Consider the following 108,235-nt stretch of genomic DNA (forward strand, 5'->3'; position numbering starts at 1 on the left):
TGTTCGCCGAGGCCGGCGCGAAGATCGTCGCGGTGCAGGACCACACCGGCACCATCGTCAACGCCAACGGGCTGGACCTGAAGGCCCTGGTGCCGCTGTCGCGCACCGAGGGCGTGGTGGGCTTCAAGGGCGGCGACGTGGTCGCCAACGAGTCCTTCTGGGACGTGGCCTGCGATATCCTGATCCCCGCGGCCCTCGAAGGGCAGCTGACCGCGGAGCGCGCGAAGAAGACCCAGGCAAGGCTCGTCCTCGAAGGCGCCAACGGCCCGACAGTGCCGGAGGCCGATGACATCCTGGCCGATCGCGGCATCCTCGTGGTGCCCGACGTGATCTGCAACGCCGGCGGCGTGACGGTCAGCTACTTCGAGTGGGTGCAGGATTTCTCGTCCTTCTTCTGGGACGAGGACGAGATCAACCAGCGGCTGGACCGCATCATGATGAACGCGCTGAACCAGATCTGGGATACGGCCGACCGCCATCGGATCACGCTGCGCACGGCGACCTTCGCGGTGGCCTGCGAGCGCATCCTGATGGCGCGGCAGGAGCGCGGGCTGTATCCATGAGTCCCCACGCCCGGCGCTGCGTGTCCTCGCTGCCCCCCGAGGGGGCTCAGGCCGGCTTTGGGTGGCCCGGCGCCGGCCTGTACCCGTGATCCCAGCGCACGACCTGAGCCACATCGAGGCCCTGCTGGCCGACGGACAGCGCAAGCTGCTCGGGTTGGTCGGCGCGCCGGGGGCGGGCAAGTCCACGCTCGCGCAGGCGCTCGTGCAGGCCCTGCCCGGGCGGGCGCAGGTCGTGCCGATGGACGGCTTCCACCTGGCCCAGGCCGAGTTGCAGCGCCTGGGCCGCGCCGAACGCAAGGGCGCGCCCGACACCTTCGACAGCGCGGGCTATGCCGCGCTCCTGCGACGCCTGCGTGAGCAGCGCGCGGGCGAGACCGTCTATGCACCCGAGTTTCGCCGCGAGATCGAGGAGCCCATCTCCGGCGCGATCGCCGTGCTGCCACAGACGCAGCTGGTGATCACCGAAGGCAACTACCTGCTGCTGGATGAAGGCCCCTGGGCCGAAGCCGCGCCGCTGCTGGACGAGGTCTGGTACGTGGAGGTCGACGACGCACTGCGCCTGGAGCGTCTGGTGCGCCGCCATCAGCAGTTCGGCCGCAGCCGAGAGCAGGCGCTGGCCTGGGTGGCGCAGACCGACGAGCCCAATGCCCGCCGCATCGTCGCCACGCGCGCGCGGGCGCACCGCGTGATCCGCATCGACACTTGAACGGTCGGGGAACAAGCAGGCCGCCGCAGCGTCGAATCGTGGCCCGCGAAGCGGCAGGCTGCCGCTAGCATTCCGCATCTCCCGATTCTTCCGTTGTCTCCATGCGTTCCTTTCTCCCGTACGCAGTCCCCGCGCTGCTGTTCACGCTCGCGCTGGCGGGCTGCGGCAGCCTGCCGTCCCCGCGCGCCTCCTACGAGCCCGAGGAATTCGATTCGACCACCACCCACACCCGCACCTTCGCCGCCAGCCAGGCCCAGACCTGCGAGGCTGCGCGCCGCGCCCTGCTGAGCCAGGGCTACCTGGTGACGGCGGCGAATGCCGACTTGGTGGCAGGTCGCAAGAGCTTCCAGCCGGCGCGCGAAGTGCACGTGGAGATGGAGTTGCGGGTGGTCTGTGCGCGAGAGGGCGGCGCTGGCAGCACGATCGCTTTCGCCAGCGCGCTGCAGGACCGCTACAGCCTGAAGAAGGTCAACAACTCCGCCAGCGTGGGCGTGGGCGCCATCGGCTCCGTGTCGCTGCCCTTTTCCTCCAGCGACGATGCGCTGGTCAAGGTGGCCAGCGAGACGCTGACCGACGAACGCTTCTACGACCGGCTCTTCGCCTTGGTCGAGCGCTTCCTGGTGGTGCCGGAGGCGGCGCAGAGCGAACCGGTCGCGCCGCCCTCGCCCGTGTCGCCGAGCACCGAGGCACCGCTGCGCCCGGTGCCCTTGTCTCCCACCCGGGGCTGAGTCAGATCGAAACCGAGCGGGCCTGGTAGGCCGGCAGCCCGGTCAGGCCGCACAGGCGCTGCATCACGCCGTAGCCCTGGGCCAGGGCGGCTGCGTAGGTGGCGAAAGGGCGCTCCGCACGGTGCAGCGGCTCGAAGTGGCCGTCGTGGTGTGCGTCCTCGTGGATCACCCAGTAGTAGGAACCGTCAAAGGGTTGTTCCACCAGCAGCCCGATCTTCCTCACGTCCATGTTTTTCGCTCCGTCGTAGTCAAAATGAGTACTTAAGAATGTAAAACCATGTGTCTAGTCCTCGGAGGAGAAAAATCACGCTTCTCCGCCTTTTGCGGCTTTCCGTGACGATGGACGTGGGCCGATTGACTTCGCGCCCGCGCTGTGCGACGTTGTACCGAGTGGTTCTCTTTTCAATCCCGTCTTCAAGGAGCAGGCCATGCTGGGCAACAAGGAAGCCGTCGCGAACCTCGCCGTCAAGGATCTCGAGCGGGCACGGCAGTTCTACGAAGAGATCCTCGGCCTGACGCCGGTCGAGGCCGAGGGCGACGACCTGATCGTCTTCCAGAGCGGCGTCTCGAGCCTCAACGTGTATCGCTCGCAATTCGCGGGCACGAACCAGGCGACGGCCGTCACCTGGGCAGTGGGCGACGAGATCGAGGCCCTGGTCAGCGCGCTGCGCGCCAAGGGCGTGCGCTTCGAGCACTACGAGATGCCCGACATGCGCCTGGAGGGCGATCTCCATGTCTCGGGCGACATGAAGGTCGCCTGGTTCAAGGACCCGGACGGCAACATCTTGAACCTCATCAATCGCTGACGGAAGCCGGCGGGTCAGCGCACCAGCGTGGACTTGCCGAACAGGCTCTCGATCAGCTCCACCGCCACTTCCGCCGTGCGGTTGCGCACGTCCAGCGCCGGGTTGAGCTCGACCACGTCGAGCGAGGCGAGCCGGCCGGTGTCGGCGATCATTTCCATGCACAGCTGCATCTCGCGCCAGGTCGGCCCGCCGCGCACGCCGGTGCCCACGCCGGGAGCGTAGTCCGGGTCCAGGCAGTCGAGGTCGAAGCTCACGTGCAGGTGGGTGTCCTCGTCGATGTCCTGCAGCGCCTCGGTCATGGTGGTGCGCATGCCGTGCTCGTCGATGTGGCGCATGTCGAACACGTTCAGGCCCAGGGCGCGGATGGCCGCCTTCTCCTCCGCGTCGACGCTGCGGATGCCGATGAAGCGGATCGCGTCGAGCCCCAGCGCCGCGGGCTCGCCGCTCCAGCCGGTCAGCGCCTGCGGCCCCTGCCCGAGCAGGCAGGCCACCGGCATGCCGTGGATGTTGCCGCTGGGGCTGGTGCGCTCGGTGTTCACGTCCGAGTGCGCGTCCAGCCACAGCACGCGGAGCTTGCGCCCGGCCTGGCGCGCATGCCGGGCGATGGCGCTGATCGAGCCGATCGCCAGGCAATGGTCGCCGCCCATCAGCAGTGGCAGGTGGCCGGCCGCCAGGGATTTCTCTACCGCCTCGTAGACCGAGCGGTTCCACTCCACCACCTCGGCCAGGTGGCGCAAGCCGTTGGCCGGCTCGGTCCAGGGCGTGGCGGGGCCGGCGAGGTTGCCGCGGTCGACGATCTCAAAGGCCAGGCGCGACAGCGTGCCGGCGATGTCCGCCACCCGCAGCGCGTCCGGCCCCATGCCGGCGCCGCGCACGCTGGCGCCGATGTCCGTGGGGGCGCCGATCAGCTCGACTGTCGTGGTGGTGGTCATCGGCGCAAGCCTCCGGAGGGTTCAGGCAAAAGCGGGCGCGAGGCCACGCCGAAGGCGCGCGCTCGCACTGTCGACCAGGAAGACCAGCAGGAACATGGCGCCGATCACGGTCGCCGACTGTGCCTGCTGGAACAGCGAAAGATGAAAGTACAGCATCTGACCCAGCCCGCCGGCGCCGACGAAGCCGAGCACGGCGGCCATGCGGATGTTCATTTCCCAACGGTACAACGCATAGGCCAGCCACTGGGGCCAGGCCAGCGGCAGGCTGCCGTAGGAGAAGGCCGCGACCGCGCCGCTGCCGGCCTCGCGCAAGGCGCGCTCCGGGCCTTCCGGCAGGTTCTCCAGCGTCTCGCCGAACAGCCGGCCGAACACGCCGCTGGTGTGCAGCGCCAGTGCCAGAACGCCAGCGAAGGGGCCGAGCCCGGCGGCCAGGACCATCAGCGCGGCCCACACCAGCTCGGGGACGCTGCGCAGCAGGTTGAGCAAAAAGCGCGCAGCCTGGCGCAGCGCCGGGCCGAAGCGGCCGGATGCGGGCAGCGCCAGGGCTGCTCCCCCCACCATCGCCAGCAGGGTGCCGAGCGCCGAGACGGCCAGCGTCTGCAGCGCGCCCCAGGCCGTCCTGGCGAGGAAGGCGCTCGACAGGTCCGGCGGGAAAAATTCGGTCACGAAGCGCGCCATCGAGGCCAGCGACTCGTGCGCCACGAGGGCCCGGAAGTCGATCCCGAGGTAGAGGAAGCTCGCGATCACCGCAGCCAGGATCGCGACGGTGGCGAGCACGCAGGCCACGCAAGGGCCCGCGGCGCGTGCTCGCTCGGAAGCCGTCGCGCGCGAGGCGGTCATGCGAGCCACTTCCGCAGGCCCGCGCTGAGGGCGTCCGCCAGGAAGACGAGCAGCAGGAACACGACCAGGATGCTGCAAGCCTCTCCGCCGTTCAGCATCTTCATCGACTGGTCCATGAGCTGTCCCAGCCCACCGGCGCCGACGAAGCCCATCACCACCGAGGCGCGCACCGCGCATTCCCAGCGGTAGACGGTGTAGGAGGCCAGTTCCTGCGCCGCGCCCGGCAGCAGCCCGTAGCCCAGGGCCGCGAGGCGTCCGCTGCCGGCCTCGAGCAGCGCGCGGGCGGGCCGCGTGTCGCCCGACTCGAGGATCTCCGCGTAGACCTTGCCGAGCATGCCGGCGTAGGTGATCGCCAGCGCCAGCACGCCGGCCGCCGGACCCAGGCCGAAGGCGCGCACCAGGACCAGCGCCCACACCAGCTCAGGGATGGCGCGCAGCATGGTGAGCACACCGCGGGCGGCAGTGCGCAGCAGTCCGCCGCGCCAGCGTCCGGGCCCTGGGCCGATGCGCGAGACCGACAGCGAGCGCGTCGACACGAAGGCCAGCGGCACGGCCAGTGCGAAGGCCAGCGTCACGCCCGCCGTCGCCATGGCCAGCGTCTCCAGCGTGGCGCGCGCCAGCAGGCCGAGAAACTCCGCCGACAGTGCCGGTGGCAGGAAGCCGGCCAGGAAGCCGCCCATCGCGCGCAGGCCGGCCGGCGCCAGGAGCGCCTGCGGCTTGAACTCGGCGATCACCAGCATCGGCCACAGCACCACCAGCGCCAGCAGCAGGGCGCTCAGGCGGCGGCGCGCGAGCGGGTCGCGCGGGTCTCGCCGCTGGGCGGGATGCGGCAGCGTGCTCATCGGCAGGCGGCCGCGGGCATGGGCATGCGCAGGCGGTCGAGCTCGAAGCCGGCGGCCTGGGTCGGCAGCAGGCTGCCTTCGGTCGCGTAGAGCTCCTGCAGCATCGCGCGGCTGACCTCGCCGGCCGGCGCATCGAAGGCCACGCTGCCGGCGCGCAGGCCGACGATGCGGTCGAACCACTTGAGCGCCAGGTCCACCGCGTGCAGCGAGGCCAGCAGCGTCGCGCCGGTGTCCCGGCTCTGGGCGACCAGTTCGCCCACCGCCAGGTCGGCCAGCGCCGGGTCGAGGGCCGAGACCGGCTCGTCGGCCAGGAGCAGCTCGGGCGCCTGGTAGAGCACCCGCGCCATGCCGACGCGCTGCAACTGGCCGCCGGAGAGCCGGTCGCAGCGGTCGAACAACCGGTCCGCCAGATCGAGCCGTGCCAGCGCGGCCTGCGCGCCGGCGATGTCGGAGGGCATGAGCAGCGAGGCCAATGCCCGCGCGGCCGACCAGCGGCCCAGCCGCCCGGCCAGCACCGCGGTGATGACGCGCAGGCGCGGCGGGATCGGCGGCGACTGGTGGATCAGTCCGATGCGCGCGCGCAGCTTGCGCAGCTCCGCCGCGCGCAGCTGCCAGGGATGCGCCCCCAGCAGCGCGACCCGGCCCTCGCTGACGCGCAGCCCCGCTCCGGCGATGCGCAGCAGGCTGGTCTTGCCCGCGCCCGAGGGGCCGATCACGGCCACGCGCGCGCCCGGCGCCAGGCGCAGCGTCACGCCCTGGAGCGCACGCTGGCCGTTCGCGTGGACCAGGCCGACGTCCTCCAGCGCCAGCGCGGCTTCGGCGGTCAAGAGGGCGGCCCGGCTATTTCAGGAGCCCGGCGGCGCGCGCGGCCGACTCGATGCTGTCGTAGTTCGAGGCCTTGGTGGGGATGAACTTCGAGGCCCGCTGCAGCGAGAGGATTTCCTGGTGCGCCGGCTCGGCTGCGTTGAGCTTGAGGAAAGCCTCGGTGATCTTCTTCTGCAGCGCGGCGTCCAGGCCCGGCCGCGCGGTCCAGTTGTAGTCGTAGTAGGGCGCGGTGGTGGCCAGTACGCGCACCTTGGCGGCGTTCGGGTTCTTCGCTTCGACCAGCTTGTCCAGGACCGAGGCGTTGAGCGCACCCGCCTCGGCCCGGCCGGCCGCCACGAAGGCGACGGTGGCGTCGTGCGCGCCAGAGAAGGCGACCGTCTTGAAGTCCTTGTCGGGGTCGAGGCCGGCCTGCATCAGAAAGTAGCGCGGCATCAGGTGGCCCGAGGTGGAGGAAGGCGAGCCGAAGGCGAAGGTGGAGCCCCGCAGGTCGGTCAGCGTCTTGGCCTTGCTGTCGGTGGGCACGATGAACTTGCTGGTGAAGACCTCGTCCTCCGCCCGCTGCACCAGCGGCACCGCGCCGCCCTGCGTGCGCAGCTTGGCCTGCACGAAGGTGAAGCCGCCGAGCCAGGCGAGGTCGATCTTGTTCGTGGCCAGGCCCTCGACCACGGCCGCGTAGTCCGTGACCGGTGTGAACTGCACGTCGGCGCCGGTCTCCTTCTTGAGGTACTCGCCCAGCGGCTTGAATTTGCGCTGCAGCTCGGTGGGGGCCTCGTCGGGGATGGCCGAGACGCGCAGGATGGTGGTCTGCGCCTGCAGCGGGAGGTGGGCGGCGAGGCCCAGCAGGCAGAGGAGTGCGGTCTGGAGTAGTTGGCGTTTCATGGTGTCGTGCCCCGTGGAGGAGAGGTCTGCCAGTTTACGGAGATGCGGCAGTCCGGAAGCCCGCGAAGACATCGGTGCGGCCGGGCTGGAAGAAGTTGCGGTAGCGCACGTCGTGCAGCCGCGCATGGGTGGCGAAGGCGCCGCCGCGCAGCTCGCGATGATCGCCGAACCAGGGCGCCGAATAGTCGCGGTAGGGGCCTGGCGCAAAACCCGGATAGGGCAAAAAGGTGTCGGCCGTCCATTCCCAGACGCTGCCGCCCCACGTGAAGCGCGCCTGCGTGGCAGCTGCGTGCTCCCATTCGGCGGCGCGCGGCAGGCGGCGGCCGGCCCACCGGGCATAGGCCTCGGCTTCCCAGGCGCTCACGTGGAGGACAGGCTGCGCCGGGTCCAGCGGCAACCAGCGATCGAACCACCGGTGCTCCCATTCCTGCGCGACGAGCCGCCATCTCGCGGGGTGGCCATGCGGGTGCGTCGCGCGCCAGCGGCCTGCCTCGCCGGGCCAGAAGGCCGGGTCGTCGTAGCCGCCCGCTTCCACGAAACGCAGGTAGTGGCCGGCGGTGACGGGCGTGGCGTCGACCTCGAAGGCGTCCAGCGCGACTTCATGCGCATCGCGCTCGTTGTCGAAGGCGAAGCCGGGGCGGGCTGCGGGCCAGCCGATCGTCGCCGTGGCCGCCGGCAGCGCGATCGCCGGCGCCTGTGCCAGGCGCGGCAAGTCCGCCATGCCGGCGGGCGCGGGATAGCCCAGCGTCGCGCGCGACCACGCGAAGGCCTCGTCGTGCATGTCCTCATGGAACAGCACCAGGCGGTGGAAATATTGCGCCTCGTCGTCGGCGGCGGCCCGGTCCAGCGCTTCGAGGCAGGCATCCAGCTGCGCATCGAGCCGCGCGCCCAGCGCGTCGCGCGTAGGGAGCGGCGCGGACCAGCGCGCCAGGTGGGCCAGCCGGGCCGAATCGAACAGTGCATCGGGGCCCGCGATACGCGCCGGTGCGCTGGCCTGCACCAGGCCGCGCGCGTCGACCGCGTGCGGTCCGCGCAGCACCCAGAACTCGCCGAACCAGGCCAGGTGCGCCAGTTCCCACGCCACCAGGTTCACGCCGGCCTGGCGCGGGACTTGCCATTGCGCATCGTCGAGGTCGAAGGTCCAGGCCCGCGTGCGCGCACGGGCTTCGCGCAGCGCCTCGGCGAGCGCTCTGCCGGCCAGCGTGCGGGCCTCAGCAGCCATCGCCGCCCGGGCCGTGGCAGCCTGCCAGAATGAAGCGATGCCCAAGCCCCGCGTCCTCATCGTCTCGCCGGCGCTGGCGGAGGCCAACAACGGCAACTGGCGGACCGCTTCGCGCTGGCAGCGATTCCTGTCCGCCCAGGCCGAGGTCGAGATCGCCCGCGGCTGGGACGGCGCGCCGCACGACGCGCTGATCGCCCTGCATGCGCGCCGGTCGGCCGAGGCGATCGCGCAGTGGCGGGCGGCGCGCCCGGCCGGTCCGCTCGCGCTGGTCCTGACGGGCACCGATGTCTACCGCGATATCGAGGAAAGCCGTGCAGCTCAACATTCGCTCCAGTGTGCCAGCGAGCTGGTGGTGCTGCAGCCCGATGCGCTCGAACGGCTCGGCCGGGCCGAGCGCGCGAAGGCCCGCGTCATCGTGCAATCGGCCAGCCGCGTGCGCGGACGGCCGTCGCAGCGCCATGTCGACCTGGTCGCGGTGGGTCACTTGCGCGACGAGAAAGACCCGCTCACCCTCATGGCCGCCGCGCGCCGGCTGCCCGCGGACACGCCGATCCGCATCGTGCACATCGGCGAGGCGCTGGCGCCCGAGCTCGGCGAGGCTGCGCGCCGCACCATGGCCGAATGCCCGCGCTACCGCTGGCTGGGCGGCCTGCCGCGAGAGGCCGCGAGGCGCTGGATCGCCCGTGCGCGCGCCCTGGTGCACATGAGCCGCATGGAAGGCGGCGCGCAGGTGGTCATCGAGGCGGTGCGCTCCGGCGTGCCGGTGCTGGCCAGCCGCATCGGCGGCAATCTGGGCCTGCTGGGCGAGGACTACGAAGGCTGCTTCCCGGTGGGCGACGACGCGGCGCTGGCCGCGCTGATGCAGCGTTTCGCGGCCGAGCAGGCCTTCGCGGCACGGCTGAGGGCGCAGTGCGCGCTGCGCGAGCCGGGGTTCAGCCCTGCGGCCGAGCGGAACAATGTGCGGCGCCTGCTGCACGATCTGCTGGCATCTCCATAATCGCCCTGTACTCCGGAAGCGCCCATGAACGACCGAACGCCCGCCTCCCTCTCTCCGGCCCTGCGCCTGACCAGCTTCTCCCACGGCGGCGGCTGCGGCTGCAAGATCGCGCCAGGGGTGTTGTCCGAAATCCTGAAGAAGAGCGGCAGCGGGCTGATCCCGCCCGAGCTGCTCGTCGGCATCGAGACGGCCGACGATGCCGCGGTCTACCAGCTCAACGACGAGCAGGCACTGATCGCGACCACCGATTTCTTCATGCCCATCGTCGACGATCCCTTCGACTTTGGCCGCATCGCCGCAACCAACGCGATCAGCGACGTGTATGCGATGGGCGGCACGCCGATCATGGCGCTGGCCCTGGTGGCGATGCCGGTCAACCAGTTGCCGCTGGAAGTCATCGGCGAAGTGGTGCGCGGCGGCCAGGCGGTGTGCCGCGAGGCCGGCATCCCGATCGCCGGCGGCCACACGATCGACTCGGTCGAGCCGATCTATGGCCTGGTCGTGATGGGGCTGGTGCATCCGAAGCGGCTCAAGCGCAACGCCGATGCGAAGGCGGGCGACCTGCTGGTGCTGGGCAAGCCCCTGGGCGTGGGCGTGCTGTCGGCCGCGCTGAAGAAGGAGAAGCTCGATGCAGAGGGTTATGCGCAGTTGATCGCGTCCACCACGCGGCTCAACAAGCCGGGCACGGCGCTGGCCGCGATCGAGGGCGTGCATGCACTGACCGACGTCACCGGCTTCGGCCTGGCCGGGCACACGCTGGAGATGGCGCGCGGCGCGGGCTTGCGCGCGGTGATCGACTGGGCCCAGGTGCCGCTGCTGCCGCGCGTCGAGGCGATGGCGGCCGAGGGCTTCGTCACCGGTGCATCGGGACGCAACTGGGCCGGCTACGGCGCCGAGGTCGAACTCGACCCGGCGCTGGCGCCCGTGGTGCGTGACCTGGTGTGCGATCCGCAGACCTCGGGCGGCTTGCTGGTGAGCTGCGCGCCTGGCGCCGTGCAGGAAGTGCTGGCGCTGTTCCAGGCGCAGGGCTTCGAGTCTGCGCGCGTGATCGGCCGCATGGAAACCGGCCCGGCCGGCCTGCGCGTCAGCGCGTAGCCGCGGCGGCCGGGCCGCGGGCCGGCGCCTTGCGTGCGGCAGGACGCTTGGCGGCCTTGGCGGGTGCCGCCTCGGGCGCAGCCGCCTTGCGCGGGGCGCGCGCTCGTGGCGGTGCTTTTGCTGCCGTGGGCTGTGGCGCGGCCTCGGGCGGCGCTTTCACTTCCTTCGCCGCCGCTGTTGCCGCAGGCGCATCGAGCGTCTTCACGCGTTCCTGGATCGCGCGGTGCTCATCGAGCAGGTAGTCCGCGATCACGTCCACGTCCGGCACCGCGCGGCGGCAGGCGATCAGGCCGAAGTCCAGGCTGCCGTTGTAGCTCTGCACCGTCATGTTGAGCGCCATGCCGTGGCTGGGGATCGACACCGGGTAGTAGGTCAGCAGCTTCGCCCCCGCGAAGTAGAGCGCGGCCTGGGCGCCCGGCACGTTGGAGATCACCACGTTCGCCACCGGCGGCAGCCGGTCCGCCAGCCGCGAACGGCCGTACATCGAGGCCAGGCCGGACATCAGCCAGGGCGCGCCGAAGGAGGGAAAGTCGGTCGGAATCGCAGCCTTGATGTTGCCGATCAGGTCCTTGGCCGCCGCCGAGGACTCGCGGATGCGCGCGATGCGCTCGACCGGGTCGGCCACGTCGGTCGCCAGCGTCATCACCGTCATCGACACCTGGTTGTCGGGCGAGGTGTCGCCCGGCGCGCGCAGCGTGACGGGGATGGCCGCGCTCATCGGCTTCTTGGGCAGCTTGCCGTGGTCCGCCAGGTAGCGCCGCAGCGCGCCGGCGCAGATGCCCATCACCACGTCGTTGAGGCTGGCGCCCAGCTTCTTGCCGGCCTGCTTGACCTCGGCCAGCGGGATCGAGCGGACGGCATAGGCCCGCTGGTTGGTGATGGCCACGTTCAATAGCGTGCGCGGCCCCAGCAGGTTGAGGTTCTTCGGCACCTGCCAGGGGCCCGCGCCCTCGCTGCGGGGCTGCGGCACGACCAGGCTCTGCACCGCGCGCGCCATGTCGGGAAAGGTCTTCACCAGCTTCACGTACTGCTGCAGCGTGTTGCTGATCGCGGCGCCCGCCAGCTCGGCCACGCCCAGCTGGTAGCGGTTGCTGCGGCGTGCCTTCTGGCGCGGCGGCTTGATCGGCTCGGGATGCGGCTCCAGCGTCATGATGGCCTGCGCGAAGGCGGCGCCGGCCTGGCCGTCGATGCCCGCATGGTGGACCTTCGTGTACATCGCGTGGCGACCACCCTGCAGGCCGTCGATCACGTAGAACTCCCACAGCGGGCGGCTGCGGTCCATCAGCGTGGAATGCAGGCGGCCCACGTACTGCTCGAGCTGGCGCAACGTGCCCGGGCGCGGCAGGGTGACGCGGCGCACGTGGTAGTCGAGGTCCACGTCCTCGTCCTCCACCCACACCGGGTTCGACAGCTCGAAGGGCATCAGCGCCAGCTTGCGCGTGAAGATCTCCGACAGGTGCAGGCGGTTCGCCACGTGGGCCTTCACGTCCTCGTAGAAGTCGCCCTTGTAGCCCGCAGGCAGCTCCAGCAGGTGCAGGCCGCCGACGTGCATCGGCGTCTCCGGCGTCTCGGTGTGCAGAAAGGTCGCGTCCAGGCCGCTCAGGTGTTGCATTCGGGTGTCTCCTCCGTGACGTGGTGTGGGCGCGGGACGCGCGGCGCGAAAGGAAAAATGATTCCGCAATGCATGCAGCCCCGGATAGCGGGTAAGCCCGAGGGCCCGCGCACGCCGGACGGCGGCCCGCCCGTCGTAGCATCGCCTGGGGAAATTGGGGCAGTTGGCCTAACTATCCGACGCTTCTAGTTTTTCAGCCCTAGGGCTTTGCGAAGAAGATGTGGCCATCGCGTCGGAAGTTCGGCGCGAGAGGATCGGGAGCCTTCCCATCCTCCTGTGTCCATCCACTTCGAGGAAATCATCATGTCCACGCAAACCATCTCTTCCGCCGCCATCCACGTCGTCGGCCAGTACAACGAAGCCGGCAAGACCCTGGTCGGCGCCTACCGCACCGGCGCCCGCCGCCTGCTCGACGGCGCCGCCTCGCGCACCAGCGAATTCCTGGGCGCCCGCCAGCTGCCGCTGGTGAGCGAACAGCTCAAGGCCCGCCTGATCGGCGCGCAGGAAAAGGTCAACGGCTTCCTGGCCAATCGCCTCGACATCGACACCGGCCGCGTGGTCGCCGTGATGGACCGCGTCGCCGGCACCACCACCAGCGGCATCGAATCGGTCGCCAACGTGGCCGCGCGCGTCGAGTCGCCCCTGGGCACCTCGGTGCTGCAGGCGCTGGGCACGCTGAACCAGCCCTTCGCGACCCTCTCGGTGCAGATCGCCGACCGCATCGCCGACGGTGCGAAGAAGATCGAAGGCCGCCTGGCCGGCAGCGCCGATGAAGCGCCGGTCCAGGTCGTGAAGGCCAAGGCCCGCACCACGGCCGCGCGCCGCCCGGTGCGCACGCGCAAGGCCTGAGAAACCGTGACTGTCGCGGCCGCAGGGCCGCCTTGTCTTCCCCAGGTTCCAGGAGCACTGAATGGCGACTCGCCGCGATGAAGATGAAACCCCCAAGGTGAAGAAGAAGGCAGCCGCGGCCGGCAGCAAGACGGCGACGGCCAAGAAAGCGGCGCCGCCGCGCAAGCGGGCGGCGCCCGCGAAGAAGACAGCCCCGGCCGGGAAGGCCGAGGAACTCACCGAACAGGCCGGCTCGCAGGGTTTGCTGCGCGCCGGCCTGAAGGCCTTGGGCCAGGTGCGCGACGACGTCGTCAAGCGCCAGACCAACGTGATCGAAAGCCTGCTCGGCATCGGCCAGCCCAAGGCCGATGCGCCGACGCGCGGCTTCGGGCTCGAGAGCTTCGGCATCCGCAAGTTCGAGGACGTGTTCGACCAGCGGGTAGCCACCGCGCTGCAGCGCCTGGGCATGCCGACCGCGCAGGAGATCCAGGAATTGCGCGAACAGATGCGCATCCTGCTCGAGCACCTGGAGCGCATCGAATCCGCCGGCCGCAAGCGCTGAACGTGGCGAGCCCCAATACCCGCGAACGCATCCTGCTGGCCAGCCTGGCGCTGTTCAACGCGCAGGGGCTGGCGGCCGTATCCACCCACCGCATCGCGGCCGAGCTGGGCATCAGCCCCGGCAACCTGCACTACCACTTCAAGGCCAAGCAGCTCATCGTCGAGCGGCTGTTCCGGCGCTTCGAGGAGCGGCTGGAACTGCTCAACGCCTCTTCCAGTTCGGTGCGCGCCATCGACGACCTGTGGCTCGCCCTGCACCTGCGCTTCGAGGCCATCGACGCCTACCGCTTCGTCTACCGCGACATGGCCTTCCTGGCGGGCGAGTACCCCGCGCTGGGCCAGCGCGCCCAGGCGCTCACGGCGCAGAACCTGCTGGCTGCGCAGGCCCTGTGCGAGGCGCTGGTGGCCGCGGGTGTCATCGAGGCGACAGCGGAGGACGCGCAGATGCTCGCCCTGCAGATGGTCTTCACCACCACCTGCTGGCTTTCCTTCGAGCGGCTGGTGCCGGGGCGCGACGCCCTGCAGCAGGCCGACCCCGGTCTTGCGGCCTTCTACACGCTGACACTGGTTTCCCCCTATGTTTCGCGCGAATCGCGGGCCTACCTTGACTATTTGCGAGGAAAGTACCTCGGATAGCCGATTGACCCGCAGCCAGCGGCCCTTACAGTCAATCACAAGCAAAGGAGATGTTCATGATGGCAGCCACCCACGACCGTGTTGCGCCGCCCTCGCGCCTGCTGCTGCTGGCCGAGGCGCGCGCCCTCTGGGAAGCCGGGGCGACCCTGGCCCTGTGGCCCCTGCTGCAGTTCGCGCCGCGCGGCGACGGCCATGCGGTGCTGGTCCTGCCCGGCCTGGTGGCCAGCGACATCTCGACCAAGCTGCTGCGGCGCTACCTGCAGGGCCGCGGCTACGACGCTCATGGCTGGGGCCTGGGCCGCAACCTCGGCCCGCGCGCCGGCATCGAGGACGGCATGGTCGCCAAGCTCGAGGCGCTGCACGACCAGAGCGGCGGCAAGGTCAGCGTGGTGGGCTGGAGCCTGGGCGGCGTCTACGCGCGCCTCCTGGCCGCGCGCCATCCGCAGTGGGTGCGCAGCGTCGTCACCCTGGGCAGCCCCTTCACCGGCAGCGCGCGCGCGACCAATGCCTGGCGCATCTACGAGGGCGTGAGCGGCCAGAGCTCGATCGATCCGCGGCGCATGCGGCACGTGCAACCCACGCCCCCGGTGCCCACCACCTCCATCTTCAGCCGCAGCGACGGCGTGGTCGCCTGGCAGTGCAGCATCGAGGCCGCGGGACCGCAGGCGGAGAACATCGAGGTCGTGGCCAGCCACCTGGGGCTGGGCGCGCACCCGGCCGTGCTCTATGCGCTGGCGGATCGGCTGGCGCAGCCGGAAGGGCAGTGGAAGCCCTTCGACCGAGGGATGTGGGGGCCGTTGATCTATCCGGATCCCGCGCGGCCGGAGTAGGCGTCGGCGCCATGACACGCAGACTCATCAGCTCCGGCTCCACCTTCGAGCAGGAGATCGGCTATTCGCGCGCGGTGGTCGACGGCGACTGGGTGTTCGTCTCCGGCACTACAGGCTTCGACTACGCGACCATGACCATTGCCGACGGCATCGTCGAACAGGCCGAGCAGTGCCTGCGCAACGTCGAAGCCGCGCTGGCCGAGGCCGGCGCTTCCTTCGCGGACGTGGTGCGCGTCCACTACATCCTGCCCAAGCCGGAAGACTTCCCGTCGTGCTGGCCGGCGCTGCGCAAGTGCTTCGGTGAATCGAGGCCCGCTGCAACGATGATCTCGGCCGGCCTCGCCGATCCGCGCATGCGGATCGAGATCGAGGTCACGGCGCGCAAGCGCAGCTGATCACTTCGTTGCCGATGGATAGAGCTGCTCGCACAGGGGCGGGATCAGGCCGGCGGGGCGTGCTGCTCCGTTCGTGTCCCCCGGCGGCCTGCGGGCCGCCTCCTCCTTTACTTCACTACGCAGCACGCCCCACCGCCCTCGGCCCGCCCCGAACGCCCATCTTCGCCCAGCCCCGAACGCTCATCCTAGGTCCGGCACACCCTTCAGCTCCCCGCCCACACGTCCAGCACATAGCGCTTGTCGGCGATCATCTTCTCCAGCCAGGCCTCGCCGTCCTGGCCGTGCTCGCGGGCGATGTCGGAGAGTGCGCGCCGCACGTCGGGCTCCATGCGCGAGCCGTCGCCGCAGACGTAGACGATGGCGCCCTGGTCCAGCAGGCGCCAGACGTCCTTGGCTTGCTCGCGGATGCGGTCCTGCACGTAGACCTTGCGCTCGCCGGCGCGCGAGAAGGCGGTGAAGAGCTTCGCCACGCCGCGCTCGGCCCACGCTTGGAGCTCGTCGGCGTAGATGAAGTCCTGCTCCGGATGCCGGCAGCCGAAGAACAGCAGGGCCTCGCCCGGTGCCGTCCCCTTGGCGAGCTGCGATTCCCTTTCCTGCAGGAAGCCTCGGAAGGGCGCCAGGCCGGTGCCCGGGCCGACCATGATCAGCGGACGCTGTGGGTCCTCGGGCAGGCGGAAGCCCTCGGCCGTGGTCTCGCGCACCACGCCGTGCACCAGTTCGCCGGCCTCGGCACGCGCGAGGTAGTTGGAGCACACGCCTTCGAACTGCCCGAGGCCGGAGCGCGCCGGCCCGCCCACCACGCCCACCGTGACGCTGCAGCGCCTGCCATCCACCACCGGCGAGGAGGAGATCGAGTAGTAGCGCAGTGACAGCGGTGACAGCATTTCCAGGAACACGGCAAAGGGAGGCTGGCACGCAGGGAATTCCTCCAGCAGGTCCAGCACCGACTTGCGTTTCTGCAGCACCTCGCCGCGGTAGAGCGCGGCCGAGGCCTCGTCGGCGCCCGACAGCGCTTCCAGCTTCGGGCGCGTGAACGGACATTGCGTGTGGGCCGCGAGCTGCGCGATCTGCTTGCGCGTGGCCACGTCCTGCAGCTCGACGTAGTCGCCCAGCAGGCGGTCGACCGCGATCACCTCGTCCACCGGCAGCGCGGCCTTGCGCCCCGGCATGGCCTGCAGCCGCACGTGCGTCTTGCGGTCGAAGCCGAAGCGCGCCATCGCACGCTCCACCTGTGCCGGGCCGTTGCGCGGCACCACGCTGAGGTGATCGCCGGCGCGGTAGCTCACGCCTTCGGGCAGTTGCAGTTCCACGTGGCGCGTGGAGCGGTCCTGCGCGGCATCTCCGCTTTGCTTCTGCAGCTCGCGGTTCGCGAGCACGCGCAGGCTCACCGCGCCCAGCGCGTCGACCAGCGCGTTCTTCTGCGGCGGCGGCATCTCCTCCACCGTGTAGAGCGGCTCGCTCTGCAGCGGCGCCGAGTCGGTCGCCTTCAGGTCGAAGGCCTTGGCGAGCCGCGGCCACAGGGCGTCGCTCCAGTCCTGGAAGGCGCCGTCCAGGTCCTCGCGCGCATCGCCCTCGCCGCGGTCGTGCACGCGGGTGGCGCCCAGCACGCCCAGGCGCTCGTCGATGCGCCGCGGCACCGCCTGGTAGGTGGAGGCCCAGTCGGTGTTGCCGCAGCCGAAGACGCTGAAGCGCACGCCCTTGAGCGAATCGTCGGCCTGGTCCAGCCAGCGGTGGAACTCGGCCGCGTTGTCAGGCGCCATGCCGTTGTAGGAGGCGCAGACGATGGCCACCGCGCCCTCGGCCGGCAGGCGCTCGGCGTAGTCGTCGAGCGAGGCGAGCTGGGTCGAGTAGCCGCGCATCTCGGCCGCCTCTGCCAGCTGGCGCGCCAGGTCCTCGGCCGTACCAAGGTTGGAGCCCTGCAGCACCAGCAGCGAGGTGCCGTGGCGCGCGGCCTGCGGTTGGGTCGCCGGCCGCTCGGCCGCGGCCGGCACCGGCTGCGCCACGAGGTGGTCGCCGCGCGCGCGGGTGGCGGGATCGCGCGGTAACGCGCGGATCCTGAAGTCCTCGGGCTTGATCGTGAGCGCCTCGCGGATCTTCAGCTTGTAGCCCGTGTGGTCCAGCAGGTCGAAGCGCTGCAGGATCATGCCCAGCGTGAGCACCGCCTCCTGCAGCGCGAACTGCCGCCCGATGCAGGCGCGCTGCCCGTTGCCGAAAGGCTTGAAGGCATTCACCGGCCGCTCGCGCTCGGCCTCGCGGCTGAAGTGGTCCGGGTTGAACTTGTCCGCGTCCTCGCCCCACACCGCCTTGTCCCGGTGCAGCGCCAGCGCGTGCAGGATCACCATGTTGCGCTTCTTGATGGTGAACTGGCCGCCGATCTTCGTGTCCTCTTTCGCGGCCATGGCAACGGCCGGTGCGGTCGGGAACATGCGCAGCGATTCCTTCAGCACCTGCAGCACGTAGGTGAGGCGGTTCACCTGCGCGTAGGTGGGCTTCACCGACAGGTCAGGCCCGAAGACGCTGTCGACCTCGGCCTGCGCCTTGGCCAGGACGTCGGGGTTGTTGAGCAGGAAGTAGATGGCGAAGGACAGCAGGCCGCTGGTCGTCTCGTGGCCCGCGATCAGGAACTCGATGCACTCGTCGCGGATCTGGCGATCGTCGAGCCGCTCGCCGGTCTTCTTGTCGACGCCGGCGATCATGTAGCTCAGCAGGTCCGGCTTGGTCGCGATGTCGGCCCCGCTCGCGCGCCGCTCCTGGATGATGTCCTCCACCATCTTGTGCATGTAGCGGATGTCCTTGCGCTGCTGGGCCAGCTGCTTCTTCAGCATCAGCTCCTCCAGCGGGATGCCGCGCCGGTTCTGCACCGTCTCCAGCGTGCGCACCATCGCGTCGACGAAAGGGTGGAAGCCCTCGCGGTAGAAGGAGTTGAAGCGGTAGCCGAAGCCGCACAGGCCGATGGTGTCGAGCGTGAGCGCAGTCATGTCGCGCACCACGTCGATCTCTTCGTCGAAGTTCAGCCGCTCCCACTTGGTCACCAGCTGCTCGGCGATGTCCAGCATCATCGGGTGGTAGGCCTGCATCGCCCGCTGGCTGAAGTTGGCCAGCAGGATGTTGTGCGGCTTGGACCAGGTCGACTCGTGCGTGTCGGAAGTGAACAGGCCGTGCGACAGCGCGCGCAGCCGTCGCAGCGTGCCCTTGGTGCTCTTGTCGAAGCGCTTCTCGTCGCACAGCTCGTCCACCAGCGCGGCCGAGGAGACCACGATCACGGGCATGCCTGGCATGTCGAGCCAGTAGATCTCGCCGAGCTCCTGCGCGATCTTCCACATGTCGAGCACCGGCGAGTCGGAGCCGATCGACAGGATGTTGCCGACGAAGGGTTTCCGTGCCGGGTGCGGGATGGGGTAGAGCGGGTTCTTGCCTGCCATGTTCTTGCCTTTTCCTGGGCGAGTTGGGAACAGCGATGCGCTGCGCACGCAGTATCTCGACCCCCTGGTGAGGTCGCAGGACGGGTTTCCCCTAGACAGGCTAACGAAGTCGCGCAGTAGTCGGTTTGCGACCCATCAGCGCGCAAACGCCTCGAGCTCCGCCACCCATCGGCTGAAATGCGGACACTCCTGGCGAATCCGCTCGATGCCGATCCTCTGCGCGGTGTTGGGCCCGTGGAGCCGCTTGCGATACGCCGGAAACAGCCCCTCTATCCGTTTGGATGGCGCAGTTTGCGGCGCCTCATTGATGTGTTCCGGGGTGTCGACGCCGGCGCGTATGGCCGCAAGCGCAGGTTCCAGATCCTTTGCCGCCATGACATCTGGCAGCACCCCAGTGTCGGCAAACAGCCAAGCCTCGAATTCGTGCAACGCGAGAAAGGTTCGAAGGTTGTCCGGATTGCCAAAATGCTGGTCGACGGCCATCTCGATATGCCGCACCCTGTCCCACGGCGAACCCGCCACAGGTCTTGTTGACATGCCGGGAAAGTCGGCCGGCAACCCATAGTAGTCCAGCATGGTCGTGACCAACGCGTCCGAATCTCGCAGCAGCCTGCGGAGATCGCTTTCGAACTTCGCAAAGTGGGTGACGCCTCCCTTGAAGTTCGGACCATCCTTGATTCGCTTGGTCACCAAGACGACGGGCGTGACAAAAAGCTCCGAAGGCTCGAAGAAGGGCGCGAGCACGTCCTTGACGAACCGTTCCTCGGTCTGGCCTTCGACCAGTATCAGCACGCGACGCATCAGGGACGGGCACCCAGCAGGTTCTTTTCCCAGAGCTCTCCGAGTGAATAGTCGTCAAGCCACTGCCCCATGTCCTCGTTGCTCAAGTGCCGGAAGATGGTGGCGTGATCCTGCCTATCCACCGCCCAGATGTCATCCGGGCCGAACTGATTGACCAACGTGACGGATTGGGTGGCAACGAGCACCTGTGATTCGGTCGATGACGAGGAAAGCAAGTCCGCGAGCAAGGAGACCGCTGCAGGGTGAAGACCCAACTCCGGTTCGTCGAGCAAGACCACCGCCGGCGGCTCGGGCTGAAGGAGCAGCGTGGCAAGACAGATGAATCGCAGCGTGCCGTCCGAGAGCGCATGCGCATTGAAATAGGCATCGCTGCCTTTCTCACGCCACTCGAGCCGGATACGGGATTCGTTCAGGCGTGACGGGGCGAGCCGGAAATCATCGAAGAAGGGTGCGATCTGCCGAACGGTATCCACGATCGTGCGGTAGTGGTCCGGCTTCTTTTCCTGCATCCAGTAGAGAAAGGCTGCGAGGTTCTCTGCCTGCGGCTGGAGAAAGCGGTTGTCGTCGATGGCGCCCGTCGCTTTCATCGGCGCTGAATCACTCGTGTCGTGGAAGTGATAGACGCGATAGCTTTCCAGTGCACTCAAGGCTTGTTGGGCACATTGGTGCGGATGCTCTCGAAGCCCCGATTCCCTGACGTTGGCTGCAACCGGAATGTCGAATGGCTTGTGCGGGGGCGGGTACCTCTTCTTGTCCTGGTACGTTGCCTGTTCGACCTGAATGAGGAACGAGTCGTCGTCGGTCGGCAGCAGCCAGAGGTTGTAGCCGTTCGCCTTGTCCCCTTCGGCAAACTCCAAAGAAAAGGACATCGACTTCGAAATCTTGCGGCCAAAATGCAAGAGGGTTTCTGCCCCGCCCTTGGTCGCCGTGTATCCAGCCAGATTCTGCGTGACGACCTCACGCAGAAATCGAAATACCGAGATGAGATTGGATTTGCCGACGCCGTTGCCGCCGATGAACACGTTCAACTGGCCGAGCTCAAGCGTCTGGTCTTGGATCGACTTGTAGTTTCGGATCGACAGTTTTTCCAGGCGGCGCATAGCCCGGGATATTGCCATGCCTTGGGCGGCAACAGGCATTCCGGTGCAACCGGACGCGCATGGCCGCGACGCAAGGTCATGGCGCCGGCCGCACCATCTTGCATTCCGTGCCCTGCGCCAGCTCGTTGCCGGTATAGACCGCATCGGTACGGAAGCCGTAGTTCGTGCCTTCCCAGCCGACCTTGACCGCCTTGCCGTCCACCGGCGCGATGGTGTTGACCACCTGCGGCAGCAGCAGCTGATGGTCTTCGGCGCGCATGCGCACCGGGCCGACCACCGAGTCGAAGCTCAGGTCTTCCAACGCCCGCGCGACCTTGGTCGAGTCGGTGCTGCCGGCCTTGTTGATGGCAGCGGCCAGCAGGCGCGGCGTCATCTCGATGCGCGGGGCCAGGAAATCCTTGCCGGTCTTGGCCTTGTAGGCCTTGGCCAGTGCATCGGCCTTCAGCGCCTCGGCCTGGCCCGGGTGCCATTCGGCGACCCAGGTCAGCTGGCCCAGCTTGGCCTGCGACACCGCCAGCACCGTGCCCGGCACCGAGCCGGCGCTGTGGTTGAAGTAGCGCAGGTTGTAGCCGGCATCGCCCGCGGCCTTGAGCAGCAGCGTCATGTCCTGGCCCCAGTTGCCGGTGATCACCGTGTCGGCGCCCGCCTGGCGCACGTTGGCGATGTAGGGCGCGAAGTCCTTCACCCGGCCAATCGGGTGCAGCGTCTCGCCGACGAACTGTACGTCGGGCCGCGCCAGGCCCACCAGCTGGCGGCCATAGCTGGCCCACTGCTTGCCGTGCGCATAGTCCTGGTTGAGCAGGAAGGCCTTCTTGATGTCGGGCGTCTTCTTGATGTAGTTGGCCAGGGCCTTCATCTTCATCGCCGTGTTGGCTTCGGTCTGGAAGTGCCAGAAGCTGCAGGCCTTGCCAGTGAGTTCGGGGTCGATGGAGGAGTGGTTGAGGACGATCAGCTCCTTGCCCGGGTTGCGCTGGTTCCAGCGGTTGACCGATTGCACCAGCGCCGCCACCACCGAGGAGCCCGAGCCGCCCGTCACGATGGCCTGCGCGCCCTGGTCGATCGCCGCCTGCAGCGCGCTCTGGCTTTCCTGCGCCGAGAGCTTGCTGTCGAACTGCAGCAGCTGCAGCTTCGTGCCACCCAGCACGCCGCCCTTGGCGTTGATGTCCTCGACCGCGTACTGCGTGTGCGTGAGCATCAGCTCGCCGACGTTCGCGAAGGGGCCCGAGAGCGGATCGATGTAGGCGATCTTGTAGGTCTGCTGGGCCGAGGCGGCGCCGGATGCGAGCAGGGCCGCGGCCGCGAGCGGCGCGAGGGCGCAGGGGAACTTCATGGCATGTCTCCGGGGGATGAGGAAGGAACGGGAAGGACGTGGGCGCGGCTCAGCCGCCGCGTTCGCGCAGGCCCAGCACGCGCCACGACAGCCGCGCGAGCTCGGCCACGACCTCGTCGGGCGAGAGGCGGCCGTCGGGCCGGTACCAGCTGTAGAGGAAGCCCGGCAGGCTGAGCGCGGCAAGCGCGGTGAGCTTGGTCTCGCGGAAGTCCAGGTCGCCGTCGCGCCGCGCCTCCTCGAGCAGTGGGCAGAGGCGGTCGTAGAAGTGATGCGCCAGCTTCCTCTGCGCCTCGAGGTACTCGGGCCGGTAGACCTGCGGCTCGCGGTAGGGGAAGAAGGCGCAGGGATGGTGCGCGACGGTGGCGCGGATCAGGCGCTCGATGCCGTCCTTCACCTTCTCCACCGCCGGACGCGGGTCGCCCTCGGCGAAATCCAGCGCGGTGAAGCAGTCGACCGCGGGGCGCCAGGACAGCGTCTCGAAGATCTCCTGCTTGTCGCGGAAGTAGTAGTAGACGAAGGGCTTGGTGACGTCGAGCGCGCGCACGATCTGCGCCATGGTCGTGTTGGCGTAGCCCTGCGCGGCGAAGAGCGTGGCGGCCGCCTGCAGGATGCGCTCGCGCTGCGCGTCGGTGCCGGCGGTGGCGACGCGCTGCCGCCCGGTGCCCTGCGGCAGGTCGGTGCGCGCAGAGGGTTTGTGCGGTGTCGCCGAAGTTATACCCATGGGTAGGATTGTTGGAGCACCATGCGGGACCCGGCCCTATCGATAACCCTGTGAGAGTGACGCCATGGAGACAATGACGCTTCCCGACCGCCCGCAGCAGCCCCTGCACGAATACCTGCGCACCCATGCGCGCGAGCGCGGCGCGCATGCGGCCTGCATCTGGTACGGGCGCACGATCACCTACGCCGAACTCGACGCCGCCAGCGATGCCTTTGCGGCGAGGCTGCAGGACCTCGGCGTGAAGAAGGGCGATCCGGTGGTGCTCTTCCTCAACAACTGCCCGCAGTATCTGGCCGCGCACTACGGCATCCAGAAGGTCGGCGCCATCGTCTGTCCCAGCGGGCCGCTCAACAAGGAGCACGAGCTGGCCTACCAGGTGGGCGACCTGAAGGCGCAGGTGATCGTCGCCGCATCCTCGCTGCTGCCGGTGGTGGAGAAGGTGCGCGAAGCCAGCACGCTCGCCCACGTGTTCGTGGTGCACTACGCCGACCTGCTGCCCGAGTCGCCCACGCTCGACCTGCCCGCCGACCTGATGGCGGCGCAGCGCGAGCCGCGCGCCGTGCCGCCGGGCTGCGAAGACTTCCTCGCCGTCACGCGAAGCGGGGCGCGCCCGGCGCCGGTATCGCTCTCGATGGACGACGTGGCGCTGATGACCTACACCTCCGGCACCACCGGCCTGCCCAAGGGCGCGATGCTGAGCTATGGCAACGCGCTCTTCAAGACGCGCGCCGCGGCCGACTGCAACGGCGTGGCGGCGAGCGACGTGCTGCTCTCCATCGCGCCCCTGTATCACATCGCGGGCATGCTGATGGGCGTCAACGTGCCGGTCCTCACCGGTGCCACCTCGGTGCTGCTGCACCGCTTCGAGCCGCGTGCGGTGCTGCAGGCGATCGAGCGCTACCGCGTGAGCTGGTGGTACAGCATCGCGCCGATGAACGTGGCCTGCATGCAGGTCGAAGGCGCGGCGGGCTTCGACCTGGCGAGCCTGCGCATGAATCCCGTCACCAGCTTCGGCATCGCCTTCACCGAGCCGCTGGCGGCGCAGTGGCGCGGCCTCGCGAAGAACTGCACCTCCTTCGAGGCCGCTTACGGCCTCTCGGAAACCCACACCTGCGACACCTACACGCCGCACCATGCGCCGCGCTGGGGCACGCAGGGCGTGGCGGTGCCGGGCGTAACGATCCGCATCATCGACCCCGACACGGGCGCGGACCGGCCGGTGGGCGAGATCGGCGAGATCGTGCTCACCAGCCCCGGCAGCTTCAAGGGCTACTGGAACAAGCCCGAGGCCACGGCCGCCACGCTGCAGGGCGGCTGGGTGCACACCGGCGACATGGGCAAGCTCGACGCGGACGGCTACCTGACTTTCATCGGCCGTTTCAAGGAAATGATCAAGGTCTCGGGCTACAGCGTGTTCCCGGAGGAGGTGGAAACCATCCTCATCAAGCACCCGGCGGTGGCGCAGGCCGCGGTGATCGGCGAGGTGGACGCGGAGAAGGGCGAGGTGGTCAAGGCCTTCATCGTGAAGAAGCCCGGCGCCGCGCTGGAGGCCGAGGCGCTGGTCGCGTGGGCGCGCGAGAACATGGCCAGCTACAAGGCGCCGCGCCACGTGCGCTTCATCGATGCGCTGCCGACCACCGGCGCCGGCAAGGTGCTGCGCCGGCTGTTGAAAGACGCAGGCTGAAGGCACCCATGTTCAAGAAGATCCTGATTGCCAACCGCGGCGAGATCGCGGTGCGCCTGGTGCGCGCGCTGCGCGACCTGGGCATCGGCAGCGTGGCCGTCCACGCGAAGGACGATGCGCAGGCGCTGCACGTGCGCATGGCCGACACCGCCGTGCCGCTGGCCGCGACCGGCCCCGCGGCCTACCTCGACGGCGATGCGTTGATCGCCGTGGCGCGCGCGCAGGGCTGCGACGCAGTGCATCCCGGCTATGGCTTCCTCAGCGAGCGGGCCGACTTCGCGCAGGCGTGCGCCGATGCGGGCCTGCGCTTCATCGGGCCCACGCCCGAGCAGCTCGCGCTGTTCGGCGACAAGGCGCGGGCGCGGGCGCTCGCGCAGCAATGCGACGTGCCGGTGATGCCGGGCAGCGAGGGCGCGGTCACGCTGGCGGAGGCGCAGGCCTTCTTCGCGGCGCAGCAAGCCGAGGACGGAGGCGGCGGCAAGAAGGACGCCGGACCCGGCGTCATGGTGAAGGCCATCGGCGGAGGCGGCGGCCGCGGCATGCGCGCGGTGCTGAAGGCCGAGGAGCTGCCCGAGGCGCATGCGCGCTGCATGTCCGAGGCGAAGGCCGCCTTCGGCGTGGAGGGCGTGTACGTCGAGCGCCTGATGCGCCGCGCGCGCCACGTCGAGATCCAGGTGCTCGGCGACGGCCGCGACGTCGCCAGCCTGGGCGAGCGCGAATGCACGCTGCAGCGGCGATTCCAGAAGCTGGTCGAGATCGCGCCCAGCCCCGCGCTGCCGGCGCCGCTGCGCGATCGCCTGACGCAGGCCGCGCTGCGCATGGCGAAGGCCGTGGGCTATCAGGGGCTGGGCACCTTCGAATTCCTGGTGGACGAGGCCTCCACCCGCCTGCCCTTCGTCTTCATCGAGGCCAACCCGCGGCTGCAGGTGGAGCACACGGTGACCGAGGCCGTCACGGGGCTGGACCTGGTGCAGCTGCAGATCGGCGTCGCGGCCGGGCAGGGCCTGGCCGAGCTGGGCATCGAGGCCGATCGCAGCGCGCCGCAGCGCGGCTTCGCGGTGCAATGGCGCATCAACGCCGAGACGCTGGATGCGCAGGGGCAGGCGCGCCCGGCCGGCGGTGCGTTGTCGCGCTTCGATCTGCCGGCCGGCCCCGGCGTGCGTGTCGACACCCAGGGTTACACCGGCCTCGCGCCGTCGCCGCACTACGACACGCTGCTGGCCAAGCTGATCGTGCATACCGCGTCGCCGCGTTTCGAGGACGTGCTGCGGCGCTCGCTGCGCGCGCTGGAGGAATGCCGCATCGAAGGCATCGCGACCAACCTCGGCCTGCTGCGCGCAATCGGTGAGCGGCCCGAGTTCGCGGCGCAGACGCTGCACACGCGCTTCGTCGAGGCGCATCTGTCCGATCTGCTCGCGGCGGCCTCGCGGATCGATGCCACGACGGCCCGCGCAGCGCATCCGCCCGCCGTCGAAGCGAAAGCGATGCCTGCGGAGCAGGACGACGGCGGCCTGGTGGTGCGGGCACCCATGCCCGCGCGCCTGGTGCAGTTCGAGGTCGAGGTGGGCGAGGTGCTGCCGGCCGGCGCGCAACTCGGCGTACTCGAGGCCATGAAGATGGAGCATCTGCTGCATGCGCCCGTGGCCGGCCGCGTGGTGGCGCTGCTGGCCGCGGCGGGCGACTACCTGGTCGAGGGCCAGTCGCTCCTGCGCCTCGAGCCGGTGGACGCGCAGGCCGTGCAGGCGGAGGCCCATGCCGAGCAGGACCTCGACGCCGTCCGCCCCGACCTGCAGAAGGTGATCGACCGCCATGCCTTCACGCTCGATGCGAACCGCGCCGCCGCGGTCGCGAAGCGCCAGGCGCAGGGCGGCCGCACGGCGCGTGCCAACATCGCCGACCTGTGCGACCTCGCCGCGGACCCCGGCAACTTCACCGAATACGGCGCGCTGGCGATCGCCGCGCAGACGCGCCGCCGCGCGCTGGAGGACCTGGTCGCCAATACGCCGGCCGACGGCATGGTGACCGGCATCGGCAGCGTCAACGCCGGGCAGTTCGGCCCGGAGAAGTCGCGCTGCGTGGTGATGGCCTACGACTACACCGTGCTGGCCGGCACGCAGGGGCTGCGCAACCATCAGAAGACCGACCGCATGCTGGGCATCGCGCACCGGCTCGGCCTGCCGGTGGTGCTGTTCGCCGAGGGCGGCGGTGGGCGGCCCGGCGACACCGACATGCCCATCGTGGCGGGCCTCAACAACCACACCTTCAGCCAGTTCGCCGCGCTCTCCGGCAAGGTGCCGGTGGTGGGTATCGTGCACGGCCGCTGCTTCGCGGGCAACGCGGCGCTGCTGGGCTGTGCCGACGTGATCATCGCCACCGAGGCCAGCAACATCGGCATGAGCGGGCCCGCGATGATCGAGGGCGGCGGGCTCGGCAGCTTCGCGCCGGAGCAGATCGGGCCCAGCAGCGTGCAGTCGCGCAACGGCGTGATCGACATCCTGGTCAAGGACGAGGCCGAGGCGGTGGCTGCGGCGAAGCAATACCTTTCCTACTTCCAGGGCGCGACGGGCGAATGGCAGTGCGCCGATCCGCGTGCGCTGCGCCACGCGGTGCCCGAGAACCGCCTGCGCGTCTATGACGTACGCGCCGCCATGCGCGGCGTGGCCGACACCGGTTCGCTGCTCGAGCTGCGCGCCGGCTTCGGCGCCGGCATCGTGACCGCGCTGGCGCGCATCGAGGGCCAACCCGTCGGCCTGCTGGCCAACAACCCACACCACCTCGGCGGTGCGATCGATGTCGAGGCGGCCGACAAGGCGGCGCGCTTCATGCAGCTGTGCAACGCGCACGGGCTGCCGCTGGTGGCCTTGTGCGACACGCCGGGCTTCATGGTCGGCCCCGAGATCGAGGCCCAGGCGCAGGTGCGCCACGTGTGCCGCATGTTCATGGTGGCCTCGCACCTGCGCGTGCCCTACTTCGCGGTGGTGCTGCGCAAGGGCTATGGCCTGGGCGCGCAGGCGATGACGGCGGGCGGCTTCGACGCGCCGGTCTTCACCGTCGCCTGGCCCACCGGCGAGTTCGGCGCGATGGGGCTGGAGGGCGCGGTGCGGCTGGGCTTTCGCAAGGAGCTTGAAGCGGTGCCCGAGGGTGCCGAACGCGATGCGCTGTTCCGCAAGCTGGTGGCGCAGCAGTACGCGAACGGCGAGGCGATCCACATGGCGCAGACGCTGGAGATCGACGCGGTGATCGATCCGGCCGACACGCGCGCCTGGCTGGTGCGCGGTCTGTCCTCGGCCGCGGCAGCCGCGTCGCGTGCGCCGCTGCCCTACGTGGACACCTGGTAGCGGCGCGCCCTCAGCTCAAGGCCAGAGCGCTGCTGCTTGTGGATGCCGGGATGCGAATGACGAACCAGGTTCCATCCTCCCGGGTGGATGAAACCTGGAGGGTCCCTCCGTGCGGGAACGTGGATGTCCTGCCGGATCGCTCTCGATGGATGCGCCGATGTCCGAGACCACGTCGCCGAGCGCCACCTCTATGTCGTCGATATCGCCGAAGGAAAGATCGAGCTTGCCGTCGATGCGTGCGCGGGTGAAATCCATGACGTCGCCGATCAGGTGTCCCATTCGACGGGTGGTCGATCGGATGAGCTGCGCCGTCTTGGCAAGATCGGGCTCCGACGTCCGCCTTGCCATCAGTTCGCCGATCAGGCTCAGCGTGGCCAGTGGGTTGCGAAGGTCGTGCCCCAGCACGGCGATGAACTGGTCCCGCAGCTCGATGGCCGCCTCGTGTCGAGCACCGCACATGCCGTCCAGCTGTCGTCGTCCACACGCGCCACGGCTGCAAAGCCCATGCCGGTGTTGTCGCAGATGACACGCGGCAATGCAGGCACTGCACTCATGCGCTGCACAGTCGCGACATCGCGCGCAACGGCTTCTGGCAGGGTCATGTTCTTCCAGGAATGGTGCTTTTCACTATAGCAGCCGCGATGTTGTCCGCCGCTGTCCAGCGACGCCGCGTGCGGCTTGCATACACTGGCCTGCTTTGCGCATGAACACAGTCTCACGACGACGCTTTGCCTTGGCCGGGCTCGCGCATGGCGCGGGCGTGTTGTCGCCGGCGCTGCTGCCGCCGACCGTCTTGGCGCAGACCAGGCCAACTGCCGAGCCGCGCTGGGCCGCGAGCTGGGCCGGGGCGCCGCTCGACTACATGCCCGCGCCCCTGTTTCCTGGCCTGCCCGCACTGCCGCGCGAGCCCCAGAGCTTCGACGGCCGCAGCCTGCGCCAGCGCATGGTGTCCACCCTGGGCGGCGAGCGCGTGCGGGTACGCTTTTCCAACTTGTTCGGGCGGCAGCCGCTGCATGTCGTGGAGGCCAGCGTGGCGCTGAGCACCAGCGCCGAGGCGGTCTCGCCGGCGAGCCTGCAGCGCCTGCGCTTCGGCGGCCGTGTCGGGCTGACCATCCCGCCGGGCCAGGAGGCCTGGAGCGACGCGGCGCCGCTGGCGGTCGAGCCCGGACAGACGGTGGCAGTGAGCTACCAGGTTCGGGCACACACGCCCTTTGCGACCCTGCACCTGATGGCCACCACGGCCATGGTGCCCGGCGCCGCTGTGATGCGCGCCAACTGGCCTGGTGCATTGCCCTCGCCGAACAACCACCTCGTGACCGGCCTGGACGTCGCTGCCCGCGCGACGCCACGCGTCATCGTGGCCTTCGGCGATTCGATCACCCAGGGCGCGGCCGACGTTTCGCAGGAGAGTTATCCGGACCGTCTGGCCGCGCGGCTGCGCAATCTGCGTGGCAGCAACGGCGGATTCGCGGTGATCAACGCCGGCATCGGCGGCAACCGGCTGCTGCTCGACGGCACCGGTCCGCGCGCCCTGGACCGCTTCCGGCGCGACGCGCTGGGGCAGAGCGGCGTCACGCACGTGCTGTTGCTGATCGGCATCAACGACATCGGCGTCAGCCTGCCGGCGCCGGTCCAGGCGCTGTCGCCGGCCTTCAGGCCGGCCAGCGCCGAGCAGCTCACGGCCGGCCTGCAGCAACTGGTCGACCAGGCGCGCCGGCAGGGCGTGAAGGTGCTGCTCGGCACCATCACGCCCTTCAAGGGTGCGGCCTACTGGAGCGAGGAGAAGGAACTGCGGCGGCAGGCGGTGAACCGATGGATCCGCGGCCTGCAGGGCGTGGACGGCATGGTCGACTTCGACCGCGCACTGCGCGATCCGGCCGATCCGGCCGCCATGAGCGCGGCCTACGACAGTGGCGACCACCTGCATCCCGGCCCAGCCGGTAACGCGGCGATGGCCGATGCGATCGACCTGCGCGAGCTGCAGGAATAGCGGCCTGGGGCTGCAACAAGAAGCGACAGAGCTTTACAAAACACTTCGGGCGAGGCTTACAAGGGCTTCACACAGGGCGGAGACGATGAAGGCTCCAACAACTCATGAGGACCTTCCCCATGAAAAAGCTTCTCGTCTCTTTTGCTGTAGGCGCTGCCTCCCTCCTCTCGGTCGGTGCGGCTGTCACTGTGCCCACCACCGCGCAGGCCCAGCCGGCCGTCATCATCCAGACGCCGCCGCCCCCGCCGCGTTCCGAGCGCATGCCCCCGCCGCGCCGCGGCTATGCGTGGGCACCGGGCCACTGGGAATGGCGTGGCGGCCGCCACGTCTGGGTGGCCGGCACCTGGGTTCGCGCCCGGCCGGGTTACGCCTACCGTGCGCCGGAGTGGCGCGAGCGCGACGGGCGTTGGGAATACAACCGCGGCCGTTGGGACCGTGACCGCGACGGTGTGCCGAACCGCATGGATCGGGACCGCGACAACGACGGCGTGCCGAACCGTTTCGACAACCGGCCCAACAATCCGAACCGCAGCTAAGCGCTGAAAAAACGCCCGCCTCCGCGGGCGTTTTCCCGTTCCTAGAACAGGCGGAACACGAGCGGCATCAGGAGCGCCGCCAGCACCACCTGCAGGCCCAGCGCCAGGCCCGCATAGGCACCGGCACCCTCGTCCACGTGCAGCGCGCGTGCCGCGCCGATGCCGTGGGCCGTGGTGCCCAGCGCAAAGCCGCGCGCGGCGAAGCCGGTCGCATCGGTGCCGATGCGCAGTGCATCGAACAAGTACTTGCCCGAGAGCGCGCCGATCATGCCGGTGAGCACGGCGAACACCGCCGACAGCGCCGGGATACCGCCGATCTTCTCGGAGATGCCCATCGCCACCGGCGCGGTGACCGACTTGGGCGCGAGCGAGAGCACCACCTCGTGCGGCAGGCCCACCGCCCATCCCAGCGCGACGGCAGAGGCGGCGGCGGCAATGCCGCCCAGCAGGGCCGCCAGCAACACCCGGCCGAGGCGCGCCTTCAGTTCCGCGCGCCGCTGCCACAGGGGCCAGGCCAATGCGACCACCGCCGGCCCCAGCAGGAAGTGGATGAACTGCGCGCCCGCGAAGTAGGTCGGGTAGTCGACCCCGGTGGCCAGCAGGCCGCCCGCCAGCACGATCACCGACCACAGCACTGGGTTGGCCCAGGGCGCGCTGCCCAGCCGCGTGTAGGCCGCATTGGCCAGCAGGTACACCACCAGCGTGGCCGTGAGGCCGAAGAGCGGCGTGGCCGAGAGATAGATCCAGAGCTCGACGAAGCGGGGCATGGCGTCAGTCCTGCGTCTTCCTGCCACGGTCGGGCCAGTAGAGCACCGTCGCCGTCACCGCCAGGCCGATCCAGGTCGACAGCACGATCACGAACAGCATGCGGCCGCCATACTGGGCCAGCAGTGCGAGGTGCGTCATCACGCCCACCCCGACCGGGATGAAGAGCAGCGACAGATGCGAGAGCAGGAAACCCGCGCATTCGGCCACCGGCTCCCGCACGATGGCGAAGTTGAGCGCACCCAGCAGCAGCACCAGGCCGAGCACGGGGCCCGGCAGCGGCAGCGACAGCCCGCGCGATAGCAACTCGCCGATCGACTGCAGCACCAGGAGCCAGGCGAGGCCGCGCAGACCCTGCATCTTCAGAAGCGCGGCAGCTCGGGGTGCGGCATCCGGCCCGCGCGGAACACCTGCTTGCCGTATTCCGCGCAACGCTGCAGCGTGGGAATGGTCTTGCCGGGGTTGAGCAGCCCAGCCGGGTCGAAGGCGCGCTTCACGCCGAACATCTGCTCGTTCTCCTCGGCGGTGAACTGCACGCACATGCTGTTGAGCTTCTCCACGCCCACGCCGTGCTCGCCCGAGACGGTGCCGCCCATGGCGACGCTGGTCTCCAGGATGTCGGCGCCGAACAGCTCGCAGCGGTGCAGCTCGTCGGGATCGTTGGCATCGAAGAGCACCAGCGGGTGCAGGTTGCCGTCGCCCGCGTGGAAGACGTTGCAGCAGCGCAGGCCGTACTTCCTTTCCATCTGCTGGATGGCGAGCAGGATGTCGGCCAGGCGCTTGCGCGGGATGGTCGAGTCCAGGCACATGTAGTCGGGGCTGATGCGGCCGGAGGCGGGGAAGGCGTTCTTGCGGCCGCTCCAGAAGCGCAGGCGCTCCACCTCGCTGGTGCTGACCGAGATCGCGGTGGCGCCGGCGCTGCGCAGCACGGCGCTCATGCGCTCGATCTCTTCTTCCACCTCTTCGGGCGTGCCGTCGGATTCGCACAGCAGGATGGCCGCGGCGTCGAGGTCGTAGCCCGCATGCACGAAGTCCTCGACCGCGGCGGTCATGGGCTTGTCCATCATCTCCAGCCCGGCCGGGATGATGCCGGCGGCGATCACCGCGGCCACCGCGTCGCCGGCCTTTCGCACGTCGTCGAAGCTGGCCATGATGCAGCGCGCCAGCTGCGGCCTGGGCACCAGCTTGACCGTGACCTCGGTGGTCACGGCCAGCATGCCCTCGCTGCCCACCACCAGGGCCAGCAGGTCCAGGCCCGCGCAGTCCAGGGCCTCGCTGCCGAACTCCACTGGCTCGCCCTCGGCGGTGAAGCCGCGCACGCGCAGCACGTTGTGCAGCGTCAGGCCGTACTTGAGGCAGTGAACGCCGCCGGAGTTCTCGGCCACGTTGCCGCCGATGGTGCAGGCGATCTGGCTGGACGGGTCGGGCGCGTAGTAGAGGTTGAAGGGCGCGGCCGCCTCGCTGATGGCGAGGTTGCGCACGCCGCATTGCACGATCGCCGTGCGGCTGATCGGGTCGATCCTGAGGATCTGGTTGAACTTGGCCAGCGACAGCGTCACGCCCTCGGCATGCGGCATGGCGCCGCCGGACAGCCCGGTGCCCGCGCCGCGCGCGACCACCGGCACGCCCATCGCGTGGCAGGTCTGCAGCACGGCCTGCACCTGCTCTTCCGTCTCGGGCAGTGCGACCGCGAGCGGCCGCTGTCGATAGGCGGTCAGGCCGTCGCACTCGTAGGGCGTGGTGTCCTCGGACTGCCAGATCAGCGCATGCGCGGGCAGGCGGGCCTGCAGCGCGCGGACCACCTGCAACTGGTGCTCCGCAGCCTGATGCCGCGCGTGCTGGATCGTGGTGTCTGGCGCGTTCATGGTCCGGACTTTACGGCGAGTGCCCGGCCCTACTTGAAGACCACCGTGCGATGGCCATTGAGCAGCACCCGGTGCTCGCTGTGCCATTTCACGGCGCGCGCCAGCACCTGGGTCTCGGTGTCGCGGCCGCGGGCGGTGAGGTCTTCCACCGTGTCGGTGTGGTCGGCGCGCTCCACGTCCTGCTCGATGATCGGGCCCTCGTCGAGGTCCGCCGTCACGTAGTGGGCGGTGGCGCCGATCAGCTTCACGCCGCGGTCGTGCGCCTGGTAGTAGGGCTTGGCGCCCTTGAAGCTGGGCAGGAAGGAGTGGTGGATGTTGATCGCGCGGCCCGCGAGCTGGGTGCACAGGTCGTTGCTGAGGATCTGCATGTAGCGCGCCAGCACCACCAGCTCGGCGCCCTCGGCCTCGATGATCTCCAGCTGCTTCGCCTCGGCCTGCGCCTTGGTGGCCGCCGTCACCGGGATGTGGTGGAAGGGCACGTTGTAGCTCGCGGCCAGCTGGTAGAAGTCGCGGTGGTTCGAGATGATGGCGCGCACGTCGATCGCGAGCAGGCCGCTCTTCCAGCGGAACAGCAGGTCGTTGAGGCAGTGGCCTTCCTTGCTGACCAGGAGCACGGTCTTCATCGGCTCGGCCGCCACGTGCAGCTTCCAGCGCATGCCGAAGCTCTGGGCCAGGTTGGCGATCTGCTCGCGCAGCGCCGTTTCGGCCTGGTCGCCGCAGGCGAAGCGCACGCGCATGAAGAACAGGCCGGTGCCGTGGTCGTTGTACTGGGCCGCTTCTTCGATGTTGCCGCCGCGCTCGAGCAGGAAGCCGGAGACGGCATGGACGATGCCGGTGCGGTCGGGGCAGGACAGGGTCAGGATGTAGGCGCAGCTCATAAGGGCCAGGATTGTCGCAGGCGCCTGCCGCGAAACCCGGCCGGTGACAAAATGGCCTTCCCCCCAGCGCCAACCGGCAGGAGCGAACAGCATGGCCTACAACGACTTCCGCATGGACAACCAGTGGCTGCCCTTCACCCCCAACCGGCACTTCCGCAAGGACCCGCGGGTCTTCGTGGCCGCCGACGGCATGGCGTTCACCACGCACGACGGACGCAAGGTGATCGACGGGATTTCCTCGCTGTGGTGCGTCGGCGCGGGGCACAACCGCAAGTCGATCAACGAGGCGATCAAGGCGCAGCTGGACACGCTGGACTACGCCACCGCCTTCCAGGTGAGCAACGACAAGGCCTTTCGCGCCGCGGAAATGATCGCCGCCATGGCGCCCGGCGACCTCAACAAGGTGCTGTTCTGCAACTCCGGCAGCGAGGCGGCCGACACCTCGCTGAAGGTGGCGCTGGCCTACCACCGGGCGCGCGGCGAGGGGCACCGCAACGTCTTCATCGGCCGCGAGAAGGGCTACCACGGCGTGGGCTTCGGCGGCATGTCGGTGGGCGGCATTCCGGGCAACCGCAAGGTCTTCGGCTCGGCCTTCCTGCCGCGCGTGGACCACATGCGCTTCATCCACGACCCGGCGAACCATGCCTACATCCACAACCAGGAGCCGGTGTGGGCCGAGGACCCGCTGGCCGACCTGGAGCAGCGCATCCTGCCGCTGCACGACCCGAGCAACGTGGCGGCGATCATCGTCGAGCCGATCGCCGGCTCGGCCGGCTGGTACGTGCCGCCCAAGGGCTACCTGCAGAAGCTGCGCGAGATCTGCGACAAGCACGGCATCCTGCTGATCTTCGACGAGGTGATCACCGGCTTCGGCCGCATGGGCACGAACTTCGCGGCCGACTTCTACGGCGTGGTGCCCGACATGCTGAACTTCGCCAAGTGCGTGACCAACGGCGTGATCCCGCTGGGCGGCGTGATCTGCCGCGACAAGCTCTACGACGCGATGATGAACACCAACGCGCCGGAGCACGTGGTGGAGTTCTTCCATGGCTACACCTACTCGGGCCATCCGGTGGCCTGCGCCGCGGCGATCGCGACGCTGGACCTGTTCGCGAAGGAAAAGCTGTTCGCGCGCGCCGGCGAGATGGGCAAGGTGCTGGGCGATGCCTTCCACGCCACCTTCAGGGGCCTGCCCAACGTGGTCAGTATCCGCAGCCTGGGGCTGGCCGCGGCGGTGGAGTTGGCGCCCATCGCGGGCGCGCCGGGCAAGCGGGCCTACGACATCTTCCTGGACTGCTTCCACAAGGGCGCGCTGGTGCGCCCGGCGGGTGACGTGATCGTCATTGCACCGCCCTTCGTGGTGGAGAAGTCGCACATCGAGACGCTGGTCAACACGCTGGCGGATTCGATCCGCAGGAACGCCTGACCCGGACGTCGCGGTTCTTCAGCGCTTCGGCTCGGCCTGTGCGCGTAGCGCCGCGCAGTAGTCCTTCTCGGGCAGCGCGGGCGTCCGCCACACGGCATCGAAGGCGCCCGGCTCGCGCTGCGCGCCTGGGGAGGCGCCGGCCTGCAGCTGCACCGTCTTCACCGCGAGGTCGCTGGGCAGGTGCTGCGGCACGCCAAGCCCCTTGGCGCTGTGGCCGGCACCGCTCAGCAGCAGCACCGTCTTGCCGGGCGTGCGCGCCTTGAGGATGGTCTGCGCCATCGCGCGGTCGCGTGCGATCTGGATGCGCGTCATGGGCCCGATCTGCGACTCGGGCAGCAGGTTGCAGTGGCCGCTGCGCACGGCCTCCTGCTGTGCCTTGTGGGCTTCGGTGCCGAGCTGCGCGTCGAGGGACACGTCGGTCATCGCATCCCGCATGCGTGCACGCGGCAGGTTGGCGCCCAACACCGGGACGCCGGCACGTACCGCGGCCATCACGGCCGGGCCGTAGGACGCCCAGGGCCAGGCCTTCTCGTTCCAGCCAAGGGCGGCCTGGACCTGTTCCTCGCTCGCGGCGGGGTCCATGAGGGTGGTGCTGTGGCCTTCCTCCGCCATCTCGATCGCCAGCGCCGCCAGGCGTCCGCGCGCGGCCAGCGCCTCGACCGTCTCGCGCTCGATGACCTGGTGCTCGGGGGCGTCGTGCTGCTCGCCCAGCAGCAATGCGTCGGCCGGCAGCAGGGAGAGGGCGCGTCGGGGGATCGGCGTGTCCGGCGCCGCGGGCGCAGAGCCTGCGCAGCCCGCGAGCAGGGCCATCGTCAACGAGAGGGACAGGCAGGCATGCAGCCGGGAAAGGCGTCGGGGCATCAGGCCATACTAAGCGACGGCAGCCGCGCCCGGCAGCCATCCATCGCCCCCTTCCGCCCGTCCGTGCTCCCGCCCCGATTGACGCTGCGCGTCCTCGCCACCCTGTTGCTTGCACTCCTGGCCGCGCTCGCCTGCCTGGCGATGCACGCGCCGCTGCCCTGGATGATCGGGCCGCTGCTGGCGGTCTCGCTGGCCTCCATCGCGGGGGCGCCGACCGCCAGCCACACCCCCTTGCGCAATGCCGGGCAATGGGCGATCGGGACGGCGCTGGGGCTGTATTTCACGCCGCAGATGGTGGGGCTGGTGGCCGGTCTCTGGTGGGCGATCGTGCTGGCGATCGTCTGGGCACTCGGGCTGGGCTGGCTGTTCGGGCACTGGCTGCACGGCTTGCACGCGCCACGGATGCCCCATGTGCCAACGCATTCCATGAGAGCCACGACTTACTTCTCTGGCGCAATCGGTGGTGCGTCGGAGAAGACGCTGCTGGCCGAGCGGGTGGGCGCGCGCACCGATCTGGTGGCCGCGGCGCACAGCGTGCGGCTGGTGGTGGTCACGGTGGCGATTCCCTTCGCCATGCAGTGGAGCGGCCTGCACGGTCTGGAGATCCATGCGGCGGGGCCGCGGGAAGTGCGCTGGGGCGGGTTGGCACTGCTGGTGCTGGCCACGGGTGTCGGCGGGCTGGCGATGCGGCTGGCCGGGCGCACCAACCCCTGGTTCATCGGGCCGCTGCTCGTGTCCATGGGCTTCACCGTGGCCGGGCACCCGCTGTCGGTGGTGCCGGCCTGGGTGTCGAACGCGGCCCAGCTGGTGATCGCGGTCAGCCTGGGCGTGCGCTTCAGCCGGGAGTTCCTGCACACGGCGCCGCGCTGGCTGGCGGCGGTGGCGGGGGGAACGGTGGGGATGATCGTGGTGTGCGCCGGGTTCGCCTGGCTATTGGCCTGGGCGACCGGGCTGCATCCCGCGACGCTGGTGCTCGGCACCTCGCCGGGCGGCATTGCCGAGATGGCGATCACCGCGAAGGTGCTTCAGCTGGGGGTGCCGGTGGTGACGGCCTTCCAGGTGTGCCGCCTGGTGGCGGTCCTGCTGATCGTGGGGCCGATGTACGGCTGGCTGTACGGCGGGAAGAAGTCCGGCTAGTGCACCAGGACGGGGGTGTGGGCGAGCTCGGCGTAGCCCTCAAGGGTGTCCTCGACCTCTTCCTGGGTCGGGGTGTTGAGTTGCCAGGCGGCGATCTGCTGCTGGAACAGCTCGGCCCAGGAACCGTCGAGGTAGACCTCCTTGCCGGAGCGCTTGTCCACGATCTCGAAGCCGTGGCGGGCGAGGACGGGCACGTTGGGCGCCAGCGGCTTGTCGTCCTCGGTCGGTTGCACGTGCACGACGACGAAGGAGTCGGAGTCGTAAAGCATTTGCATGGCGGGTCCAGTGCGGATGTCGATGGCCTTCATGATGGTTAGATAGCAATCAACGCGCCAGTTTCAAGAAGGGCTGTTGTTTTGTAGGTACAGGCCGTGATTTTTTGTGCACTCCTGGGCCTCAGGGCCGCGCGCCCTGCGCGTCGCGCAACTGGAAATCGGCGAAATCGCCATTGGACTGGGTCTGGCGGATACGCACCGGCAGGTATCCGAGCGCGGGGGCGATCCAGAGTTCCACCTTGTCGTCGAAGGGCTTGCGCGGATTGCGGGTGAGCTTGCGCGCTTCGAATTCGCCGGCCGGCAGGCTCAGGTGCTCGTCTTCCTCCACCTTGAAGATCCAGAGGTCGGCATCGCGTGGCCCCACGGTCTGGATGGCGAAGGCGGCGCCGGGCGGGTAGCGCGCCGGATCGCCTGCCAGCAGGGCGCCCAGCTGCATGATGACGCTGAGCCGGTCCTGCGCACCGGGCAGCAGCGGCACGCTCGGCGCGTTGTTGCTGAACACGATCTGGCCTTGGTCGCGCATGAAATGCGAGGCCACCTCGCCGCGGCGCTTGTCCGAGAAGCGGGCCGGCTCGATGCCGCCCGGCCCGATGACGCCGCTGCTGTGCTGGCTGCGGATGGTCTTGAAGAGGAAGCTGAGCGAGAGCTGGGCGTCGTACTGCTGGCCGTCCTGCTGCCAGACCAGCTTGCCGAATACGCCCTGCATCGGCGCCGCGCCCAACTGGCCGGTCACTGCGAAGGCGAGCTGCACCGGGCCCGACACCTGGATCGGGGCCGGCGCCTCGGTGGGGCCGGTGGCGGTCCCGCTGCCGGCAGCGCCGGCCGATCCCGAGGCCGCGCCTGCCGGATCGCCGGCGGCCGGGCCGGGCGCGGCTTCCGCGGTGGCGGGCTCCGCAGGTGCCTCGGCCTCGGCGGGGGCCGTCCGCTCGGGTGCCGGGCTGTGGGCCGCTGGCGGGCTGGGCTCGCGGGGCGCGGGCACTGCGTGCCGCGGCCGCACGGGCTTGGGCGCCGGCGGTTTGGCGGCGACCGGCGGTGGCGGTGCAGGCACCGGCTCGGGCGCCGGGGGCGTGACGACGATCGTGCGCGTGCTGAATCTGGCACCCAGCGGCGAAGGATGCGGCCCCGCCGCCATGGGCGCCAGGCCCAGCAGCGCCAGGTGCGCCAGCAGCACCGCGGCCGCCAGCAGCACCAGCGTGCGCCAGGGCACGCCGGGCAGGGCAGGGGCGGCAGGGGGAAGGAGGCGCATCGGGGAGTGGGATCGGAGGCTGCTGCCAAGGTTCAGCTCGGTACACTGCCGCCCGTCCAACCAGTTTAGGGCAGCGATGCGGGGGGCGCATCCGCGCCCGCTTCGTTCCTCTTTCGACCATGAAACTTGCCACTCTCCACGACGGCTCGCGCGACGGCCAACTGGTCGTCGTCTCGCGCGACCTTGCCAGCGCCCACTACGCCACCGGCATCGCCAACCGCCTGCAGCAGGCGCTCGACGACTGGGGCTTCATCAGTCCGCAGTTGCAGGACCTGTCGGACCAGCTCAACGCCGGCCGCGCGCGCCATGCCTTTCCCTTCGATCCCGCGCACTGCATGGCGCCGCTGCCTCGGGCTTACCAATGGGCCGACGGCTCGGCCTACCTCAACCACGTGGAGCTGGTGCGCAAGGCGCGCAACGCCGAGGTGCCCGAGAGCTTCTACACCGACCCGCTGATGTATCAGGGCGGCAGCGACGACTTCATCGGCCCCTGCGGCCGCATCGTCGTGCCCAGCGAGGCCTTCGGCATCGACTTCGAGGCCGAGATCGCCGTCGTCACCGGCGACGTGAAGATGGGCGCCACGCCCGAGCAGGCGCTCGACGGCATCCGCCTGCTGATGCTGGTCAACGACGTGAGCCTGCGCAACCTGATCCCGGCCGAGCTGGCCAAGGGCTTCGGCTTCTTCCAGAGCAAGCCGGCCACCGCCTTCAGCCCGGTGGCCGTCACCCCTGACGAACTGGGCGATGCGTGGCAGGGCGGTCGCGTGCACCTCACGCTGCAGAGCAGCTGGAACGGCCGCAAGGTCGGCATGTGCGATGCCGGCGAGGAGATGAGCTTCCACTTCGGCCAGCTCATTGCCCACATCGCCAAGACCCGCAACGTGCGCGCCGGCAGCATCGTGGGCAGCGGCACGGTCAGCAACAAGGGCGTCGAGAAGAACGGCCGCATGGAGTGGCCGAAGGGCTACAGCTGCATCGCCGAAAAGCGCTGCATCGAGACCATCCAGGATGGTCAGCCCAGCACCGAGTTCATGAAGTACGGCGACACCATCCGCATCGAGATGAAGGGCAAGGACGGGCAGTCGATCTTCGGGGCGATCGATCAGGAGGTGGTGGCGCCCGGGGCGGACTGACGTTGCGGGGAGCGTGCTCAGCCGCCCGCACCCCTGAGCAATTCCTTCAAGCTTCCGATCCCCAGCCGCCGGAACGCCCGGTACTGGTGGGTCCGCACCGTGGTGAGCTCCACGCCGATCTCCCGCGCCGCCTCCTTGGCCGTCTTGCCCGCCAGCAGATGCCCGATGACCTCGCGCTCCCGCAGGCTCAGCGCCAGCAGGCGCGCGCCCAGGCTGGGTTCGGCCGCCTCGCGCGCCGCCATCGCGCTGCGCCCGTGCGCCAGCGTGGCGTCCGCCAGCAGCGTGGCATGGGCCTCCAGCAGGGCGAAATCCAGCTCGCCGAACTCGGGCTGGGCCAGGCTGCGGTAGAAGCTCACCGCGGTGCGCTGGCCGGCCGGCGACAGCAGCAGGATCGAGGTGCGCTCGCGGATGCCGACGTCGCCGTAGCAGGCCGCGCGGTAATCGGGGTCCGCCACCTCGTCGGCGTGCTGGTGCCCCAGCCACAGCTGCGGACGCTGCGGCAGTTTTCGCCTGGCGAGCCAGACCATGTTCGGGTCCATCCGGTCGAAGCGCTGGGCGACGTAGCGCTCCGCCGTGCGTTCGGCGGTGCTGCCGTAGCTGCTGGCGGCCGAGACCGTCTCGATCCGGCCGCTGGCGCTCACGGCGAACACGGTGCAGAAGGTCACCGGCAGCACGTGGTGCATGGCGCCGAGGTAGCTGGCGGCCAGGTGCGGGGTGCCGATGCCGGCCAGCACGCCGCTCACCACTGGCGATGCCAGCGGGCGGTCGATCGGGCGCAGGGGCCAGCGTCTCATGGGAATCTCAGGGAAAACACGTCGTAAGAAGTTAGGACAACGGTGACGCGATGGCATCGGGACAATCCCGTTGCATGAACACCGCTGTTGTCCCGTCCGCGTCCGCCGCACCTGCCGCGCGCCCCGGCGACGCCGCCACCGGCGCATTGCCGCCCGAGGCAGTCGGCCTGCCGCCGCCGGTCGGCGCATTCCACTACACCCGCTTCGCGCCCCTGCTGCCGAAGCTCGCGAATGGCGTCGAGCCAGGTCGCCACCCGGTGGTGATCGCTGGCGGCGGCCCGGTCGGCATGGCGCTGGCGCTGGGCCTGGCCAACCATGGCGTGAGGAGCGTGATCCTGGAGGCGGACGACACCGTCTGCGTCGGCAGCCGCGCTGCCTGTGTCTCGCGGCGCAGCCTGGAGATCATCGAGCGCCTGGGCGCGCTGCCGGCCTTCCTGGCCAAGGGCCTGGCCTGGACCGGCGGGCGCAGCTTCTACAAGACGGAGGAAGTGTTCCGCTTCGAGATGCCGCACGACACGCTGCAGAAGCTGCCACCGATGATCAACCTCGAGCAGTACTACATCGAGCAGTACCTGCTGGACGAGATCACGCGGCGCAACACGGCCGAGCCGGGGCTGATCGACATCCGCTGGGGCACGGAACTCACCGGCTTCGAGCAGGACGGCGACGGCCTGACCCTGCAGGCGCGCAATGTGCTGGGCGCGTACACGCTCGCGGCCGCATGGCTGGTCGGCTGCGACGGCGGCCAGAGCTTCGTGCGCAAGTCGCTCGGGCTCAACCTGGAAGGCACGGCCTACGAGGGCCGCTACGTGATCATCGACATCGAGCTGCACAGCAGGCACCCGACCGAGCGCCGCGCGTGGTTCGATCCGCCGTGGAATCCGGGCTCCACCGTGCTGATGCACCGGCAGCCCGACGACATCTGGCGCATCGACTACCAGCTGCGCGCCGGGCAGAGCACCGAGGAGGCATTGAAGCCCGACGCGGTGGCCGACTTCGTGCAGCGCCATCTCGATGCCATCGGCGAGGGCCACCTGCCGTGGAAGACGGTCTGGACTTCGGTCTACCGCGCCGGCGCCATGACGCTGCCCGACTACAGCCACGGCCGCGTGCTGTTCGCGGGCAATGCGGCGCACGCGATGCCGATCTTCGGCGTGCGCGGCCTCAACTCGGGCTTCGACGACGCCGACAACCTGGCCTGGAAGCTGGCGCTGGTGACGCGCGGCCTGTCGGATGCCTCGCTGCTCGACAGCTATTCGCAGGAGCGCATCGCCGCCTTCCACATCAATGCGGAGAGCGCGATGCGCAGCACCGAGTTCATGTCGCCGCCCTCGCGCGGCTTCGACCTGCTGCGCGAGGCGGCGCTGTCGCTCTCGGGCGTGCACCGCGGCATCGCGAACCTGATCAACCCGCGGCAGACGCAGGCGGTGCGCTACGAGGATTCCGTGCTGTCCAGCGAGAGCGACCCGCTGCCGGCGGGGCCGCGGCCCGGCGAGACGGTGCCCGAGCATCCGCTGGCCGAAGCGCTGCACCTGACCGACTGGATCGGCCCGCGCTTCACGGTGCTGATGCTCAACATCGATCGGCCGGATGCGGCCTTCGAGGCCGAGCTGGCGGCCGCGCAGGCCGGCCCGCTGCAACCCGCGCTGCACCGCCTGCCGCCCGCCGCGCAACACGCCGCGGTGTTCGAGGCCCTGGGCGCGCAGGAAGGTGCGGTCTACCTGCTGCGCCCGGACGGCCACGTGGCGGCGCGCTGGCGCCGTCCGCGCCCGGGCGTACTGACGCAAGCGCTGGCGCGCGCATCGGCATCGGCCCTCAAGGAGCACGCATGAACATCCTCAGCCTCGAAGCACGCGACCGGCTCTATGCCGACTGCGCCCGCGCCATCAGCGAAGCCGGCGCCGAGCGAGAATCACTCTTCCTCGCGCGACTCGCCCTGCTGCTGTTCGAGCAGCTCGGCGACGAGGCGCGTTGCCGGGCCGCGCTGGCGGAAGCGCTGCGCGACCTGCCGATGCCCTCGCTCTCCGCAGCGGCGGCCGAGGCCGGCGCGGCCCGATCCTCTTGAACACTCACGCCAAGAAACCAGGAGACTTTTTCATGGACCGCAGAACCCTGCTCACCGCCCTGGCCGCCAGCGCGGCCGCCGGCGCCGCCCCGCTGGTGCGCGCGCAGAACTACCCCGACCAGCTCATCAAGTGGGTGGTGCCCTATCCGGCCGGCGGCGGCACCGACGTGATCGCGCGCACCCTGGCCGAGGCCATGCGCCAGACGCTGGGCCAGCAGATCGTGATCGACAACCGTCCGGGCGCCTCGACCAACATCGGGGCCGACCTGGTCGCCAAGTCCAAGCCCGACGGCTACACCATCATGTCGGCCGACAACGCGGTGCTGGCCTTCAACGAGTACCTGTTCAGCAAGCTGCCCTTCAACCCCGAGAAGGACTTCAGCTACATCGGCGCGATCGGCAAGTTCCCGATGGCGTTGGTGGTGCACCCGGACTTCCCGGCGAAGGACTTCAAGGCCTTCCTCGCCTACGTCAAGGCCAATCCCGGCAAAGTCAACTATGCCTCGCCCGGCAACGGCTCGCCGCACCACCTGGCGATGGAGATGTTCAAGAACCGTACCGGCACCTTCATCACCCACATCCCCTACCGCGGCGCGGCGCCGGCGATGGCGGACGTGATGGGCGGCCAGGTGCCGTGCATGTTCCTCGACCTCGCCTCCGGCCTGCCGATCATGCAAGGGCAGAAGGTGCGGGTGCTGGCGATCGGCTCAGGCGCGCGCTCGAAGCTGCTGCCGGACGTGCCCACGCTGGCGGAGGTGGGCGTGCCCAACACGGAGGTGTTCGCCTTCCAGGGCATCCTGGGCCCGGCCGGCCTGCCCGCGCCCGTCGTCAACAAGCTCAACGCGGAACTCAACAAGGCCTTCAGCGTGCCGGCGGTGCAGAAGCGCTTCAGCGACTTCGGCATGGAGGCGATGCCCGGTACGCCGCAACAGTTCGCGGCGCTGTCGCGTGCGGAGTCCCAACGTTGGGGGCCGATCATCAAGTCGGCGGGGATCAAGCTGGATTGAGTCTGCGCAGGGCCTACTTGGTGTAGGCTTTTCGCGAGCCGTCTTCGAACACCTCGTCGTCGCGCTCCAGCTTGCCCTCGGCATCCCAGCTGCGCTCGCGCGTCACGCGGCCCTTGTCGTCGTAGCTGGATTCGGCGCGCAGCTTGCCGCTGTCGCCGAAGCGCTGGTGCGTGCCGATCGGGGTCTGCCGAAAGCGGCTCACGACCAGGAAGCGGCCCAGCGCGGCGCGCTGGCCGTTGTCGTGGAACTCGGTGATCTCCACCGTGCGTGCCTCGTTGCCCTCGCCATACACCGCCTTGCTGCGCGGCTGGCCGTTGAGGTAGTAGCTCTCGTCCGACAGCGGCTCGCCGCCCGGGCCCCAGCGCTGGTCGCGCACCAGCGTGCCTTTCTCGGAAAACTCCTGCTCGCGCTGCTTCACCGAGCCGCGCTCGGTGACCAGATAGGCGACCTCGCGGCGCTTCACGCCCTCGGAGGACCAGCGCCGCTCGATGCGCTGGTTGCCGATGACCTCGTCCTGCGCCGAGGGCTTGCCGTTGTCGTAGAGCTCCTCGCTGCGCACCCGCTTGCCTGCCAGGTAGCTCAGGCGCGAGCGCAGGATGCCCTTGGCATCGAACAGCTGGACCTGCGAGGGACTCCCGCCGAAGCCGCACAGCTGCGCATCGTCGGCCGCGGGCGCGAGCAGCGGCTTGTCGCCGCAGCGCAGGGCCGACAGCTGGCCGCGCTCGGTGAACTCGGCATAGGCGCGCTCGCCCGGTTCGGCATAGAAGGTGATGCGGCGCAACTGGCCGTTGGGATGGAAGCTGCGCGAGAGGCCGGTCTCGTGCCCGTCCTCGTAGCGCGCCTCGCGCAGCACGCGGCCGGTGGCGGGCGCGAACTCGCGCGCCAGGCCCTCCATGTTGCCGCGCGCGTTCACGCTGTGCTCCTTCAGCAGCTTGCCCTTCTCGTAGTAGCGCACGATGCCCATGAAGACGCCGTTCTGGAGCTGCTGCTCACGCACGAGCTCGCCGCTGTCGCGGTCCTTGCAGCGCATCAGGCCGGTCTTGCCGGCGGTCGTGTTGCCGTTGGCCGGGTTCACGTGCTGGCCGCCCAGCTCGCAGTCCTGCACGGCCAGTGCGGCCAGGGGCAGGAAAGCGAGCAGCGCGATGGCCAGCGCGGCCGGGCGCAGGAGAGCAGGCATGGTGTCTTCAGGCGGTGGCGAAAGGCTCGCCGGCGTCGCGCATGGGGATGGCGAGGTGAAATATGCTGCGCATGCGAAGAGCATAGCGGCGCCGCCGCCGTCTCGAAACCCCTGGATACATTTGCGATGAACCCGTCCGGTCCCTCCGATCCGCCCGACCCGATCACCCGGCTGCTGCATGCCGACCGCCGATTCGGCGCCGAGCAGGGCGGGGTGCACATGGCGGTGAATCCCTCGGTGCAGTACGGCTACGAGCGCGTGGAAGACCTGATCGGCGTGTTCCAGGGCCGTCTGAAGAACCGCTTCAACTACGCCCGCCAGGGCACCCCGACCACCGCCGCGCTCGAGGCCAAGATCACGGCGCTGGAGGAGGGCACGGGCAGCGTCAGCTTCGCGACCGGGATGGCCGCCGTCTCGGCGGTGTTCCTGACGCTGCTGCGCGCGGGCGATCACCTGGTGGCCAGCCGCCACCTGTTCGGCAACACCCACAGCGTGCTGGGGACCCTCCAGGGGCTGGGCGTCGGCGTAAGCCTGGTCGATGCCGCCACGGCCAGCGCGGTGGCCGCGGCGCTGCAGCCGCAGACCCGCATGGTCTTCGTCGAGACCATTGCCAATCCCGGGACCCAGGTGCCGGACCTGCCCGGCATCGGGCAGCTGTGCGCCGAACGGGGCCTGCTCTACGTGGTGGACAACACCATCACCTCGCCGGCCCTGTTCCGGCCGAAGCGGGTGGGCGCCAGCCTGGTCGTCAACTCCCTGACCAAGACCATCGCCGGCCACGGCAACGCGCTGGGCGGCGCGGTCACCGACACCGGCCTGTTCGACTGGCAGCGCTACCCGAACCTCTTCGAGGGCTACCGCCAGGGCGACCCGGCAGCGTGGGGCCTCGCGCAGCTGCGCAAGAAGGGGCTGCGCGACCTGGGCGGCACGCTCAGCGCGGACCATGCACACCGCATCGCCGTCGGCGCGGAGACCCTGGCGCTGCGCGTGGCCCAGACCAGCGCGACCGCGCTGGCCCTGGCCCGCTTCCTGGAGGCGCATCCGGCCGTTGCCCGCGTGCATTACCCGGGGCTGGAATCGCATCCGCAGCACGCGATGGCACGCGCGCATTTCGAGGCCGGGGCCTGGCTGCTGTCCTTCGAGCTGCGAGATCCAGAGGACTGCATTCCCGTCATCAACCGGCTTCAGATCCCGGTCAAGGCCACCGGCATGGGCGACACCCGCACGCTGATCATCCCGGTCGCGCCCACCATCTTCTGGGAGGCGGGGCCGCAGAAGCGGGCCGAGATGGGCATCGCCGAGGGGCTGGTCCGCGTTTCGGTCGGACTGGAGCGCGAGAGCGAGCTGATCGCCGACTTCGCGGCGGCGCTGGACGCCCGGTGAGCTTCCCTCTACGGCCCTGGTCGCGGGCCCTGCGCGCCCTGGCGTTCGCCGTCCTGTGCGGCGGTGCCGGGCCGGTCCTGGCGGCCGGCGAGGCCAGCACCGCGCCCGCCTGCCCGCCACCCGCGCCCGCGCCGGACCTGTCGCCGGCCGCCGTGGCCGCGGCGGCCGACCACGGGCTGCTGTGGCGCATCGACAAGGACGGCCGCAGCTCCTGGCTCTACGGCACCATGCACCTGGGCAAGGCCGAATGGGTGCTGCCGGGCCCGCGGGTGCTGCGCGCACTGACACGCAGCGACACCCTGGCGCTGGAGCTCGACCTGCAGGATCCCGCCACCGTGGCCGTCTTCAGCGAGCCGTCCGACCCGGCCCTGCGCGAGCGCCTGCTCACGCCCGAGCGCCAGCGCCGGCTGGCCCGGCAGGCCGCGCAGGCCTGCCTGCCCGAGGGCGCGCTGGCCAGCCTGCGGCCGATCCTCCAGGCCACCACCCTGGCCATGCTCGCGGCGCGCGCCGAGGGGCTGTATGGCGACTACGGCAGCGAGGTCTTCCTCTCGGCCTTCGCCCGCGCGCGCGGCAAGCCGGTGGTCGCGCTCGAAAGCGCGGCGGCGCAGCTGAAGATGCTGGCCGGCGATTCCGAGGCGGAGGAGGGCGAGCAGGTCGACCAGGCCCTCGACGAGCTCGAGTCGGGCCGGGCCGCCGTGCTGGCCGGCGAGCTGGCCGACGCCTGGGCGCGCAGCGACTGGCCCCGGCTCGACGGCTACACCCGGTGGTGCGACTGCGTACGCACGCCGGCCGAGCGGCGTGCGCTGCGGCGCCTGCTGGACGAGCGCAACCCCGGCCTGGCCGACGGCATCGCGCGCCTGCACGCGTCGGGGCAGCGGGTGTTCGGCGCGGTCGGCGCGCTGCACATGGTCGGCCCGCAGGGGCTGCCGGCGCTGATGGCGGCGCGCGGCTTCCGCGTCACCGCCGTGGTCCCGGCCGCCACGCCGGACGGCGCGGCTCGCCGATAATCGCGGGTTCATGTCCTGCCTGCGTCACGCCCACCACCTCGGCCGCCTCGTGCTGCTGTGGTTCGTGCTGTCGCTGGGCGCGGCGATCGCCTCGCCGGTCGTCCATCCCCAGGCGCTGGAGCTGGTGTGTTCCAGCGCCGGCGCCATCAAGGTGGTGGTGCAGACCGACGATGGTGCCCAGGAAATGGGCGTCAGCCACTTGGACTGCCCGCTGTGCCTGCTGACCGGCGCGCCGCCGCCGGCCACGCTGCAGGCGCTGCCGCACCCGCTTCCGCTGGCCCATGCGGTCCAGCCCATCCCGGCCGCGCGCATCGCCGCGGCCACCGCCGCGCCGCTGCCGGCGCGCGGTCCACCCGCGCTCTGAGCCTGCCGTCGACTCCGTAACGCGAGGCGCCCCGGCACGGGTGCCCTGCGTTCGATTCCCTCGTCATGCACCGGCGCCACGCGGCGCCGAGGAGCGCCTTCCATGAACAAGAAAACCGTGCTGTCGCTCGCCCTGGGCGCAGCTTTCCCCTGGCTGGCCGTGCCCGCGGCCGCCCAGACCGCAGCCCCGCCCGCGGACACCGCGCCCGAGCGCGTCAAGTCGCTGGGCATCGTGACCGTCACCGGCGGCCAGCCGACCTCGCTGCCCACGCAGATTCCCACCACCATCGAAGGCGTGACGCGCGAGGAGATCGAGACCCGCATCAACGCCACCGACAGCGAGGACGCCCTCAAGTACCTGCCCAGCCTGCTGGTGCGCAAGCGCTACATCGGCGACTACAACCACGCCATCCTGTCCACGCGCGCCTCGGGCACCGGCAACAGCGCGCGCTCGGCGGTCTATGCCGACGGCATCCTGCTGTCCAACTACCTGGGCAACGGCATCGCCAACGGCACGAACTACGCCCCGCGCTGGGGCCTGGTCACGCCCGAGGAGATCGAGCGGGTGGACGTGATGTACGGTCCGTTTTCCGCCGCCTACCCCGGCAATTCGGCGGGCGCCGTGGTCGACTACGTGACGCGCATGCCGACCCAGTTGGAGGCCCACGTCAAGGCGGGCTACTTCTCGCAGCCCTTCGAGCTCTACAACACGCGCCAGACCTTCGACGGCTGGCAGACCAGCGCCTCGCTGGGCAGCAAGAGCGGCGAGTGGTCCTGGTGGATCGACGTGAACCGCACCGACAGCCGGGGCCAGCCCCTGACCTTCACCACGGCGACCGTGGCCTCGGGCACACCCGCAGCACCAGGGCGCGGCGGCACGCCGGTGGCCGGTTTCGTGCCGGGGCTCAACACCACCAACACCCCCTGGTACATCCTGGGCACCGGCACCGCCTATCACACGGTGCAGGACCATGCCAAGCTCAAGCTGGCCTACGACTTCTCGTCCACCGTGCGCGCGACCTACACGCTGGGCTGGTGGCAGAACGCGTCCGAAGGGCGGCCCGACAGCTACCTGCGCAACGCCGCCGGCCAGCCGGTCTTCAGCGGGCCCGTCAACATCGGTGGGCGCAGCTATACGGTCGCCCCCACCGCCTTTCCGCTGACGAACGACGTCCAGACGCACTACATGCATGGCCTCTCGGTCAAGAGCAACACCAAGGGCGAATTCGACTGGGAGCTGGCCGCGAGCCTCTACGACTACGCGAAGGACCGGCAGCGCGCGCCGACCGTCGCGCTGCCGCTGGCCGCCGTCGGCGGCGCCGGCACCCTGCAGGACCAGGACGGCACCGGCTGGAACACGCTGGCGGCCAGGGGCACCTGGCGGCCTCAGGGCGTGGGGGGCGCGCACATCGTGGACTTCGGCATCGGCCGCGATGCCTACAAGCTCGCCATCGCGAAGGACAACGTGCTGGGCAACTGGCTGGACGGGCCGGCGCTGCCGGGGTCGCCGGTCAGCGACGTGGGCGGCCGCACGCAGACGCTGAATGCCTGGGTGCAGGACAGCTGGGCCTTCGCGCCGCGCTGGAAGGCGGTGCTCGGCCTGCGCTACGAGGACTGGAAGGCCAGCGACGGCTTCACCGCCACCGCGAGCAGCCGCCAGGCCTACGCCTCGCGCAGCGAATCGCATCTCTCGCCCAAGGCGGCGTTGGCGTACCAGCTGGCGCAGGACACCGTGCTCAAGGCCTCGCTCGGCCGCGCGGTGCGCTTTCCCACCGTGGGCGAGCTGTATGGCGCGACCTCGGGCGGGGCGCTGTCCTTCATCAACGACCCGAACCTCAAGCCCGAGAAATCGTGGACCGGCGAGCTCTCGGCCGAGAAAGACCTGGGCCACGGGTTGGCGCGCGCCACGCTCTTCCACGAGACCACGCGCGACGCGCTCTACAACCAGCTGATCCCGAACTCGACCGTCTCGCGCGTGCAGAACGTCGACAAGGTGCGCACCACCGGCCTGGAACTGGCCTACACCGGACAGGACGTGTTCACCAAGGGCCTGGACCTCGGTGCCAGTCTGACCTACGCCGATTCGAAGATCATGGCCAACGCCGCCTTCCCTGCCAGCGTGGGCAAGTGGCAGCCCCGGGTGCCGCGCTGGCGCTCCACCGTCTACGCGAGCTACAAGCCCGATGCGCGCTGGGCCTTCACCGTGGCCGCGCGCTACAGCGGCCGCCAGTACTCGAACCTGGACAACAGCGACGTCAACGCCAACGCCTATTTCGGCGCCAGCCGCTACTTCACCGTAGACCTTCGCGTGCGCTACCAGATCGACAAGCGCTGGTCGGCCGCCTTCGGCATCGACAACGCGAACAACGACAAGTACTGGAACTTTCATCCTTATCCGCAGCGCACGTACAGCGCGGAGCTGCGCTTCGATCTTTGATCCACACTCTGACCCAAGGACCCCCGTCATGAACCTTCCTGTTCCCCGTCGCATCGTCATCTCCCTGTTGCTGGCCGTTGCCGGCAGCGCCCTGGCCCAAACGCCTGCGTCCGGCGCGGCCGCCGTCGAGGTCCGTGACGCCTGGGCCCGTGCCTCCGTGCCCGGCCAGAGCGGCACCGGCGCCTTCATGAAGCTCACCGCCCCTGCGGGCGCACGCCTGGTCGGTGCCTCCACGCCCGCGGCCGGCGTGGCCGAGGTCCACGAGATGAAGATGGAGGGCGACACCATGCGCATGCGTGCGCTGGACCGCGGCCTCGAGCTGCCGGCGCGCCAGACCGTCGAGCTCAAGCCCGGCGGCTACCACCTGATGCTGATGGACCTGAAGCAACCCCTGGCCAACGGGAGCAGCCTGCCGCTGACCTTGCAGTTCGAGGACGCGAAGGGCCAGAAAAGCACGCTGGACCTGAACCTGCCGGTGCGAACCGGTGCCGCGGCGCCGGGCGCGCACAAGCACTGAGCAGGTCTCAAATCTGCGCGCTTGGAGTAAGCTGGCCGCACAACAACTCTGTTCGAGGAGACCTCCCATGAGTGACGCCAAGCCCTTCGCCTTCAGCCAGTTCGTCCCGGGCTTCGATTTCCTGCAGAGCCTGGCGAGCGGGGCGGCGGGCGGCAGCGGCGCCGTGCCCGGCCTGCCCAGCCTGTCGAGCTGGGTCGCGCCGACGCTGAGCGTCGAGGAGGTCGACAAGCGCATCCAGGAGCTCAGGGCGGTCCAGTTCTGGCTGGAGCAGAACGGGCATGCGCTCAAGGCCACCATCCAGGCGCTCGAGGTGCAGAAGATGACGCTGTCGACCCTGCGTGGCATGAACCTGCGCATGGAGGACCTGGCGAACGCCTTCACCCGGCCGGCGGCGCCGGCACCTGCTCCCGCTGCGGCGGCACCCGCGCCCCGCGCTGCGGCGCCCGCCCCGGCGCCAGCGCCGGCACCGGAGCCCGAACCCGAGACAGCGGCCGAGCCGGAGGAGGCCGCCGAAGCGCCTGCCTCCAAGCGCGGCGCCAAGGCCAGGCCGGCGGCCGCCAATGGCCCGGCCGCGCCCGCGGCCGGCGGCGTGGTCGATCCGCTGCAATGGTGGGGTGCGCTCACCCAGCAGTTCCAGCAGATCGCCAGCTCGGCCCTTCAGGATGCGTCGCAGTTGAAGATGCCCGCCGTGGCCCAGCCGCTGGCGGATGCGGTGGGCCAGGCGATGGGTGCCGCCGCGGGTCAGCCGGCACGCAAGGCCGGTCCTGCCGCCAAGAAGGCGCCGGCCAAGCGTGCGGCGGCCAAGAAGACGGCGCCGCGCAAGCGAACGCGCTGAGTTCCTTCCAACCAACGCCGGGGAGCGAGTCCATGAAGCTGTTTCCGACGGGTCACGCCACCCACCCCCAATGGCGCATGGCCGCGGGGCTGGTCCTCGCGCAACTGCGGGCGCAACTGGCCCTGCCGGACTATGCGCACGCGCCCACGCTGGGCCTGCTCTACATCACGGACCACTACGCGGCCGAGGCGCAGGAGATCCTCGATCACCTGGGCGCCGAGTTGCCAGAGATCACCGACTGGTCCGGCACCGTGGGCATCGGGGTCGCGGCCAACAATGCCGAGTACTTCGACGAGCCGGCCCTGACCGTCATGCTGTGCCAACTGTCCAGCGACCAGTACCGCGTGTTTTCCGGCGTCGCACCGCTGGCCGGCGCGGAAATGAGCGGCTTCTCGGCGCACACGGCGCTGGTGCATGCCGATCCCGGCACGCCGGACCTGGCCGAGCTGGTGGCCGAGATGGCCGGGCGCACCGATACCGGCTATCTGTTCGGCGGCCTGTCCTCGGGGCGCGCCGGCTCGCTGCAGTTCGCGATCGGCGGCAACGGCAACATCCGCGGCCACGGCGCGGCGAGCGGCGTGTTCTCGGGCGGGCTGTCGGGCGTGGTCTTCGGCGAGGGCGTGCGCCTCGTGTCGCGCGTGACCCAGGGCTGCCAGCCGGTGTCGCGCGAGCGCGTGATCACGCAGGTCGAGGGCAACGTGCTGCTCCAGCTCGACGGCGAGCCCGCACTGGAAGTGCTGCTGGCCGAGTTGGATGTGTCGTTGTCGGAGCCGCAGCAGGCCATCGAGGCGGTGCGTGCCACGCTGGTCGGCCTGGTCGATGCGGGGAGCGACGGCATCCGGCGTACCGGCGACCTGGGTGCCGACGTGCTGGTGCGACACATCATCGGCCTCGATCCCACGCGCCGCGGCATCGCCATCGCGGACCGGGCCGAGGCCGGCATGCGGATGAGCTTCGTGCGCCGCAACGCGCAGGCGGCGCGCGCCGACCTGATGCGCATCTGCGCCGAGGTGCGCGAGGAACTCGAGCCGGAAGAGCAGACGCTCGCCACCGCGCGTGCCGTGGCGGCCGGCGAGGCGGAGGCTGCGCCGCACCCCGCGCGGCGCATCGCGGGGGCCGTGTACGTGAGCTGCTCGGGCCGTGGCGGGCCGCATTTCGGCGCGCCGGGCGCCGAGCTGCAGATCGTGCGCCATGCGCTGGGCGACGTGCCGCTGGTCGGCTTCTTCGCCGCCGGCGAGATCGCGCGCCATCACCTGTATGGCTACACGGGCGTGCTGACCGTCTTCGCGGCCGACGACTGAAAAGCGCGTGTTCGTCGGCGAACACCGCGGAACCGGCTTTGCCGAGCCGCTGGTGTTGTCCCCGGAAGAGGGCCGGCGGACCACACGAAGTGGGCGAGCCTGGGGAGAGCTCAGGTCAGGAAGCGTTCGGCCAGCAGCACCCAGTAGGCCGCGCCGATCGCGACATTGGCGTCGTGGAAGTCGTAGCCGGGGTTGTGGACCATGCAGGCCCCGTGGCCATCGCCCTCGCCGGCGCCGTTGCCGATCAGCAGGTAGCTGCCGGGCACGCGCTCCAGCATGAACGCAAAGTCCTCGCTGCCGGGCAGGGCCGGGCCCTGCAGCGTGACGCGATCGGACCCCAGCAGTTCCAGCGCGACCTCGCGGGCGAAGTCTGTCTCGGCCGGCGTGTTGACCAGCACCGCGTAGCCGGGACGCCAGTCGACGCGGGCCTGCACGCCGAAGCTTTCGGCCTGCGCCACGATCAAGGCTTTGATGCGCTCCTCCAGGCGCTTGCGCACCTCGCGGTCCAGCGCGCGCACGCTGATCTCCAGGGTCGCGGTCTGGGGGATCACGTTGTTGGCCTTGCCGGCGTGCACCGCGCCCACCGTCACCACCGCCATCTGCAGCGGGTCGATGTTGCGCGAGACCACCGTCTGCAGCGCCATCACGATGCTGGCCGCGGCCACGATCGGGTCGGCGGTGCGGTGGGGCAGGGCGCCGTGGCCGCCGATGCCGGTGAGGGTCACGGTCGCGTAGTCGGAGGAGGCCATGGCCGGCCCGTCGCGCAGGTACAGCCGGCCCTGCGGCATGCCGGGCATGTTGTGCATCGCGAAGATGGCGTCGCAGGGGTATTTGTCGAACAGGCCGTCCTCCATCATCCGCACCGCGCCGCCGCCGCCTTCCTCGGCCGGCTGGAAGATCAGGTTCAGCGTGCCGTCGAAGCGGCCGCGCGCGGCGAGATGCTCCGCCGCGGCCAGCAGCATCGCGGTGTGGCCGTCGTGGCCGCAGGCGTGCATCACGCCGGCGTGGCGGCTGGCGTAGGGCAGTCCGGTGGCCTCGTCGATGGGCAGCGCGTCCATGTCGGCGCGCAGGCCGAGGCGGCGCTGGCCGCTGCCGCGCACCAGGCGCCCCACCAGGCCGGTGCCGCCGAGGCCACGCTCGACCTCGTAGCCCCAGGCCTCAAGGCGCTGCGCAACCAGGGCCGAGGTGCGGTGCTCGTCGAAGCCGAGCTCCGGATGCTGGTGGATGTCGCGCCGCAGCGCGATGAAGGTGTCGGCTTGCGCGTGCAGTTGATCGAGCAGCGTGCTCATTGAGTTACCTCCGCCTTCGGTGCGGTATTCGCCTTGGGAACGGCCCAGCGGCTCATGGTTTTTCAGCTTACTGCGGCTGCAGGTGGATGGACTTGGCGATCTCCCGGTAGCGGGCGGTCTCGGCCTCGAAGAACTTCGCCGCCTCGGCCAGCGTCATCGGCGCGGAGGCCACCTGCGTCTGGGCGGCGAGCTGCGTGCGCACGCCCGGATCCTTCAGGGTCGCGCCGACCGCCTTGTGCAGGCGCTGCACCACGTCCTCCGGGGTGTTCTTCGGCACCATGAAGCCGCTCCAGGTCTTGTAGGCGAAGTCCTTGAGCTCCTTGCCCTCGCTGACGGTGGGCACGTTCTTCAGCAGCTCGGAGCGCTGCGCGCCGAGCTGGCCGATCACCTTGAGGCGGCCCTGCTCGGCCAGCGCGCCCATGGCGGCGCTGTAGACCAGCACGGCGAAGTCGACCTGCCCGCCGCCCAGGTCCTGCAGCAGGGGTGCGTTGCCCTTGTAGGGCGCGTGCATGAGCTTGATGCCGGCCTGCTGCTGCACCTTCTCGAGCAACAGGTGGTAGAGCGAGCCGACACCCACGCTGCCGTAGCTCAGCGGCTGATCGGGCGACTTGCGGGCCAGTGCGATCAACTCGTCGACGCTGTTGGCCGGCAGGTCCTTGCGGGCAACGAAGACCATCACCGCGTCGGCCACCGGGTGCACCAGGCGGAAGTCCTCGGCCTTGAGCTTGACGGCCGCGTTGGCCAGCGGCGAGAGGATCACCTCGTTGGGCGAGCCCTGGAAGATGTAGTGGCCGTCAGGCGGTGCCGCGAGCACCTTCTGCGCCGCCAGGGCGCCGCTCACCCCGCCGAGGTTTTCCACCAGCACCTGCTGGCCGAGCTCCTTGCCCAGCGGCACGGTGAAGATGCGTGCCGTCGCGTCCGAGGGGCCGCCGGCCGGGTAGGGGACCATGAGTGTCACCGGCTTGGACGGGTAGGTCTGCGCGGAGGCGGCGCCGGCGGCGAGCAGCAGGCCGCCCAGCAGCAGGCACGAGCGTTGGAAGAGCGAGGTCATCGGGGCTCCGAGGGGTGGGGTGCGGCGAATCGTAGGAGCCGCGAATCCGAACGTCCAATGCATTGTTGTCTGCATTAGCATGAGTTCAATGCAATGTTTCCCCGGAGCCCGGTCATGACGCTGGTCCAACTCAGGCATCTGATTTCGCTCGCGCAGAGCGGCTCCTTCAGCCAGTCCGCGCAAGCCTTGCACCTGACACAGCCGGCGCTCAGCCGCAGCATCCGCGCGCTGGAGGAGGAACTGGGCATGCCGCTGTTCGACCGCGTCGGGCGCCGCAACGAGCTCACGGCGTTCGGACGTGAAGTGCTGGAGCGCGCGCGCCAGCTGGTGTTCGAGGCCGACGCGTTGCGCGACAGCGGCCGGCAGCTGCGCGAGGGGGAGGGCGGCGTGGTCCGCATCGGCATGGGCTCGGGGCCCGGCGCGATGCTGATGACACCCTTCCTGATGCACATGGCGACGCGGCACCCGAAAGTGCGCGTGGCGGTGGCGCGCGGCGGCACCGAGATGCTGGCCCAGGCGCTGCGCGATCGGGTGCTCGATGCGCTGGTGGTGGATGCGCGCTCGCTCAAGCCTGCGCCCGATCTGGAGGTGGGCCTGGTGCGCGAGATGCGCGGCACTTTCATGTGCCGACGCGGTCATCCGCTGACGCGGCTGCGCAAGGGGGTGCGTTTCGAGGCGGTGCAGCGCTACCCGATCGCCTCCACACCGTTGAGCGACGAGGTGGCCCGCACCTTGGTCGAGGCCTACGGGCCGCAGGCGCACCCCGCGCACTGCGTGAGCGTGCAGTGCGAAGAAGTCCCGAGCCTGGTCGAGGTGGTCCGGCGCAGCGATGCGGTGCTGCTGGCGATCCGCGCGGCGGCGCCCGACCTGGTCGAGCTGAGGATGGATCCGCCGCTCGACGGCGTGGCGCGCTTCGGCCTCGTGACGCTGCGCCGGCGCACCGAGGCGCCGGCGCTGGGCATCCTGCGCGCGCTGATGCAGGAACTGATGCGCGACTGAACGCGTGCCTCATGCGCCTGCGAAAGCGAAGTCGACCTCGGGCTTCAGTCCGCTGACGATGCGCGCAATCGACTTGCCCGAGCCGCAGGCGTGGGTCCAGCCAAGCGTGCCGTGGCCGGTGTTGAGGAACAGGTTGGACAGGCGGGTGCGGCCGATCAGCGGCACGTTGCTCGGCGTGGCGGGGCGCAGGCCGGTCCAGAACTGGGCCTGCGCCGTGTCGCCCGCGCCGGGGAAGAGCTCCTCCACGCGTCGCACGATGGCCTCGCAGCGCACGCGGTTGAGGTCGCGGTCGTAGCCGTTGAGCTCGGCCGTGCCGGCGATGCGCATGCGGTCGCCGCTGGCCGAGGTGTAGCGCGAGAACACGAGCTTGTATTCGTCGTCCGTCAGCGAGACCCGGTAGGCCTTCGAGGCGTCCTTGACCGGCACCGTGACCGAATAGCCCTTGGCCGGGTAGATCGGCAGGCGGATGCCCAGCGGTTCGGCGTAGAGGGGGGACAGCGAGCCCATCGCCAGCACCACCGCATCGCCGCGCACGCGCTGGAAGCGCCCCTCGCTGTCCGTGGCCTCGACGTGGTCGATCGCGCCGCCGGACTCGCGCAGCGCGGTGACGGTGTGGCTCATCAGGAACTTCACGCCGTCGGCCTCGGCCAGCGCGACCAGTTCGCGCGCGAAGCGGTTGGCATCGCCCGACTCGTCCGCCGCCGTGTAGGTGGCGCCGGCGAGCGTGGGGCGGATGTGCGCCAGCGCGGGCTCGATCTGCACGGCTTCGTCGGCCGAGATCACGCGGCGCTCGCAGCCCAGGGCGCGCATCTGCTCGGCCGGCTCGAGCGCGGCGTCGAATTCCTTCTGCGTGGTGTAGAAGTGCAGGATGCCCTGCATGCGCTGGTCGTACTGGATGCCCTTGTCGCTGCGCAGCTCCTGCAGCAGCGCGCGGCTGTAGGTGCCCAGGCGCACGATCTGCTCGATGTTGCGGCGGGTGCGGGCCGGCGTGCATTCGCGCAGGAAAGACAGGCCCCAGCGCCACTGGCGCATGTCCGCGCGCAGGCGGAAGAGCAGCGGCGCGTCTTCCTTGCCCAGCCATTGCAGCACCTTGAGCGGTGCGCTGGGGTTGGCCCAGGGCTCGGCGTGGCTGACGGAGATCTGCCCGCCGTTGGCGAAGCTGGTTTCGGCGGCCGGGGTGGCCTGCCGGTCGATCACGGTCACGTCGTGGCCGAGTTGGCGGAGGTAGTAGGCGGAAGTGACGCCGAGCAGGCCGGCGCCGAGAACGATCACATGCATTTCGAGAACCTTCGAAGTTGCGGTGCTCGAACGCGATGGCACGGGAAGCTTGCGAAGAACAACAAGCAACCGGACCGCGCGTCCAAGTTGCCGCTCCCCCTGTCCTCGGTACCTGAGAGATTCATCCGCTGCGCCCGCAGCGGACTTGCTCCTTCGGTGCATCGCGCGGGGCGATGGCTCTCCAGACGGCTTTGACAGTTCGTGCAGTACAGGCCCGCTTGCGCGAGCCGACCTGAGCGTTTATGGGAGTTTGCGCCTTCGGTGGGGCTGCCTGCCGGCAGCCCGCTCTCCTGCAGTGAGGCGGATTGTAGAGGCGGCAGGCGGCCGCACCAAGCGCTACATGCGCCGAAAGGCGAACTCGAGCTCGGGCCGCAGCCCGCTGACGATGCGGGCGATGGACTTGCCGGCGCCGCAGGCATGGATCCAGCCGCGCGAACCCGGCGCGGTATTGAGGAACAGGTTGCGCAGCCGGGTCTTGCCGATCATCGGCAGGCCGCTGCGGCTGACGGCATGCGTGGCCGTCTCGAAGGCGGCCTGGCTCGCGTCGGCGGCGCCGGGCAGCAGGGCTTCGATGCGGCGGAGCATGGCCTGGAAGCGGTCCGAATCAGGCTCGCCCTCGTCCTCGAGGCGGGCGCGCACGGAGCCGGAGACCCGGAGGCAGTCGCCGGTCGGCGTCTCGACACGGCGGATGTGCAACTGGGCCTGCCGGTCGTGCAGCGTGGTGCGTGGCGCGCGCGTCGCATCCAGGATCGGCAGCGTGAGGGTGTATTCCCGTTGGAAGTCGAGCGGCATCGGGATGCCCAGCTTTTCCGCATGGATCACGCTGGAGGCGCCCAGGGCCAGGACGTAGCCCTGCGCCTCGAGCCTGACGGGGCGGCCGGCCGCGTCCAGCGCGTCGACATGGTCGATCCGGCCGGCACGCTCGTCCAGGGAAAGCACCTGGTGCCGGGTCAGGAAGCGCACGCCTGCCGCGCGGCACAGGAAGACCAGGCTGGCGGCGAACTGAGCCGGGTCGCGCATCGCCGCGTCGTCGAGCGCGTGGGCGGCGCCGGCCAGCGCGATGCGCGTCGCCTGCAGGGCCGGCTCCAGGTGCAGCGCTTCGGCGGTCGACAGCAGTTGCTCCTCGCAGCCGAGCGCGTGCCAGCGGGGTTGGCCGCTCACCCGGGCCTGGAAGGCGCGTTCGTCGGTGTAGAGGCTTAGCAGGCCCGCGCCGCGCGTGCCGGTGGGCACCCCCACCTCGTCGCGCAGGGCGCGGGCGCTCGCACGGCTGTAGGCGCCGAAGCGCACCAGGTGCTCGAGCGGCTTCAGGCGGGAGGAGGCACCGAAGGCGCGGTCGAGGAGCTGGCTGATGCGTTGGCGGAGATTGCGCCGCAAGGCCTGCCAGCCGGGGCGCGCCGCCCGGCGGGCTGCCGCCTGCTGCAACAGGCGGGTGGCGTCCGGGCTCAGTCCGGTTCCGGCCAGGCCGCGGGCCTTGGCGGCCGGTGTCGCGTGGCGGTCGACCACGATCACTTCGTGGCCCAACTGCTGAAGGTAATAGGCCGACGTGACGCCGAGCAGGCCGGCGCCGAGTACGAGCACGCGCATGTCCAGATCCTTATGGGATGACATGAACGGCGGGCCGCGGGGCCTGATGTGCAGGCGCCCCGACCCGGGTTCCAGGTTGCCGCTCCCCCTGTCCTTGATGCCTGAGAGATTCATCTGCCGCGCCGTCGCGGCGGATTTGCTCCTTCGGCGCATCACGCGCGGTGATGGCTCTCCAGTCGGCGATTGACGAAAGAGGCAGAGAATGAACCGCGGGGGCTCACCGCTGGCGTCCATGGGAGATTTGCGCCTGCGGTGGGATGGCGCACGCCATCCGCTTGACTGCCGAATGTGGAATTTTACCTGGAACCGGTTTCTTTGGGCGATTGTCAAGAGCGCCGCAGCCGCGTGAACAACTCGAATTCCCAGTTGCGCATGCCCAGCAGCAGGGTGTAGCCCTCGCGCTCCTTGGGCGAAAGCTTCTGGTCGGTCTGGTGCTGCTGGGCGAAGTCCTGCGCCACCCGCTGCAGGCGGTCCAGGAAGGCCGGCGCCAGCGACCTGCTGATCGAGCCGTGCACCAGCAGCAGGCCCTCGGCCGGCCCGTCGAACCCGCCGCGGTAGTAGTCGAGCACGACGTTCTCGCGGAAGAAGTCCATCACCGGACCGTGCGGGCGCCAGCGGAAGGTCTTGGCGAGCTTGAGCCGGTAGCGGTTGAGGGGCCGCAGTTCGATGATCCCGATGCGGTCCAACTGCGCCAGATAGCCGATGCATTCCGCCTCGCTGATCCGGTAGGCGGCTACGATCTGCTCCAGGGTCCATTGGCTCAGCACGCAGATGGCCAGCAGCAGCAACTTCTTGTCCTTGACGACCGCTTTTTCCTGCTCCAGCGTCAGTTCCTTGAGCAAGGGCTGGGCATCGGCGACCCGCCGCGCCAATTCCGCGAAATCGATCTTCAGCGCGCGGCAGATCGCGTCCACGCGCGTCAAGGGCATGTCGCCCTTGGCCAGCATGCGCTTGACGCTGGATTCGGCCATGTCCAGCGACTTGGCCAGGTCCGCATAGGTCATGTGGGCCGTTTTGAGTTCATTCTTGAGGGCCTGGATCAGATCGACGGTGGTGCTCATGGATCAGGTATTGCTTCTTGATACCGGGGGGCGTGAAAAAGTACTCCGTATCGATTCTCGATGCCCCTGAACGGGTTGACAACCTACATTCCGCCGCACCGCATCTCACCCGGAGCCGAAATGTTCTTGTCGTCCCTGTCCCGCCGCGAACGTGCCCTCCTGTTCTTCTTCGCCTCGCTGCTGCTGGTCGCGCTGTTCGGGCCCGAACTGATGCCCGTGGGCTTGGGCGGCGCACCCTTCGCCGATGATCGTGGCTGGCAGAACCTGCCCTATGCCATGGACGTGCTGAGCAACCTGCCCTTCGCGGCATTGGGCGTCTGGGGCCTGCGCTGGCTGCACTGGCATGACCAGGCGCACGAGGACGTCCAGGATGCCGTGCCGCACCGGCTCCTCGCGCAGCCGCCGGTCAACCTGCTCGATTGCGCCTGGATGTTCTTCGCCGGCCTGATCATCACGGCGGCCGGCTCCGCCTTCTACCACCTGCAACCCGACGCCCTGCGCCTGGCGGCCGATCGCGCCGGGATGACGGTGGCCTTCGCCGGCCTGATCGGCTGCGCCGTGTGCGAGCGGATCAGCGCGCGGGCCGGATGGGCGGCGGCCTGGTTCGTGCTCGGCGGCGGCCTGCTGGCGGTGGCGATCAGCCAGCAGACGGGCAACGTGCTGCCGTGGGGGCTGGTCCAGTTCGGCGGCATGGCACTGGTGCTCGTGCTCGCGCTGGCGAAGCCCGTGCAGGGTGCCATCGGCCTGCGCCTGGGCTGGGTGATCTTTTTCTACGGCCTGGCCAAGCTGTTCGAGCTCGGGGACTACGCCATCTACGAGGCCACGCACCACCTCGTGTCCGGCCACAGCCTCAAGCATCTGACCGCGGCCCTGGCCGCACTGCCGATGCTGCACGCGCTGCAAGCCATGGGACGGGAGACGCTGCGGCACAATCCGGGCGCGGCCGTGGTGACGGCCTGAGGAGCCCGCCCGGGACATTCGAATGACAACACCCGCCGATGCCGCCACCCTGGCCGGCGCGCCCGAGCCGGGCGCGCATGCCAACCAGTTCGCGCTGCTGGGCCAGCGGCGCTTCGCTCCCTTCTTCTGGACCCAGTTCGCGGGCGCGGCGAACGACAACCTCTTCAAGTTCGCCTTCACCGTGATGGTGACCTACCAGCTGCAACTGGCCTGGATGCCGCCGGCCATGGCGGGGCTGGTGATCGGCGCGCTGTTCATCCTGCCCTTCCTGCTGTTCTCGGCGACGGCGGGGCAGCTCACCGACAAGTACGACAAGACGAAGATGATCCGCTTCGTCAAGAACCTCGAGATCGCGATCATGGTGCTGGCCTCCTGGGGCTTCCTGCGTGCCGACGCGGTGCTGCTGCTGGGCTGCGTGTTCCTGATGGGGCTGCACTCCACGCTCTTCGGACCGGTGAAGTTCGCCTACCTGCCGCAGGTGCTGGATGCGCGCGAGCTCACCGGCGGCAACGGCATGGTGGAGATGGGCACCTTCGTCGCCATCCTGCTGGGACAGGTGGCCGGCGGCCTGCTGGTCGCGCTGCCGGGCATCGGCCACACCACCGTGGCGGTGGCCTGCCTGCTGCTGGCGCTGGTCGGGCGCGGCGTGGCCCAGGCCATTCCGCGCGCGCCGGCGACCGACCCGGGCCTGGTGATCAACTGGAATCCGGTGAGCGAGACCTGGCGCAACCTGCGCCTCGCGCATGGCAACCTGGTGGTGTTCCGCTCGCTGCTGGGCATCTCGTGGATGTGGTTCTTCGGCGCCGTGTTCCTGAGCCAGTTCCCCAGCTTCGCCAAGGAGGTGCTGCACGGCAACGAGCAGGTCGCCTCGCTGCTCCTGGTGGTGTTCTCCATTGGCATCGGCATCGGATCGCTGCTCTGCGAGACGCTGAGCCGCCGCCAGGTCGAGATCGGCCTCGTGCCGCTGGGCGCGATCGGCATGAGCGTGTTCGCGATCGACCTCTACTTCGCTTCCCGCGCCCTCCCGCCGGCCGCCGAGATGGGCCTCGCCGGCTTCGTGGCGCAGCCGGCGCACTGGCGCGTGATGGCCGACCTGGGCCTGCTTTCGCTCTTCGCCGGTCTCTATAGCGTACCCATGTACGCCCTGATCCAGCTGCGCAGCCAGCCCACGCACCGCGCGCGCATCATCGCGGCCAACAACATTCTCAATGCGCTGTTCATGATCGGCAGCGCCGTGATCGCCGGGGCGCTGCTCCAGGCCGGCTTCACGATCCCGCAGATCTTCCTGTTCACCGGTATCGCAAACGCGGTGGTGGCCTTCTACATCTTCATGCTGGTGCCGGAGTACCTGCTGCGCTTCGTGGCCTGGGTGCTGACGCGCCTGGTGTACCGCTTCGACGTCGAGGGCGAGGAACACATCCCGGCCGAGGGGGCGGCCGTGCTGGTGTGCAACCACGTGAGCTTCATCGACGCTGTGCTGCTGATGGCCGCCAGCCCGCGGCCGATCCGCTTCATCATGGACCACCGCATCTTCCGCGTGCCGGTGCTCGGCTGGCTGTTCCGGCTCGCCAAGGCGATCCCGATCGCGCCGCAGAAGGAGAACCCCGCGGCCTATGAGCAGGCCTTTGCGCGCGCGGTGCAGGTGCTGCGGGAGGGTGACCTGCTCGCCATATTCCCCGAGGGCGCGATCACCCGCGACGGCCAGCTGCAGCCCTTCAAGGGCGGGGTGATGAAGATCCTGGACGATGCGCGCGCGGAGGGCATCGAGCCGCCGGTGATCCCGATGGCGCTGACCAACCTCTGGGGCTCCTACTTCAGCCGCATCGAGGTGCGCGACGGCGAGCCGGTGGCGATGGTGCGTCCCTTCCGGCGCGGCTTCTTCAGCCGGGTTGGGCTGCACGTGGGCAGCGCGATGCCGCGCGCCGAGGTGCAGCCGGAGGCCTTGCAGCAGCGCGTGAGCGGGCTGCTGGGCAGCCAGCCGACCTGATGTTCTTCCTGCCCGACGGCTTCTGGTACACGATCACCTGGTTCGGTGACAGCGGCTTCCTGCTGCCGGTGGCGGCCTGGATCGCCGTGTGGCTGGGCGTGCGCACGGTCACGCGGCCGATCGCATGGCGATGGCTCCTGCTGTTCGGTGCGGCCGGCGCGCTGGTGGCGCTTTCCAAGATCGCCTTCATGGGCTGGGGCGTCGGCAGCGCGCTGCTCAACTTCACCGGCATCAGCGGACACACCATGCTCGCGGCCAGCGTCTGGCCGGTCGCCTTCTGGCTCACCGCCGCGCATGGAGAGCCGCGCGTGCGTTTCTCGGCCGCAACGCTGGGGTGGATCTTTGCGGCGTTGATCGGCCTGTCGAGACTGGCGATCTACGCACATTCCAAATCCGAGGTGGCCGCCGGATTCGCGCTCGGCGCGGCCGTCAGCGGGCTTTTCCTCTGGCGCCAGCACCAAAGGCCGCCTCCGCGGCTGCACTGGATCCTGCTGTTGATCAGCATCGTGTCGCCCCTGGTCTTCCTGCGGCCCGGAACGCCCGCGCCCACGCAGGATGCCCTGGGCGTGATCGCGGTGCGCCTGGCCGGTATCGAGCGGCCCTTCACGCGTGCCGACCTGATGCTGCGGCGGCACCGCGCCGGTATCAAATAGGGATACCGGTGGCGGCGAGAGTCGCCACCGGTGCATTAATTTGAACCTCGCCCGGGGGGCGCGAACCATCATTCGCGCACCTTCACTACGCCGCGAGGCATTCATGCAACCCTCCTCTGCCAACGTCCTCATCCAGCGCGACACCCGTGCCTGGCAAGTCCAGGTCTGGATCTCCTTCGGGCTGGCTGTCTTCCTCTGCGCAACCGGCTTGGCCTGGCTGCCCGGGCAGGCGCTGGACCGGGCCTTCATGGTGATGGGCTACATGTTCTGCCTCTCGGCCGCCTTCGTGCTGGCCAAGTTCGTGCGCGACAGCCAGCGCGGCGCCATCGCCGGCGCCGGCGACGCGCCGATGTGGAAACTGGTCGTCTGGGGCGGCTTTTTCGCCGCCATGGGGCTGACCGGCTGGGGCCTGCTGCGCATGGAGATCAGTGAGACCTACAAGGCCTTCCTTGGCGTGAGCTGGCTGTTCCTGATCAGCAGCGCCTTCACGCTGGCCAAGACCCTGCGCGACCGTCACGAAGCCGATCTCGCCGAGGCACGCCTGCAAGGCCGTCGCGCCGCCCGCGCCGAAGCCGGCGACGAGCAATGAAGTCCCGACCCCTTGTTCAACCCTTTCCTGCTGGAGAACACATCATGAAGATGAAGAAGTCCTTCGCCGCGGCCTTGATCGCGGTCTGTGCCGGGCTGGCGGGCACCGCCGCCCCGCTGCAGGTGCACGCGCAGAGCGAGGCCTCGGCCGCGCTGTCGATGCTGCCGGTGGCCTCGGTGGTCGGCACCGCCTCGGTGGCCGGCAGCGCGGCCAGTGCCGTGGTGGCCGTGCCGGCGGCGCTGTCGGTGGCCGGGTCGGCGCTGACGGTGGTGGCGGTCGAGGCCTCGGTGGACGGCACCGTCTATCTGTTGGAGCGCACGGCCGACGGTGCCCGCGCCAGCGTCAAGGTCCTGGGGCGCGCCGTGCACGGCAGCGCGGTCGCCGTCGGCACCGTGGTCACGGTCAGCGTGATCGGCACCGGGGTCGTACTGTCGGCAGCGGGCGAGGTGCTGGCCTTCGTGCCCAACGCGATCGGTCGTGCCCTGCTCTACAACGAGAGGCTGTCGTGAGGCGCTTCCCGACCAACTTCGGTGACTACGAGGCCGAGTACCACAGGCGCGTGCCGCGCATGCGGCGCTGGCTGCGGGCTGCCGTGCAGATGCTTGCGGCGGCGGTGGCCGTGGTGCTGGCCGGGCTGTTCCTGTTCCCGATCAACGCCCACGCCGGCCGCTCCTGCGAAGAGCGCAAGCCGGACCCGGTCTCGATCATCCAGGGCCTGGCGCTGGCCCAGCGCGCGGCCGAGCAGCTCGATGCCAGCGGCGCGCGGGTGGTCGTGCTGGCACGGGCCGGGCAGGACCTGGGCAAGTACGGGCTGCGCTATTCCCACCTGGGCCTGGCCTACAAGACCGAGGCCGGCGCCTGGCGCGTGGTGCACAAGCTGAACCAGTGCAGCACCGCGGTCGCGGCGATCTACCGCCAGGGCCTGGGCGACTTCTTCCTCGACGACCTCTGGCGCTACGAAGCGGCGTGGGTGGTGCCGACGCCCGCCGTGCAGGCGCAGCTGCTGGCGATGCTCAAGGACGAGCCGACGCGCATCACCCGCCTGCACCAGGCGCCCTACAGCGTCGTGAGCTACGCCTGGGGCCGCAAGTACCAGCAGTCGAACCAGTGGGCCATCGAGACCTTGGCGGCGGCGATGGAGCCCGGCACCATCCGCACCCGCGAGCAGGCGCAGGCCTGGCTGCAGTTCAAGGGCTACGAGCCCACCACGCTGAAGCTGGGCCCGCTCACGCGGCTGGGCGGCCGCATCAGCGCCGCCAACGTGGCCTTCGACGACCATCCCAACGAGAAGCGCTTCTCCGACCGCATCGAGACGGTCACGGTGGATTCGGTGTTCGCCTGGCTGCCCCGCGCGGGACTCGGGGCCGCGCCGACCGTTCTGCGCCTATGAGGACCCGGTCCGCAGCGCTTGCCGATCCCGGCATCCGGACCGACACGTCCGAGTTGTCACGGCGAACCGTTCTCGCCGCAGCCTCGATCATGTCCCGGGTCCAGCGACCGGCCGCCTCCATGGCCGCGCCGTCGATGCGCTGCTTGTAGTAGACGACGAAGCAGAACACTTCCTCGCGCGCCCAGCGCAGCAGCGACAGATCATCGGGCGGCGAATGGCGGATCGGATGCTGCGCTCGGCTGCGGCGGAAGCTACTACCTGCCCTACCAGCTGCATGCGACCCGGGCACAGTTTGCCGCCGCCTATCCTCAGGCGGACGCGTTCCGGGCGGTGAAGCGCGCTGCGGACCCTCAGGGGCGCTTCAGCAACGCGCTGTGGCAGCGCTACCTTTGAAACAACAACACTCGAGTGAAACGGAGATCTGGAAATGAGCAAATCCCTGCGCCTGTCGGAGAAATGGTTCCGCCGTGGCCTGTGGGTGGTGGCCCTGGTGTTCGCGAGCTTCCTGGTCGGGCTGGGCAGCACCATCGTGGGCGACCTGCCGCGGGTGGAGCGCGCGCTGACGCTCGACGACTTCATCGACCGCACCGCGGCCGAGCCGCTGCGCAAGACCATCCGCGACAGCCAGCGCGCCGAGCAGGAGGCCTCTCGCGAGCGAGAGCAGGCTGAGCTCGCGCTGTTGGCCGCTCAGCAGGCCAGCCGCACCGCGCGTGAGACCTTCGGCAACTGGCTCGCCACACGGCGGGTGACCGCGCAGCCGGATCAGGACACCGAACTGATCGCACGCACCAAGGCGCTCGATGCGCTCAAGGCCAAGGAGAACGAGGCGGAGCGCGCCGTCGGTGCGCAGCGCCAGGTCGCGCTCGACGCCCGCCAGGCGCGCCAGAGTGCGCAGCAGCAGCTCGCGACCCTCGAAGAGGTGGCGTACAAGGCGATGGAGGCGGAAAGCCGGCGCGTGGAGCTGCGCGTCTTCGCCTATCGGCTGGCACTCACGCTGCCGCTGCTGGTGATCGCCGGATGGCTGTTCGCGAAGAAGCGCAAAAGCACATGGTGGCCCTTCGTCTGGGGCTTCATCCTGTTCGCGCTGTTCGCCTTCTTCGTCGAGCTCGTTCCTTATCTGCCGAGCTATGGCGGCTATGTGCGCTACGTGGTCGGCATCGTGCTGACGGTGCTCGTCGGCCGCTACGCCATCATTGCGCTCAACCGCTACCTCGCACGCCAGAAGCTGGCGGAGGCGCAGCCGGATACCGTGCGCCGCAACGAGCTGAGCTATGACACCGCACTGGCCCGCCTCGCCAAGGGCGTGTGCCCGGGCTGCGAGCGGCCGGTGGACCTGAAGAACACGGAGATCGATTTCTGCCCGCATTGCGGCATCGGCCTGTTCGACCATTGCCGCGCCTGCGAGGCGCGCAAGAGCGCGTTCTCGCGTTTCTGCCATGCCTGCGGCACGATGGCCGCGTCGGGCCCTTCGGACGGGCTTCCTTCTTCACAGCTTGTTCAGGTCCAGCCGGCATCCACCACGTAGTCCTGCGCGGTGCACATCCTCGAATCGTCGGCCGCGAGAAAGAGGGCCATGCTCGCGATGTCCTCGGCCACCACCCGGCCGGGCAGGCATTGGGCGGCATCGATCTGGGCCTCCGACTCCGGCTTGACCCACAGACGCAGCTGGCGCTCGGTCATCACCCAGCCGGGCACGATCGAGTTGACGCGGATGCCGGCCTTGCCGAGGTCGCGCGCAAGCGAGCGCGTCAGGCCGCGCGCGGCCGCCTTGCAGGCCTGATAGACCGGGTAGCCGGCGCCCTTGATCATCCAGCTGATCGACCCGAAGTTGATGATCGAGCCGCCGCCGGACGCCCGCATGTCCTCGGCCACGGCTTGCGCGGCGAAGAACTGGTGCTTGAAGTTGATCGCGACCAGCGCGTCGAAGTCCTCGCTCGTGACATCGGCCATGTCATGACGGCGGTCGTTGGCGGCGTTGTTGAGCAACACGCGGATCGGTCCGAAGCGCGCACGTACCGCCGCGAGGGTGGCCAGCAGCGCGGCCACGTCGGTGACGTCGCATTCCTGGAAGAACACCGCATCGTCCCCTTGCAGGCCGGCGGCGAGCGCCTGGCCGGCCGCCACGTCGATGTCGCAGAAGCCGACCCGCGCGCCCTGCGCATGGAAGGCACGCACCAGTGCTTCGCCGATGCCGGTCGCCCCACCGGAGATGAAGACACAGCGGCCAGCGAGCGAGGGATAGCGAGCCGAAGCGAAGGAGGTCGATGCGGTCATGGTCTAAGCCTCTGCGAGCGAAGGATGCTGCTGCATTCTCTACGTCGACGGGCCGGCCTGCCAGTCGCGTCGGATCTCCGGCGTATGGCTTCCGGCGTGTTCACGCGGACAAGCCTTCTCGGTACGCTGGAGGCCTTTGATGAAGCCCCCGCCATGTTCAGCCAGTTTCTCCGCCGCCACGCCGCCGCCGGCCTTTATCTCTTGTGCATCGCCGCCGCGCTGCTGTCGGCCGCGAGCCTGGTCGCCTACGCGCAGGAGCCCGGTAGCATCCGGCTCTTCAAGGTGGTCTCGCCGCGCGACGAGATCGTGATCGGCATCGAGGCCGTGCAGCTCGGTGGCGGCAGCGGGCCGGACGTTCAGCGCTTCGCGACCCTGGTGCAGGACAAGAGCCCGCTGACCGTCTGGCAGTACGCCTCGCAGAAGGATACGGCCGGCGCGCTGGTGCAGGCACCGATCCGCCAGGTGGCCCTGTTCAAGAACGAGCTGGTGCGCATCGAGCCCTACAGCACGCCGCTGCCGATCAAGGTGCCGGGCGCCGCGAAGTAGGGCGGGGCTCAGACGCCGCGCGCGCGGTCGGCCTTGAACTGCGCGCGGAACGCCGAGTAGCGGTCCGCGTCAAGCGCCGCACGGATCTCGCGCATCAGGTTCAGGTAGTAGTGCAGGTTGTGGATGGTGGTGAGCATCGGCCCCAGCATCTCGCCGCAGCGGTCCAGGTGATGCAGGTAGGCGCGGCTGAAGCCCTCGCGCCCGCCTTCGTTCCACGGCACGCCCGAGGCGCCCGCACAGGCGTGGCAGGTACAGCTCGGGTCGATAGGCTGCGGATCGTTCTTGTGGCGCGCATTGCGCATCTTCAGGTCGCCGAAGCGGGTGAAGAGGGTGCCGTTGCGTGCATTGCGCGTGGGCATCACGCAGTCGAACATGTCGACGCCCTGCGCCACGCCCTCGACCAGGTCCTCCGGCGTGCCAACGCCCATCAGGTAGCGCGGCTTGTGGGCGGGCAGCCGGTGCGGCGTGTGCGCCATGATGCGCAGCATCTCCTCCTTGGGCTCGCCCACGCTGACGCCGCCGATGGCATAGCCGGGAAAATCGAGCTCGACCAGCTGCGCCAGCGATTCCTCGCGCAGGTTCTCGTACATGCCGCCCTGCACGATGCCGAACAGCGCATTGGGATTGGCCAGCCGCGCGAACTCGGCCTGGCAGCGCTTCGCCCAGCGCAGGCTCAATTCCATCGACGAACGCGCCTCGGCCTCGGTCGTGACATGCCCGTTCGTATCGTAGGGCGTGCACTCGTCGAACTGCATGACGATGTCGCTGTTGAGGATGGTCTGGATCTGCATCGAGACCTCGGGCGTGAGGAACAGCTTGTCGCCGTTGACCGGCGACGCGAACTTCACGCCTTCCTCGCTGATCTTGCGCATCGCGCCCAGCGACCACACCTGGAAGCCGCCAGAGTCGGTGAGGATGGGCTTGTCCCATTTCTCGAACTGGTGCAGGCCGCCGAAGCTCGCCATCACGTCCAGGCCCGGCCGCATCCAGAGATGGAAGGTGTTACCCAGGATGATCTGCGCGCCCATCTCCTCGAGGTTGCGCGGCATCACGCCCTTGACGGTGCCGTAGGTGCCCACGGGCATGAAGATGGGCGTCTGCACCACGCCGTGGTTGAGCGTGAGCGTGCCGCGGCGCGCGTGGCTGTCGGGATCGGTGGCGAGGAGTTCGAAGTTCAGCATCTGTGCGTGTCCCTGGTCAGTTGGCGCGTGCGAGCAGCATCGCGTCGCCGTAGCTGAAGAAGCGGTAGCGCTCGCGGACCGCGTGGGCATAGAGCGCCATCACCCGTTCGTAGCCGGCGAAGGCGCTCACCAGCATCATCAGCGTGCTCTTCGGCAGGTGGAAGTTGGTCACCAGCAGGTCGACGTGCTCGAAGGCGAAGCCTGGCGTGATGAAGATGCGGGTGTCGCCGCTGGCCTCTCCGCTCGTGGCCCAGGCTTCGAGCGTGCGCACGGTGGTCGTGCCGACGGCGACGATGCGGCCTCCGCGCGCTTTGGCTTGCGCGATCGCTCGCTGCGTGGCCTCGGGCACCTCGTAGCGCTCGGCGTGCATCTGGTGCTCGGCGATCTTTTCGGTCTTCACCGGCTGGAAGGTGCCGGCCCCCACGTGCAGGGTAACGTTGGCGCGCACTACCCCGCGGGCCTCCAGCTCTGCCAGAAGCGGCTCGTCGAAGTGCAGCGCCGCGGTCGGTGCCGCCACCGCGCCCGGCACGCGGGCGAACACGGTCTGGTAGCGGCGCTCGTCGTCCTGCGAGTCGGCATGCTCGATGTAGGGCGGCAGCGGCACATGGCCGCAGCGCGCCATCAGCGCGTAGGGGTCTTCGCCGGCATCGCTGACGAAGCGCAGGCGGAACAGGGCACCCTGCTCGTCGGGCCAGCGCCCGAGCAGCGTCGCGGAGAAGCCGCCGGCCATCGCCAGCACCGTGCCGACGGGCGGCTTCTTGCTGACCTTCATGTGCGCGACGACCTCGTGGTCCTGCAGCACGCGCTCGACCAGCAGCTCCAGTTTGCCGCCGGTGGGCTTCTCGCCAAAGAGGCGCGCCCTGACTACGCGGGTGTCGTTGAAGACCAGCAGGTCGCCCGCGCGCAGCAGCGTCGGCAGAGTCTTGAAGATGCGGTCGGCCGGTGGATGGACCGTGCCGTCGAGCAGCCGAGATGCGCTGCGCTCGGCAGCGGGGTGCTGGGCCACCAGTTCGGGCGGCAGGTCGAAATCGAAATCGGAAAGCGTGAAGGCGCGCATGGATCTTGAGGGCCGGACGGGCCCGTGCCAAGGAGGCGAAGAGAAGGGGAAGGAGGCCGAAGAGGCGGGCAGAATTGTCCCATGCCCGCCGCCGCCAAGTCCCCATCCCCGGAAAAGCCCGCACAGGCGCCCGGCGTCGGCCCGAGCGCGGTGCAGCGCGCGCTGCGCAAGCTGGGCCTCGTGCGCGACATCGATTTCGCGCTCTACCTGCCGATGCGCTACGAGGACGAGACGCGCATCGTGCGGCTGGCCGACACGCGCGACGGCGACGTGGCGCAGATCGAGGCGGTGGTGACGGCAAGCGAGGTGGTGTTCCGCCCGCGCCGCCAGCTGATCGTGACGGTGGACGACGGCAGCGACACCTGCCAGCTGCGCTTCTTCAACTTCTATCCTTCGCAGCAGAAGCAATTGGCCGTCGGCGCGCGGGTGCGCGTGCGCGGCGAGGTGCGCGGCGGCTTCGTCGGGCGGCAGATGATGCACCCGGGCGTCAAGGCCGCGGGGACCGAGCTGCCGCAGGCGCTGACGCCGGTGTACTCGACCATCGCGGGCCTGGCCCAGCCGGTGCTGCGGCGGGAAGTGCGCGCCGGCCTGGCGCGGTCGGTGCTGGACGAGACCATTCCCGCGGACCTGGCGCCGCCGGGCGCATGGCCACTGCGCCGCGCCCTCAACTTCCTGCACTATCCGGCGCCCGACGTGGCGATCGCCACGCTGGAGGACCACAGCCATCCGGCTTGGCAGAGGCTCAAGGCCGACGAGCTGCTGGCGCAGCAACTGTCGCAACTACAGGCGCGGCGAGCCCGTGGCGCGCAGCGGGCGCCGATTCTTTCGCCGGCTGCGGCCGGGGATTCGCTGGGGCATGCGTTGCGGGAGACCTTGCCGTTCACCCTGACCGGCGCACAGCAGCGCGTGGTCGCGGAGATTGGCCGCGACCTGGCCCGCGAGGTGCCGATGCACCGCCTGCTGCAGGGCGACGTGGGCTCGGGCAAGACCGTGGTGGCGGCGCTCGCGGCCGCGCACTGCATCGACGCCGGCCACCAGTGCGCGCTGATGGCGCCCACCGAGATCCTTGCAGCCCAGCATTTCGGCAAGCTGGTCGGCTGGCTCGATCCGCTCCTGGCCGAGCGCGGCCTGCGGGTGGCCTGGCTCACCGGCAGCCAGAAGAAAAAGGAGCGCGATGCCATGTCGGCGGCGGTCGAGAGCGGCGAGGCAGCGCTGGTGATCGGCACCCATGCGGTGATCTCCGAGAAGGTGCGCTTCCAAAACCTCGCGCTCGCGATCATCGACGAGCAGCACCGCTTTGGCGTCGCGCAGCGCCTCGCGCTACGCGGCAAAGCTGGAGGGGACCTGGAACCGCATCTCCTGATGATGAGCGCCACACCCATCCCGCGAACGCTGGCGATGAGCTACTACGCCGACCTCGACGTGTCCACGCTCGACGAACTGCCTCCGGGGCGCACGCCGATCGTCACCAAGCTGGTGGCCGAGCATCGTCGCGACGAGGTCGTCGACCGAATCCGCGTACAGCTGGCGCAGGGGCGGCAGGTCTACTGGGTCTGCCCGCTGATCGAGGAGAGCGAGGCGATCGACCTGCGCAACGCGACCGAGACGCGCGACGAGCTCGCCGCCGCGCTGGGTGACGATGTCGGGGTGGGCCTGCTGCACTCGCGCATGCCGACGGCCGAGAAGCAGGCGGTGATGGAGGCCTTCACCGCCAACCGGCTGCAGGTGCTGGTCAGCACCACCGTGATCGAGGTCGGCGTGGACGTGCCCAATGCCTCGCTGATGGTGATCGAGCATGCCGAGCGCTTCGGCCTCTCGCAACTGCACCAGCTGCGCGGCCGCGTGGGGCGCGGTGCCGCGGCCTCTGCCTGCGTGCTGCTTTACGCGCCCAACGAGGGCGGCCGGGTTGGCGAGGCGGCGCGGGCGCGGCTCAAAGCGATGGCCGAGACCAGCGACGGCTTCGAGATCGCGCGCCGCGACCTGGAGATCCGCGGCCCGGGCGAATTCCTCGGCGCACGCCAGTCGGGCGCGCCGCTGCTGCGCTTCGCCGACCTCAGCACCGATGTGCTGCTGCTGGACTGGGCGCGTGCGCTGGCACCGCGCATGCTGGACCGGCATCCGGCGCTGGCGAGCGCGCACGTGGATCGCTGGCTGGGCAGCAAGGCCGAGTACCTCAAGGCCTGAGTCAAGGCCTGAGGACCGGGGGCGACGGACGCCGCGGGCGCCGTTCACTGGCCTGTCATGCACGGCGCTTACCGTCCATCGGCTTGCCGTCACAGCACGAATCCCCGAGGAGAACCCCGCCATGAGAAAGCTCCGCCGCGTCGCGCTGACTTGCGCGATCACGCTCGCCGCTGGCAGCAGCCTGCTTGCCATGCCTGTGCATGCCCGTCAGGACGAGGCCGAGGCACGAAGCAACGCCCGCGACCGCGATCACGATCGAGGTCGGGACCGAGACCGGGACCGTGATGACGACCGCAACGGCCACCATGGCCACGGTCGCGAACCGATCAAGATCAAGATCGTCGGCTTCAACGACTACCACGGGAACCTGCAGTCGCCCGGCACCTTCGGCGTGAACACGCTGGTGCCGGCCGCGAACCGCCCCGCCGTCGGCGGCGCCGAATACCTGGCGGCCTACGTGGCGCGCATGAAGGCGCAGAACCCGAACACGGTGGTCGTCGGCGCGGGCGACTTCATCGGCGCCACGCCCCTGATCTCGGCACTGTTCTTCGACGAGCCGTCGGTTGAGACGCTCAACAGGATCGGCGTCGACTTCAATGCCGTGGGCAACCATGAGTTCGACAAGGGCGCGGCCGAGCTCAAGCGGCTGCAGAACGGCGGCTGCAAGCTCACCGACGGCGTGCCCGATCCCAACAGCTGCAAGGGCCTGGGCTCCAATGCTCCCGGCACCTTCGATGGCGCGCGCTTCAAGTGGCTGTCGGCGAACGTGGTCGAGACGGCCACCGGCCGCACGCTGCTGCCGGCCTACGGCATCAAGAGCTTCCAGGGCGCGAAGATCGCATTCATCGGCATGACGTTGAGGGGCACGCCAAGCGTCGTCACGCCGACCGGCGTTGCCGGGCTCGAGTTCCGCGACGAGGCAGACACCGTCAACGCCCTGGTCCCGCGTCTGCGCGCGCAAGGCGTGAAGACGATCATCGTGCTGGTCCACCAGGGCGGCTTCCAGAGCAGCCCGAATGTCGGCGACATCAACGGCTGCGACGGCAACCTGAAGAACGCCGACGGCAGCGAGTCCGACATCGCGAAGATCGTCGCCCGGCTGCACGACGAGGTCGACCTGGTGATCAGCGGCCACACCCATGCCGCCTACAACTGCTCCGCCAACACGGTCGACGTGAAGAGCGTGAACGGCGCCGCGGCCAGCACACCGCGGCCGACCGGCCTGCCGAACCGGGAAGGCCGGCTGGTGCCCGTCACCAGCGCCAGCGCCTTCGGGCGTGTGCTGACCGAGGTCGACCTCCAACTCGATCCGCGTTCGCACAAGGTGCTCGCGGTGCGGCCCACGAACCGGCTGGTCGACCGCACCGATGCGGCGATCAACCAGGCCATCGCCACCGATCCGGGCGTGAAGAACATCGTCGACGGCTACAGCGCGCTGGTGTCGCCGCTGGCCAACGAGGTGATCGGAACCATCGCCGTCCCGTTGCCGAACAGCGCGAACGCGGCCGGCGAGATGCCGGCCGGCAGCCTGATCGCCGATGCGCAGTTGCAGGCCACCCAGCCGGCGGCGCTCGGGGGCGCGGTCATGGCTTTCATGAATGCCGGCGGCGTGCGCAATCCGGGTTTCGCTTTCGCCGGTGCGAGCTATCCGTACAACGTGACCTACGGCAATGCCTTCACCGTGCAGCCCTTCGGCAACAGCCTGGTCACGATGACGCTGACCGCGGTGCAGCTGAAGAACCTGCTGGAGCAGCAATTCGTCGGCTGCCAGGGGCAGACCCAGCAGCGCATCCTGCAGGTGTCGAACGGCTTGAAGTACTCGTGGCGCGCCTCGGCCGCGCCGTGCGCGAAAATCGTCGACGTGGTGCTCACGCCGACCGACGTGGGCGTCACGCCGCCAGTGGCGACCGGCGCGCCGGAGACCATCGTCGCCAACGGCGTGGTGCAGAACCCGGCGAAGACCTACCGGGTCACGGTCAACAACTTCATCGCCACCGGGGGCGACGGCTTCACCGTGCTGGTGGGCGGCACCAACGTGCTCGGCGGCGCGCAGGACATCGATGCGCTGACCGCCTATTTCAATGCCGGCTACAAGTCGCCGAAGCTGCCTTACGACCCGGCCCTGCCGGCGCTGGCGATTCCGCGCATCACGATGCTGCCCTGAGGACGCAACGGTTGGAACTGAAAGTACGCGCCATCCGCATCGCCGCTGCCGCGTGGACCGTGGCGGGCCTGCTGGGCGCGCCTGCGGCAGCCCAGGGGCCCGGTGTCGAGGCTTCGGCGGTGCGGTCCTTCGCAGACCCGTCGAGCCCGCAGGCGGCAGCCTTCTCGCAGCTGCGCGCCGCACTGATGAGCCGCGGGGAGTCCGAGCTCGCACGCGGCGAGGCCGCCACCGCCACCGACACCTTCGACCGCGTGGCGCAGACCCAGCATGCGGCCGACATCGAGATGGGCCTCGTGCGCAGCTACATGCAGGCCGGGCAGTACCGGCGCGCGCTGGCCTTCTGCGCGCACGTCGCGGGCGCGCACCGCGACTCGGCCGCGGCGGGCGCCTTGTATGCGTGGCTGCTACGAGCCGGCGGCCAGGCCGCCTTTGCCGACCGCACGCTGAGCGCCACGCTGGAGCGTGCACCGCAGGACGCGGTCGCGCTGGCGGCGCGCGAAGCCTTCGCGTCGCCCCGGCCCGTCGCGGCCGGGCTCCTGCTGCAGGCGCCACACCGAATGGCGCCGCAAGCTGTGATGCTGGAAGGACAGGCACCCGTGCCGGAGCGGGCGGCGGTGGTCTCGAGCGGCGTGCTGATCGGCGACGGCAGCCTGGCGCTGGCGCCGAGCGCGGCGGTGCGGCCGGCGGCGACCGGTCCGCTGTGGGTTCGCAATGGCCTGGGGCAGACCACGCTGGCCAGCGTGGATGCTGGCGCGCAGCCGCTCGAGGTATTCGGCGTCACCGTGCTGCGTCTGGCTGTCCCGCTGGACCCGGGCAGCGCGCGCGGGCCGGCGCCGCGCGATCCTTTCGCAGGCAGTCCCGGCTTCGCCGTGGAATACGCCGAGGCCGACAATCCGATCCCCGCCTGGCCCTGGCTGACGCCCGGCTTCTTCGGGGCCGGCGAGGGAGATGCCGGATTGCGTCGGCTGGGCATCGAGGTCGCCGGCCAGCGCCAGGGTGGTCCGGTACTCGATGCGGGCGGGCGCCTCGCGGGCATCGTCCTGCGGGGGCCGGGCAGTGATGCGCTGATGCTGCCCGCTTCGCGCTGGCGCCAGCTGGCCGGCGCCACGACAGCGGATGCCGCCGATGCATCCCCGGTCGCGCGGGGCTTCGGCGCGGCTGCGGACCAGGCCTACGAAAGCGGCTTGCGGCTCGCGCTGCAGCTCATCGCGCCACGCTGATCGATGGCATGGGGCGAGGATCTGCCGGGGCGGGTCGACCCTGTGCCGCACCGAGCGCATCTCTTGCGCATAATTGACGCAAGCTATGACCCTCACCGAACTCAAATATATCGTTGCAGTCGCGCGCGAGCGGCATTTCGGCAAGGCGGCCGAGGCCTGCTATGTCTCGCAGCCGACGCTTTCGGTGGCGATCAAGAAGCTGGAGGACGAGCTCGAGGTCAAGCTCTTCGAGCGCAGCGCCGGGGAGGTCACGGTCACGCCCCTGGGCGAGCAGATCGTGCAGCAGGCCCAGAGCGTGCTCGACCAGGCCGCCAGCATCAAGGAGATTGCCAAACGCGGGAAGGACCCGCTGTCGGGGCCGCTCAACCTCGGTGTGATCTATACCATCGGGCCCTACCTGCTGCCCGATCTGGTGCGCCAGAACATCGCGCGCACACCGCAGATGCCGCTGGTGCTGCAGGAGAACTTCACCGTCAAGCTGCTCGAGATGTTGCGCGCCGGCGAGATCGACTGCGCCATCATGGCCGAGCCCTTTCCCGACACCGGCCTGGCGGTCGCCCAGCTCTACGACGAGCCCTTCATGGCGGCCGTGCCGGCCAACCATCCGCTGGCCGAGCGCGAGTCGGTGAGTTCGGACGAGCTCAAGAAGGAGACAATGCTGCTGCTGGGCACCGGCCATTGCTTCCGGGACCACGTGCTCGAGGTCTGCCCGGAGTTCGCGCGCTTCTCCAGCGATGCGGAGGGCATCCGCAAGAGCTTCGAAGGCTCTTCGCTGGAGACCATCAAGCACATGGTGGCCGCCGGCATGGGCGTGACGCTGGTGCCGCGGCTGTCGGTGCCTGCCGACGCGCTCAAGCCTCGGGCCGCCAAGGGGCGCGGCAAGGAGCCGGAGCAGATCGTGCGCTACCTGCCCGTGCGGGACGCCCAAGGGGGCGAGCCACCCACGCGCCGCGTGGTGCTGGCCTGGCGCCGCAGCTTCACGCGCTACGAGGCGATCGCCGCGCTGCGCAACGCGATCTACGCCTGCGAGCTGCGAGGCGTCAGGCGCCTGTCTTGACGTCGCGGCTGCGGGTCGGTTGCCAATACCCGCCATAGCCTGCGGCTGTTGCGAAGCCCGCTTCCAGCTTCTAAAGTTTCCAGACCTTCCACAACTTCAAAGAAAGAATCCGCGCCATGGCCAAAGACGACAAGAAATCCAAGTCAGCCTCTTCTGCCGGCAAGGTGCCCAAGAAGGGCGGCACGGTGGTGGCCCAGGAGTCGGGCAGCCGCAACGCGCCGATCATCAACATCGGCATCGACCGCCAGGACCGCGCTGCCATTGCCGAAGGCTTGAGCCGCGTGCTGGCGGACACTTACACGCTCTACCTCACGACCCACAACTTCCATTGGAACGTGACCGGCCCGCACTTCAACTCGCTGCATGCGATGTTCATGGAGCAATACACCGAGCTGTGGGGCGCTACCGACGTGATTGCCGAGCGCATCCGCGCCCTCGGCCACTATGCGCCCGGCTCCTATGCCGAGTTCAGCAAGATCGCGACCGTGCCCGACGTGCCCAAGGACCCGCCCAAGGCAATGGAGATGGTGCGCATCCTGGTCAAGGGCCACGAGACCGTCTCGCGCATCGCGCGCGAGTTCATCCCCGTGGCCGAGGAGGCCGGTGATGACCCGACCGCCGACATGCTGACCGCGCGCTGTACGGTGCACGACCAGACGGCCTGGATGCTGCGCTCGCTGCTCGAGGACTGAGCCCGGGCCGGCAGGCTGTCGTAGGTCGGATAGGCGCCGCGGCGGTGGCGCAAAATCGCGCCATGTCCGTCTCCGTTCTCGAGCCTCGCAGCCGCCTGTCGCTCTACCTGGATCTGATCCGCTGGAACCGTCCGGCCGGATGGTTGCTGTTGCTGTGGCCCTCGCTGGCCGCGCTCTGGTTTGCGGCTGATGGTTTCCCCGGATGGCATCTGCTGGCGGTCTTCTTGCTCGGCACGATCCTCATGCGCAGCGCGGGCTGCTGCGTCAACGATGTGGCAGATCGTGACTTCGATCGTCACGTCAAGCGCACTGCCCAGCGGCCGGTCACCAGCGGCGCCCTGTCGGTCAAGGAGGCGTTGGCGGTGGGCGCGGTGCTCGCACTGCTGGCTTTCGGACTGGTGCTCACGACCAATCCGGTAACGGTCCTGTGGTCCGTCGTGGCGCTTGCCGTGACATTGCTCTACCCCTATGCCAAGCGCTTCGTCTCGATTCCCCAGGCGGTGCTGGGCATCGCCTTCAGCTTCGGCATCCCAATGGCCTTCTCGGCGGTGCAGTCCGCCGTGCCGGTGCTCGCCTGGTGGTTGCTGGCGGGCAACCTGTTCTGGGTCCTGGCCTACGACACCGAGTACGCGATGGTCGATCGCGACGACGATCTCAGGATCGGCATGAAGACCTCGGCGATCACCTTCGGACGCTTCGACGTCGCGGCGGTGATGGTGAGCTATGCCCTTTACTTGGCGATCTGGACGGTGGCCGGCGCCAGTCTCCAATTGGGGCCAGTCTTTTTCGCCGGCATCGCCATCGCGGCGGCGCAGGCGCTGTGGCATTGGCGCCTGATCCGCGAGCGCACTCGCGAGGGCTGCTTCCAGGCCTTCAGGCTCAACCACTGGCTGGGCTTCACAGTTTTCGCCGGCGTCGTGGCCGGCTATCTGCTGCGCTGAGGGCCCCGCGCCGCGGTGTCAGCCTCGGCCGAACTCTTCCCCAAGCTCCGCGGCGCGCCGGTGCGCTGCGGCGATCGCGGCCTTGAAGCGGGTCTTGACCTCGGCGCTGTCGAGCGAGCTGATGGCGGCATGGGTGGTGCCGCCCTTGGACGTCACCCGCTCGCGCAGCACCGCCGGCGGCTCGCTGGCCTCCCGCGCCAGGGCCGAGGCGCCACTGAAGGTGCCGATGGCCAGCCGATGCGCCTGCTCCGGGCTCAGGCCCAGTTCGATACCGGCTTCCGTCATCGCCTCGATGAAATAGAACACGTAGGCCGGGCCGGAGCCGGAAACGGCGGTGACGGCGTCCAGGGCGCTTTCTGCGTCGACCCACAGCAACTCGCCGGTGGCGTCCAGCACCTGTTCCACCTGCTTGCGCTCGTCCGGCTTGACGGCCGGACGCGCAAACAGTCCTGTCATGCCCTCGCCGACCAGTGCCGGCGTGTTCGGCATGGCGCGCACCACCCGCTCGGTGCCGAGCCAGCGCGCGATGCTGTCGGAAGGAATGCCGGCGGCGACGCTGAGATGCAGCGCGTCCGGCGCCAGGCCGCGAACGGCTTGTGCCGCCGGGGCGAAGGTCTGGGGCTTGACCGCCCAGACCAGCACCGCGCAGCGGCCGAGCGCAGGACCGGCCTCGGCCTGTGCCGTGATGCCGAAGTCGTGGTGCAGCCGGTCACGGGCCTCGGCAAAGGGTTCGACCACCTCGAAGGTCTCGGCCGGTACCTGGCGCTTGATCAGCCCGCCGATGATGGCGCTGGCCATGTTGCCGCCGCCGATGAAGCCGATGGGTGGAAGGGGCGCGCGCTCCTGGCGGGGCAGAAAAGTTACGGCAATGTTCATTTGACTTCCAATAGACAAAGCGGCGAGGTGTCTGACCTTCGGCGAGATGAAATTGTCGTCGCTCACGCCCGATGGATCGACATGCCGGCCAGTCCCTTCTTTCCGTTGGCGGATGCCTGGTTGACAGCCGCGCGCTACCGTGCCAAAATCGCGGGCTTCGCCTGAAAGGGTGAAAAAGCTTCTGCCCAGCGGAAGCGCTTCGAAGTGGTTTCGGAGCGTGGACGACGGGCCCAAGACTGACCGTGAACCGTTCTCGATCCTTGGGGGCGGAGACCGGTACAAGTTGGGAATACACGAAATGATCCAAACTGAATCCCGGCTCGATGTGGCCGACAACACGGGCGCGAAATCCGTCCTGTGTATCAAGGTGCTCGGTGGCTCCAAGCGGCGTTACGCCAGCGTGGGCGACGTCATCAAGGTCAGCGTCAAGGAAGCTGCCCCGCGTGGTCGCGTCAAGAAGGGCGAGATCTACAGTGCGGTGGTGGTTCGCACTGCCAAGGGCATCCGTCGCGCCGACGGTTCGCTCGTCAAGTTCGACGGCAATGCCGCCGTGTTGCTCAACGCCAAGCTGGAGCCTATCGGCACCCGCATCTTCGGACCGGTCACGCGCGAACTGCGTACCGAGAAGTTCATGAAGATCGTGTCGCTGGCCCCCGAAGTTCTGTAAGGACATCTCGCCATGAACAAGATTCGCAAGGGCGACCAGGTCATCGTGCTGGCCGGGCGCGACAAGGGCAAGCGCGGCACGGTGTCGCTGCGCAAGGACGACTCCCATCTCGTCATTGAGGGCGTGAACCTCGTCAAGAAGCACACCAAGCCGAACCCCCTTAAGGGCACGACCGGTGGCATCGTCGAAAAGGCCATGCCGATTCACCAATCCAACGTGGCGATCTTCAATGCCGCGACCGGCAAGGCCGATCGCGTGGGCATCAAGGTCACGGACGGCAAGCGCGTGCGCGTCTTCAAGTCCAGCGGCGAAGAAATCAAGGCCGCCTAAGGGGTACTCACATGGCACGTCTCCAACAACACTACCGCGAGAAGATCGCGAAGGACCTGACCGAGAAGTTCGGCTACAAGTCGCCGATGCAGGTTCCGCGCCTGACCAAGATCACCCTGAACATGGGCGTGGGCGAAGCGGTTGCCGACAAGAAGGTTCTCGAGAACGCCGTTGCCGATCTGACCAAGATCGCCGGCCAGAAGCCCGTCGTGACCAAGTCGAAGAAGGCCATTGCCGGCTTCAAGATCCGCGAGAACCAGCCGATCGGCTGCATGGTCACGCTGCGTGGCGTCCAGATGTACGAATTCCTGGACCGCTTCGTGACGGTGGCGCTGCCGCGCGTGCGCGACTTCCGTGGCATCTCCGGCCGCGCCTTCGACGGCCGCGGCAACTACAACATCGGCGTGAAAGAGCAGATCATTTTCCCCGAGATCGAGTACGACAAAGTCGACGCCCTGCGCGGTCTCAATATCAGCATCACGACGACGGCCAAGACCGACGAGGAAGCCAAGGCGCTGCTCGCGGGCTTCCGTTTCCCGTTCAAGAACTGAGGTGACTTGTGGCTAAAGTAGCTTTGATCGAGCGCGAGCTCAAGCGAGAAAAACTGGTCGCAAAGTACGCCGCCAAGCACGCGGAGCTGAAGGCGATCGCCAACGACGCGAAGAAGAGCGATGACGAGCGTGCGGCCGCGCGCCTGGCCCTGCAGAAGCTCCCGCGCAACGCCAACCCGACTCGCCAGCGCAACCGCTGCGAGATCACGGGCCGTCCGCGTGGCACCTTTCGCCAATTCGGCCTGGCCCGCGCCAAGATCCGCGAACTGGCCTTCAGCGGCGACATCCCCGGTGTCACCAAGGCTAGCTGGTAAGCCAGGCAGGAGCAAAGAACATGAGCATGAGTGATCCCATTGCCGACCTGCTGACGCGCATCCGCAACGCGCAGATGGTGGCGAAGCCCACCGTGTCGGTCCCGTCTTCCAAGGTGAAGGTCGCGATCGCGCAGGTGCTGAAGGATGAGGGCTACATCGACGGCTTCCAGGTCAAGACCGAAGCCGGCAAGAGCGAGCTCGAGATTTCGCTGAAGTACTACGCTGGCCGCCCGGTCATCGAGCGCATCGAGCGCGTGAGCCGTCCTGGCCTGCGCGTCTACAAGGCCAGCGCCGCGATCCCGCAGGTCCAGAACGGCCTCGGCGTTGCCATCGTCACCACCCCCAAGGGCGTGATGACCGACCGCAAGGCCCGCGCCAGCGGCGTCGGCGGCGAAGTGCTGTGCTACGTCGCCTGACCGAGACATCGAGGAGAACACTGAAATGTCCCGAGTAGGAAAAATGCCGGTTGCCATCCCGCAAGGCGTGGATGTGGCGATCAAGGAAGACCAGATCAGCGTCAAGGGCACGGGCGGTACGCTCAGCCTGCAGGCGAATGCGCTGGTGAAGGTCGTCAACAAGGACGGCAAGCTGAGCTTCGAGCCCGCCAACGATTCGCGCGAAGCGAACGCGATGAGCGGCACGGTGCGCCAGTTGGTGAACAACATGGTGGTCGGTGTGACCAAGGGCTTCGAGAAGAAGCTGAACCTGGTCGGCGTGGGCTACAAGGCCCAGGCGCAAGGCGCCAAGCTGAACCTGCAGGTCGGCTATTCGCATCCGGTCAACATGGATATGCCGCAAGGCATCACGGTGGCAACGCCTACCCCGACCGAAATCGTGATCAAGGGTGCCGACCGCCAGCGCGTCGGCCAAGTGGCCGCTGAGATCCGCGCCGTCCGTCCGCCCGAGCCCTACAAGGGCAAGGGCATCAAGTATTCGGACGAGAAGATCGTGATCAAAGAGACCAAGAAGAAGTAAGGGGCAGCAAAATGATGTTGACCAAGAAAGCACAGCGTCTTCGCCGCTCGCGCCAGACCCGTATCCGCATTGCAACGCAAGGCGTGGCGCGCCTCACGGTGAACCGCACCAACCTGCACATCTACGCTGCCGTCATCTCCGACGACGGCACCAAGGTGATTGCCTCCGCCTCGACGGCCGAAGCCGAAGTGCGCAACTCGCTGGGTGGCTCGGGCAAGGGCGGCAACACCGCCGCGGCCACGATGATCGGCAAGCGTATCGCCGAGAAGGCGAAGGCCGCCGGTATCGAGAAGGTCGCCTTCGATCGCGCCGGTTTCGCCTATCACGGCCGCGTCAAGGCGCTGGCTGATGCGGCCCGCGAAGCCGGTCTGCAGTTCTAACCGGACACGAGATTCAACATGGCAAAGATTCAGGCAAGAACGCAGAGCGAAGGCCCCGAGGATGGTCTGCGCGAGAAGATGATCGCGATCAACCGCGTCACCAAGGTGGTGAAGGGTGGTCGTATCCTCGGTTTCGCGGCGCTGACCGTGGTGGGTGACGGTGATGGCCGCGTTGGCATGGGCAAGGGCAAGTCCAAGGAAGTGCCCGCCGCCGTGCAGAAGGCGATGGAAGAGGCCCGCCGCAATCTGATGAAGGTGTCGATCAAGAACGGCACGCTGCATCACCAGGTGACCGGTCACCACGGCGCGTCGTCCGTCGTGATGTATCCGGCACCGAAGGGTACCGGCATCATTGCTGGCGGCCCGATGCGCGCGGTGTTCGAAGTGATGGGCATCACCGACATCGTGGCCAAGAGCCACGGCTCGTCGAACCCCTACAACATGGTTCGCGCCACGCTGGACGGCCTGCGCAACTCGACCACGGCGTCTGAAGTTGCGGCCAAGCGCGGCCTGACCGTCGAGCAACTCTTCGCCTGAACGGGAGCAGCTTCATGACGCAACAACAAACGCTCAAGGTGCAGCTGGTCAAGAGCCCCATCGGCACCAAGCAATCGCATCGCGCCACCGTGCGTGGCCTGGGCCTGCGCAAGCTCAACAGTGTGAGCGAGCTGCAGGACACGCCCGCCGTGCGCGGCATGATCAACAAGATCAGCTATCTGGTCAAAGTGCTCTAAGAGAGACGGATATGGAACTCAATGGCATCAAGCCTGCGGATGGCGCCAAGCACGCCAAGCGCCGCGTCGGCCGTGGCATCGGCTCCGGCCTGGGCAAGACCGCGGGCCGCGGTCACAAGGGTCAGAAGTCCCGTGCGGGCGGCTTTCACAAGGTCGGCTTCGAAGGCGGCCAGATGCCGCTGCAGCGCCGGCTGCCCAAGCGTGGCTTCAAGTCGCAATCGCTCAAGTACAACGCCGAAGTGACGCTGACTGCGCTGGAAAAGCTCGGCTTGGCCGAAGTGGACCTGCTCGCCCTCAAGCAAGCCGGTCTGGTGGGCCAGATCGCCAAGGTGGTGAAGGTCATCAAGTCGGGCGAGCTGACCAAGGCCGTCAAGTTGACGGGCATCGGCGCGACCGCCGGTGCCAAAGCTGCGATCGAAGCGGCCGGCGGCAGCGTGGCCTGACCGCCAGGGAAAGAAGGTCATAGTGGCAACGAACGCGGCGACGCTCGCAAAGACAGGTAAGTTCGGCGACCTGCGTCGCCGGCTTGTCTTCTTGCTGCTCGCCCTCGTGGTCTACCGCATCGGCGCGCACATTCCGGTGCCGGGCATCAACCCGGACCAACTGGCGCAGCTGTTCCAGGGCCAGCAGGGCGGCATTCTGAGCCTGTTCAACATGTTCTCGGGCGGGGCGCTGTCACGATTCACCGTGTTCGCGCTGGGCATCATGCCGTACATCTCCGCGTCGATCATCATGCAGTTGATGACCTACGTGGTGCCGACCTTCGAGCAATTGAAGAAGGAAGGCGAGGCCGGCCGGCGCAAGATTACCCAGTACACCCGTTACGGTACGCTGGGCTTGGCGCTGTTCCAATCCTTCAGCATCGCGGTCGCACTGGAATCGTCGGCCGGCCTGGTGATCTCGCCCGGCTTCGGCTTCCGCCTCACCGCGATGATCAGTCTGACGGCAGGCTCGATGTTCCTAATGTGGCTCGGCGAGCAGATCACGGAGCGGGGGCTGGGCAACGGGATCTCGATCCTGATCTTCGCCGGCATCGCAGCCGGCCTGCCGAGCGCGATCGGCGGCCTGCTCGAACTGGTGCGCACGGGTGCCATGAACGTGCTCGTCGCGCTGTTCATCGTCGCCGTTGTGATCCTGGTCACCTACTTCGTGGTGTTCGTCGAGCGCGGCCAGCGCAAGATCCTGGTGAACTATGCGCGCCGGCAGGTGGGCAACAAGGTGTATGGCGGCCAGTCCTCGCATCTGCCGCTCAAGCTGAACATGGCCGGTGTAATCCCGCCCATCTTCGCGTCCTCGATCATCCTGCTGCCGACGACGGTGGTGAGCTGGTTCAGTACGGGCGAGAGCATGCGCTGGATCAAGGATATCGCGAGCGCGCTGACCCCGGGCCAGCCGATCTACGTGCTGCTCTATGCGGCTGCGATCGTGTTCTTCTGCTTCTTCTATACGGCGCTCGTGTTCAACAGCCGCGAGACGGCCGACAACCTGAAAAAGAGCGGCGCGTTCATTCCGGGCATCCGCCCGGGCGACCAGACCGCACGCTACATCGACAAGATCCTGGTTCGCCTGACGCTGGCGGGCGCGGTGTACATCACCTTCGTCTGCCTGCTGCCGGAGTTCCTGATCCTGAAATACAACGTGCCGTTCTATTTTGGCGGCACCTCGTTGCTGATCATCGTGGTGGTCACCATGGACTTCATGGCCCAGGTGCAGAACTACATGATGTCCCAGCAATACGAATCGCTGCTTAAGAAGGCCAATTTCAAGACCTCGTAGCAGATGAAGCGAAGATGTCGAAGGACGATGTCATCCAGATGCAAGGTGAGGTTCTGGAGAACCTGCCGAATGCCACCTTTCGGGTGAAGCTGGAAAACGGACACATCGTTCTTGGACACATTTCCGGAAAGATGCGGATGCACTACATCCGCATCCTTCCAGGTGACAAGGTCACCGTCGAGTTGACGCCCTATGACTTGAGCCGGGCGCGCATCGTATTCAGGGCGAAGTGAGTCGCCGGGTTGAACAGAGTTTTAGGAGAGTGAAATGAGAGTTTCGGCTTCGGTCAAGACCATTTGCCGCAATTGCAAGATCATCCGCCGCAAGGGTGTTGTGCGTGTGATCTGCACCGACCCGCGCCATAAGCAGCGCCAGGGTTGAGCTGAGAAAGATTTAAGAGGACGCACATGGCACGTATTGCTGGCATCAACATTCCGCCGCACAAGCACGCCGAGATCGGCCTGACCGCCATCTTCGGCATCGGTCGCTCGCGCGCTCGCAAGATCTGCGAAGCGAGCGGCATCGATTACTCGAAGAAGATCAAGGATCTGACCGACGCCGATCTGGAGAAGATCCGCGACCAGATCGCGCTCTTCACCATCGAAGGCGACCTGCGCCGCGAAACGACGATGAACATCAAGCGCCTGATGGACATCGGCTGCTACCGCGGCTTCCGTCACCGCCGCGGCCTGCCCATGCGCGGCCAGCGCACGCGCACCAATGCCCGCACCCGCAAGGGTCCGCGCAAGGCCGCGCAGTCCCTGAAGAAGTAAGGATAGACAAGCATGGCTAAAGCTCCTGCCAACAACGCAGCACAGCGCGTTCGCAAGAAGGTCCGCAAGAACGTGGCGGACGGCGTCGCGCACGTGCACGCCTCGTTCAACAACACGATCATCACGATCACCGACCGCCAGGGCAATGCCCTGTCGTGGGCGTCTTCGGGTGGCCAGGGCTTCAAGGGCTCGCGCAAGTCGACGCCCTTTGCCGCGCAGGTCGCTTCCGAAGTGGCTGGCCGCGCCGCGGTGGAACAAGGCATCAAGAACCTCGACGTCGAGATCAAGGGCCCCGGCCCGGGTCGCGAGTCGTCGGTGCGCGCGCTGGCCGCGCTCGGTATCCGGATCAACTCGATTTCCGATGTGACCCCGGTTCCGCACAATGGCTGCCGCCCGCAGAAGCGCCGCCGCATCTGAAGCGAAGGCGCACGGCGCAGCCAGCTCTCGGGCCGGCTGCGCGTTTTGTTTTTTGTTTTCAACAAGCCCACCGCCATCGGCACGCCGCTGATGGCTCCCGCAGTCCCCTGCGGAAGATGACACGAAGGACGATCAAGTGGCACGCTATCTCGGCCCCAAGGCCAAACTCTCCCGCCGCGAAGGCACCGACCTGTTCCTCAAGAGCGCCCGCCGCTCCATCCAGGACAAGGCGAAGTTCGACTCCAAGCCCGGCCAGCACGGCCGCACTTCCGGTCAGCGCACCTCCGACTTCGGCCTGCAGCTGCGCGAGAAGCAGAAGGTCAAGCGCATGTACGGCGTGCTGGAGAAGCAGTTCCGCCGCTACTTCGAGGAAGCCGATCGTCGCCGTGGCAACACCGGCGCCAACCTGCTGTTCCTGCTCGAATCGCGGTTGGACAACGTCGTCTATCGCATGGGCTTCGGCTCCACGCGCGCTGAAGCGCGCCAGCTGGTGTCGCACAAGGCGATCACGGTGAATGGCCAGTCGGTCAACATCCCCTCGTACCTGGTCAAGACCGGGGACGTGGTGGCGGTGCGCGACAAGTCCAAGAAGCAAAACCGTGTCGTCGAAGCGTTGCAGCTTGCCCAGCAGGTCGGCATCCCGGCCTGGGTCGAAGTGAACATCGACAAGGCCGAAGGCACCTTCAAGAAGGTGCCCGATCGCGATGAGTTCGGTGCCGACATCAACGAATCGCTGATCGTCGAACTTTATTCGCGTTAAACAGGTCGGAACGTGCCGCCCCGCCGGCGGCCCGGCCTTCATATTTCGTGACCCGTGCATGTGCACGGGCGCTTCACCAGCCTTACCGGTGTAACGAGCCGGGGGTATTGAGAGGAAGTCTGCATGCAAACCACCCTGTTGAAACCCAAGACCATCCAGGTCGAGCAACTGGCCGCCAACAAGGCCAAGGTCACGCTCGAGCCTTTCGAGCGCGGCTACGGGCACACGCTCGGCAACGCACTGCGCCGCGTCCTGCTGTCCTCGATGGTGGGCTACTCGGCCACCGAAGTGACGATCGCCGGTGTGCTGCACGAGTACTCGTCCATCGACGGCGTGCAGGAAGATGTCGTCAACATCCTGCTGAACCTCAAGGGCGTGGTCTTCAAGCTCCACAACCGCGATGAGGTTACGCTGAGCCTGCGCAAGGACGGCGAGGGCGCCGTGACGGCCTCCGATATCCAGACGCCGCACGACGTCGAGATCATCAATCCCGACCACGTGATTGCCCACCTGTCGCAGGGCGGCAAGCTGGACATGCAGATCAAGGTCGAGAAGGGCCGCGGCTACGTGCCCGGCACCATGCGCCGCTACGCCGACGAGCCCACCAAGTCGATCGGCCGTATCGTGCTCGACGCCTCCTTCTCGCCGGTCAAGCGTGTGAGCTACACGGTCGAAAGCGCCCGCGTGGAGCAGCGCACCGACCTGGACAAGCTGCTGGTCGAGATCGAGACCAACGGTGCGATCACCGCCGAAGACGCAGTGCGCGCTTCGGCCAAGATCCTGGTCGAGCAACTCGCGGTGTTCGCCCAGCTGGAAGGCGGTGAGCTTGCCGCCTTCGACCAGCCTGCGCCGCGCAGCGCGCAGCAGTTCGATCCGATCCTGCTGCGCCCGGTCGACGAGCTCGAACTCACCGTGCGTTCGGCCAACTGCCTGAAGGCGGAGAATATCTACTACATCGGTGACCTCATCCAGCGCACCGAGAACGAGTTGCTCAAGACCCCGAACCTGGGTCGCAAGTCGCTCAACGAAATCAAGGAAGTGCTCGCCTCGCGCGGCCTGACCTTGGGCATGAAGCTCGAAAGCTGGCCGCCGGCCGGCCTCGACAAAAGGTAATCCAGAGGGAAAGAGGTCTCAGGGCCTTCTCCCTTCTGATTAGTCACTGGTGAACGCGGGGTACCTGACACGGCCTCGCGCATTTGATAAGGAAAGGAACTCACCATGCGTCACGGACACGGACTCCGCAAACTCAACCGCACCAGCTCGCACCGCCAGGCGATGCTGCAGAACATGATGAACTCGCTCATCGAGCACGAGGCCATCAAGACCACGGTCCCCAAGGCCAAGGAACTGCGCCGCGTCATCGAGCCGATGATCACCTTGGCCAAGAAGCCGACGGTCGCCAACAAGCGCCTGGCCTTCAACCGCCTGCGTGACCGCGACAGCGTGGTCAAGCTCTTCGGCGAACTGGGCCCGCGCTACCAAGCCCGCCCGGGCGGCTACACCCGCATCCTGAAGATGGGCTTCCGCGTCGGCGACAACGCGCCGATGGCGCTGGTCGAACTGGTGGATCGCCCCGAAGTTGCCGATACCCCTGCCGACGAGCAGGGCGGCGAAGAATAAGCTATAATATTATTCTGCCGCGCGATGGAGCAGCCTGGTAGCTCGTTGGGCTCATAACCCAAAGGTCGCAAGTTCAAATCTTGCTCGCGCAACCAAATTGAGGCGGATTTCCCCCGCCAAATTGCAAAACGCCCACCTTTGAGTGGGCGTTTTTGTTTTTGCCGCTTTTGTCGCAAATTCGACGGCCACTGATGGCTTCGTTGCCTGAAAGTGCGTGAGCGGCGCGCGGCGTAAGCCTAATGCGATTTCTAATAAGAAAGCATTCTTTTTGCTGCTCTATGGCCTCAAACGAGTTGGTGCCGTGACAAAAGTCATGGATAGAGGCCCCCACCGTGTGTAACATTTGGTCAGCAAAAAAAGCTGGATGACCAAGGAAAGTTCATGCACGGTGGAGACGAAGAATTCCATGACTGAGGCCTCCATTTCGCGCAATTTGATCGAAAACGCGGTGGATGCAGTCCAGCAGGCCGCTGATTCGATTTTCAGCAACCAGCCCGCCGTCCCATTCCATTCGAATACGGATCTTCTTTCCCTGGACGAGAAAGAGCGAGAAGAGATCCAGCGCGATGAAGAAGAAAATTATCGCGTCCGCCCCACCATATCGGCACTCAGCTTCTGCTTGACTTCGGTCCTGTCCCTGCTGGCGATCGCACACTCCCTCGTCGACCAGCCGGAGGTGCTGTCGCCGGTGGAGCGTGACCAGCTTTGGAAGAAGCTGGCCGCTGAAACCAAAATGGCGGGGCGGGCCGCCTACCGCGCCGCCTTGATCCTGTCCGATCCCGGCGCTGAGCGCAGCAGCCTCCAATAAGCGCGACGGCGTCCGGGCCCGGTTGCTCAGTCGGGCACGACGGCGGTGACCTCGATCTCCACCTTGGCGCGCGCCTCCACCAGCGCCGCCACCTGCACGCAGGTCATGGCGGGAAAGTTGCGCCCCATCGCATCGCGATACACCGGGCCGAGTTCGCCCAGCCGCCGGTTGTATTCGTCACGATCCGTCACGTACCAGGTCATGCGCACCATGTGCTCCGGACCTGCCCCGCCCTCACGCAGGATGGCGGCAATGTTGCGCAGCGCCTGCCCGGTCTGCTCGATGAAATCGTCGGAAACGAATTGCTGCTGTGCATCCCAGCCGACCTGGCCGCCGACGAAGACCATGGTGCCGCGCGCGGCGACGCCGTTCGCATAGCCCTTGGGAGGTGCCCAGCCGGGCGGTTGCAAGAGTTTGATCATGATGTGATTTGCCTCAGTTTGAATCGTTGGAGCTTGCCGGTTTCGGTGCGCGGCAGGCCGGCGACGAACTCGATCTCCCGTGGGTACTTGAAGGGGGCGATGGTGGCCTTGACGTGGTCCTGCAGCGCCTTGACGAGGCTCGCATCTCCGGTATGGCCGGGCTTGAGCACGCAGAAAGCCTTGACGATCATTCCGCGCTCTGGGTCAGGCTTGCCGATCACGCCGCATTCGGCGACGGCAGGATGTTTGAGCAGCGCGTCCTCGACCTCCGGTCCGCCTACGTTATAGCCGGCCGTGATGATCATGTCGTCGGCCCGCGACTGGTAGAAGAAGTAGCCGTCCTCGTCCTGCACGAAGGCATCGCCCGGGTAGTTCCAGCCCTTCTTCACATAATCGGCTTGACGCGGATCGTCGAGGTAGCGGCAGCCGACCGGCCCGATCAGCGCCAGCTTGCCGACGGTGCCGCGCGGCACCTCGTTGCCATCTTCGTCCACCACCTTCGCGGTGAAACCAGGCACGGCCTTGCCCACGGCGCCGTGCCGCACCTCGTCGCCGGCCGCCGATATGTAGATGTGGAACACCTCCGTGCCGCCGATGCCGTCGAGCATCTCGATGCCGGTGGCGCTCTTCCACAGTTCGCGCGTGGCATCGGGCAGGGCCTCGCCGGCGCTGACGCTGATGCGCAGCGTGGGTACGCCCAGGGCCTTCGCGAAAGGCGCCATTTGACGGTAGAACGTGGGCGCGGTGTAGCTGATGGTCGCGCCGACCTCGCGGATGGTCTTGACCATGCTTTCCGGTGTGTAGGGACCGTCGTTGAAATACACCGAGGCACCGGCCCACATCGGGAAGATCAGCAGCCCGCCCAGGCCGAAAGTAAAGGCCAGCGGCGGCGAGCCGATCACGATGTCCTCGCTGCGGGCGCGCAGCACGTGCCGCGGCCAGGTCTGGCACATCGCCAGCACGTCGCGATGCGTGGTGACGGGTGCCTTCGGCTTGCCGGTGGTGCCGGAGGTGAAGGCCAGCAGTGCGATGTCGTCGGCAGCGGTCGGACAGGCCTTGAAGACGCCGCTCTTGGCGGCGGCGCGCGCTTCCAGCGAATCGGCCTGCTGCGGCTGATGGAAGGCGATCACCGTCTTCAGAACCGGATGCGCCTGCTGTGCCGTATGCAGCTCCTCGAGCAGCCTGCCGTCGCACAGCGCCACCGTGGGCTGAGCCTTCTCGATGATGTCGCCCAGCTCCTTGGCGCGCAGCAGTGGCATGGTGGCCACCGCGATCAGGCCCGCCTTCACCACGGCCAGCCAGCCCAGCGCCATCCCGATCGAATTGCCGCCACGCAGCAGCACGCGATTGCCGGGCACCAGGCGCAGGTCCTCCACCAGCACCTGCGCGATGCGGTTCACCTCTGCCGCGGCCTCGGCGTAGCTCAGCGTGCGCTGCGGCGAGCGCAGCATCGGGCGATTCGCCCAGGGCTTGGAGGCCGCCTTGTCCAGCAGCTCTTCCACCAGGTTCAGCTGATCTGGCAGCTGCAGCTCCGGCAGGTCGTAGCGGAACATCGGCAACTGCTCTGCCGGCGGCAGGCGGTCATGAACGAAGCGATCGATCTGTGCGCTCATGCCAGGCTCCGCAGGACGGACTTGCCGATGATCAATTGCTGCACTTCCGTCGCGCCCTCGTAGATGCGCAGCGAGCGGATGTCGCGATAGAGGCTCTCGACCTTGGTGCCCACCTTCACGCCCAGGCCGCCATGCATCTGCAGCGCCATGTCGATCACGCGGCTGGCATTCTCGGTGGCGCACATCTTGGCCATCGCCGCCGCGGCGGTGATGTCGCCTGCTGGCGGCGCGTCGCGGCGCTCGCTGTCGTCGCGCATCCAGGCGGCGCGGTAGGTCAGCAGCGCTGCACTGTCGATCAGCGCGGCCATCTCGCCGAGCTTGGCCTGCGTGAGCTGGAAGTCGGCGAGCGTCTGGCCAAACATGCGGCGCGTGCTCGCGTGGCGCACCGCCTCGGTGAGCGCGCGCCGGGCCATGCCGAGCGCCGCGCCGGCGACCGAGGCGCGGAAGATGTCGAGCGTGCGCATCGCGAGCTTGAAGCCGCCATTCAGCTCGCCCAGCTGCGCTTCGCGCGGCACAGTGCAGCCTTCGAAGCTCAGCGTCGCCAGCGGATGCGGTGCCATCACCTCGATATGGGCCGATGTGTCCAGGCCCTGTGCATTCGCATCCACCACGAAGGCCGTGATGCCGCGCGAACCCGCCGCCGGCTCGGTCTTGGCGAACACGCAATAGAAATCGGCAATGCCGCCATTGCTGATCCAGGTCTTCTGGCCATCCAGGCGCCAGCCCTGCGGTGTGGCGACGGCCTGCATCGCCATCGCACCCACGTCCGATCCGGCCTCCGGCTCGGAGAGCGCGAAAGCGGCGATCTTGTCGCCTTGCGCAACCGCGCGGAGGTAGTCGCGCTGCTGCGCGGCGCTGCCAGCCAGCGTGATCGCACCGCTGCCCAGCCCCTGCATCGCAAAGGCGAAGTCAGCCAGCGGCGAATGGAAGGCCAGCGTCTCGCGCAACAGCACCAGGGCGCGCGAATCCAGGCGTTCCAGCGCGCCGCCCGACGCGGCCGGCACGCAATAACGCAGCCATCCGCCCTGGCCGAGCCGCTTCACCCAGTCGCGGCAGGCGGCGCGGTCGTCACGCTCGTCCACCGACTGGGTGGCGGCCCAGGGCAGCAGCTCGCGCGCCAGCGTGCGGTGCACGTCGTCGAAGAAGGGCAGCGCCAGATGCGCTGTCGAGGGGGGCGTTGCGGAAGCTGCCATTGCTTCAATCTCCACCGAACACCGGCTTGCGCTTGGCCGCGAAGGCCTCGAAAGCGCGCTTGAAGTCCTCGGTCTGCATGCAGATCGCCTGGGCCTGGGCTTCCGCCTCGATGGCCTGGTCGATGGTCATCGCCCATTCCTGCGACAGCATGGTCTTGGTCATCCCGTGCGCGAAGCTTGGGCCCTCGGCCAGCTTGCGCGCCATGGTGGTGGCGGCCGGCAGCAGCGCGTCGCTGTCGTGCAGCGAGTTGAAGAAGCCCCAGGCATGCCCTTCCTGCGCCGTCATGGCGCGGCCTGTGAAGAGCAGCTCCGATGCACGGCCCTGGCCGATCACGCGGGGCAGCAGCGCGCAGGCGCCCATGTCGGCGCCGGCCAGCCCGACGCGCGTGAACAGGAAGGCGGTGTTCGTCGCCGGCGTGCCGTAGCGCAGGTCGCAGGCCAGCGCGATCATCGCGCCGGCACCCGCGCAGACGCCGTCGATCGCGCCCACGATCGGCTGCGGGCAATGGCGCATGGCCTTCACCAGGTCGCCAGTCATGCGGGTGAACTCCAGCAGCTCCGGCATGCGCATCTTCGTCAGCGGACCGATGATCTCGTGCACGTCCCCGCCCGAGCAGAAGTTGTCGCCTGCGCCAGTGACCACGATCGCCTTGACGTCATTCGCGAAGTACAGCGCGCGGAACAGGTCGCGCAACTCGCCGTACGAATCGAAGGTCAGCGGGTTCTTGCGCTCCGGCCGGTTGAGGGTGATGGTGCCGACGCCGGCCTCGAAGGCCCAGCTGAAGTGCTCGGCCTGGTAGCCGGCCTTCGGCTCGAACTGCGCATGCATGGGATTGCCTGCGCCGATGTAGTGCTTCATACGGTCTCCGCCAGTTGCTGATGGGAATGCTGCTTGACCTTGCCGAGCAGCTTGTGCAGTTGCGCGATCTCCTTGGCGTTGAGCCCGGCGAAGGCGTCGACGATCCAGGCTTCGTGCTGCTGTGCCATGTCGTTGAAGAGCCGGCGCCCGCGCGGCGTGAGGCGCACGCGCCAGGCGCGGCGGTCGCCCTCGACGTCGACGCGCTCCACCAGCCCTTCGGCCACCAGCTGGTCGGTGATGCCGGTGACGTTGCCGCCCGTCACCATCATGCGGCGGGACAGCTCGTTCATCTTCATTCCGTCGGGCTCGCGCTCCAGCTGCGACATCAGGTCGAAGCGGGGCAGGGTGGTGTTGAACTGCTCGCGCAGCCCGTTGCGCACCTGCTTCTCGATCAGCTGCGTGCAGGTCAGCAGGCGCAGCCAGAGGCGCAGCTCGTCGGGGTGCTCGCTGTGGGCCCGGGCTTCGAGATCCATGCTATTGCTCCTCGTCGGGATCGCGCCGCGCGCCAGCGGCGGCCATGGCGGCGGCCAGCTGCTGCTGTTTGGCGATCTCCCGGTACATCTGGTCGCGCCCGCTGAGGTACTGCTTCGGCCACTCGACGTCGCGGCTCTGCAGCTTGGCTGTCTCGTGCAGCGTCCAGGCCGGGTCGGCGAGGTGAGGACGCGCGATGGCGCAGAGGTCGGCGCGGCCGGCGGCAATGATGCTGTTGGCCTGGTCGGCCTCGGTGATGGCGCCCACCGCGATGGTCGAGATGCCCACCTCGTTGCGGATGCGGTCGGCAAAGGGCGTCTGGTACATGCGCCCGTACACCGGCTTCGCGGCGCGCGTGGTCTGGCCCGAGGAGACGTCGATGAAATCGCAGCCCGCCTCCTTGAAGAAGCGCGCGATCTCGACCGCGTCGTCACCCGTGTTGCCGCCCGGCGCCCAGTCGTGCGCCGAGATACGGACGCTCATCGGCCGTTCCGCGGGCCAGGCCGCGCGCATGGCGCGGAACACCTCCAGCGGATAGCGGCAGCGGTTCTCGAGGCTGCCGCCGTACTCGTCGGTGCGCTGGTTGGTGAGCGGGCTGAGGAAGGAGGCCAGCAGATAGCCGTGCGCGCAGTGCAGCTCGAGCCAGTCGAAGCCGATCTCCGCCGCACGGCGGGTGGAGGCCAAGAACTGGTCGCGGAGCAGGTCCATCTGCGTGCGCGTCATCGCAGCCGGCACCTGGTTCTGCTCGCCGTAGGCGAGGGGGCTGGCGGCCAGCAGCGGCCAGTTGCCCTGGGGCAGCGGTTCATCCGTCTCTTCCCAGCCCAGTTGGGTCGAGCCCTTGGGTCCGCTGTGGCCCAGCTGCATCCCGATCCTGGCGCTGGAGTTGGCGTGCACGAAGTCGACGATGCGCTGGAAGGCTGCCTGCTGCTGGTCGTTGTAGAGACCGGTGCAGCCCGGGGTGATGCGGCCCTCGGGCGTGGGGCTGGTCATCTCGACGAACACGATCGCTGCGCCGCCGAGCGCACGTGCGCCGAGGTGCACCAGCAGGAAGTCCTGCGGCACGCCGTCGACCGCGCTGTAGGTCGCCATCGGGGAGACCATGATGCGGTTCTTCAGTGTGAGCCCGCGCACCTGGAGCGGCATCAGCATCGGGGGCACCGCCTTGCCGCCCGACAGCCACTGCTCGTAGCCGCCCAGCCATTGCGTGTCGCGCAGCCGCAGGTTCTCGTGGCTGATGCGCTGCGAGCGGGTGAGCAGCGAATAGGCGAACTGCTCGATCTCCATGCCGGTGTAGCGCTTCACATTCTCGAACCACTCGGTCGAGTTGCGCGCCGCGTTCTGGATCTTGAGCACCTCCACGCTGCGGCGGGCCTCGTAGGCCTCGAGCACCGTGTCCACGTCGCCGCCCTGCGCGAACTCATTGCACAGGTCGATCGCATCCTCCAGCGCGAGCTTGGTGCCCGAGCCGATGGAGAAGTGCGCGGTGTGCGCCGCGTCGCCCATCAACACCACCGGCACGCTGCGGCCCTTGACGTCGACTCGGTGCGTCCAGTGCTTGCAGACCACGCGCGGGAAGCGGATCCAGTTGGCTGAGCCGCGCAGGTGCGTTGCATTGCTGATCAACTGATGGCCGCCCAGGTACTTGGCGAACATCTTCTCGCAGAAGGCGATGGCCTCGGGCTGCTCCATCTGGTCCAGGCCGTGGGCCTTCCAGACTTCCTCGGGCGTCTCGACGATGAAGGTCGAGGTGTCGTTGTCGAACTGGTAGGCATGCGCCTGGAACCAGCCGTGCTCGGTCTGTTCGAAAGCGAAGGTGAAGGCGTCGAAAGTCTGGTGCGTGCCGAGCCAGACGAAGCGGCATTGGCGCAGATCGACGTCCGGCTCGAAGACGTCCGCATAGCGCTGGCGGATGCGGCTGTTGAGCCCGTCGCTGGCGATCACCAGGTCGGCGTCGTACTGCGCGGCCAGGGCCTGATCGTCCGTCACATCGGTCTCGAACACCAGCTTCACGCCCAGGGCCAGGCAGCGCTCCTGCAGGATGTTGAGCAACCGCTTGCGCCCGATGCCGCAGAAGCCGTGGCCGCCCGAGCGGACCTGGCCGCCCTTGAAGAAGACCTGGATGTCGTCCCAGTGGTGGAACTCGTTGCCGATCAGCGCCGCCGTCTCGGGGTCGGCCGCGCGCAGGTTGTCGAGCGTCTGGTCGCTCAGCACCACGCCCCACCCGAAGGTGTCGAAGGGGCGGTTGCGTTCGACCACGGTGACCTCCAGCGACGGCTGCCTGGCTTTCATCAGGAGCGCAAAGTAGAGGCCGGCCGGGCCGCCGCCGATGCACAGGATACGCCGAAGGTCTGTGGTGAAGCTGTTCATGGATCAATAGTTTAGGTCTAAACAATCTGATGTCAACACCGATCAGGGTATTTCTGGGGTCGGTTGACGACCTTGCGGGTTGCTGGCAAGAATTGCTCCATGCCAAGCCTGTTGCCGAAGATCGAGTCGCAGCTGTCATCGCTGCAAGTCCCCGTCACTCTTCAGCTGCCCGACGGCCGCCAGTTCGGCAGGCCAGGCTCCCGCGTCACCCTGGCCTTCACGGAGTGGTCGGCGCTGGCCAAGCTGGGCGCGCGCCAGCTCGGCGCCATCGGCGAGGCCTACGTCGAGGGCAAGGTGCAGATCCAGGGCGCCATGCGCGACCTGATCGACGTGACGGTGGGCCTGCTGCCGCACAATCCCGCCGAGACCACCGGTAGCTGGTGGGCTCGCCTGCAGCGGCGCGCCAAGTCGCGCGGCTCGCACTCGCTGAACAGGGATGCGGCACAGATCGAGTTCCACTACGACGTCTCCGACGACTTCTATGCGCTGTGGCTGGACCCGCGCCGCGTCTATTCATGCGCCTATTTCCGTGACGAGGGCATGACGCTGGCGCAAGCGCAAGAGGCCAAGCTCGACCACATCTGCCGCAAGCTCATGCTGCAGCCCGGCGAGCGCTACCTGGACATTGGCTCCGGCTGGGGCGCCCTGCTGCTGTGGGCCGCCGAGCACTACGGCGTGGACGCCACCGGCATCACGCTGTCGAAGAACCAGCATGCCTACGTCACCCGCCTGATCGAGGAAAAGGGCCTGCAGGGCCGCGTGCGCGTCGAGCTGCGCGACTACCGAAAGCTCGACGAGGCCCAGCCCTTCGACAAGATCTCCTCGGTCGGCATGTTCGAGCATGTGGGCAGCGCGAACATGGGGGCCTACTTCCGAAAGCTCCATGCGCTGCTCAAGCCCGGCGGCCTGGTCTTGAACCACGGCATCACCTCGGGCCAGCTCGACTACGCGCAGCTCGGCGCCGGCCTGGGCGACTTCATCGAGAAATACATCTTCCCGGGCGGCGAGCTGCTGCACGTCACCCGGATCCTGCGGGAGACCGCGGCCGCCGGCCTCGAGATGGTCGACACCGAGAACCTGCGCCCGCACTACGCGCGCACGCTCTGGAACTGGTCCGATTCGCTGGAGGCGCGCTTCGATGAGGCGCGCGAGGTGCTGGTGCGCAGCAGCGGCAAGGAGAGGGCCGAGCGCGTGCTGCGTGCCTACCGCCTCTACCTCGCGGGATCGGCCATGAGCTTCGAGCAGGGCTGGATCGCGCTGCACCAGATGCTCGCCGCCCGGCTCGACGGAAAGGTCAAGGCCGGGCCGCTGCACGGTGCGCAATCGGTGTACCCTTTTGTCCGCGACTACATCTACAAGTAAAGCGAGGCACCCATGCTCTATGAATTCAAGTCACGCGCCGCACCACCCTTCAAGATGCTCGAGACGCACGCGAGGCAGCTGTTCGACGTCATCGGCAAGGCGCCGGCCAAGCAAGGCGTGATCACCATCGACCAGATGCCCGCCGCGATCGCCGCGCTGGAGGCCGCCATCGCCCGCGAGGGGCGCAACACCCACAACCACGACGACTATGCCGTCGAGGGCCATGACGAGGATGCCGAGAAGCAGCACGTCGGCCTGCACCAGCGCGCCGTGCCGCTGCTGCATATGCTCAAAGAGTCCCTCAGCGACGGCAAGGACGTGACCTGGGGGACCTAGTCACCCCAGATCGGCCAGGGCGCTCAGTCCACCTTCGCGCCCGAGGCCTTCACCACCTTCGCCCACTTGGCGTGCTCGCTGTCGATCAGCTTGGCGAACTCGGCCGGCGTGTTGCCGCTCGGGATCGCGCCCTGGGCCATCATCTTTTCCTTGATCGCCGCGGTGCCGAGGGACTTGGCCACTTCCTGCTGGATGCGGTTCACGATCTCGGGCGACGTGCCGGCCGGTGCCAGCAGGCCGAACCATGAGCTGGCCTCGTAGCCCTTGAGCGCGGGGCCGCCGGCTTCTTCCACCGTGGGCACGTCGGGCAGGGCGGGCGAACGCTGCGCGCTGGTCACGGCCAGCGCCTTGAGCTTGCCGGCCTTGATCTGCTGCATCGAGGACGGCAGGTTGTCGAACATCACGTCCGCGTTGCCGCCCACCAGGTCCAGCAGCGCCGGGCCCGAGCCGCGGTAGGGGATGTGGGTCATGAAGCTGCCGGTCATGGTCTTGAACAGCTCGCCGGCCAGGTGGATCGAGGTCCCGCTGCCGCTCGAAGCCATGTTCAGCTTGCCCGGGTTGGCCTTGGCGTACTTCACGAAGTCCGCCACGTTGTTGATGTTGAGCGCCTTCGCCTTGTCGACGTTCATCTCCATCACGTTCGGCACTGCGGCCACCAGCGTGATCGGCGCGAAGTCCTTGATCGGGTCGAAGGGCAGCTTGGGGTAGAGCGCACGGTTGATGCCGTGCGTGCCCACCGTGCCCATCAGCAGCGTGTACCCGTCATTGGGCGACTTGGCGACGATCTCCGCGCCCACGTTGCCGCCGGCACCGGCGCGGTTGTCGACGATGAACTGCTGGCCCAGGGCCTTGGAGAGTTCCGGCGCCACCGCGCGCGCCAGGATGTCCGTGGTGCCGCCGGGCGCGAAAGGCACGACGATGCGTACCGGCTTGTTGGGCCAGGCGCCCTGTGCGAACGCCGGGCCCGCGGCCAGCAGCGTGCCGGCTGCCGCCAGGGCGAGCGCCGTGCGGCGCGAGGCGAAGGGGAAAGGTCTCATGCTGGATTCCTGTTGATGCGTGCCGCCGTGTTGTACAGGGCGCGGACGGCATCCGCCGCAGGGAATAACCCCGTGTTCATGCAGGGACCTTGCAGGCGCCGCTCATGCGCTCCGCGAAGCCGTGCGCACGGAATTGCTCCACCACGAATTCGACGAACACCCGCGTCTTCGCCGGCAGCAGCTTTTTGCTCGGGTAGTAGAGCGACAGCGGGCCGGCATCGGCATACCAGCCCGGCAGCACGCGCGCCAGCGCACCGGCCTGCAGGGCGGGCAGGGCGAAGGGCATCGGCACCAGCGCGATGCCCAGGCCCATCGCGGCGGCGCGGCACATCGCCTCCGGGTCGCTGAGGATCATGCGCGGCCGGCCTTCCACCGCCGCCTCCTCGCCGGCAGGATTGCGCAGCGTCCAGGTTCGCAGGCGCCCCGTGGGCGAAGAGCGGCGCACGATGCTGTCGAAGCCCGCCAGTTCGGCCGGGTGCGTGGGCGCCGGCTTGCCGCCGAAGTAGCGCGGGGCCGCCACCGCCACCACGTGGACGCGCGCCAGCTCACGCGCGACCAGCCCCGGCGTGAGCTGGATGCCGCCGCCGACCGCCGCATCGAAGCCCTCGCCGATCAGGTCCACCTGCCGGTTGTCGAAATGCCAGTCCGGCAGGATGGCCGGGTAACGCGCGAGGAAGTCGCCCAGGAGCGGCACCAGGTACTCGCGCCCGAAGGCCTGGCCCATGCTGACCTTGAGCGTGCCGGCCGGCTGCCGTCCGGCCTCGGAGGCCCCGGCCACCGCGTCAGCCAGCGTCCCGAGCGCGCCGGAAATCTGTTGCAGCAGCTGCTCGCCGCCCTCGGTCAGGGTCAGCTTGCGCGTGCTGCGCTGGAACAGGCGCAGCCCCAGGCCGGCCTCCAGCCGCGCGACGTTCTTGCTCACGGCCGCAGGTGTCAGGCCGAGTTGCCGGGCCGCGGCCGAGAAGCTGCCGCTCTCGGCACTCCGGACGAAGGATTCGAGATGGCTCAGGGGCTGCATGCGCCGATTTTCAACCCAAAGTTGAAATTGATAGGGCAGCTTGATGACTACCGCGAAGGCAATGAAATCCCGACACTGGAGCCATCGCAACACACACCCTGGAGTCCACCATGTCCCAAGCCACTCTCTCCCAGCCCGTCCTCGGCGGCAAGGCCGCCTTCGTCACCGGCGGTTCCCGCGGCATCGGCGCCGCCATCGTGCGGCGTCTCGCCAAGGACGGTGCTGCCGTCGCCTTCAGCTACGCCAGCAACGACGCCGCGGCCAAGGAACTGGCCGCCGCTGTCGAGGCCGCGGGCGGGCGGGCGCTGGCCCTGCGCGTCGACAGCGCCGACGCGGCCGCGCTGCGCACGGCCATCGACCAGGCTGCGCAGGCGTTCGGGCGGCTCGACATCCTGGTCAACAACGCCGGCGTCCTGAAGCTCGGCGCCGTCGACGAAATCTCGCTCGAGGATTTCGACCTCACGCTGAACGTCAACGTCCGCGCCGTCTTCGTTGCCATCCAGGCCGCGCTGCGCCACATGGGCGACGGCGGCCGCATCATCAACATCGGCAGCACCAACGCCGAGCGCATGCCGTTCCCCGGCGGCGGCGTCTATGCCATGAGCAAGTCCGCGCTCACCGGCCTCGTGCAGGGCTTCGCGCGCGACCTGGGCCCGCGCGGCATCACGATCAACAACGTGCAGCCCGGCCCGGTCGACACCGACATGAACCCGGCCAGTGGCCCGATGGCTTCCACCATGCACGGCTTCATGGCGCTGCCGAGGCACGGCCGCGGCGAAGAGATTGCCGGCATGGTGGCCTACCTGGCGAGCCCCGAAGCCGCCTTCGTGACTGGCGCGGGCCTCAACATCGACGGCGGCTTTGCGGCCTGAGCGTCGGGTCCCGCCGCCGAGGCGATCAGCCGGTCCAGCGTGGCGTTCAGGTGCTCCAGATCCGCAGCGGCCACGCCCGCGAACAGCTCCGCCTCGCGCGCTTTGGCCTCCACGCTGACCGCGGCGAAGAGCGTCTTGCCTGCACTGCTCAGGTACAGCCGGCTGCACCGCTGGTCCGTCGGGTCCTCGTGACGGTGCAGGCGCTTGTGGCGCTTCAGCCCCGCGAGCGCGCGGCTCACCGACATCTTGTCCAGCCCGGTCAGCTCGGCCAGCTGCGTCGCCGTGATGCCGGGCCGCGTGCCCAGCACCGCCATCGCCCGCCATTCGTTGAGCGTGAGCTGGTGCACGCGCCCCACCCGCTGCTGGAAGGGCCGCGCCGTGAGGTTCACGACCCGGACCAGCTTGAAGAAGACCGAGTCCTCGAAGCCGGCCGACTCGTTCATCGAACGAACGCCCTGGCCGCCTCGGCGATGCGTTCGGCACCCACGCGCGACTGCGCCTCCAGCACTGGCGAATAGCCCACCGGAATGCGCGGCGCACCGAGCCGCGCGATGCGGCAGCCCGTCGCCTCGGCCGCGCTGGCCGCGATCTCGGCGCCGAAGCCGGCGGCCTGCACCGCCTCGTGCACCACCAGCAGCCGCAGCGTGCGCGCGCAGGAGGCCAGCACCGTCTCGCGGTCCCAGGGCCACAGCGTGCGCAGGTCGATCAACTCGACCGCGATGCCCTCGGCCGCCAGCGTTTCGCAGGCGGCATGGCAGGCCTGCAGCTGCCGGCTCCAGCTCACCAGCGTGAGCGCATCGCCCCGGCGCAGCGTGGCCGCGCGGCCCAGCGGCAGCGGCACCGACTCGTCGACCAGCCCGCGCACCCCCCACAGCGCCTTGTGCTCGATGTAGACCACCGGATCGCCGCACTGCATCGCCGCGCGCAGCAGCGCATGGTTGTCCTGCGGCGTCGCCGGGCACACCACCACCACGCCCGGCAGGTGCGCGAACCAGGCTTCCAGCGACTGCGAATGCTGCGCCGCCGAGGCATCCCAGATGCCGCCCGGCATGCGCGCCACCATCGGCACGCGACCCTGACCGCCGAACATGAAGCGGTTCTTCGCGGCCTGGTTCACCAACTCGTCCATGCCGCACAGCGCGAAGTCCACCACGCGCATCTCGACCACCGGCCTGAGGCCCGCCAGCGCCATGCCCACGCCGGCGCCCATGATCGCGGCCTCCGAGATCGGCGTGTCGATCACGCGCTCGGCGCCGAAGCGCTGCTGCAGGCCCTTGTACTGGCCGAAGATACCCCCGCGCCCCACGTCCTCGCCGAGCACGACCACGCGCGGGTCGGCCTCCATCTCACGCTGCACCGCCAGCACCGCGGCCTCGGCGTAGCTCATCTCGCGCGGCGCCACGGCCGTGGCGGCCTTCGCCGTGTCGCTGCTCATGTCCATTGGCCGGCTCCGGTGGTCTGCACGTCGGTGAAGGCGGCTGAGGCCTCGGGCCAGGGCGCGGCATCGGCGGCCGCCACCGCGGCCTCGACCTCCACGCGCGCCGCGTGCTCGATCGCATCGAGCGCCTGCGCCGTCACGCCCTCCGCGAGCAGGCGTGCGCGTGCACGCGCCAGCGGATCCGTCTCCAGCGCCGCCGCCAGCTCGCCCGGATCGCGGTAGGCCGCCGCGTCGACCGACACGTGCCCCTTCACGCGGTAGGTCAGGGCATGCAGCAGCCGAGGCCCTTGACCGGCGCGCACCTCGGCGACGAGACGGCGCGCCGCTTCGTGCACCGCGAACACGTCGTTGCCGTCCACCTGCGTCGCCGCGATGTCCAGCGCCAGCGCGCGCGCCGAGGCGCCGTCGCCGGCCGTCATCGGCCCGCTCGCCGTGGTCGCGCTCCAGCGGTTGTCCTCGCACACGAACAGCACCGGCAGGCCGTACACCCGCGCCCAGTTCAGCGACTCCAGGAAAGGCCCGCGGTTGATCGCCCCGTCGCCGAAGAAGCACACGGTGATCGCCTCCTTCTTCTGCAGCTTCTGCGCATGCGCCGCGCCCACCGCGATCGGCAGGCCGGCCGCCACCACGCCGTTGGCGCCCAGCATGCCCACCGAAAAATCGGCGATGTGCATCGAGCCGCCCTTGCCGCCGTTGAAGCCCGTGGCCTTGCCGAACAGCTCGCACATCATCCGTGCGAGGTCCGCGCCCTTGGCCAGCGTGTGGCCGTGGCCGCGGTGGGTGGAGGTCAGGTAGTCGGCCGGATGCAGGTGCGCGCAGACGCCCGCGGCCACCGCCTCCTGCCCGGTCGACAGGTGCAACGGCCCGCGCACCTGGGCGGCTCCTGCCGCTTCCTGCCCATAGGCGCTCACGCCGCCCTGGCTCGCCGTTTCGGCGGCGTTCTCGAAGGCGCGGATGCGCTGCATCGTCCGGTAGAGCGCCTGGCGCTCGGCTTCACTCGTCTGGGGATTCATCTCGGCTCCAGCGCAGGACCGGGCTGCGCTTCGCAGGAAATCGTATCGATCGTGACCAACTGCGCGTGAGCGGGCTAACCCGCGCGGTCGCGCCGCAGCCTCATCATTCGCCGAGCGGATCGTCCTGCTGCCAGCTGCGCAGCCGCCGGTACAGCGTGCCGCGCGAAACCCGCAGCTGCCGCGCCGCATGCGAGATGTTGCCGCCGTGCGTCGCCAGCGTCTCCTCGATCAGCTTGCGGCTGTGGCCGCGCAGCGTGCCGTCGTCCGCCACCGCCGGCGCCGGCGAATCGGAGAGCAGCGGTTCGATCGCGGGGATGCTCGTGCCCGGCGCCGCCGTCACGCCCACCGCATGCCGGAAGTCCACGCCGTCCGGTGCCTGCAGACGCGCCCGCAGCCACACCCCCAACCCGCTCGCCAGCCGCACCGGCTGCGCCGCGTCGCGCCGGCCCAGGCGCAGCAGCGTGCGCAGGTCCAGCCCGAACACCCGCTCCACGTCGCGCGGCCCCGACTCCGGCAGCCGCCCGATCAGCCGCGCCCCGGCCGCGTTGAGCCATTCCACGCTCCCATCCGGCCCGACCCCCGCCAACGCTTCCAGCGGCGTGCCCAGCAGTCCCGGGCTGGCCTGGAAGCGCAGCACCAGCCGGTCGGCCGACTGGGCCAGCAGCAGCCGGTTCTCGATGGTGGTGGCATAGAGCGCCACCATCGAGGCCGCGTCGAAGCCGAAGGGCCGCGCCTCCACCGTGATGTCCAGCACCGCCGCCAGCCGCCCGTGCACGTCGCGGATCGGCGCGGCCGCGCATTGCATCTCGCGCAGGTAGTCGAAGTAGTGCTCGGCGCCATCCACCGTGCAGGCCTGCCCGGTGCAGGTGACGATGCCCGGCGCGGTCGTGCCCACCACGCTCTCGGCGATGTTCACGCCCAGCCGCGCCGTCTTGCACAGGATGGGCTGCGCAGGCGCCGAGGGGTTGTGCGTCACGTGCACGATCACGCCCTGCGCATCGGTCAGCAGCACGCGCGAGTCGGTGCCGGCCAGCGAGCTTTCCATCGTCTGCAACTCGGCGCGCGCCGCATCGAGCAACTCGTGGTTGCGGTTCAGCGTCGCATGCAGCCGGCTCGGCGTGACGGGGTCGAAGGCGATCAGGCGGCCGCGGTCGGTGTGCGCGCGCGTACAGCGCATCCACGACTGGATCACCTGCTCGCCCACCAGCCCGGAGGGCCGCACGCCTTCCTCGAAGAACTGCTGCCGCGCCAGCGCCACCCGCTCGGCGCGCGTGGTCGAGAACAGCTGTCGCGGGCCGCCTGCGGCGCGGCGGCTCGGGGGCAGGGACATGGGGCTCTCCTGGGCGTGGGGGACACCGTTGCCGGTGGAATGTGTTCCGCAATGGAACAGTCCCGCCCCCGGGAAATCCCGAGGGTGAAGAAAGAGGCCGGGCGAACGATTCTTCAGCTCACAACGACCCAGGAGACGACACGATGAACAAGCTCCACACCGTGCTGGCGCTCGGTGCGCTGCTGTGCCTTCAGGCACAGCCCGCGGCGGCCCAGGACAAGGGCTCGCCCGATCACATCAAGGCCGCCACCGCCCGCGTGGACGGCGCCTTCATCCGCGCCAACACCGCGAAGACCAACGACTGGCCCAGCTACGGCCTCGACTACGCCGAGACCCGCTTCAGCAAGCTCGACCAGATCACCACCGGCAACGTCAAGGAACTGGGCCTGGCCTGGTCCTACAACCTCGAGTCCACACGCGGCGTCGAGGCCACGCCGCTGGTGGTGGACGGCATCATGTACGTCACCGCCTCCTGGAGCGTGGTGCATGCCATCGACGTGCGCACCGGCAAGAAGCTCTGGAGCTACGACCCCAAGGTCGACAAGTCCAAGGGCTTCCGCGGCTGCTGCGACGTGGTCAACCGCGGTGTTGCGCTCTACCAGGGCAAGGTCTTCGTCGGCGCCTACGACGGCCGCCTGATCGCGCTCGATGCCGCCACCGGCCAGCCGGTCTGGGAGAAGGACACCATCGCCGACCGCTCCAAGTCCTACACCATCACCGGCGCGCCGCGCGTCTTCAAGGGCAAGGTCATCATCGGCAACGGCGGCGCCGAATACGGCGTGCGCGGCTACATCACCGCTTACGACGCCGCCACCGGCGAGCAGAAGTGGCGCTGGTTCACCGTGCCGGGCGATCCCTCCAAGCCCTTCGAGGACGCCTCCATGGCCAAGGCCGCCAAGACCTGGGACCCGAGCGGCAAGTACTGGGAAGCGGGCGGCGGCGGCACCGCGTGGGACACGCTCGCCTTCGACCCCGAGCTCAACCTCATGTACGTGGGCACCGGCAACGGCTCACCCTGGGCGCGCAGCAAGCGCAGCCCCAAGGGCGGCGACAACCTCTACCTCGCCTCCATCGTCGCGCTCAACCCCGACACCGGCCAGTACGTCTGGCACTACCAGGAGACCCCCGGCGACAACTGGGACTACACCTCCACCCAGCCGATGATCCTGGCCGACCTCAAGATCAAAGGCAAGCCGCGCAAGGTCATCCTGCATGCGCCGAAGAACGGCTTCTTCTTCGTCATCGACCGCACCAACGGCAAGTTCATCTCCGCCAAGAACTTCGTCGAGGTCAACTGGGCCACCGGCTACGACAAGAAAGGCCGCCCCATCGAGGTCGCCGCCGCGCGCCAGAACGAGAAGCCCGGCGACAGCATCCCCGGCCCCTTTGGCGCGCACAACTGGCACTCGATGTCCTTCAACCCGCAGACCGGCCTGGCCTACCTGCCCGCGCAGAACATCCCGCTTTCGCTCATGGACGACAAGGACTGGAAGTTCAACGAGAACAAGCCGGCCCGCCCCCATGCCGCGCTGGGCTGGAATACCGCCATGTTCATCAACGCCGAGCCGCCCAAGAGCAAGCCCGCGGGCCGCCTCGTCGCCTGGGACCCGGTCGCGCAGAAAGAGGCCTGGGGCGTCGAGCATGTCTCGCCCTGGAACGGCGGCACCTTGACCACCGCCGGCAACCTGGTCTTCCAGGGCACCGCCGACGGCCGCCTGGTCGCCTACAACGCCAAGAACGGCGACAAGCTGTGGGAGACCGCCACCGGCACCGGCGTGGTCGCGGCGCCGGCCACCTACATGGTCGACGGCAAGCAGTACGTCTCCATCGCCGTCGGCTGGGGCGGCGTCTACGGCCTGGCCGCGCGCGCCACCGAGCGCCAGGGCCCGGGCACCGTCTACACCTTCGTCATCGGCGGCAAGGCGCCCAAGCCCGACTTCGTGCAGTACCGCATGGACAAGCTGCTGCAGGGCGTGAAGTACGACCCCGCCAAGGTGCCCGACGGCACGCTGCTCTACGTGAGCAACTGCGTCTTCTGCCATGGCGTGCCGGGCGTGGACCGCGGCGGCAACATCCCGAACCTGGGCTACATGAACGCGTCCATGATCGAGAACCTCGACAAGTTCGTCTTCAAGGGCCCGGCGATGGAGCGTGGCATGCCGGACTTCAGCGGCAAGCTCAGCATGGATGACGTGGAGAAGATCAAGGCCTTCATCCAGGGGACGGCGGATGCGGTGAGGCCGAAGTAGGACCGGCGGCGTCGATGAAGGCCTGCACGTCTTCCAGCACCGGCGCAATCCAGCCCAAGGGCCACGCGAACGCGCCGATGAGCGTCGTGTGCCGCGCACGCTCGTAGAGCCTGAGCGTCACCGGCACGCCTGCCGTCTCCAGCTTGCGCGCCAGCTGCCGCGTGCTGCGGTCGGGGCTGACCAGCGCATCGTCGACCGCCGCGCCGAGGAAAGTGCGCGGTGCGGACCGCGACGCGAATTCGATGGGCTGCGCGTGCGGCGGATAGTTCGGGTGGAAGAACACCGGCCGCACCTCGGGGTTGCCGGTCGGCAGGAAATCGTAGGGCCCGGCCAGTCCGATCCAGCCCGCAAGCTCGCGGGGCGCGTGGCCGGTGTGCCCGAGCCAGCGCGCATCCAGCGCCAGCATGGCCGCGTTGTAGCCGCCGGCGCTGTGGCCCATCACGAACACCCGCCGCGGGTCGCCTCCCAGGCGCGCGGCATGCTCGAGCCCGAAAGCGAGCGCCCGTGCGCTGTCCTCGAGGAACTGCGGATACCGCACTTCCGGGTACAGCCGGTAGTCGGCGATCAAGACCAGCACGCCGCGCGCCGCCAACCCTCGCCCCACGAATTCGTAGTCCTGGCGAGCGCCCGTGTTCCACGAGCCCCCGTAGAAAAACACCACCACCGGCCAGCCGTGCGCCGGCGCCATGCCCGCCGGCGTGTAGATGTCGAGCTTCTGCCGAGGCAGTTCGCCGTATGCGACACCTGCGCTCAGCATCGAATCGCCACGGGCGGAAAGTGCGTTGAGCGTGCCGACGGCCGAGCAGCCGCCCAATGACGATGCGATGGC

At 68.9% G+C, this 108,235-nt stretch carries 111 protein-coding genes, 1 tRNA gene and 3 riboswitches (2 of these 115 cut by a window edge); of the genes, 67 read left to right on the plus strand and 45 right to left on the minus strand.

The features are described from left to right. From A8M77_RS01150 to A8M77_RS01160, 3 genes are all read left to right on the plus strand, one after another. A protein-coding gene (locus tag A8M77_RS01150) for a Glu/Leu/Phe/Val family dehydrogenase (RefSeq protein WP_086919724.1) crosses the window boundary here: on the plus strand, positions 1–563 show its 3' portion. Its footprint begins 709 nt before the window's first position; only the last 563 of its 1,272 coding nucleotides appear in the window; its start codon lies off the left edge, out of view; its stop codon occupies positions 561–563. 85 nt (positions 564–648) lie between these two features. Next, positions 649–1,269 (plus strand): nucleoside/nucleotide kinase family protein, encoded by a 621-nt coding sequence (locus A8M77_RS01155; protein WP_202820590.1) that lies wholly within the window; start codon positions 649–651, stop codon positions 1,267–1,269. A gap of 101 nt (positions 1,270–1,370) precedes the next feature. After that, positions 1,371–1,997 (plus strand): DUF2242 domain-containing protein, encoded by a 627-nt coding sequence (locus A8M77_RS01160; protein ID WP_086919726.1) that lies wholly within the window; start codon positions 1,371–1,373, stop codon positions 1,995–1,997. Position 1,998: 1 nt separating this feature from the next. On the opposite strand, the gene A8M77_RS01165 is transcribed toward A8M77_RS01160, so the two are convergent. After that, positions 1,999–2,226 (minus strand): hypothetical protein, encoded by a 228-nt coding sequence (locus A8M77_RS01165; protein WP_086919727.1) that lies wholly within the window; start codon positions 2,224–2,226, stop codon positions 1,999–2,001. 199 nt (positions 2,227–2,425) lie between these two features. Here A8M77_RS01165 and A8M77_RS01170 point away from each other — a divergent pair, with 199 nt between their 5' ends. Next, positions 2,426–2,803, plus strand: coding sequence for a VOC family protein (locus A8M77_RS01170; RefSeq protein WP_086919728.1), 378 nt, complete (start codon positions 2,426–2,428; stop codon positions 2,801–2,803). Positions 2,804–2,817: 14 nt separating this feature from the next. On the opposite strand, the gene rocF is transcribed toward A8M77_RS01170, so the two are convergent. Genes rocF through senA form a run of 6 tightly spaced genes read right to left on the minus strand, consistent with a single transcriptional unit; the run spans position 2,818 to position 8,388 of the window. Continuing rightward, positions 2,818–3,735 carry an arginase gene (gene rocF, locus A8M77_RS01175; protein ID WP_086919729.1) on the minus strand — a complete coding sequence of 306 codons (918 nt, stop codon included), beginning with the start codon at positions 3,733–3,735 and terminating at the stop codon, positions 2,818–2,820. A gap of 21 nt (positions 3,736–3,756) precedes the next feature. Further along, on the minus strand, positions 3,757–4,575 hold the full coding sequence (gene phnE / locus A8M77_RS01180; protein WP_086919730.1) for a phosphonate ABC transporter, permease protein PhnE: 819 nt from the start codon (positions 4,573–4,575) through the stop codon (positions 3,757–3,759). After that, the gene (locus A8M77_RS01185; RefSeq protein ID WP_086919731.1) at positions 4,572–5,417 is read right to left on the minus strand and encodes a PhnE/PtxC family ABC transporter permease; all 846 of its coding nucleotides are present in this window, start codon (positions 5,415–5,417) and stop codon (positions 4,572–4,574) included. The genes phnE and A8M77_RS01185 overlap by 4 nt, the downstream gene beginning before the upstream one ends. After that, the gene (locus A8M77_RS01190; protein ID WP_086919732.1) at positions 5,414–6,244 is read right to left on the minus strand and encodes a phosphonate ABC transporter ATP-binding protein; all 831 of its coding nucleotides are present in this window, start codon (positions 6,242–6,244) and stop codon (positions 5,414–5,416) included. The genes A8M77_RS01185 and A8M77_RS01190 overlap by 4 nt, the downstream gene beginning before the upstream one ends. Before the next feature lie 13 nt (positions 6,245–6,257). After that, entirely contained in the window at positions 6,258–7,121 is an 864-nt protein-coding gene (locus tag A8M77_RS01195) for a putative selenate ABC transporter substrate-binding protein (protein WP_086919733.1), read from the minus strand. Positions 7,122–7,155: 34 nt separating this feature from the next. After that, positions 7,156–8,388: a selenoneine synthase SenA gene (gene senA / locus A8M77_RS01200; RefSeq protein WP_202820591.1), complete on the minus strand. Its 1,233-nt coding sequence runs from the start codon at positions 8,386–8,388 to the stop codon at positions 7,156–7,158. Between senA and senB the strand changes: the two genes are divergently transcribed. Then, positions 8,381–9,340, plus strand: a complete 960-nt coding sequence (senB, locus tag A8M77_RS01205) for a selenoneine biosynthesis selenosugar synthase SenB (protein WP_086919735.1) — start codon at positions 8,381–8,383, stop codon at positions 9,338–9,340. The genes senA and senB overlap by 8 nt on opposite strands. A gap of 24 nt (positions 9,341–9,364) precedes the next feature. Continuing rightward, positions 9,365–10,435 carry a selenide, water dikinase SelD gene (gene selD / locus A8M77_RS01210; RefSeq protein WP_086919736.1) on the plus strand — a complete coding sequence of 357 codons (1,071 nt, stop codon included), beginning with the start codon at positions 9,365–9,367 and terminating at the stop codon, positions 10,433–10,435. Here selD and A8M77_RS01215 read toward each other — a convergent pair. After that, the gene (locus A8M77_RS01215) at positions 10,425–12,047 is read right to left on the minus strand and encodes a WS/DGAT/MGAT family O-acyltransferase (RefSeq protein ID WP_086919737.1); all 1,623 of its coding nucleotides are present in this window, start codon (positions 12,045–12,047) and stop codon (positions 10,425–10,427) included. The genes selD and A8M77_RS01215 overlap by 11 nt on opposite strands. Positions 12,048–12,350: 303 nt before the next feature. Between A8M77_RS01215 and A8M77_RS01220 the strand changes: the two genes are divergently transcribed. The 5 genes from A8M77_RS01220 (at position 12,351) to A8M77_RS01240 (ending at position 15,297) form a co-directional block, all read left to right on the plus strand. Beyond that, on the plus strand, positions 12,351–12,896 hold the full coding sequence (locus A8M77_RS01220) for a hypothetical protein (protein WP_192871528.1): 546 nt from the start codon (positions 12,351–12,353) through the stop codon (positions 12,894–12,896). Positions 12,897–12,957: 61 nt separating this feature from the next. Continuing rightward, entirely contained in the window at positions 12,958–13,437 is a 480-nt protein-coding gene (locus A8M77_RS01225; RefSeq protein WP_086919738.1) for a phasin family protein, read from the plus strand. Between the two features lie 2 nt (positions 13,438–13,439). Continuing rightward, positions 13,440–14,072, plus strand: coding sequence for a TetR/AcrR family transcriptional regulator (locus A8M77_RS01230; protein WP_086919739.1), 633 nt, complete (start codon positions 13,440–13,442; stop codon positions 14,070–14,072). Positions 14,073–14,128: 56 nt separating this feature from the next. After that, complete coding sequence (locus A8M77_RS01235; RefSeq protein WP_086919919.1) at positions 14,129–14,902, plus strand: alpha/beta fold hydrolase; 774 nt, start codon at positions 14,129–14,131, stop codon at positions 14,900–14,902. Between the two features lie 11 nt (positions 14,903–14,913). Beyond that, a complete protein-coding gene (locus A8M77_RS01240) occupies positions 14,914–15,297 on the plus strand; it encodes a RidA family protein (RefSeq protein ID WP_086919740.1) in 384 nt (127 codons plus the stop codon). 203 nt (positions 15,298–15,500) lie between these two features. On the opposite strand, the gene A8M77_RS01245 is transcribed toward A8M77_RS01240, so the two are convergent. From A8M77_RS01245 to A8M77_RS01265, 5 genes are all read right to left on the minus strand, one after another. Beyond that, a complete protein-coding gene (locus tag A8M77_RS01245; RefSeq protein ID WP_086919741.1) occupies positions 15,501–18,719 on the minus strand; it encodes a bifunctional cytochrome P450/NADPH--P450 reductase in 3,219 nt (1,072 codons plus the stop codon). Between the two features lie 135 nt (positions 18,720–18,854). Next, positions 18,855–19,511, minus strand: a complete 657-nt coding sequence (locus A8M77_RS01250) for a DUF4276 family protein (RefSeq protein ID WP_158100861.1) — start codon at positions 19,509–19,511, stop codon at positions 18,855–18,857. Between the two features lie 8 nt (positions 19,512–19,519). Then, positions 19,520–20,659, minus strand: coding sequence for an AAA family ATPase (locus A8M77_RS01255; RefSeq protein WP_202820592.1), 1,140 nt, complete (start codon positions 20,657–20,659; stop codon positions 19,520–19,522). A 37-nt stretch (positions 20,660–20,696) separates the two neighbouring features. Then, a complete protein-coding gene (locus A8M77_RS01260; protein WP_086919744.1) occupies positions 20,697–21,950 on the minus strand; it encodes a branched-chain amino acid ABC transporter substrate-binding protein in 1,254 nt (417 codons plus the stop codon). Positions 21,951–21,999: 49 nt separating this feature from the next. After that, the gene (locus A8M77_RS01265; RefSeq protein WP_086919745.1) at positions 22,000–22,671 is read right to left on the minus strand and encodes a TetR/AcrR family transcriptional regulator; all 672 of its coding nucleotides are present in this window, start codon (positions 22,669–22,671) and stop codon (positions 22,000–22,002) included. 64 nt (positions 22,672–22,735) lie between these two features. Here A8M77_RS01265 and A8M77_RS01270 point away from each other — a divergent pair, with 64 nt between their 5' ends. Next, a complete protein-coding gene (locus A8M77_RS01270; RefSeq protein WP_086919746.1) occupies positions 22,736–24,355 on the plus strand; it encodes an AMP-binding protein in 1,620 nt (539 codons plus the stop codon). Positions 24,356–24,363: 8 nt separating this feature from the next. Next, a complete protein-coding gene (locus A8M77_RS01275) occupies positions 24,364–27,693 on the plus strand; it encodes a carboxyl transferase domain-containing protein (protein WP_086919747.1) in 3,330 nt (1,109 codons plus the stop codon). A gap of 15 nt (positions 27,694–27,708) precedes the next feature. On the opposite strand, the gene A8M77_RS01280 is transcribed toward A8M77_RS01275, so the two are convergent. Next, entirely contained in the window at positions 27,709–28,152 is a 444-nt protein-coding gene (locus tag A8M77_RS01280; protein ID WP_086919748.1) for a histidine kinase dimerization/phospho-acceptor domain-containing protein, read from the minus strand. Positions 28,153–28,396: 244 nt separating this feature from the next. Here A8M77_RS01280 and A8M77_RS01285 point away from each other — a divergent pair, with 244 nt between their 5' ends. Further along, positions 28,397–29,683 (plus strand): SGNH/GDSL hydrolase family protein, encoded by a 1,287-nt coding sequence (locus tag A8M77_RS01285; RefSeq protein WP_086919749.1) that lies wholly within the window; start codon positions 28,397–28,399, stop codon positions 29,681–29,683. 119 nt (positions 29,684–29,802) lie between these two features. Then, positions 29,803–30,219: a YXWGXW repeat-containing protein gene (locus A8M77_RS01290; RefSeq protein WP_086919750.1), complete on the plus strand. Its 417-nt coding sequence runs from the start codon at positions 29,803–29,805 to the stop codon at positions 30,217–30,219. A gap of 41 nt (positions 30,220–30,260) precedes the next feature. On the opposite strand, the gene A8M77_RS01295 is transcribed toward A8M77_RS01290, so the two are convergent. The 4 genes from A8M77_RS01295 to purU are packed head-to-tail and all read right to left on the minus strand — an operon-like array spanning position 30,261 to position 33,727. Then, positions 30,261–30,986 carry an LrgB family protein gene (locus A8M77_RS01295; RefSeq protein WP_086919751.1) on the minus strand — a complete coding sequence of 242 codons (726 nt, stop codon included), beginning with the start codon at positions 30,984–30,986 and terminating at the stop codon, positions 30,261–30,263. A 4-nt stretch (positions 30,987–30,990) separates the two neighbouring features. Then, positions 30,991–31,344 carry a CidA/LrgA family protein gene (locus tag A8M77_RS01300; protein ID WP_086919752.1) on the minus strand — a complete coding sequence of 118 codons (354 nt, stop codon included), beginning with the start codon at positions 31,342–31,344 and terminating at the stop codon, positions 30,991–30,993. Between the two features lie 2 nt (positions 31,345–31,346). Next, on the minus strand, positions 31,347–32,849 hold the full coding sequence (locus tag A8M77_RS01305; protein WP_086919753.1) for an FAD-linked oxidase C-terminal domain-containing protein: 1,503 nt from the start codon (positions 32,847–32,849) through the stop codon (positions 31,347–31,349). A 29-nt stretch (positions 32,850–32,878) separates the two neighbouring features. Then, positions 32,879–33,727 (minus strand): formyltetrahydrofolate deformylase, encoded by an 849-nt coding sequence (gene purU / locus A8M77_RS01310; protein WP_086919754.1) that lies wholly within the window; start codon positions 33,725–33,727, stop codon positions 32,879–32,881. Positions 33,728–33,818: 91 nt separating this feature from the next. Here purU and A8M77_RS01315 point away from each other — a divergent pair, with 91 nt between their 5' ends. Beyond that, complete coding sequence (locus tag A8M77_RS01315) at positions 33,819–35,153, plus strand: aminotransferase class III-fold pyridoxal phosphate-dependent enzyme (RefSeq protein ID WP_086919755.1); 1,335 nt, start codon at positions 33,819–33,821, stop codon at positions 35,151–35,153. Positions 35,154–35,171: 18 nt separating this feature from the next. Here A8M77_RS01315 and A8M77_RS01320 read toward each other — a convergent pair whose 3' ends face one another. Next, a complete protein-coding gene (locus A8M77_RS01320) occupies positions 35,172–36,014 on the minus strand; it encodes a ChaN family lipoprotein (RefSeq protein WP_086919756.1) in 843 nt (280 codons plus the stop codon). A 78-nt stretch (positions 36,015–36,092) separates the two neighbouring features. Here A8M77_RS01320 and A8M77_RS01325 point away from each other — a divergent pair, with 78 nt between their 5' ends. Continuing rightward, a complete protein-coding gene (locus A8M77_RS01325; RefSeq protein ID WP_238136667.1) occupies positions 36,093–37,151 on the plus strand; it encodes an AbrB family transcriptional regulator in 1,059 nt (352 codons plus the stop codon). Here A8M77_RS01325 and A8M77_RS01330 read toward each other — a convergent pair. Together A8M77_RS01330 and A8M77_RS01335 are read right to left on the minus strand one after the other, a co-directional pair. Beyond that, a complete protein-coding gene (locus A8M77_RS01330; protein ID WP_192871529.1) occupies positions 37,148–37,426 on the minus strand; it encodes a BTH_I0359 family protein in 279 nt (92 codons plus the stop codon). The genes A8M77_RS01325 and A8M77_RS01330 overlap by 4 nt on opposite strands. A 121-nt stretch (positions 37,427–37,547) precedes the next feature. After that, entirely contained in the window at positions 37,548–38,672 is a 1,125-nt protein-coding gene (locus A8M77_RS01335) for a DUF3108 domain-containing protein (protein WP_086919758.1), read from the minus strand. Between the two features lie 119 nt (positions 38,673–38,791). Here A8M77_RS01335 and A8M77_RS01340 point away from each other — a divergent pair, with 119 nt between their 5' ends. Then, complete coding sequence (locus A8M77_RS01340; RefSeq protein ID WP_086919759.1) at positions 38,792–39,805, plus strand: fumarylacetoacetate hydrolase family protein; 1,014 nt, start codon at positions 38,792–38,794, stop codon at positions 39,803–39,805. A 17-nt stretch (positions 39,806–39,822) separates the two neighbouring features. Here A8M77_RS01340 and A8M77_RS01345 read toward each other — a convergent pair whose 3' ends face one another. Beyond that, positions 39,823–40,599: a LuxR C-terminal-related transcriptional regulator gene (locus A8M77_RS01345; protein WP_086919760.1), complete on the minus strand. Its 777-nt coding sequence runs from the start codon at positions 40,597–40,599 to the stop codon at positions 39,823–39,825. Positions 40,600–40,673: 74 nt separating this feature from the next. Here A8M77_RS01345 and A8M77_RS01350 point away from each other — a divergent pair, with 74 nt between their 5' ends. The 3 genes from A8M77_RS01350 to A8M77_RS01360 are packed head-to-tail and all read left to right on the plus strand — an operon-like array spanning position 40,674 to position 43,671. Next, positions 40,674–42,431, plus strand: coding sequence for an FAD-dependent monooxygenase (locus tag A8M77_RS01350; RefSeq protein WP_086919761.1), 1,758 nt, complete (start codon positions 40,674–40,676; stop codon positions 42,429–42,431). Next, positions 42,428–42,664: a hypothetical protein gene (locus tag A8M77_RS01355; protein WP_086919762.1), complete on the plus strand. Its 237-nt coding sequence runs from the start codon at positions 42,428–42,430 to the stop codon at positions 42,662–42,664. Before A8M77_RS01350 ends, A8M77_RS01355 begins: the two co-directional genes overlap by 4 nt. Positions 42,665–42,696: 32 nt before the next feature. Then, positions 42,697–43,671, plus strand: a complete 975-nt coding sequence (locus A8M77_RS01360; protein ID WP_086919763.1) for a Bug family tripartite tricarboxylate transporter substrate binding protein — start codon at positions 42,697–42,699, stop codon at positions 43,669–43,671. A 13-nt stretch (positions 43,672–43,684) separates the two neighbouring features. Here A8M77_RS01360 and A8M77_RS01365 read toward each other — a convergent pair whose 3' ends face one another. Next, complete coding sequence (locus A8M77_RS01365; protein ID WP_143694507.1) at positions 43,685–44,848, minus strand: toxin-antitoxin system YwqK family antitoxin; 1,164 nt, start codon at positions 44,846–44,848, stop codon at positions 43,685–43,687. A gap of 126 nt (positions 44,849–44,974) precedes the next feature. Between A8M77_RS01365 and A8M77_RS01370 the strand changes: the two genes are divergently transcribed. The 7 genes from A8M77_RS01370 to A8M77_RS01400 all read left to right on the plus strand — a co-directional run bounded on the left by A8M77_RS01370 (position 44,975) and on the right by A8M77_RS01400 (position 52,691). Then, positions 44,975–46,231 (plus strand): cystathionine gamma-synthase family protein, encoded by a 1,257-nt coding sequence (locus A8M77_RS01370; protein WP_086919764.1) that lies wholly within the window; start codon positions 44,975–44,977, stop codon positions 46,229–46,231. Continuing rightward, positions 46,228–47,238, plus strand: a complete 1,011-nt coding sequence (locus A8M77_RS01375) for a TraB/GumN family protein (RefSeq protein WP_086919765.1) — start codon at positions 46,228–46,230, stop codon at positions 47,236–47,238. Before A8M77_RS01370 ends, A8M77_RS01375 begins: the two co-directional genes overlap by 4 nt. Positions 47,239–47,248: 10 nt before the next feature. Next, entirely contained in the window at positions 47,249–47,602 is a 354-nt protein-coding gene (locus A8M77_RS01380; protein ID WP_086919766.1) for a DUF2946 family protein, read from the plus strand. 102 nt (positions 47,603–47,704) lie between these two features. Next, on the plus strand, positions 47,705–50,038 hold the full coding sequence (locus A8M77_RS01385) for a TonB-dependent receptor (RefSeq protein WP_086919767.1): 2,334 nt from the start codon (positions 47,705–47,707) through the stop codon (positions 50,036–50,038). Between the two features lie 28 nt (positions 50,039–50,066). Continuing rightward, the gene (locus A8M77_RS01390) at positions 50,067–50,555 is read left to right on the plus strand and encodes a copper chaperone PCu(A)C (protein ID WP_086919768.1); all 489 of its coding nucleotides are present in this window, start codon (positions 50,067–50,069) and stop codon (positions 50,553–50,555) included. Between the two features lie 67 nt (positions 50,556–50,622). Continuing rightward, positions 50,623–51,390 (plus strand): PhaM family polyhydroxyalkanoate granule multifunctional regulatory protein, encoded by a 768-nt coding sequence (locus A8M77_RS01395; protein WP_086919769.1) that lies wholly within the window; start codon positions 50,623–50,625, stop codon positions 51,388–51,390. A 32-nt stretch (positions 51,391–51,422) separates the two neighbouring features. After that, entirely contained in the window at positions 51,423–52,691 is a 1,269-nt protein-coding gene (locus A8M77_RS01400) for an FIST signal transduction protein (protein WP_086919770.1), read from the plus strand. A 110-nt stretch (positions 52,692–52,801) separates the two neighbouring features. Here A8M77_RS01400 and A8M77_RS01405 read toward each other — a convergent pair whose 3' ends face one another. Beyond that, positions 52,802–53,980 carry a M20 aminoacylase family protein gene (locus A8M77_RS01405; RefSeq protein ID WP_086919771.1) on the minus strand — a complete coding sequence of 393 codons (1,179 nt, stop codon included), beginning with the start codon at positions 53,978–53,980 and terminating at the stop codon, positions 52,802–52,804. A gap of 67 nt (positions 53,981–54,047) precedes the next feature. Next, entirely contained in the window at positions 54,048–55,031 is a 984-nt protein-coding gene (locus A8M77_RS01410; protein WP_086919772.1) for a tripartite tricarboxylate transporter substrate binding protein, read from the minus strand. Positions 55,032–55,145: 114 nt separating this feature from the next. Between A8M77_RS01410 and A8M77_RS01415 the strand changes: the two genes are divergently transcribed. Then, positions 55,146–56,030: a LysR family transcriptional regulator gene (locus A8M77_RS01415; protein WP_086919773.1), complete on the plus strand. Its 885-nt coding sequence runs from the start codon at positions 55,146–55,148 to the stop codon at positions 56,028–56,030. Positions 56,031–56,039: 9 nt separating this feature from the next. Here A8M77_RS01415 and A8M77_RS01420 read toward each other — a convergent pair whose 3' ends face one another. The 3 genes from A8M77_RS01420 to A8M77_RS01430 all read right to left on the minus strand — a co-directional run bounded on the left by A8M77_RS01420 (position 56,040) and on the right by A8M77_RS01430 (position 59,953). Further along, positions 56,040–57,308: a D-amino acid dehydrogenase gene (locus A8M77_RS01420; RefSeq protein ID WP_086919774.1), complete on the minus strand. Its 1,269-nt coding sequence runs from the start codon at positions 57,306–57,308 to the stop codon at positions 56,040–56,042. Positions 57,309–57,397: 89 nt separating this feature from the next. Further along, a riboswitch (glycine riboswitch) is annotated at positions 57,398–57,503 on the minus strand. A gap of 4 nt (positions 57,504–57,507) precedes the next feature. Further along, a riboswitch (glycine riboswitch) is annotated at positions 57,508–57,611 on the minus strand. Positions 57,612–57,644: 33 nt separating this feature from the next. Further along, positions 57,645–58,892 carry an FAD-dependent oxidoreductase gene (locus tag A8M77_RS01425; protein ID WP_158100862.1) on the minus strand — a complete coding sequence of 416 codons (1,248 nt, stop codon included), beginning with the start codon at positions 58,890–58,892 and terminating at the stop codon, positions 57,645–57,647. Positions 58,893–58,970: 78 nt separating this feature from the next. Further along, positions 58,971–59,078, minus strand: a riboswitch (glycine riboswitch). Between the two features lie 140 nt (positions 59,079–59,218). Further along, the gene (locus A8M77_RS01430) at positions 59,219–59,953 is read right to left on the minus strand and encodes a helix-turn-helix domain-containing protein (RefSeq protein WP_086919776.1); all 735 of its coding nucleotides are present in this window, start codon (positions 59,951–59,953) and stop codon (positions 59,219–59,221) included. Between the two features lie 120 nt (positions 59,954–60,073). Here A8M77_RS01430 and A8M77_RS01435 point away from each other — a divergent pair, with 120 nt between their 5' ends. The 7 genes from A8M77_RS01435 (at position 60,074) to A8M77_RS01470 (ending at position 67,057) form a co-directional block, all read left to right on the plus strand. Beyond that, on the plus strand, positions 60,074–60,913 hold the full coding sequence (locus A8M77_RS01435) for a hypothetical protein (RefSeq protein WP_086919777.1): 840 nt from the start codon (positions 60,074–60,076) through the stop codon (positions 60,911–60,913). 22 nt (positions 60,914–60,935) lie between these two features. After that, positions 60,936–62,900, plus strand: coding sequence for an MFS transporter (locus A8M77_RS01440; protein ID WP_086919778.1), 1,965 nt, complete (start codon positions 60,936–60,938; stop codon positions 62,898–62,900). Further along, positions 62,900–63,553 (plus strand): phosphatase PAP2 family protein, encoded by a 654-nt coding sequence (locus A8M77_RS01445; protein WP_086919779.1) that lies wholly within the window; start codon positions 62,900–62,902, stop codon positions 63,551–63,553. The genes A8M77_RS01440 and A8M77_RS01445 overlap by 1 nt, the downstream gene beginning before the upstream one ends. 103 nt (positions 63,554–63,656) lie before the next feature. Then, positions 63,657–64,142, plus strand: coding sequence for a YiaA/YiaB family inner membrane protein (locus A8M77_RS01450; protein WP_086919780.1), 486 nt, complete (start codon positions 63,657–63,659; stop codon positions 64,140–64,142). Between the two features lie 50 nt (positions 64,143–64,192). Beyond that, positions 64,193–64,651 (plus strand): hypothetical protein, encoded by a 459-nt coding sequence (locus A8M77_RS01455; RefSeq protein ID WP_143694534.1) that lies wholly within the window; start codon positions 64,193–64,195, stop codon positions 64,649–64,651. 89 nt (positions 64,652–64,740) lie between these two features. Beyond that, entirely contained in the window at positions 64,741–65,532 is a 792-nt protein-coding gene (locus A8M77_RS01460) for a DUF2145 domain-containing protein (RefSeq protein WP_086919922.1), read from the plus strand. Positions 65,533–65,959: 427 nt separating this feature from the next. Next, positions 65,960–67,057 carry a zinc ribbon domain-containing protein gene (locus A8M77_RS01470; protein ID WP_238136668.1) on the plus strand — a complete coding sequence of 366 codons (1,098 nt, stop codon included), beginning with the start codon at positions 65,960–65,962 and terminating at the stop codon, positions 67,055–67,057. On the opposite strand, the gene A8M77_RS01475 is transcribed toward A8M77_RS01470, so the two are convergent. Beyond that, on the minus strand, positions 67,030–67,806 hold the full coding sequence (locus A8M77_RS01475) for an SDR family NAD(P)-dependent oxidoreductase (RefSeq protein WP_086919783.1): 777 nt from the start codon (positions 67,804–67,806) through the stop codon (positions 67,030–67,032). The two genes, A8M77_RS01470 and A8M77_RS01475, sit on opposite strands and share 28 nt — an antisense overlap. A 153-nt stretch (positions 67,807–67,959) precedes the next feature. On the opposite strand from A8M77_RS01475, the gene A8M77_RS01480 reads away from it, so the two are divergent. Beyond that, a complete protein-coding gene (locus A8M77_RS01480; RefSeq protein ID WP_086919784.1) occupies positions 67,960–68,352 on the plus strand; it encodes a hypothetical protein in 393 nt (130 codons plus the stop codon). A gap of 8 nt (positions 68,353–68,360) precedes the next feature. Here A8M77_RS01480 and tgt read toward each other — a convergent pair whose 3' ends face one another. Together tgt and queA are read right to left on the minus strand one after the other, a co-directional pair. Beyond that, positions 68,361–69,533 (minus strand): tRNA guanosine(34) transglycosylase Tgt, encoded by a 1,173-nt coding sequence (tgt, locus tag A8M77_RS01485; protein WP_086919785.1) that lies wholly within the window; start codon positions 69,531–69,533, stop codon positions 68,361–68,363. A 16-nt stretch (positions 69,534–69,549) separates the two neighbouring features. After that, positions 69,550–70,590, minus strand: a complete 1,041-nt coding sequence (queA, locus tag A8M77_RS01490) for a tRNA preQ1(34) S-adenosylmethionine ribosyltransferase-isomerase QueA (RefSeq protein ID WP_086919786.1) — start codon at positions 70,588–70,590, stop codon at positions 69,550–69,552. An 81-nt stretch (positions 70,591–70,671) separates the two neighbouring features. Between queA and recG the strand changes: the two genes are divergently transcribed. From recG to ubiA, 6 genes are all read left to right on the plus strand, one after another. Continuing rightward, on the plus strand, positions 70,672–72,774 hold the full coding sequence (gene recG / locus A8M77_RS01495; RefSeq protein ID WP_086919787.1) for an ATP-dependent DNA helicase RecG: 2,103 nt from the start codon (positions 70,672–70,674) through the stop codon (positions 72,772–72,774). 121 nt (positions 72,775–72,895) lie between these two features. Further along, entirely contained in the window at positions 72,896–74,938 is a 2,043-nt protein-coding gene (locus A8M77_RS01500) for a bifunctional metallophosphatase/5'-nucleotidase (protein WP_238136669.1), read from the plus strand. Between the two features lie 11 nt (positions 74,939–74,949). Continuing rightward, a complete protein-coding gene (locus A8M77_RS01505; RefSeq protein WP_086919788.1) occupies positions 74,950–76,158 on the plus strand; it encodes a tetratricopeptide repeat protein in 1,209 nt (402 codons plus the stop codon). An 85-nt stretch (positions 76,159–76,243) separates the two neighbouring features. Next, positions 76,244–77,215 carry a LysR substrate-binding domain-containing protein gene (locus tag A8M77_RS01510; RefSeq protein WP_086919789.1) on the plus strand — a complete coding sequence of 324 codons (972 nt, stop codon included), beginning with the start codon at positions 76,244–76,246 and terminating at the stop codon, positions 77,213–77,215. Between the two features lie 116 nt (positions 77,216–77,331). After that, the gene (locus A8M77_RS01515) at positions 77,332–77,907 is read left to right on the plus strand and encodes a Dps family protein (RefSeq protein WP_086919790.1); all 576 of its coding nucleotides are present in this window, start codon (positions 77,332–77,334) and stop codon (positions 77,905–77,907) included. A 62-nt stretch (positions 77,908–77,969) separates the two neighbouring features. Beyond that, entirely contained in the window at positions 77,970–78,848 is an 879-nt protein-coding gene (ubiA, locus tag A8M77_RS01520; protein ID WP_086919791.1) for a 4-hydroxybenzoate octaprenyltransferase, read from the plus strand. Positions 78,849–78,866: 18 nt separating this feature from the next. On the opposite strand, the gene proC is transcribed toward ubiA, so the two are convergent. Next, complete coding sequence (gene proC, locus A8M77_RS01525) at positions 78,867–79,724, minus strand: pyrroline-5-carboxylate reductase (protein ID WP_086919792.1); 858 nt, start codon at positions 79,722–79,724, stop codon at positions 78,867–78,869. Between the two features lie 298 nt (positions 79,725–80,022). On the opposite strand from proC, the gene rplN reads away from it, so the two are divergent. The 20 genes from rplN (at position 80,023) to A8M77_RS01625 (ending at position 89,829) form a co-directional block, all read left to right on the plus strand. Continuing rightward, complete coding sequence (rplN, locus tag A8M77_RS01530; RefSeq protein WP_028250829.1) at positions 80,023–80,391, plus strand: 50S ribosomal protein L14; 369 nt, start codon at positions 80,023–80,025, stop codon at positions 80,389–80,391. Between the two features lie 12 nt (positions 80,392–80,403). Next, entirely contained in the window at positions 80,404–80,721 is a 318-nt protein-coding gene (rplX, locus tag A8M77_RS01535) for a 50S ribosomal protein L24 (protein WP_086919793.1), read from the plus strand. Between the two features lie 11 nt (positions 80,722–80,732). Beyond that, positions 80,733–81,272, plus strand: coding sequence for a 50S ribosomal protein L5 (rplE, locus tag A8M77_RS01540; protein ID WP_086919794.1), 540 nt, complete (start codon positions 80,733–80,735; stop codon positions 81,270–81,272). Between the two features lie 8 nt (positions 81,273–81,280). Then, positions 81,281–81,586 (plus strand): 30S ribosomal protein S14, encoded by a 306-nt coding sequence (gene rpsN / locus A8M77_RS01545; RefSeq protein WP_086919795.1) that lies wholly within the window; start codon positions 81,281–81,283, stop codon positions 81,584–81,586. 20 nt (positions 81,587–81,606) lie between these two features. Next, positions 81,607–82,002, plus strand: a complete 396-nt coding sequence (rpsH, locus tag A8M77_RS01550; RefSeq protein ID WP_077002169.1) for a 30S ribosomal protein S8 — start codon at positions 81,607–81,609, stop codon at positions 82,000–82,002. A gap of 25 nt (positions 82,003–82,027) precedes the next feature. Next, positions 82,028–82,561, plus strand: a complete 534-nt coding sequence (gene rplF, locus A8M77_RS01555) for a 50S ribosomal protein L6 (RefSeq protein ID WP_086919796.1) — start codon at positions 82,028–82,030, stop codon at positions 82,559–82,561. Positions 82,562–82,575: 14 nt separating this feature from the next. Further along, positions 82,576–82,941, plus strand: a complete 366-nt coding sequence (gene rplR, locus A8M77_RS01560) for a 50S ribosomal protein L18 (RefSeq protein WP_086919924.1) — start codon at positions 82,576–82,578, stop codon at positions 82,939–82,941. 18 nt (positions 82,942–82,959) lie between these two features. Further along, the gene (gene rpsE, locus A8M77_RS01565) at positions 82,960–83,478 is read left to right on the plus strand and encodes a 30S ribosomal protein S5 (RefSeq protein WP_086919797.1); all 519 of its coding nucleotides are present in this window, start codon (positions 82,960–82,962) and stop codon (positions 83,476–83,478) included. Positions 83,479–83,492: 14 nt separating this feature from the next. Next, a complete protein-coding gene (rpmD, locus tag A8M77_RS01570) occupies positions 83,493–83,675 on the plus strand; it encodes a 50S ribosomal protein L30 (protein WP_086919798.1) in 183 nt (60 codons plus the stop codon). Between the two features lie 11 nt (positions 83,676–83,686). Beyond that, positions 83,687–84,118: a 50S ribosomal protein L15 gene (rplO, locus tag A8M77_RS01575; RefSeq protein ID WP_086919799.1), complete on the plus strand. Its 432-nt coding sequence runs from the start codon at positions 83,687–83,689 to the stop codon at positions 84,116–84,118. A gap of 22 nt (positions 84,119–84,140) precedes the next feature. After that, the gene (gene secY, locus A8M77_RS01580; RefSeq protein ID WP_086919800.1) at positions 84,141–85,451 is read left to right on the plus strand and encodes a preprotein translocase subunit SecY; all 1,311 of its coding nucleotides are present in this window, start codon (positions 84,141–84,143) and stop codon (positions 85,449–85,451) included. Positions 85,452–85,465: 14 nt separating this feature from the next. Further along, on the plus strand, positions 85,466–85,684 hold the full coding sequence (gene infA, locus A8M77_RS01585; RefSeq protein ID WP_086919801.1) for a translation initiation factor IF-1: 219 nt from the start codon (positions 85,466–85,468) through the stop codon (positions 85,682–85,684). A 34-nt stretch (positions 85,685–85,718) separates the two neighbouring features. Further along, positions 85,719–85,832 (plus strand): 50S ribosomal protein L36, encoded by a 114-nt coding sequence (gene rpmJ / locus A8M77_RS01590; RefSeq protein ID WP_038201958.1) that lies wholly within the window; start codon positions 85,719–85,721, stop codon positions 85,830–85,832. A 26-nt stretch (positions 85,833–85,858) separates the two neighbouring features. After that, a complete protein-coding gene (gene rpsM, locus A8M77_RS01595; RefSeq protein ID WP_086919802.1) occupies positions 85,859–86,224 on the plus strand; it encodes a 30S ribosomal protein S13 in 366 nt (121 codons plus the stop codon). A gap of 12 nt (positions 86,225–86,236) precedes the next feature. Next, positions 86,237–86,641 (plus strand): 30S ribosomal protein S11, encoded by a 405-nt coding sequence (gene rpsK / locus A8M77_RS01600; RefSeq protein WP_086919803.1) that lies wholly within the window; start codon positions 86,237–86,239, stop codon positions 86,639–86,641. Positions 86,642–86,777: 136 nt separating this feature from the next. Next, positions 86,778–87,401: a 30S ribosomal protein S4 gene (gene rpsD, locus A8M77_RS01605; RefSeq protein ID WP_086919804.1), complete on the plus strand. Its 624-nt coding sequence runs from the start codon at positions 86,778–86,780 to the stop codon at positions 87,399–87,401. A gap of 123 nt (positions 87,402–87,524) precedes the next feature. Beyond that, a complete protein-coding gene (locus A8M77_RS01610; protein ID WP_086919805.1) occupies positions 87,525–88,514 on the plus strand; it encodes a DNA-directed RNA polymerase subunit alpha in 990 nt (329 codons plus the stop codon). A gap of 105 nt (positions 88,515–88,619) precedes the next feature. Next, positions 88,620–89,021 carry a 50S ribosomal protein L17 gene (gene rplQ, locus A8M77_RS01615; RefSeq protein ID WP_086919806.1) on the plus strand — a complete coding sequence of 134 codons (402 nt, stop codon included), beginning with the start codon at positions 88,620–88,622 and terminating at the stop codon, positions 89,019–89,021. Positions 89,022–89,039: 18 nt separating this feature from the next. Beyond that, positions 89,040–89,116, plus strand: a tRNA-Met gene (locus A8M77_RS01620). Positions 89,117–89,385: 269 nt separating this feature from the next. Further along, on the plus strand, positions 89,386–89,829 hold the full coding sequence (locus A8M77_RS01625; protein WP_158100863.1) for a hypothetical protein: 444 nt from the start codon (positions 89,386–89,388) through the stop codon (positions 89,827–89,829). A 26-nt stretch (positions 89,830–89,855) separates the two neighbouring features. Here A8M77_RS01625 and A8M77_RS01630 read toward each other — a convergent pair whose 3' ends face one another. Genes A8M77_RS01630 through A8M77_RS01655 form a run of 6 tightly spaced genes read right to left on the minus strand, consistent with a single transcriptional unit; the run spans position 89,856 to position 96,754 of the window. Beyond that, entirely contained in the window at positions 89,856–90,251 is a 396-nt protein-coding gene (locus A8M77_RS01630; protein ID WP_443269896.1) for a RidA family protein, read from the minus strand. Continuing rightward, entirely contained in the window at positions 90,248–91,864 is a 1,617-nt protein-coding gene (locus A8M77_RS01635) for an AMP-binding protein (RefSeq protein ID WP_086919809.1), read from the minus strand. Before A8M77_RS01635 ends, A8M77_RS01630 begins: the two co-directional genes overlap by 4 nt. Then, positions 91,861–93,057 (minus strand): acyl-CoA dehydrogenase family protein, encoded by a 1,197-nt coding sequence (locus A8M77_RS01640; RefSeq protein WP_086919810.1) that lies wholly within the window; start codon positions 93,055–93,057, stop codon positions 91,861–91,863. Before A8M77_RS01640 ends, A8M77_RS01635 begins: the two co-directional genes overlap by 4 nt. Before the next feature lie 4 nt (positions 93,058–93,061). Next, the gene (locus tag A8M77_RS01645) at positions 93,062–93,916 is read right to left on the minus strand and encodes an enoyl-CoA hydratase family protein (RefSeq protein ID WP_086919811.1); all 855 of its coding nucleotides are present in this window, start codon (positions 93,914–93,916) and stop codon (positions 93,062–93,064) included. Beyond that, a complete protein-coding gene (locus A8M77_RS01650; protein WP_086919812.1) occupies positions 93,913–94,389 on the minus strand; it encodes a MarR family winged helix-turn-helix transcriptional regulator in 477 nt (158 codons plus the stop codon). The genes A8M77_RS01645 and A8M77_RS01650 overlap by 4 nt, the downstream gene beginning before the upstream one ends. 1 nt (position 94,390) lies before the next feature. Continuing rightward, positions 94,391–96,754, minus strand: coding sequence for a bifunctional salicylyl-CoA 5-hydroxylase/oxidoreductase (locus A8M77_RS01655; RefSeq protein ID WP_086919813.1), 2,364 nt, complete (start codon positions 96,752–96,754; stop codon positions 94,391–94,393). A gap of 99 nt (positions 96,755–96,853) precedes the next feature. Here A8M77_RS01655 and A8M77_RS01660 point away from each other — a divergent pair, with 99 nt between their 5' ends. Together A8M77_RS01660 and A8M77_RS01665 are read left to right on the plus strand one after the other, a co-directional pair. Further along, a complete protein-coding gene (locus A8M77_RS01660) occupies positions 96,854–98,116 on the plus strand; it encodes an SAM-dependent methyltransferase (protein WP_086919814.1) in 1,263 nt (420 codons plus the stop codon). 12 nt (positions 98,117–98,128) lie between these two features. Beyond that, positions 98,129–98,452, plus strand: coding sequence for a DUF1840 domain-containing protein (locus tag A8M77_RS01665; protein WP_086919815.1), 324 nt, complete (start codon positions 98,129–98,131; stop codon positions 98,450–98,452). A gap of 23 nt (positions 98,453–98,475) precedes the next feature. Here the strand turns inward: A8M77_RS01665 and A8M77_RS01670 are convergent, their stop codons facing one another. Together A8M77_RS01670 and A8M77_RS01675 are read right to left on the minus strand one after the other, a co-directional pair. Next, entirely contained in the window at positions 98,476–99,489 is a 1,014-nt protein-coding gene (locus A8M77_RS01670) for a Bug family tripartite tricarboxylate transporter substrate binding protein (protein WP_086919816.1), read from the minus strand. Between the two features lie 76 nt (positions 99,490–99,565). Then, positions 99,566–100,504 carry a LysR family transcriptional regulator gene (locus A8M77_RS01675; RefSeq protein ID WP_086919817.1) on the minus strand — a complete coding sequence of 313 codons (939 nt, stop codon included), beginning with the start codon at positions 100,502–100,504 and terminating at the stop codon, positions 99,566–99,568. Between the two features lie 110 nt (positions 100,505–100,614). Here A8M77_RS01675 and A8M77_RS01680 point away from each other — a divergent pair, with 110 nt between their 5' ends. Then, positions 100,615–101,376: an SDR family oxidoreductase gene (locus A8M77_RS01680; RefSeq protein WP_086919818.1), complete on the plus strand. Its 762-nt coding sequence runs from the start codon at positions 100,615–100,617 to the stop codon at positions 101,374–101,376. Here A8M77_RS01680 and A8M77_RS01685 read toward each other — a convergent pair. From A8M77_RS01685 to A8M77_RS01700, 4 genes are all read right to left on the minus strand, one after another. Beyond that, entirely contained in the window at positions 101,304–101,819 is a 516-nt protein-coding gene (locus tag A8M77_RS01685; protein ID WP_086919819.1) for a MarR family winged helix-turn-helix transcriptional regulator, read from the minus strand. The two genes, A8M77_RS01680 and A8M77_RS01685, sit on opposite strands and share 73 nt — an antisense overlap. Beyond that, on the minus strand, positions 101,816–102,811 hold the full coding sequence (locus tag A8M77_RS01690) for an alpha-ketoacid dehydrogenase subunit beta (protein WP_192871530.1): 996 nt from the start codon (positions 102,809–102,811) through the stop codon (positions 101,816–101,818). Before A8M77_RS01690 ends, A8M77_RS01685 begins: the two co-directional genes overlap by 4 nt. Continuing rightward, the gene (locus A8M77_RS01695) at positions 102,808–103,827 is read right to left on the minus strand and encodes a thiamine pyrophosphate-dependent dehydrogenase E1 component subunit alpha (protein WP_086919820.1); all 1,020 of its coding nucleotides are present in this window, start codon (positions 103,825–103,827) and stop codon (positions 102,808–102,810) included. The genes A8M77_RS01690 and A8M77_RS01695 overlap by 4 nt, the downstream gene beginning before the upstream one ends. 103 nt (positions 103,828–103,930) lie before the next feature. Next, entirely contained in the window at positions 103,931–105,157 is a 1,227-nt protein-coding gene (locus A8M77_RS01700) for a helix-turn-helix domain-containing protein (protein WP_086919821.1), read from the minus strand. A 143-nt stretch (positions 105,158–105,300) separates the two neighbouring features. Here A8M77_RS01700 and A8M77_RS01705 point away from each other — a divergent pair, with 143 nt between their 5' ends. Continuing rightward, positions 105,301–107,406: a PQQ-dependent dehydrogenase, methanol/ethanol family gene (locus A8M77_RS01705; protein WP_086919822.1), complete on the plus strand. Its 2,106-nt coding sequence runs from the start codon at positions 105,301–105,303 to the stop codon at positions 107,404–107,406. On the opposite strand, the gene A8M77_RS01710 is transcribed toward A8M77_RS01705, so the two are convergent. Then, positions 107,369–108,235, minus strand: partial view of an alpha/beta hydrolase gene (locus tag A8M77_RS01710; RefSeq protein WP_086919823.1) — the 3' portion only. 36 nt of this gene lie beyond the right edge of the window; 867 of the gene's 903 nt are visible here — the last part of the coding sequence; its start codon lies beyond the right edge, outside the window; it ends in the stop codon at positions 107,369–107,371. The genes A8M77_RS01705 and A8M77_RS01710 overlap by 38 nt on opposite strands.

The organism is Variovorax sp. JS1663, from assembly GCF_002157355.1.
Classification (GTDB): Bacteria; Pseudomonadota; Gammaproteobacteria; order Burkholderiales; family Burkholderiaceae_C; genus Variovorax.

What these genes read in the sequence shown, in the direction of transcription:
- A8M77_RS01315 (WP_086919755.1), top strand. Translation starts at nt 33,819, where the DNA reads ATGGCCTACAACGACTTCCGCATGGACAACCAGTGGCTGCCCTTCACC.
- A8M77_RS01690 (WP_192871530.1), bottom strand. Translation starts at nt 102,811, where the DNA reads ATGAGCAGCGACACGGCGAAGGCCGCCACGGCCGTGGCGCCGCGCGAG.
- A8M77_RS01435 (WP_086919777.1), top strand. Translation starts at nt 60,074, where the DNA reads ATGTTCTTGTCGTCCCTGTCCCGCCGCGAACGTGCCCTCCTGTTCTTC.
- A8M77_RS01650 (WP_086919812.1), bottom strand. Translation starts at nt 94,389, where the DNA reads ATGGATCTCGAAGCCCGGGCCCACAGCGAGCACCCCGACGAGCTGCGC.
- A8M77_RS01705 (WP_086919822.1), top strand. Translation starts at nt 105,301, where the DNA reads ATGAACAAGCTCCACACCGTGCTGGCGCTCGGTGCGCTGCTGTGCCTT.
- A8M77_RS01280 (WP_086919748.1), bottom strand. Translation starts at nt 28,152, where the DNA reads ATGTGCGGTGCTCGACACGAGGCGGCCATCGAGCTGCGGGACCAGTTC.
- A8M77_RS01335 (WP_086919758.1), bottom strand. Translation starts at nt 38,672, where the DNA reads ATGCGCCTCCTTCCCCCTGCCGCCCCTGCCCTGCCCGGCGTGCCCTGG.
- rocF (WP_086919729.1), bottom strand. Translation starts at nt 3,735, where the DNA reads ATGACCACCACCACGACAGTCGAGCTGATCGGCGCCCCCACGGACATC.
- A8M77_RS01160 (WP_086919726.1), top strand. Translation starts at nt 1,371, where the DNA reads ATGCGTTCCTTTCTCCCGTACGCAGTCCCCGCGCTGCTGTTCACGCTC.
- A8M77_RS01305 (WP_086919753.1), bottom strand. Translation starts at nt 32,849, where the DNA reads ATGAACGCGCCAGACACCACGATCCAGCACGCGCGGCATCAGGCTGCG.
- A8M77_RS01655 (WP_086919813.1), bottom strand. Translation starts at nt 96,754, where the DNA reads ATGAACAGCTTCACCACAGACCTTCGGCGTATCCTGTGCATCGGCGGC.
- A8M77_RS01405 (WP_086919771.1), bottom strand. Translation starts at nt 53,980, where the DNA reads ATGAGCACGCTGCTCGATCAACTGCACGCGCAAGCCGACACCTTCATC.
- rplO (WP_086919799.1), top strand. Translation starts at nt 83,687, where the DNA reads ATGGAACTCAATGGCATCAAGCCTGCGGATGGCGCCAAGCACGCCAAG.
- tgt (WP_086919785.1), bottom strand. Translation starts at nt 69,533, where the DNA reads ATGCTGAACTTCGAACTCCTCGCCACCGATCCCGACAGCCACGCGCGC.
- A8M77_RS01345 (WP_086919760.1), bottom strand. Translation starts at nt 40,599, where the DNA reads ATGAGACGCTGGCCCCTGCGCCCGATCGACCGCCCGCTGGCATCGCCA.
- A8M77_RS01665 (WP_086919815.1), top strand. Translation starts at nt 98,129, where the DNA reads ATGCTCTATGAATTCAAGTCACGCGCCGCACCACCCTTCAAGATGCTC.
- A8M77_RS01515 (WP_086919790.1), top strand. Translation starts at nt 77,332, where the DNA reads ATGGCCAAAGACGACAAGAAATCCAAGTCAGCCTCTTCTGCCGGCAAG.
- A8M77_RS01475 (WP_086919783.1), bottom strand. Translation starts at nt 67,806, where the DNA reads ATGACCGCATCGACCTCCTTCGCTTCGGCTCGCTATCCCTCGCTCGCT.
- rpsH (WP_077002169.1), top strand. Translation starts at nt 81,607, where the DNA reads ATGAGCATGAGTGATCCCATTGCCGACCTGCTGACGCGCATCCGCAAC.
- rplX (WP_086919793.1), top strand. Translation starts at nt 80,404, where the DNA reads ATGAACAAGATTCGCAAGGGCGACCAGGTCATCGTGCTGGCCGGGCGC.
- A8M77_RS01235 (WP_086919919.1), top strand. Translation starts at nt 14,129, where the DNA reads ATGATGGCAGCCACCCACGACCGTGTTGCGCCGCCCTCGCGCCTGCTG.
- ubiA (WP_086919791.1), top strand. Translation starts at nt 77,970, where the DNA reads ATGTCCGTCTCCGTTCTCGAGCCTCGCAGCCGCCTGTCGCTCTACCTG.
- A8M77_RS01350 (WP_086919761.1), top strand. Translation starts at nt 40,674, where the DNA reads ATGAACACCGCTGTTGTCCCGTCCGCGTCCGCCGCACCTGCCGCGCGC.
- A8M77_RS01265 (WP_086919745.1), bottom strand. Translation starts at nt 22,671, where the DNA reads ATGGGTATAACTTCGGCGACACCGCACAAACCCTCTGCGCGCACCGAC.
- senB (WP_086919735.1), top strand. Translation starts at nt 8,381, where the DNA reads ATGCCCAAGCCCCGCGTCCTCATCGTCTCGCCGGCGCTGGCGGAGGCC.
- A8M77_RS01215 (WP_086919737.1), bottom strand. Translation starts at nt 12,047, where the DNA reads ATGCAACACCTGAGCGGCCTGGACGCGACCTTTCTGCACACCGAGACG.
- queA (WP_086919786.1), bottom strand. Translation starts at nt 70,590, where the DNA reads ATGCGCGCCTTCACGCTTTCCGATTTCGATTTCGACCTGCCGCCCGAA.
- A8M77_RS01360 (WP_086919763.1), top strand. Translation starts at nt 42,697, where the DNA reads ATGGACCGCAGAACCCTGCTCACCGCCCTGGCCGCCAGCGCGGCCGCC.
- A8M77_RS01440 (WP_086919778.1), top strand. Translation starts at nt 60,936, where the DNA reads ATGACAACACCCGCCGATGCCGCCACCCTGGCCGGCGCGCCCGAGCCG.
- A8M77_RS01165 (WP_086919727.1), bottom strand. Translation starts at nt 2,226, where the DNA reads ATGGACGTGAGGAAGATCGGGCTGCTGGTGGAACAACCCTTTGACGGT.
- proC (WP_086919792.1), bottom strand. Translation starts at nt 79,724, where the DNA reads ATGAACATTGCCGTAACTTTTCTGCCCCGCCAGGAGCGCGCGCCCCTT.
- A8M77_RS01395 (WP_086919769.1), top strand. Translation starts at nt 50,623, where the DNA reads ATGAGTGACGCCAAGCCCTTCGCCTTCAGCCAGTTCGTCCCGGGCTTC.
- rplF (WP_086919796.1), top strand. Translation starts at nt 82,028, where the DNA reads ATGTCCCGAGTAGGAAAAATGCCGGTTGCCATCCCGCAAGGCGTGGAT.
- A8M77_RS01480 (WP_086919784.1), top strand. Translation starts at nt 67,960, where the DNA reads ATGTTCAGCCAGTTTCTCCGCCGCCACGCCGCCGCCGGCCTTTATCTC.
- A8M77_RS01410 (WP_086919772.1), bottom strand. Translation starts at nt 55,031, where the DNA reads ATGACCTCGCTCTTCCAACGCTCGTGCCTGCTGCTGGGCGGCCTGCTG.
- A8M77_RS01220 (WP_192871528.1), top strand. Translation starts at nt 12,351, where the DNA reads ATGTCCACGCAAACCATCTCTTCCGCCGCCATCCACGTCGTCGGCCAG.
- rpmJ (WP_038201958.1), top strand. Translation starts at nt 85,719, where the DNA reads ATGAGAGTTTCGGCTTCGGTCAAGACCATTTGCCGCAATTGCAAGATC.
- A8M77_RS01700 (WP_086919821.1), bottom strand. Translation starts at nt 105,157, where the DNA reads ATGTCCCTGCCCCCGAGCCGCCGCGCCGCAGGCGGCCCGCGACAGCTG.
- A8M77_RS01445 (WP_086919779.1), top strand. Translation starts at nt 62,900, where the DNA reads ATGTTCTTCCTGCCCGACGGCTTCTGGTACACGATCACCTGGTTCGGT.
- selD (WP_086919736.1), top strand. Translation starts at nt 9,365, where the DNA reads ATGAACGACCGAACGCCCGCCTCCCTCTCTCCGGCCCTGCGCCTGACC.
- rpsE (WP_086919797.1), top strand. Translation starts at nt 82,960, where the DNA reads ATGGCAAAGATTCAGGCAAGAACGCAGAGCGAAGGCCCCGAGGATGGT.
- A8M77_RS01425 (WP_158100862.1), bottom strand. Translation starts at nt 58,892, where the DNA reads ATGCGCGTGCTCGTACTCGGCGCCGGCCTGCTCGGCGTCACGTCGGCC.
- A8M77_RS01255 (WP_202820592.1), bottom strand. Translation starts at nt 20,659, where the DNA reads ATGCCTGTTGCCGCCCAAGGCATGGCAATATCCCGGGCTATGCGCCGC.
- rpmD (WP_086919798.1), top strand. Translation starts at nt 83,493, where the DNA reads ATGACGCAACAACAAACGCTCAAGGTGCAGCTGGTCAAGAGCCCCATC.
- phnE (WP_086919730.1), bottom strand. Translation starts at nt 4,575, where the DNA reads ATGACCGCCTCGCGCGCGACGGCTTCCGAGCGAGCACGCGCCGCGGGC.
- A8M77_RS01240 (WP_086919740.1), top strand. Translation starts at nt 14,914, where the DNA reads ATGACACGCAGACTCATCAGCTCCGGCTCCACCTTCGAGCAGGAGATC.
- A8M77_RS01290 (WP_086919750.1), top strand. Translation starts at nt 29,803, where the DNA reads ATGAAAAAGCTTCTCGTCTCTTTTGCTGTAGGCGCTGCCTCCCTCCTC.
- rpsM (WP_086919802.1), top strand. Translation starts at nt 85,859, where the DNA reads ATGGCACGTATTGCTGGCATCAACATTCCGCCGCACAAGCACGCCGAG.
- A8M77_RS01195 (WP_086919733.1), bottom strand. Translation starts at nt 7,121, where the DNA reads ATGAAACGCCAACTACTCCAGACCGCACTCCTCTGCCTGCTGGGCCTC.
- A8M77_RS01630 (WP_443269896.1), bottom strand. Translation starts at nt 90,251, where the DNA reads ATGATCAAACTCTTGCAACCGCCCGGCTGGGCACCTCCCAAGGGCTAT.
- A8M77_RS01695 (WP_086919820.1), bottom strand. Translation starts at nt 103,827, where the DNA reads ATGAATCCCCAGACGAGTGAAGCCGAGCGCCAGGCGCTCTACCGGACG.
- A8M77_RS01645 (WP_086919811.1), bottom strand. Translation starts at nt 93,916, where the DNA reads ATGAAGCACTACATCGGCGCAGGCAATCCCATGCATGCGCAGTTCGAG.
- A8M77_RS01260 (WP_086919744.1), bottom strand. Translation starts at nt 21,950, where the DNA reads ATGAAGTTCCCCTGCGCCCTCGCGCCGCTCGCGGCCGCGGCCCTGCTC.
- A8M77_RS01640 (WP_086919810.1), bottom strand. Translation starts at nt 93,057, where the DNA reads ATGGCAGCTTCCGCAACGCCCCCCTCGACAGCGCATCTGGCGCTGCCC.
- A8M77_RS01390 (WP_086919768.1), top strand. Translation starts at nt 50,067, where the DNA reads ATGAACCTTCCTGTTCCCCGTCGCATCGTCATCTCCCTGTTGCTGGCC.
- A8M77_RS01185 (WP_086919731.1), bottom strand. Translation starts at nt 5,417, where the DNA reads ATGAGCACGCTGCCGCATCCCGCCCAGCGGCGAGACCCGCGCGACCCG.
- A8M77_RS01500 (WP_238136669.1), top strand. Translation starts at nt 72,896, where the DNA reads ATGAGAAAGCTCCGCCGCGTCGCGCTGACTTGCGCGATCACGCTCGCC.
- rplR (WP_086919924.1), top strand. Translation starts at nt 82,576, where the DNA reads ATGTTGACCAAGAAAGCACAGCGTCTTCGCCGCTCGCGCCAGACCCGT.
- recG (WP_086919787.1), top strand. Translation starts at nt 70,672, where the DNA reads ATGCCCGCCGCCGCCAAGTCCCCATCCCCGGAAAAGCCCGCACAGGCG.
- A8M77_RS01380 (WP_086919766.1), top strand. Translation starts at nt 47,249, where the DNA reads ATGTCCTGCCTGCGTCACGCCCACCACCTCGGCCGCCTCGTGCTGCTG.
- A8M77_RS01365 (WP_143694507.1), bottom strand. Translation starts at nt 44,848, where the DNA reads ATGCCTGCTCTCCTGCGCCCGGCCGCGCTGGCCATCGCGCTGCTCGCT.
- A8M77_RS01320 (WP_086919756.1), bottom strand. Translation starts at nt 36,014, where the DNA reads ATGCCCCGACGCCTTTCCCGGCTGCATGCCTGCCTGTCCCTCTCGTTG.
- rpsK (WP_086919803.1), top strand. Translation starts at nt 86,237, where the DNA reads ATGGCTAAAGCTCCTGCCAACAACGCAGCACAGCGCGTTCGCAAGAAG.
- rplN (WP_028250829.1), top strand. Translation starts at nt 80,023, where the DNA reads ATGATCCAAACTGAATCCCGGCTCGATGTGGCCGACAACACGGGCGCG.
- rplQ (WP_086919806.1), top strand. Translation starts at nt 88,620, where the DNA reads ATGCGTCACGGACACGGACTCCGCAAACTCAACCGCACCAGCTCGCAC.
- A8M77_RS01670 (WP_086919816.1), bottom strand. Translation starts at nt 99,489, where the DNA reads ATGAGACCTTTCCCCTTCGCCTCGCGCCGCACGGCGCTCGCCCTGGCG.
- A8M77_RS01420 (WP_086919774.1), bottom strand. Translation starts at nt 57,308, where the DNA reads ATGCATGTGATCGTTCTCGGCGCCGGCCTGCTCGGCGTCACTTCCGCC.
- A8M77_RS01510 (WP_086919789.1), top strand. Translation starts at nt 76,244, where the DNA reads ATGACCCTCACCGAACTCAAATATATCGTTGCAGTCGCGCGCGAGCGG.
- A8M77_RS01460 (WP_086919922.1), top strand. Translation starts at nt 64,741, where the DNA reads ATGCTTGCGGCGGCGGTGGCCGTGGTGCTGGCCGGGCTGTTCCTGTTC.
- A8M77_RS01340 (WP_086919759.1), top strand. Translation starts at nt 38,792, where the DNA reads ATGAAACTTGCCACTCTCCACGACGGCTCGCGCGACGGCCAACTGGTC.
- A8M77_RS01285 (WP_086919749.1), top strand. Translation starts at nt 28,397, where the DNA reads ATGAACACAGTCTCACGACGACGCTTTGCCTTGGCCGGGCTCGCGCAT.
- A8M77_RS01270 (WP_086919746.1), top strand. Translation starts at nt 22,736, where the DNA reads ATGGAGACAATGACGCTTCCCGACCGCCCGCAGCAGCCCCTGCACGAA.
- A8M77_RS01300 (WP_086919752.1), bottom strand. Translation starts at nt 31,344, where the DNA reads ATGCAGGGTCTGCGCGGCCTCGCCTGGCTCCTGGTGCTGCAGTCGATC.
- A8M77_RS01245 (WP_086919741.1), bottom strand. Translation starts at nt 18,719, where the DNA reads ATGGCAGGCAAGAACCCGCTCTACCCCATCCCGCACCCGGCACGGAAA.
- A8M77_RS01660 (WP_086919814.1), top strand. Translation starts at nt 96,854, where the DNA reads ATGCCAAGCCTGTTGCCGAAGATCGAGTCGCAGCTGTCATCGCTGCAA.
- purU (WP_086919754.1), bottom strand. Translation starts at nt 33,727, where the DNA reads ATGAGCTGCGCCTACATCCTGACCCTGTCCTGCCCCGACCGCACCGGC.
- A8M77_RS01685 (WP_086919819.1), bottom strand. Translation starts at nt 101,819, where the DNA reads ATGAACGAGTCGGCCGGCTTCGAGGACTCGGTCTTCTTCAAGCTGGTC.
- A8M77_RS01470 (WP_238136668.1), top strand. Translation starts at nt 65,960, where the DNA reads ATGAGCAAATCCCTGCGCCTGTCGGAGAAATGGTTCCGCCGTGGCCTG.
- A8M77_RS01415 (WP_086919773.1), top strand. Translation starts at nt 55,146, where the DNA reads ATGACGCTGGTCCAACTCAGGCATCTGATTTCGCTCGCGCAGAGCGGC.
- A8M77_RS01370 (WP_086919764.1), top strand. Translation starts at nt 44,975, where the DNA reads ATGAACCCGTCCGGTCCCTCCGATCCGCCCGACCCGATCACCCGGCTG.
- A8M77_RS01680 (WP_086919818.1), top strand. Translation starts at nt 100,615, where the DNA reads ATGTCCCAAGCCACTCTCTCCCAGCCCGTCCTCGGCGGCAAGGCCGCC.
- A8M77_RS01675 (WP_086919817.1), bottom strand. Translation starts at nt 100,504, where the DNA reads ATGCAGCCCCTGAGCCATCTCGAATCCTTCGTCCGGAGTGCCGAGAGC.
- A8M77_RS01385 (WP_086919767.1), top strand. Translation starts at nt 47,705, where the DNA reads ATGAACAAGAAAACCGTGCTGTCGCTCGCCCTGGGCGCAGCTTTCCCC.
- infA (WP_086919801.1), top strand. Translation starts at nt 85,466, where the DNA reads ATGTCGAAGGACGATGTCATCCAGATGCAAGGTGAGGTTCTGGAGAAC.
- A8M77_RS01330 (WP_192871529.1), bottom strand. Translation starts at nt 37,426, where the DNA reads ATGCAAATGCTTTACGACTCCGACTCCTTCGTCGTCGTGCACGTGCAA.
- A8M77_RS01450 (WP_086919780.1), top strand. Translation starts at nt 63,657, where the DNA reads ATGCAACCCTCCTCTGCCAACGTCCTCATCCAGCGCGACACCCGTGCC.
- A8M77_RS01400 (WP_086919770.1), top strand. Translation starts at nt 51,423, where the DNA reads ATGAAGCTGTTTCCGACGGGTCACGCCACCCACCCCCAATGGCGCATG.
- A8M77_RS01355 (WP_086919762.1), top strand. Translation starts at nt 42,428, where the DNA reads ATGAACATCCTCAGCCTCGAAGCACGCGACCGGCTCTATGCCGACTGC.
- A8M77_RS01635 (WP_086919809.1), bottom strand. Translation starts at nt 91,864, where the DNA reads ATGAGCGCACAGATCGATCGCTTCGTTCATGACCGCCTGCCGCCGGCA.
- A8M77_RS01225 (WP_086919738.1), top strand. Translation starts at nt 12,958, where the DNA reads ATGGCGACTCGCCGCGATGAAGATGAAACCCCCAAGGTGAAGAAGAAG.
- A8M77_RS01625 (WP_158100863.1), top strand. Translation starts at nt 89,386, where the DNA reads ATGACCAAGGAAAGTTCATGCACGGTGGAGACGAAGAATTCCATGACT.
- A8M77_RS01275 (WP_086919747.1), top strand. Translation starts at nt 24,364, where the DNA reads ATGTTCAAGAAGATCCTGATTGCCAACCGCGGCGAGATCGCGGTGCGC.
- A8M77_RS01455 (WP_143694534.1), top strand. Translation starts at nt 64,193, where the DNA reads ATGAAGAAGTCCTTCGCCGCGGCCTTGATCGCGGTCTGTGCCGGGCTG.
- A8M77_RS01430 (WP_086919776.1), bottom strand. Translation starts at nt 59,953, where the DNA reads ATGAGCACCACCGTCGATCTGATCCAGGCCCTCAAGAATGAACTCAAA.
- rplE (WP_086919794.1), top strand. Translation starts at nt 80,733, where the DNA reads ATGGCACGTCTCCAACAACACTACCGCGAGAAGATCGCGAAGGACCTG.
- A8M77_RS01610 (WP_086919805.1), top strand. Translation starts at nt 87,525, where the DNA reads ATGCAAACCACCCTGTTGAAACCCAAGACCATCCAGGTCGAGCAACTG.
- A8M77_RS01295 (WP_086919751.1), bottom strand. Translation starts at nt 30,986, where the DNA reads ATGCCCCGCTTCGTCGAGCTCTGGATCTATCTCTCGGCCACGCCGCTC.
- A8M77_RS01170 (WP_086919728.1), top strand. Translation starts at nt 2,426, where the DNA reads ATGCTGGGCAACAAGGAAGCCGTCGCGAACCTCGCCGTCAAGGATCTC.